106 protein-coding genes, 1 pseudogene and 1 riboswitch (1 of these 108 running past the window's edge) are annotated in these 113837 nt (G+C 68.7%); of the genes and pseudogenes, 34 read left to right on the top strand and 73 right to left on the bottom strand.

Annotated features, from left to right (window positions below; all coding sequences use genetic code 11):
• Both PV762_RS03100 and PV762_RS03095 read left to right on the top strand, forming a co-directional pair.
• Positions 1–1105: the 3' portion of an asparagine synthetase B family protein gene (locus PV762_RS03100; protein WP_421033555.1), read on the top strand. 590 nt of this gene lie to the left of the window's left edge; 1105 of the gene's 1695 nt are visible here — the last part of the coding sequence; its start codon lies off the left edge, out of view; the stop codon is at positions 1103–1105.
• On the top strand, positions 1102–2106 hold the full coding sequence (locus PV762_RS03095) for a hypothetical protein (protein WP_421033554.1): 1005 nt from the start codon (positions 1102–1104) through the stop codon (positions 2104–2106). Before PV762_RS03100 ends, PV762_RS03095 begins: the two co-directional genes overlap by 4 nt.
• A 69-nt stretch (positions 2107–2175) precedes the next feature.
• On the opposite strand, the gene PV762_RS03090 is transcribed toward PV762_RS03095, so the two are convergent.
• The 20 genes from PV762_RS03090 to PV762_RS02995 form a co-directional block, all read right to left on the bottom strand.
• The gene (locus tag PV762_RS03090) at positions 2176–4299 is read right to left on the bottom strand and encodes a peptidase domain-containing ABC transporter (protein WP_421033553.1); all 2124 of its coding nucleotides are present in this window, start codon (positions 4297–4299) and stop codon (positions 2176–2178) included.
• 28 nt (positions 4300–4327) lie between these two features.
• The gene (locus PV762_RS03085; protein WP_421033552.1) at positions 4328–4735 is read right to left on the bottom strand and encodes a hypothetical protein; all 408 of its coding nucleotides are present in this window, start codon (positions 4733–4735) and stop codon (positions 4328–4330) included.
• A gap of 2 nt (positions 4736–4737) precedes the next feature.
• Complete coding sequence (locus PV762_RS03080) at positions 4738–5892, bottom strand: JmjC domain-containing protein (protein WP_421033551.1); 1155 nt, start codon at positions 5890–5892, stop codon at positions 4738–4740.
• Between the two features lie 3 nt (positions 5893–5895).
• Entirely contained in the window at positions 5896–6228 is a 333-nt protein-coding gene (locus PV762_RS03075) for a hypothetical protein (RefSeq protein WP_421033550.1), read from the bottom strand.
• A 72-nt stretch (positions 6229–6300) separates the two neighbouring features.
• Entirely contained in the window at positions 6301–7647 is a 1347-nt protein-coding gene (locus PV762_RS03070) for an HlyD family secretion protein (RefSeq protein ID WP_421033549.1), read from the bottom strand.
• A gap of 150 nt (positions 7648–7797) precedes the next feature.
• On the bottom strand, positions 7798–8760 hold the full coding sequence (locus tag PV762_RS03065) for a polysaccharide deacetylase family protein (RefSeq protein ID WP_421033548.1): 963 nt from the start codon (positions 8758–8760) through the stop codon (positions 7798–7800).
• Entirely contained in the window at positions 8760–10076 is a 1317-nt protein-coding gene (locus PV762_RS03060; RefSeq protein WP_421033547.1) for a putative O-glycosylation ligase, exosortase A system-associated, read from the bottom strand. The genes PV762_RS03065 and PV762_RS03060 overlap by 1 nt, the downstream gene beginning before the upstream one ends.
• On the bottom strand, positions 10069–11271 hold the full coding sequence (locus tag PV762_RS03055; protein ID WP_421033716.1) for a glycosyltransferase family 4 protein: 1203 nt from the start codon (positions 11269–11271) through the stop codon (positions 10069–10071). The genes PV762_RS03060 and PV762_RS03055 overlap by 8 nt, the downstream gene beginning before the upstream one ends.
• Positions 11272–11276: 5 nt before the next feature.
• Complete coding sequence (locus tag PV762_RS03050) at positions 11277–12509, bottom strand: glycosyltransferase family 4 protein (RefSeq protein ID WP_421033546.1); 1233 nt, start codon at positions 12507–12509, stop codon at positions 11277–11279.
• A gap of 67 nt (positions 12510–12576) precedes the next feature.
• On the bottom strand, positions 12577–14493 hold the full coding sequence (locus tag PV762_RS03045) for an XrtA/PEP-CTERM system amidotransferase (protein ID WP_421033545.1): 1917 nt from the start codon (positions 14491–14493) through the stop codon (positions 12577–12579).
• A 24-nt stretch (positions 14494–14517) separates the two neighbouring features.
• A complete protein-coding gene (locus PV762_RS03040; protein WP_421033544.1) occupies positions 14518–15720 on the bottom strand; it encodes a TIGR03088 family PEP-CTERM/XrtA system glycosyltransferase in 1203 nt (400 codons plus the stop codon).
• Positions 15717–17381 carry an exosortase A gene (gene xrtA, locus PV762_RS03035; RefSeq protein WP_421033543.1) on the bottom strand — a complete coding sequence of 555 codons (1665 nt, stop codon included), beginning with the start codon at positions 17379–17381 and terminating at the stop codon, positions 15717–15719. The genes PV762_RS03040 and xrtA overlap by 4 nt, the downstream gene beginning before the upstream one ends.
• Positions 17378–18625: a TIGR03087 family PEP-CTERM/XrtA system glycosyltransferase gene (locus PV762_RS03030; protein ID WP_421033542.1), complete on the bottom strand. Its 1248-nt coding sequence runs from the start codon at positions 18623–18625 to the stop codon at positions 17378–17380. The genes xrtA and PV762_RS03030 overlap by 4 nt, the downstream gene beginning before the upstream one ends.
• A 10-nt stretch (positions 18626–18635) precedes the next feature.
• Positions 18636–19694: a FemAB family XrtA/PEP-CTERM system-associated protein gene (locus PV762_RS03025; RefSeq protein ID WP_421033541.1), complete on the bottom strand. Its 1059-nt coding sequence runs from the start codon at positions 19692–19694 to the stop codon at positions 18636–18638.
• Positions 19691–20548, bottom strand: a complete 858-nt coding sequence (locus PV762_RS03020) for an XrtA system polysaccharide deacetylase (protein WP_421033540.1) — start codon at positions 20546–20548, stop codon at positions 19691–19693. Before PV762_RS03020 ends, PV762_RS03025 begins: the two co-directional genes overlap by 4 nt.
• Positions 20545–21633, bottom strand: coding sequence for an XrtA/PEP-CTERM system-associated ATPase (locus PV762_RS03015; RefSeq protein ID WP_421033539.1), 1089 nt, complete (start codon positions 21631–21633; stop codon positions 20545–20547). The genes PV762_RS03020 and PV762_RS03015 overlap by 4 nt, the downstream gene beginning before the upstream one ends.
• A 12-nt stretch (positions 21634–21645) precedes the next feature.
• Positions 21646–23298, bottom strand: a complete 1653-nt coding sequence (locus PV762_RS03010; protein ID WP_421033538.1) for a TIGR03016 family PEP-CTERM system-associated outer membrane protein — start codon at positions 23296–23298, stop codon at positions 21646–21648.
• Between the two features lie 4 nt (positions 23299–23302).
• Positions 23303–24337, bottom strand: coding sequence for an XrtA-associated tyrosine autokinase (locus tag PV762_RS03005; RefSeq protein ID WP_421033537.1), 1035 nt, complete (start codon positions 24335–24337; stop codon positions 23303–23305).
• A 13-nt stretch (positions 24338–24350) separates the two neighbouring features.
• On the bottom strand, positions 24351–25943 hold the full coding sequence (locus tag PV762_RS03000) for an XrtA system polysaccharide chain length determinant (RefSeq protein WP_421033536.1): 1593 nt from the start codon (positions 25941–25943) through the stop codon (positions 24351–24353).
• Positions 25944–26121: 178 nt separating this feature from the next.
• Positions 26122–26751 (bottom strand): XrtA/PEP-CTERM system exopolysaccharide export protein, encoded by a 630-nt coding sequence (locus PV762_RS02995; protein ID WP_421033535.1) that lies wholly within the window; start codon positions 26749–26751, stop codon positions 26122–26124.
• 292 nt (positions 26752–27043) lie between these two features.
• Between PV762_RS02995 and PV762_RS02990 the strand changes: the two genes are divergently transcribed.
• Positions 27044–28021: a ThiF family adenylyltransferase gene (locus PV762_RS02990; RefSeq protein ID WP_421033534.1), complete on the top strand. Its 978-nt coding sequence runs from the start codon at positions 27044–27046 to the stop codon at positions 28019–28021.
• Between the two features lie 96 nt (positions 28022–28117).
• Here the strand turns inward: PV762_RS02990 and PV762_RS02985 are convergent, their stop codons facing one another.
• From PV762_RS02985 to PV762_RS02965, 5 genes are all read right to left on the bottom strand, one after another.
• Positions 28118–28990 (bottom strand): PEP-CTERM sorting domain-containing protein, encoded by an 873-nt coding sequence (locus tag PV762_RS02985; RefSeq protein ID WP_421033533.1) that lies wholly within the window; start codon positions 28988–28990, stop codon positions 28118–28120.
• Positions 28991–29281: 291 nt separating this feature from the next.
• Positions 29282–30709: a TolC family protein gene (locus PV762_RS02980; RefSeq protein WP_421033532.1), complete on the bottom strand. Its 1428-nt coding sequence runs from the start codon at positions 30707–30709 to the stop codon at positions 29282–29284.
• Between the two features lie 176 nt (positions 30710–30885).
• The gene (locus PV762_RS02975; protein WP_088403727.1) at positions 30886–32094 is read right to left on the bottom strand and encodes an HlyD family type I secretion periplasmic adaptor subunit; all 1209 of its coding nucleotides are present in this window, start codon (positions 32092–32094) and stop codon (positions 30886–30888) included.
• A 45-nt stretch (positions 32095–32139) separates the two neighbouring features.
• Positions 32140–34539 carry a type I secretion system permease/ATPase gene (locus PV762_RS02970; RefSeq protein WP_421033531.1) on the bottom strand — a complete coding sequence of 800 codons (2400 nt, stop codon included), beginning with the start codon at positions 34537–34539 and terminating at the stop codon, positions 32140–32142.
• Between the two features lie 19 nt (positions 34540–34558).
• A complete protein-coding gene (locus tag PV762_RS02965) occupies positions 34559–36415 on the bottom strand; it encodes a tetratricopeptide repeat protein (protein WP_421033530.1) in 1857 nt (618 codons plus the stop codon).
• A 440-nt stretch (positions 36416–36855) separates the two neighbouring features.
• Here PV762_RS02965 and PV762_RS02960 point away from each other — a divergent pair, with 440 nt between their 5' ends.
• A complete protein-coding gene (locus tag PV762_RS02960) occupies positions 36856–37377 on the top strand; it encodes a hypothetical protein (RefSeq protein ID WP_421033529.1) in 522 nt (173 codons plus the stop codon).
• Here the strand turns inward: PV762_RS02960 and PV762_RS02955 are convergent, their stop codons facing one another.
• Positions 37378–37884, bottom strand: a complete 507-nt coding sequence (locus PV762_RS02955; RefSeq protein ID WP_421033528.1) for a DUF1993 domain-containing protein — start codon at positions 37882–37884, stop codon at positions 37378–37380.
• 135 nt (positions 37885–38019) lie between these two features.
• Between PV762_RS02955 and PV762_RS02950 the strand changes: the two genes are divergently transcribed.
• The 6 genes and pseudogenes from PV762_RS02950 to PV762_RS02925 all read left to right on the top strand — a co-directional run bounded on the left by PV762_RS02950 (position 38020) and on the right by PV762_RS02925 (position 42536).
• Positions 38020–39027, top strand: coding sequence for a D-2-hydroxyacid dehydrogenase family protein (locus PV762_RS02950; RefSeq protein WP_421033527.1), 1008 nt, complete (start codon positions 38020–38022; stop codon positions 39025–39027).
• Positions 39024–39668 (top strand): chromate transporter, encoded by a 645-nt coding sequence (locus tag PV762_RS02945; RefSeq protein ID WP_421033526.1) that lies wholly within the window; start codon positions 39024–39026, stop codon positions 39666–39668. Before PV762_RS02950 ends, PV762_RS02945 begins: the two co-directional genes overlap by 4 nt.
• Positions 39665–40288, top strand: coding sequence for a chromate transporter (locus PV762_RS02940; protein WP_421033525.1), 624 nt, complete (start codon positions 39665–39667; stop codon positions 40286–40288). The genes PV762_RS02945 and PV762_RS02940 overlap by 4 nt, the downstream gene beginning before the upstream one ends.
• 348 nt (positions 40289–40636) lie before the next feature.
• Positions 40637–40882 (top strand): annotated as a pseudogene (locus tag PV762_RS02935) (GreA/GreB family elongation factor); the annotation flags it as partial.
• Positions 40870–41523 carry a glutathione S-transferase gene (locus PV762_RS02930; RefSeq protein WP_421033524.1) on the top strand — a complete coding sequence of 218 codons (654 nt, stop codon included), beginning with the start codon at positions 40870–40872 and terminating at the stop codon, positions 41521–41523. The pseudogene PV762_RS02935 and the gene PV762_RS02930, both read left to right, overlap by 13 nt.
• Before the next feature lie 602 nt (positions 41524–42125).
• The gene (locus PV762_RS02925; RefSeq protein ID WP_421033715.1) at positions 42126–42536 is read left to right on the top strand and encodes a DUF3224 domain-containing protein; all 411 of its coding nucleotides are present in this window, start codon (positions 42126–42128) and stop codon (positions 42534–42536) included.
• Between the two features lie 132 nt (positions 42537–42668).
• Here the strand turns inward: PV762_RS02925 and arsH are convergent, their stop codons facing one another.
• The 4 genes from arsH to PV762_RS02905 are packed head-to-tail and all read right to left on the bottom strand — an operon-like array spanning position 42669 to position 45039.
• Entirely contained in the window at positions 42669–43511 is an 843-nt protein-coding gene (gene arsH, locus PV762_RS02920) for an arsenical resistance protein ArsH (RefSeq protein ID WP_421033523.1), read from the bottom strand.
• The gene (locus PV762_RS02915) at positions 43504–44202 is read right to left on the bottom strand and encodes an aquaporin (protein ID WP_421033522.1); all 699 of its coding nucleotides are present in this window, start codon (positions 44200–44202) and stop codon (positions 43504–43506) included. Before PV762_RS02915 ends, arsH begins: the two co-directional genes overlap by 8 nt.
• Positions 44203–44206: 4 nt before the next feature.
• Complete coding sequence (locus PV762_RS02910) at positions 44207–44710, bottom strand: arsenate reductase ArsC (protein WP_421033521.1); 504 nt, start codon at positions 44708–44710, stop codon at positions 44207–44209.
• Positions 44711–44715: 5 nt separating this feature from the next.
• On the bottom strand, positions 44716–45039 hold the full coding sequence (locus PV762_RS02905; RefSeq protein WP_421033520.1) for an ArsR/SmtB family transcription factor: 324 nt from the start codon (positions 45037–45039) through the stop codon (positions 44716–44718).
• Positions 45040–45215: 176 nt separating this feature from the next.
• On the opposite strand from PV762_RS02905, the gene chrA reads away from it, so the two are divergent.
• The gene (gene chrA, locus PV762_RS02900; protein WP_421033519.1) at positions 45216–46436 is read left to right on the top strand and encodes a chromate efflux transporter; all 1221 of its coding nucleotides are present in this window, start codon (positions 45216–45218) and stop codon (positions 46434–46436) included.
• A gap of 180 nt (positions 46437–46616) precedes the next feature.
• Here chrA and upp read toward each other — a convergent pair whose 3' ends face one another.
• The 3 genes from upp to PV762_RS02885 all read right to left on the bottom strand — a co-directional run bounded on the left by upp (position 46617) and on the right by PV762_RS02885 (position 48924).
• Positions 46617–47249 carry a uracil phosphoribosyltransferase gene (upp, locus tag PV762_RS02895; RefSeq protein WP_421033518.1) on the bottom strand — a complete coding sequence of 211 codons (633 nt, stop codon included), beginning with the start codon at positions 47247–47249 and terminating at the stop codon, positions 46617–46619.
• Between the two features lie 102 nt (positions 47250–47351).
• Entirely contained in the window at positions 47352–48113 is a 762-nt protein-coding gene (rlmB, locus tag PV762_RS02890) for a 23S rRNA (guanosine(2251)-2'-O)-methyltransferase RlmB (protein WP_421033517.1), read from the bottom strand.
• A 25-nt stretch (positions 48114–48138) separates the two neighbouring features.
• Positions 48139–48924, bottom strand: a complete 786-nt coding sequence (locus tag PV762_RS02885; protein WP_421033516.1) for a DUF1624 domain-containing protein — start codon at positions 48922–48924, stop codon at positions 48139–48141.
• A gap of 201 nt (positions 48925–49125) precedes the next feature.
• On the opposite strand from PV762_RS02885, the gene PV762_RS02880 reads away from it, so the two are divergent.
• Positions 49126–50802 (top strand): hypothetical protein, encoded by a 1677-nt coding sequence (locus tag PV762_RS02880; protein ID WP_421033515.1) that lies wholly within the window; start codon positions 49126–49128, stop codon positions 50800–50802.
• 31 nt (positions 50803–50833) lie between these two features.
• On the opposite strand, the gene PV762_RS02875 is transcribed toward PV762_RS02880, so the two are convergent.
• The 12 genes from PV762_RS02875 to flgB form a co-directional block, all read right to left on the bottom strand.
• Entirely contained in the window at positions 50834–51994 is a 1161-nt protein-coding gene (locus tag PV762_RS02875) for a hypothetical protein (RefSeq protein WP_421033514.1), read from the bottom strand.
• Positions 51984–52865 carry a flagellar hook-associated protein FlgL gene (flgL, locus tag PV762_RS02870; RefSeq protein ID WP_421033513.1) on the bottom strand — a complete coding sequence of 294 codons (882 nt, stop codon included), beginning with the start codon at positions 52863–52865 and terminating at the stop codon, positions 51984–51986. Before flgL ends, PV762_RS02875 begins: the two co-directional genes overlap by 11 nt.
• A 12-nt stretch (positions 52866–52877) precedes the next feature.
• Positions 52878–54245 carry a flagellar hook-associated protein FlgK gene (gene flgK / locus PV762_RS02865; protein ID WP_421033512.1) on the bottom strand — a complete coding sequence of 456 codons (1368 nt, stop codon included), beginning with the start codon at positions 54243–54245 and terminating at the stop codon, positions 52878–52880.
• Entirely contained in the window at positions 54242–54649 is a 408-nt protein-coding gene (locus tag PV762_RS02860) for a flagellar biosynthesis protein FlgJ (protein ID WP_421033511.1), read from the bottom strand. Before PV762_RS02860 ends, flgK begins: the two co-directional genes overlap by 4 nt.
• Positions 54649–55773, bottom strand: coding sequence for a flagellar basal body P-ring protein FlgI (locus tag PV762_RS02855; RefSeq protein WP_421033510.1), 1125 nt, complete (start codon positions 55771–55773; stop codon positions 54649–54651). Before PV762_RS02855 ends, PV762_RS02860 begins: the two co-directional genes overlap by 1 nt.
• A 59-nt stretch (positions 55774–55832) precedes the next feature.
• A complete protein-coding gene (gene flgH, locus PV762_RS02850) occupies positions 55833–56510 on the bottom strand; it encodes a flagellar basal body L-ring protein FlgH (protein ID WP_421033509.1) in 678 nt (225 codons plus the stop codon).
• A 10-nt stretch (positions 56511–56520) separates the two neighbouring features.
• Positions 56521–57309: a flagellar basal-body rod protein FlgG gene (flgG, locus tag PV762_RS02845; protein ID WP_421033508.1), complete on the bottom strand. Its 789-nt coding sequence runs from the start codon at positions 57307–57309 to the stop codon at positions 56521–56523.
• Positions 57310–57391: 82 nt separating this feature from the next.
• The gene (locus PV762_RS02840) at positions 57392–58126 is read right to left on the bottom strand and encodes a flagellar basal body rod protein FlgF (RefSeq protein ID WP_421033507.1); all 735 of its coding nucleotides are present in this window, start codon (positions 58124–58126) and stop codon (positions 57392–57394) included.
• A 4-nt stretch (positions 58127–58130) separates the two neighbouring features.
• Positions 58131–59339 (bottom strand): flagellar hook protein FlgE, encoded by a 1209-nt coding sequence (locus PV762_RS02835; RefSeq protein WP_421033506.1) that lies wholly within the window; start codon positions 59337–59339, stop codon positions 58131–58133.
• 89 nt (positions 59340–59428) lie between these two features.
• The gene (locus tag PV762_RS02830) at positions 59429–60091 is read right to left on the bottom strand and encodes a flagellar hook capping FlgD N-terminal domain-containing protein (RefSeq protein WP_421033505.1); all 663 of its coding nucleotides are present in this window, start codon (positions 60089–60091) and stop codon (positions 59429–59431) included.
• A gap of 58 nt (positions 60092–60149) precedes the next feature.
• Positions 60150–60575 carry a flagellar basal body rod protein FlgC gene (gene flgC, locus PV762_RS02825; protein ID WP_421033503.1) on the bottom strand — a complete coding sequence of 142 codons (426 nt, stop codon included), beginning with the start codon at positions 60573–60575 and terminating at the stop codon, positions 60150–60152.
• Between the two features lie 53 nt (positions 60576–60628).
• Complete coding sequence (flgB, locus tag PV762_RS02820; protein WP_421033502.1) at positions 60629–61015, bottom strand: flagellar basal body rod protein FlgB; 387 nt, start codon at positions 61013–61015, stop codon at positions 60629–60631.
• Between flgB and flgA the strand changes: the two genes are divergently transcribed.
• Complete coding sequence (flgA, locus tag PV762_RS02815) at positions 61014–61790, top strand: flagellar basal body P-ring formation chaperone FlgA (RefSeq protein ID WP_421033501.1); 777 nt, start codon at positions 61014–61016, stop codon at positions 61788–61790. The two genes, flgB and flgA, sit on opposite strands and share 2 nt — an antisense overlap.
• 23 nt (positions 61791–61813) lie before the next feature.
• Here the strand turns inward: flgA and PV762_RS02810 are convergent, their stop codons facing one another.
• From PV762_RS02810 to PV762_RS02730, 17 genes are all read right to left on the bottom strand, one after another.
• Complete coding sequence (locus PV762_RS02810) at positions 61814–62665, bottom strand: glycoside hydrolase family 73 protein (RefSeq protein ID WP_421033500.1); 852 nt, start codon at positions 62663–62665, stop codon at positions 61814–61816.
• On the bottom strand, positions 62652–63116 hold the full coding sequence (flgN, locus tag PV762_RS02805; RefSeq protein ID WP_421033499.1) for a flagellar export chaperone FlgN: 465 nt from the start codon (positions 63114–63116) through the stop codon (positions 62652–62654). The genes PV762_RS02810 and flgN overlap by 14 nt, the downstream gene beginning before the upstream one ends.
• Complete coding sequence (gene flgM, locus PV762_RS02800; protein WP_421033498.1) at positions 63113–63424, bottom strand: flagellar biosynthesis anti-sigma factor FlgM; 312 nt, start codon at positions 63422–63424, stop codon at positions 63113–63115. Before flgM ends, flgN begins: the two co-directional genes overlap by 4 nt.
• A 39-nt stretch (positions 63425–63463) precedes the next feature.
• Positions 63464–64549, bottom strand: coding sequence for a flagellar motor protein MotB (locus PV762_RS02795; RefSeq protein WP_421033497.1), 1086 nt, complete (start codon positions 64547–64549; stop codon positions 63464–63466).
• Entirely contained in the window at positions 64539–65474 is a 936-nt protein-coding gene (motA, locus tag PV762_RS02790; RefSeq protein WP_421033496.1) for a flagellar motor stator protein MotA, read from the bottom strand. Before motA ends, PV762_RS02795 begins: the two co-directional genes overlap by 11 nt.
• 32 nt (positions 65475–65506) lie before the next feature.
• Complete coding sequence (locus PV762_RS02785) at positions 65507–66232, bottom strand: FliA/WhiG family RNA polymerase sigma factor (RefSeq protein ID WP_421033495.1); 726 nt, start codon at positions 66230–66232, stop codon at positions 65507–65509.
• A 51-nt stretch (positions 66233–66283) separates the two neighbouring features.
• Entirely contained in the window at positions 66284–66802 is a 519-nt protein-coding gene (locus tag PV762_RS02780) for a flagellar basal body-associated FliL family protein (RefSeq protein WP_421033494.1), read from the bottom strand.
• Positions 66799–68022, bottom strand: a complete 1224-nt coding sequence (locus tag PV762_RS02775; protein WP_421033493.1) for a flagellar hook-length control protein FliK — start codon at positions 68020–68022, stop codon at positions 66799–66801. Before PV762_RS02775 ends, PV762_RS02780 begins: the two co-directional genes overlap by 4 nt.
• 8 nt (positions 68023–68030) lie before the next feature.
• On the bottom strand, positions 68031–68357 hold the full coding sequence (locus tag PV762_RS02770) for a hypothetical protein (protein WP_421033492.1): 327 nt from the start codon (positions 68355–68357) through the stop codon (positions 68031–68033).
• Positions 68358–68370: 13 nt separating this feature from the next.
• Positions 68371–68757, bottom strand: coding sequence for a flagellar export chaperone FliS (gene fliS / locus PV762_RS02765; protein WP_421033491.1), 387 nt, complete (start codon positions 68755–68757; stop codon positions 68371–68373).
• 26 nt (positions 68758–68783) lie between these two features.
• The gene (gene fliD, locus PV762_RS02760; protein WP_421033490.1) at positions 68784–70142 is read right to left on the bottom strand and encodes a flagellar filament capping protein FliD; all 1359 of its coding nucleotides are present in this window, start codon (positions 70140–70142) and stop codon (positions 68784–68786) included.
• Positions 70143–70222: 80 nt separating this feature from the next.
• Entirely contained in the window at positions 70223–70750 is a 528-nt protein-coding gene (locus tag PV762_RS02755; protein ID WP_421033489.1) for a flagellar export protein FliJ, read from the bottom strand.
• Positions 70747–72078, bottom strand: coding sequence for a flagellar protein export ATPase FliI (fliI, locus tag PV762_RS02750; protein WP_421033488.1), 1332 nt, complete (start codon positions 72076–72078; stop codon positions 70747–70749). The genes PV762_RS02755 and fliI overlap by 4 nt, the downstream gene beginning before the upstream one ends.
• On the bottom strand, positions 72075–72806 hold the full coding sequence (fliH, locus tag PV762_RS02745; protein ID WP_421033487.1) for a flagellar assembly protein FliH: 732 nt from the start codon (positions 72804–72806) through the stop codon (positions 72075–72077). The genes fliI and fliH overlap by 4 nt, the downstream gene beginning before the upstream one ends.
• Positions 72803–73840 carry a flagellar motor switch protein FliG gene (locus PV762_RS02740; protein WP_421033486.1) on the bottom strand — a complete coding sequence of 346 codons (1038 nt, stop codon included), beginning with the start codon at positions 73838–73840 and terminating at the stop codon, positions 72803–72805. The genes fliH and PV762_RS02740 overlap by 4 nt, the downstream gene beginning before the upstream one ends.
• A complete protein-coding gene (gene fliF, locus PV762_RS02735) occupies positions 73824–75587 on the bottom strand; it encodes a flagellar basal-body MS-ring/collar protein FliF (protein WP_421033714.1) in 1764 nt (587 codons plus the stop codon). The genes PV762_RS02740 and fliF overlap by 17 nt, the downstream gene beginning before the upstream one ends.
• Positions 75588–75732: 145 nt before the next feature.
• Positions 75733–76080 carry a flagellar hook-basal body complex protein FliE gene (locus PV762_RS02730; RefSeq protein ID WP_421033485.1) on the bottom strand — a complete coding sequence of 116 codons (348 nt, stop codon included), beginning with the start codon at positions 76078–76080 and terminating at the stop codon, positions 75733–75735.
• Between the two features lie 555 nt (positions 76081–76635).
• Positions 76636–76752, bottom strand: a riboswitch (cyclic di-GMP riboswitch).
• Between the two features lie 414 nt (positions 76753–77166).
• Here PV762_RS02730 and PV762_RS02725 point away from each other — a divergent pair.
• The 8 genes from PV762_RS02725 to PV762_RS02690 all read left to right on the top strand — a co-directional run bounded on the left by PV762_RS02725 (position 77167) and on the right by PV762_RS02690 (position 85401).
• Positions 77167–78048, top strand: a complete 882-nt coding sequence (locus tag PV762_RS02725; RefSeq protein WP_421033484.1) for a FliM/FliN family flagellar motor switch protein — start codon at positions 77167–77169, stop codon at positions 78046–78048.
• A gap of 6 nt (positions 78049–78054) precedes the next feature.
• The gene (locus PV762_RS02720) at positions 78055–78396 is read left to right on the top strand and encodes a FliM/FliN family flagellar motor switch protein (RefSeq protein ID WP_421033483.1); all 342 of its coding nucleotides are present in this window, start codon (positions 78055–78057) and stop codon (positions 78394–78396) included.
• 2 nt (positions 78397–78398) lie between these two features.
• Positions 78399–79187, top strand: a complete 789-nt coding sequence (gene fliP / locus PV762_RS02715) for a flagellar type III secretion system pore protein FliP (protein ID WP_421033713.1) — start codon at positions 78399–78401, stop codon at positions 79185–79187.
• Entirely contained in the window at positions 79184–79453 is a 270-nt protein-coding gene (gene fliQ / locus PV762_RS02710) for a flagellar biosynthesis protein FliQ (RefSeq protein ID WP_331613048.1), read from the top strand. Before fliP ends, fliQ begins: the two co-directional genes overlap by 4 nt.
• 23 nt (positions 79454–79476) lie before the next feature.
• Complete coding sequence (locus PV762_RS02705; RefSeq protein WP_421033482.1) at positions 79477–80304, top strand: flagellar biosynthetic protein FliR; 828 nt, start codon at positions 79477–79479, stop codon at positions 80302–80304.
• Positions 80297–81445: a flagellar type III secretion system protein FlhB gene (flhB, locus tag PV762_RS02700; RefSeq protein ID WP_421033481.1), complete on the top strand. Its 1149-nt coding sequence runs from the start codon at positions 80297–80299 to the stop codon at positions 81443–81445. The genes PV762_RS02705 and flhB overlap by 8 nt, the downstream gene beginning before the upstream one ends.
• A complete protein-coding gene (locus tag PV762_RS02695; RefSeq protein ID WP_421033480.1) occupies positions 81442–83622 on the top strand; it encodes a flagellar biosynthesis protein FlhA in 2181 nt (726 codons plus the stop codon). Before flhB ends, PV762_RS02695 begins: the two co-directional genes overlap by 4 nt.
• A 441-nt stretch (positions 83623–84063) precedes the next feature.
• The gene (locus PV762_RS02690) at positions 84064–85401 is read left to right on the top strand and encodes a DUF4832 domain-containing protein (protein ID WP_421033479.1); all 1338 of its coding nucleotides are present in this window, start codon (positions 84064–84066) and stop codon (positions 85399–85401) included.
• A 20-nt stretch (positions 85402–85421) separates the two neighbouring features.
• On the opposite strand, the gene PV762_RS02685 is transcribed toward PV762_RS02690, so the two are convergent.
• Both PV762_RS02685 and PV762_RS02680 read right to left on the bottom strand, forming a co-directional pair.
• On the bottom strand, positions 85422–86780 hold the full coding sequence (locus PV762_RS02685) for a DUF6895 family protein (protein WP_421033478.1): 1359 nt from the start codon (positions 86778–86780) through the stop codon (positions 85422–85424).
• A 4-nt stretch (positions 86781–86784) separates the two neighbouring features.
• Complete coding sequence (locus PV762_RS02680; protein ID WP_421033477.1) at positions 86785–87015, bottom strand: hypothetical protein; 231 nt, start codon at positions 87013–87015, stop codon at positions 86785–86787.
• 328 nt (positions 87016–87343) lie between these two features.
• Between PV762_RS02680 and kdgD the strand changes: the two genes are divergently transcribed.
• The 4 genes from kdgD (at position 87344) to garD (ending at position 92842) form a co-directional block, all read left to right on the top strand.
• Positions 87344–88258 (top strand): 5-dehydro-4-deoxyglucarate dehydratase, encoded by a 915-nt coding sequence (kdgD, locus tag PV762_RS02675; RefSeq protein ID WP_421033476.1) that lies wholly within the window; start codon positions 87344–87346, stop codon positions 88256–88258.
• Positions 88258–89697: an aldehyde dehydrogenase family protein gene (locus tag PV762_RS02670; RefSeq protein ID WP_421033475.1), complete on the top strand. Its 1440-nt coding sequence runs from the start codon at positions 88258–88260 to the stop codon at positions 89695–89697. The genes kdgD and PV762_RS02670 overlap by 1 nt, the downstream gene beginning before the upstream one ends.
• Before the next feature lie 134 nt (positions 89698–89831).
• Complete coding sequence (locus tag PV762_RS02665) at positions 89832–91184, top strand: MFS transporter (RefSeq protein ID WP_421033474.1); 1353 nt, start codon at positions 89832–89834, stop codon at positions 91182–91184.
• A gap of 80 nt (positions 91185–91264) precedes the next feature.
• The gene (gene garD, locus PV762_RS02660; protein WP_421033473.1) at positions 91265–92842 is read left to right on the top strand and encodes a galactarate dehydratase; all 1578 of its coding nucleotides are present in this window, start codon (positions 91265–91267) and stop codon (positions 92840–92842) included.
• A gap of 72 nt (positions 92843–92914) precedes the next feature.
• On the opposite strand, the gene PV762_RS02655 is transcribed toward garD, so the two are convergent.
• On the bottom strand, positions 92915–93286 hold the full coding sequence (locus PV762_RS02655) for a hypothetical protein (protein ID WP_421033472.1): 372 nt from the start codon (positions 93284–93286) through the stop codon (positions 92915–92917).
• Between PV762_RS02655 and PV762_RS02650 the strand changes: the two genes are divergently transcribed.
• Positions 93275–93610: a hypothetical protein gene (locus tag PV762_RS02650; protein WP_421033471.1), complete on the top strand. Its 336-nt coding sequence runs from the start codon at positions 93275–93277 to the stop codon at positions 93608–93610. The genes PV762_RS02655 and PV762_RS02650 overlap by 12 nt on opposite strands.
• Positions 93611–93695: 85 nt before the next feature.
• Here the strand turns inward: PV762_RS02650 and PV762_RS02645 are convergent, their stop codons facing one another.
• From PV762_RS02645 to PV762_RS02630, 4 genes are all read right to left on the bottom strand, one after another.
• Positions 93696–94283 (bottom strand): PAS domain-containing protein, encoded by a 588-nt coding sequence (locus tag PV762_RS02645; RefSeq protein ID WP_421033470.1) that lies wholly within the window; start codon positions 94281–94283, stop codon positions 93696–93698.
• Positions 94284–94396: 113 nt separating this feature from the next.
• Complete coding sequence (locus PV762_RS02640) at positions 94397–95377, bottom strand: hypothetical protein (RefSeq protein ID WP_421033469.1); 981 nt, start codon at positions 95375–95377, stop codon at positions 94397–94399.
• Between the two features lie 117 nt (positions 95378–95494).
• Positions 95495–96373 carry a flagellin gene (locus PV762_RS02635; protein ID WP_421033468.1) on the bottom strand — a complete coding sequence of 293 codons (879 nt, stop codon included), beginning with the start codon at positions 96371–96373 and terminating at the stop codon, positions 95495–95497.
• 128 nt (positions 96374–96501) lie between these two features.
• A complete protein-coding gene (locus PV762_RS02630) occupies positions 96502–97842 on the bottom strand; it encodes a class I SAM-dependent methyltransferase (RefSeq protein WP_421033467.1) in 1341 nt (446 codons plus the stop codon).
• A 388-nt stretch (positions 97843–98230) separates the two neighbouring features.
• Here PV762_RS02630 and acnA point away from each other — a divergent pair, with 388 nt between their 5' ends.
• Together acnA and PV762_RS02620 are read left to right on the top strand one after the other, a co-directional pair.
• Positions 98231–100966, top strand: a complete 2736-nt coding sequence (acnA, locus tag PV762_RS02625) for an aconitate hydratase AcnA (RefSeq protein ID WP_421033466.1) — start codon at positions 98231–98233, stop codon at positions 100964–100966.
• 199 nt (positions 100967–101165) lie between these two features.
• Positions 101166–101588: a YciI family protein gene (locus tag PV762_RS02620; RefSeq protein ID WP_421033465.1), complete on the top strand. Its 423-nt coding sequence runs from the start codon at positions 101166–101168 to the stop codon at positions 101586–101588.
• A 7-nt stretch (positions 101589–101595) separates the two neighbouring features.
• On the opposite strand, the gene PV762_RS02615 is transcribed toward PV762_RS02620, so the two are convergent.
• The 4 genes from PV762_RS02615 to PV762_RS02600 all read right to left on the bottom strand — a co-directional run bounded on the left by PV762_RS02615 (position 101596) and on the right by PV762_RS02600 (position 104464).
• Complete coding sequence (locus tag PV762_RS02615; RefSeq protein ID WP_421033464.1) at positions 101596–102540, bottom strand: CsgG/HfaB family protein; 945 nt, start codon at positions 102538–102540, stop codon at positions 101596–101598.
• A gap of 46 nt (positions 102541–102586) precedes the next feature.
• Positions 102587–102973, bottom strand: a complete 387-nt coding sequence (locus tag PV762_RS02610; protein ID WP_421033463.1) for a hypothetical protein — start codon at positions 102971–102973, stop codon at positions 102587–102589.
• A gap of 437 nt (positions 102974–103410) precedes the next feature.
• On the bottom strand, positions 103411–104097 hold the full coding sequence (locus PV762_RS02605; protein ID WP_421033462.1) for a riboflavin synthase subunit alpha: 687 nt from the start codon (positions 104095–104097) through the stop codon (positions 103411–103413).
• 13 nt (positions 104098–104110) lie between these two features.
• Positions 104111–104464, bottom strand: coding sequence for an ArsC family reductase (locus PV762_RS02600; protein WP_421033461.1), 354 nt, complete (start codon positions 104462–104464; stop codon positions 104111–104113).
• Between the two features lie 58 nt (positions 104465–104522).
• On the opposite strand from PV762_RS02600, the gene aat reads away from it, so the two are divergent.
• The 6 genes from aat to PV762_RS02570 form a co-directional block, all read left to right on the top strand.
• The gene (gene aat, locus PV762_RS02595; RefSeq protein ID WP_421033712.1) at positions 104523–105293 is read left to right on the top strand and encodes a leucyl/phenylalanyl-tRNA--protein transferase; all 771 of its coding nucleotides are present in this window, start codon (positions 104523–104525) and stop codon (positions 105291–105293) included.
• Between the two features lie 4 nt (positions 105294–105297).
• Entirely contained in the window at positions 105298–106023 is a 726-nt protein-coding gene (locus PV762_RS02590; RefSeq protein WP_331613610.1) for an arginyltransferase, read from the top strand.
• A 112-nt stretch (positions 106024–106135) separates the two neighbouring features.
• Positions 106136–106606: a hypothetical protein gene (locus PV762_RS02585; RefSeq protein WP_421033460.1), complete on the top strand. Its 471-nt coding sequence runs from the start codon at positions 106136–106138 to the stop codon at positions 106604–106606.
• A 597-nt stretch (positions 106607–107203) separates the two neighbouring features.
• Positions 107204–109840 carry a chitinase C-terminal domain-containing protein gene (locus PV762_RS02580; RefSeq protein ID WP_421033459.1) on the top strand — a complete coding sequence of 879 codons (2637 nt, stop codon included), beginning with the start codon at positions 107204–107206 and terminating at the stop codon, positions 109838–109840.
• A 55-nt stretch (positions 109841–109895) separates the two neighbouring features.
• Positions 109896–111938, top strand: coding sequence for a glycosyl hydrolase family 18 protein (locus PV762_RS02575; RefSeq protein WP_421033458.1), 2043 nt, complete (start codon positions 109896–109898; stop codon positions 111936–111938).
• Positions 111939–112210: 272 nt separating this feature from the next.
• The coding region (locus PV762_RS02570) for an autotransporter-associated beta strand repeat-containing protein (protein WP_421033457.1) at positions 112211–113837 on the top strand (1627 nt) is incomplete at its 3' end.

Raw genomic sequence — 113837 nt, 5'->3', positions numbered from 1 at the left:
CGGGGGCACGGACAGCTCGACGGTCGCGGGCATGCTGAGCCGCGTCGCGGGACGTCCGGCGGACACCTACTCCATCGGTTTCGAAGCCGAGGGCTACGACGAGATGGCCTTCGCGCGCACCGCCGCCAAGCATTTCGGCTGCCGGCATCACGAGTACTACGTGACGCCCAAGGACCTGGTCGACGGCATCGCGAAAGTCGCGACGCATTACGACCAGCCTTTCGGCAACAGCTCGGCACTGCCCTCGTACTACTGCGCCCGCCGCGCCCACGACAATGGCGTGCGGCACCTGCTCGCGGGCGACGGCGGGGACGAGCTCTTCGGCGGCAACACGCGCTACGCGAAGCAGACCGTGTTCTCCTGGTACGGCAAGGTGCCGGAACCGCTGCGCGACTTGGTGCTGCAGCCGGTGTTCGGCTCGCCGATCGGCAGGCTGCCGCTGCTGAAGAAGGGCGCCAGCTACATCGACCAGGCGCGCGTCCCGATGCCCGACCGGCTGCAGAGCTACAACCTGCTGACGCGCCTGGGCATGGGCGACGTGCTGGAGACCGACTTCCTGCGCCGCGTGGACCCGCTGGGCCCGCAGAAGCAGCAGCGCCAGGTCTGGAACGGCCTCAAGTCCGGCCAGTTGGTCGACCGCATGCTGGCCTTCGACTGGCGCTACACGCTGGCCGACACCGACCTGCCCAAGGTCGTGGGCACCACGCGGCTGGCGGGCACCTCGGTCGGTTTCCCCATGCTGGACGACGAGCTGCTGGCCTTCTCCGAGCGCCTGCCGGCGGACTACAAGCTCAAGGGGCTGCAGCTGCGCTGGTTCTTCAAGGAGGCGCTGAAGGGCTTCCTGCCCGACGAGATCATCGTCAAGAAGAAACAGGGCTTCGGCCTGCCCTTCGGCGTCTGGGCCACGCGCGACGCCAACCTGCGCGCGCTGGCCGAGGACTCGCTGGGCAGCCTGTCCACGCGCGGCATCGTCCGGCCGCAGTTCATCCAGGGCCTGCTCAAGGAACGCCTGCCGGAACACCCGGGCTATTACGGCGAGATGGTCTGGATCCTGATGATGCTGGAGCAGTGGCTGCGCGGGCATCGACCCAACTACCGGGTGTGAGCGTGAACGGCGACGGCGGCGCCTCAAGCGTCTACCCGGGCGACCTGGGCGGCGTGGCTGCCGATCCCCGCAGCATCGGCGGGTCGCTGGTCATCTTCTCCTCGCGCGAGTCCGACGCGGTCCTGCACGCCAACGTGTCGGCGCTGCGCGGCGCCCTGCCGCCCGACATGCAGGTGGTGATCCTCGTCAACGGCAACGGCGCGTTGGTCGGACAGCTCCGGCGCCGCCTGGCCGTCGAGCCGCCGCCCTTCCCGGTGTCGCTCTGGGAGATCCCGCACGGCGACAAGGCCAACGCCTGGAACCAGTACGTGCACGCGATCTGGCAGGGCGAATCGCTCGTCTGCTTCATCGACGGCTACGTCACGCTGCCGCCCCTGGCCATCGCGCGGCTGGCCGAGGCGGTCGAGGCCGGTGGCGCGCACGTGCTCGGCGGCACCGGGCAACCGTCGATCGGCCGCGGCAGCGCGGCCCTGCGCGAGCGCATGCGCCAGGAAGGCGGCTTCCACGGCAACTTCTGCTGCCTGAAAGGATCGACGATCGCCGCCATGCGCGCGCGCGGTCTGCGCCTGCCGGTGGGGCTGTACCGCACCGATTCGCTGATGGGCGCCTTCCTCAGCTTCGGCCTGCATCCGGAGTCCTCGCCGTGGGATCCCAGCCGCATCGCCGTGGCCGACGACGCCACCTGGCTGCTGCCGAAGAAGCAGTGGTGGCGCCCCGGCGACGTGAAGGGCCAGATCAAGCGCGTGCTGCGGCAGGGCCGCGGGCGCGTCGAGAACGCCGCGGTGAAGTTCTTCCTCGCCACGCGGCACCAGCCCATCGATAGCCTGCCGGCGACGGCCCGTGCGCTCGCGCTGGCCTGGCAGACGCGAGCGCCTCAGGAGGTGGAAGCGCTGCTGCGCGCCGATGCGCTCAACCGGCGCGGCTGGCGCGAGCTGCTCGATCAGCAGGAACCCGTGCCGCAGACGCTGGCGCCTCGGCTGGTCTGGCGCACCGCCGCCTGACGCCGGGCCGCACTGTCACAACCATCTAGTGATCTTGAGCCGACTAGTCGAGGACACTGCAGTCATCGCTCACGCGATCTCGCCCACTGGACATGTCGCGGAAGACACCGCGTTGCGATCACGCTCGCTCAGTTGACCGGACGCCAGCGTGAACACCCGCTGACAGGCATCGATAGTCTCGGGACGATGCGCGATGACGATGCGCGTGATGTCCAGACGTTGAATCGCTGCGGCAATGTGACGCTCGTTGTTCACATCCAGATGACTGGTTGCCTCATCCAGCAACAGGATCTTCGGCCGCTTGTAGAGCGCCCTGGCCAAAAGCATCCGTTGGGTTTGCCCCCCGGAAAGGCCGGAACCGAGGTCGCCGATCAGCGTGTTGTAGGCCATCGGCATGCGCATGATGTCGTCGTGGATCTGCGCGAGCCTGGCACTCTCCTGAACCCGCGCCAGATTGGCCATCGAGTCGAAGAAACTGATGTTCTCGCTGAGACTGCCTGCGAGCAATGCATCGCTCTGCATGACGGGACCGACGATGCTGCGCGCCGCGGCGCGAGTCCGGTCGGTCAGCGCCACGCCACCGTACAGGATGGTGCCTTCCTGGGGCTCGAGCAGACCCAGCAGCAGCTTGACCAAGGTGCTCTTCCCGCAGCCCGACGCTCCCGTCAACGCGACACTTTGGCCAGCGTCGACGCGCAGATTTGCATGTCTGAGTACCCACGGGCCTTCGTCCGAGTAGCGGAAACTGACATTGCGCAGCTCCACCGTGGCATCGACATGCTCAAGCACGTGCTCCTCGTCGCTACAGCCCTCCCGAGGGGTCAGCGCAATGTCCGCCAGCCTCAACGTGTGGACCTTGAGCATGGCGAACTCCACAACGAAGTCGATCACTCCGGTCAATCGCTGCTGGAACTGGGCCCGGTATCCAAGGAAGGCGAGCAACATCCCGACGGTGAAGACGTCGGTCGTGGCGTCCGATTGGCTGGACAGGATCAGTCGAGCCCCCCAGTACAGCGACAGCATCATCTCCAGCCCGAACACCAAAGCGGTGGAGCTGCCCACCGACAGGCCGATCAACGTGGATCGATAGTCTCGGTTCTGGACCTCAACCAGCAGGTGCTGCCACCGCCCGTGCCGATCCGTTTCGCGAGCGAACAGCTTGAGCGGTTTGATCGCACGCAACGATTCGAGGAAGAATGACTGTTCCTTTGCACCGATGACAAGTCGCTCGGCCGCGGCGTGCTTGAGCGGTCCGTAGCTCAGTCCGCGGATCACGCCATAAATGAGGAATGCGCCGAGCATGATGAGCGTGAGACGCACGGAATAGAGCGCCATCATCCCCAGCGTGGCGAGCGCGAAACAGGCGTCCAGTACCGATTCCACCGCACGCGTGGTGATCGTGCGCTGGATGGCTCCGACGGCGGAGAAGCGGGACGAAATGTCGCCGAGATGCCGGCTCTCGAAATAGTCCGCCGGCAGCCTCAGAAGGTGGAAGAACACGTTGGAGGACCATCTGAGGCTGATCGATTGCGCCAGCACAGTGACCATCCACGATCTGGCCCACGAGGACAAGGTCTGGATCACCAGCAGGAGAGAGAAACCGATCAGCAGGACAAGCAGCAGATCGGCGTCTCCCGACGCAATCGCGTCATCCACGATCAGCTGCTGCATCAGCGGTAGCCCCAGGGTAAGAGCCTGCACCACGCCCGTCGCCACAAGAACGAAGAGCAGCGCCCGGGACAAACCAGGCATCGCGCCGGCAAGATCCCTGATCCGAATGTCTGGGGGCGGCGGCTTCGGGACGAAGTCCGGCGCGGGCCACATCTCCACCGCCACCCCGGTGAAGTCTTCGGAAAGTTGGGCCAGCGTGACCCGGCGCTCTCCGATCCCTGGATCGAAGATGTCCGCATGTTTCCTCGTGATTGATCGCAGGACAACGAAGTGATTGAAGCGCCAATGCAGGATGCACGGCAGCTTCAAGGTCCTGAGCTGGGCCGGCTCCAGCCGCACGGCACGCGACGCGAGTCCGACTGCCGCTCCCTGCTTCATCAGTCCCCCGAGCGTGCTTCCCGAGGCGGCGCTGGGAAATCGATGCCGCAACTCCGCCAGCTGAATGTGGTGCCCATGGGACTGCGACACGGCCGCCAGACAAGCCAGGCCACACTCGGCGATCTGCGATTGAAGCTCGCTCATCAGGAGAACGCCTCCGTCCGCAGCTCGGTCACGGCAGGCTCACCGGGCCGAAAATTCGATGTTGCGGCATCCCGAAGTTCGGCGTCACGCCCAGGTAATGGCAGATTGCAAGCGCATCCCCCGGACATGGCATGCTGTAGAGGACGTATTTGTTGGGGGCGAACACAGCAGGATCGACGGGAAACTCGACCGGCGTGACTCGCTCCGAATGCCTCGCCAGCGCGGCGACACCGTCTGGCACCTCGCTGAACGGCAGGCCGTCGAACCCCTGGACAGCCCCTAGCCGGGGGTACGTCCTGATGAAATCCTTCGCCAGGGCCGTGTCGATGACATAAGCCTTCCGAGCCGGCTCGGGCGCCGTCACGCCGCTCGGGTGGCAGGAGGCGAAAGCCACCGCCAGCAGGACAGGTCGGGCACCAAGGAGCACACGCTTCATGTTCAGATCCTTTCAATCACTTCGCGGCGGAGCAGTTCCGCCAGAATGCACATTCCGGTGTCCGCATCGACCTCGGGAAGGGCGGCGAGGATCCTGCGCGGGGTGGAGCCTCCTTCGACATCAAGGGTCCTCATGATGTCGCGCCCCCAGCCCTCCGAAACGACGCGGAAGCCGTTGATGAAGTCCGGCGATCGGTGATGACTGTTCAGACGCAGCGGTGCGTCGAGGTCCACCGTCACGGGAGCGGCAGGCACATGCTCGCCGATCGAGAATGGCAGCGAGTTGCGCTGTTGCGCTTGCATGGTCTGTCGAAATTCGTGCCAATGCCGGTCGTCACGCAAGAAGGTGGCGAGCTGCTTGATCATCGCTTCGGCGGCCGCTGCCGGCGCTTGATCCTCGTCGAGGCGGAGTCCCGTTCGCGCTTCTCGCGACTGCGTCAGCGATCGCTGGCAGGCCCATGTGAAGTAGTCCAGCATGGGCGTCACGTGCACACCGATCGCCGCATGGAAAGTCAGCTCGCCGATCGGATCGGCGCGGTGCCACCAGCCACGAGGGATGTACAACACATCGCCCTGTTCCAGAATCTCGTCGAACACCGGCGCATCCGGGCATTCAGCCTTGTGGGCGAGACTGGTCTGATGACGAAGCGGCAGCTCCCAGGTCGGCCCGTAAAGGCGCCAGCGTTTTCGTCCTTCCAACTGGACCGCAAAGACGTCGTGCGTGTCCCAATGCTCCTTGAATGACCCTGCCCCGCTGACCGCCAGGTAGGCGTTGGCAGTCGCAACATCTCCCGTCAACTGGGCAACTTCGCGACACAGCTGCCGGATCGGACGCGAGCGGACATCGATGCGGTTCAGCACCATCGTCGCGCCATCATTGAGCAGGTCGTACAAGCGATCCTTGACCAACCTCCGCCGGGCCATCCCGGCATCCTGGAATGTCTCGAGATAGTCCGGCTCCGGCACGGGGCCATCCCTGAACAGCCGGACATGCGGTGGCATGGGGTCACTGTGGTCCAGGAAGACGTCAGCCTCCTTCAGGCCGGGCACCCCGACCGCGCCGCCGCGAACGAACAGGTAAGTCGACTCGCGATACTCCCGAAGGAATTCAGGCCGAGTGATTCCCAGTGAAAGCATGGTGACGTCTTTCTGCTTCAATGTTTACTTCGGTCCGACATAAACGCAGGAAAGACCCACGCCGTCCAAGGTGACGTCGAACATGCCGTCGCCCATGTGCATGAACTCCAGATTGTGGCCGTTGTAGTTCATATTGAAGGTGTCACCGTCTTCGCTGAATCCCATCTCCATGGTCTGGCCACCCGCCATCAGCTTGACGCCTCCACTGATGTAGGTGAAAGAGATCGGCTGACCGTCGACGATGACTTGATACTGGCCACCGGAAACCGCTTCGATCTCAGCCAAGGTCAATTCGCGGACCGGAGCCGGCGCGCGAGCGGCGTCGGATGCGCCGCCAGAAACGAAAAGAGTACGCAATATTTTCTCCATTGAATTACAAGATTCGTATCGACAAACATGCACCGCCCCCCCTGTGCGCCCCCTTTCACTTCATTGAACTCCTATCCCTTTGGCGGCGCTCCTCGCACTGAGCAACGGCTCAAAAAGCCATTCCCAGACAGCCCGACTCTCCTGCATGACATCGGCTTCCAACGACATACCCGGCTTAAGCCGCAATCGATCACCATATGCCGAAATCTCCTGGCTTCCGATTGCCACCTCGATCCTGTAAAACGGCTCCTTGCTTTGAACCAGATGCTGGAGCGTCGCGGCCTGCCATTGCGGAAGATCATCCGGATGCATTGGAGTTGGACTTACCTGCAATACCGTGCCTTGCCCCATGCCGAATTTCTGATGGGGGTATGCGTCATATTTGATCCATACCGTCTGTCCGGGCTTCATGAAGCCCAGGGCGCGCCCGGGCGCGAACAAGTGAGCCTGCAGTTGGCTGGGCTTGCCGACTGCCGTGCTCGACACCACGGCGGCGACCACACGACCTGCCTGGACCGACTGGCCCAGTCGTGCCGTCATGACTCCCACCTCCCCGGTGCGCGGCGCCAGGATCTGCACCCGATCACGTTCGGCATTTGCACTCGCTTCCTGCTCAAGCGCGGCTAGGGTTCGATCGAGCTGCGCCAGCTCCGTACCCAGTTGCGTCGCGATATTGGCCTTCTCGGCCTGTGCGTCCTGTTCTCCGCGTTGGATCGACAAGCGGTCCCGCTCCAGGCCTTTCGCGCGCGCCGACAGATCCAGGTAGATGTCCTGTTTCTCCTGTGCCTGGATCTCAGGCATAAATCCGCTATCCGCCAATTCCCTGGCCCGATTCCACGCGGATCGCGCCAGTCGAATCCTGTTTTCCAGAATTCCGGATTCGTCATTGATCTTGTCGAGTTCCGCTTCGAGATTCGTCAGCCGGATTTGAACCGCGGAGGATCGCTGTTTCGCATTGATTCGACGTTGCCCAATCTCCTGCTCGATGGAGGATCTGCGCTCGTCAATGGCCCGGCGAACAGAAGCCGCGCTGCTACCCATCTGGGTCATGCGGTCGGCGTTTACCATCATCAATATGTCCCCTTGGCTGACAGCATCCCCCTCCTTGACCAGAATCCGGTCCACGACGCCAGCCTGCGGCGATACAACATCCACCGCCCCCGACTCGGGCAGCAAAATGCCTTTGACCTTCGTCTTTCTCGCTGCCTGACCCCAGACAAGAAATGCGAGCACGCCCACCGCAATGGCGACACAAGACATCGCAATCAGCGCAAACCTGGGCAGATCGGCAAGCTTCACGGGCCCTGCCTCGGAGAGGGTCTGCGCGTCGAGCGCCTGCTGGCGAAATAAGGGTGTCGACAATCCTCGCTCCTTCGCAGTGAATCGATCTGAGTCGAAGCTCTGCAAGGGAAAGGATTCTTAACTAAGAAACCAAGGCACACGGCGGTTTCATGCCTCCCTCCGACGGGGGGCTTGCATTTCAATCAGTGAACAGAGATCGCGGTCGGCGTTCTCTCCCGAGAACGGTTGCGCATCCGGAGCGCCGCCCCGAGATTTTCAAACGACCGCTGCGGGGCCGCCCATGCGCGCGTTGCGCATCATCCGCGCCGCAAACATCGCGGTGGAATCGCCCCACGGCGTATAGCGGGGCAGCTGGAACGGATCGGCGCCCGGCAGCGCCACGCCTGGAGACGTGCTGACCGCCGCCTCGAACCCGAGTTCCCGCAGCATTGCCGCGTGGCCCGCGTCGTAGTCGCGCACCGGCCGGCCGTTCGGATACGCGAAGCTGCGCACTGGCCGGCCCAGCAGCGCCGCGAGGTGATCGCGACCCGCCTGCACCTGCGCTCGCGCGCCTTCCGGAGGCAAGGTCGTCAGCACGGTGTGGTCCACCGTGTGGCCGCCGATCTCGTGGCCCGCATCGGCCAGCTGCCTCAGCTGCGCATCGGTCAGCATCAGGTCATCGGGCATCGCGGCGACCGGCACCGCCGACAGCATCCGGCGCACCTGCGCCTCGCGTTGGTCCGGGGCCAGGTACTTCAGCTGCACCTGCAGCGCCGAGACCGCCTTCAGCCGTTCTTCATCCGTCGCCACGGGGTGCAGGCCCATGCCGACCGACGACAGGTCCAGCACCTGCCCCGGCACCCGCCGCACGAATTCGATCACGGTGTCGCTGAACATGCGGCCGCCGTTCAGGTAACCGGTCGCGATGTAGATCGTCGCCCGCGCGCCGTGACGCGCCAGGATCGGATGCGCCACCGTCCAGTTGTCCGCGTAGCCGTCGTCGAAGGTGATGCACGCGGCCCGCTTCGGCAGCCGGCCCTCGCGCAGCGCGAGCGCGGCGTCGCTCACCGTCATCAGCGTGAAGTGTGCCGACAGGAACGCGACCTGCGCCTCGAAGCGTTCGGCCGCGATCTCGCCCGGCCGCATCGCATCGGGCGCGGGCAGCACGCGGTGGTAGATCAGGATGCTCAGCGGGGACGCTCCCCGCGGCCAGCCCAGCAGGCTCAGCGACGCCAGCATCAGGTGCCTCCCCAGTACGGCGAATGCACGTCGCGCGGCGCCTTCCCGGCCGCGATCGCGGCGCTCTTGCGGCTGCTCACTTCGGCGGCGACGATGCGGTTCACGACCACCACGATCATCACGAGGTAGTACGGCAGGTCGAAGTAGACCAGGCTCAGGAAGGCCCCGCCGGTCGCGTACCCGATCAGGCCCACCTGGCACATCGCCGACAGGTCGCGCGCCCATTGCAGGTCCGGATGGTCCTTGGCGGCGCGCATGGTCGCGCTCGCCAGCCGCCAGGTCGTCGCGAAGATGCCGACGAACACCGCCAGGCCGAAGAAGCCGTGCTCGCCCAGCGCCTGGAAGTAGATGCTGTGCGCCGTCAGCGGGATGGTCGGATCGGGCGCGTACTTGGCGAACACCGCCGGTCCCGCGACCGTGAAACCGCCGCCGAACGGGAACAGGTCCACCGCCATCCGCCAAGCCATCTGCCACGCGTTGATGCGGCCCATCGCCGACGAATCCTGGTCGTAGGTCTTGATGGTCTCCATGCGGTCGGTCCAGCTGTCGGGCATGAACACGAAGATCAGCGGCAGCGCCACCAGCACGACCAGCGCCAGCGGCAGCTTGTTGCGGCTCTTCATCCACATGAAGAACGACATCGTCACGATCGCCAGGAAGGCCCCGCGCGACTGCGAGCCCACCGCCGAGGCCATGCACAGCAGCATGGCCGCGGTCGCCAGATGGCGCTGCCAGGGCTTGACCGCCTGCAGCTGCAGGTAGCGGATCAGCGGCACCGTCATGATGGTGGCCAACGCCAGCGAGTTGTTGTCCTCGATGAAGGAGCCCTCCGGCCCCCACACCCGCGCCGACCCGCCGGACAGCACGGTGAACACGCCGCCCTTGACGCCGTAATAGCCGATGGAGATCACCAGCACCAGCACCAGCCAGTCCAGGTCGCGCCGCCGCTTCACCACCAGCAGCGACACCAGCACCATGAGCAGCACCTTGAACGCGCGCGACCAGAAATGCATCTCCTTGTCCGGGTAGAACGAGAACAGCATCGGCGACACGCCGATCCAGAGGATCCAGATCGAGAGCAGCACGGTCACCGCGTTGACGGGAAATTTCACCAGCTTGTCGCGGTTGAGGATCAGGCTCGCGAACAGCGCCAGCGCGATGACCATCGACCACGGCGCGTCGTGCGCGAAGCCGTAGGCCAGGCGGTGGGGGTTCATCACGCCCATCCACACCCAGCCGAGCACGCCCCAGACCGGGTCCTTGAAGGTCTTGTAGATCAGGGCCACGAACAGGCCCAGGATGATCAGGTCACGCATGACGGAGCTCCGGCGACCGCCGCGCGGCCAGGATGCGGTGGAACAGGTCGAGCTGGCCTTGCGTGGTCGCGTCCCAGCTGAAACGCTCGGCGTAGCGCCGGGTCGCGGCGCGGTCGCGGGGCGCGGCGCGCAGGCGTCGCACCGCCTCGGCCACGCCGGCGGCGGTGCGCTCGGGCATCAGCTCGCCGGCCTCCGGGCTGGCCACGACCTCGGGCGTGCCCCACACGTTGGACGCCGCCACCGGCGTGCCGCAGGCCATCGCCTCCAGCAGCACGTTGGCCCAGCCTTCGCGGCTGGACGCCAGCACCAGCGCGTCGACGCCGGTGTAGACCTCGCGCAGTCGCGCCTGCGGCAGCGCGCCGAGGAAACGCACGCGCGAGCTCACGCCCAGCGACTCGGCCAGACGGCGCAGCGCGCCCTCCTCCGGGCCGGCGCCGGCGATGAGCAGATCGACGTCCGGCAGCTCGGCCAGCGCGCCGATGACGAGCTCGTGGCCCTTGCGCTCGATCAGGTGACCGACCGAGGCCAGCGTGAATCGGCCGGTGGCGAGCCCCAGCGCGGCGCGCGCCTCGTCCCGTCCGGCGGGATGGAAGAGCGTCAGGTCCACGCCGTTGCGCAGCGCAGTCACCTTGGCGGGATCGGCGCCCAGCGCGACCAGTTCGTCCTTGAGCGCCTCGCAGACGGTGATCATGGCGTCGGCCTGGTCGGCCGCGCGCAGGATCAGCTTGCGCGGGAAAGCGTGCCGGGGAATGAGGTTGATGTCGGTGCCGCGCGCGGTGATCACCACCGGCTTGTTCATCGCCCGCGCCACCATCACCGCGGCGACGCCGTCGGGATAGAAGTAGTGCGCGTCGATCAGGTCGAAGTCGTCGCCGCTCGCCTGCAGCTGCCGCGCCGCGCGCAGGAAGCTCCAGGCCAGCGTGTAGGGCGCGCTGCTCATGCCGACCTTGGGCAGGCGGACGAAGCGCGGATGCGCGACGTCCAGGCCGTGGCGCGATTCGCGCGCCGGCGTCGCGGCGAACCTGCCGTATTCGCCGAAGCGCTCGCCCTTGAACGGGAACCACGGCACCGGCGCGATGACGCGCGATCCGGCCTGCCCCGACGCGATCAGGTGACGCAGCCGCGTCTCCACGAAGATGCCGTGGCTGGGCATCACCGCGCTCGGATACAGCGTCGAGAAGGTCAGCAGCTTCAGCATGCTCAGGCCCCTGACCGGGAGCGCGCGTCCTCGGCGGCCGGCTTGCCGCCGCGGCCCTGCGGCACGCCCTGCCCGGCCTTCAGCGACTGGCCCAACGCCACGACGCGCTCGGCGTTGCCATGCCAGGTCAGGTGCAGACGCCCGATCGTCGCGCGCGCGCCTTCGCCCAGACGGCGGCGCAGCGCCTCGTCCGACGCCAGCCGCGCCAGCAGCGCTTCCAGCGCGCCGGGCTGGGCCGGATCGAAGAGCAAGGCGTTGAGGTCGTCGTCCAGCACTTCCTCGATGTTGGGCTGGTTCGGTGCGACGATGGCCTTGCCCAGCGCCAGGTACTCGAAGAGCTTCAGCGGCGACGCGTAGGCGACCACCGCCGGCTGCAGCGCGATGTCGAAGGCCGCCACGTAGGCCGGCACCGCGTCGCGCGAGACCACGCCGGTGAAGCGCACGCGCTCGCCGAGCTTCAGCTCGCCGGCCAGCGCTTCGAGGTCGGCCCGCGCCGGGCCGTCGCCGACCAGCAGCAGCCGTGCGTTCGCGGGCGCCGCATCGGACGCCATCCAGCGGATCACGCGGTCCATGCCGTGCCAGTCGCGCACGAAGCCCGTGAAGCCCAGCACCAGCGCGCCGTCCCAGCCCAGCGTCCGCTTGGCCTCGTCGGGCGACGGTGCCGCGTCGAAGTGCTCCTCGTTGATGCCGTTGGGGATCACGACGAGGCGATCCTGCGGCACGCCGCGCTCGCCCACCATGGCGCCGAGCACCTTCGTCACCGGCAGCACCGCGTCGGCGCCGCGCCAGACGACACCTTCGGCCCAGCGGGCGACGCGCGGCAGCGCCAGGCCGCCGAACTTCGCGCGTTCGTCGACCAGCGGTGCGTTCACCTCCAGCAGCAGCGGCAAGCCCAGGCGCCGCTTGAGCATCAGCCCGCTGAGCAGGAAGAGGTTGTAGCGCTCGTAGATCAAGTCGGGCTGGAAGTCCTTCGCCGCCGCCGCCAGGCGGCGGTAGGCGACCAGCGAGTACGCCAGCTCCAGCAGCTCGTAGACGAACTTGGGCAGCTTGGCCCGCAGGCGATGCACCCAGCCGGTGTCGTCCCCCATCTTCGCCTTGTCCTCCGGCGCCGATTCGCCGCCGGGCGCGACCACGCGCACCTCATGGCCGAGCGCGCGCAGCGAGCCGATCATCTCCTCGATGTGGACCGCCTGGCCGTCCTTGGACGCGGTGCGATGGTGGTACAGGATCTTCATGCGGAGCGGAAAGACATCGAGGGAACGGGACTGACGGGGCTCACAGGACTCAGAGGACTCACAGGATTCACGCGGCTTCGCGCATCGAGGTCGCGCCCATGACGTTGCGCAGGAAGGCGTCGTACATCAGCAGCGTCCACAGCGGCGTGCTGTGGTCGCGGCTGCCGTTCTCATGCTGCTCGACCATCTGGCCGACGGTCTTGAGGTCGAACATGCCCGAATCCGCCAGCGGACCGCCCAGCAGCGAGTGGCGCACGCGCTGGCGCAGCGGGCCGCGGAACCACCGCGACAGCGGCACGGCAAAGCCCATCTTCGGCCGGTAGAGCACGTCGTTGGGGAGATGCGGTTCCAGCGTCTTCTTGAACAGGTATTTGCCCTCGCCGCCGCGCAGCTTCAGGTGGGACGGCAGCGTGGCCAGCCACTCGACCAGCGGGTGGTCCATCAACGGCTCGCGGACTTCCAGCGAATGCGCCATCGACGCGCGGTCGACCTTGGTGTTGATGTCGCCGACCAGGTAGGTGTGCGTGTCGATGTACTGGATCAGCGCCAACGGATCGTCGGTGTTGGCGCGCTCCGCATGCCGCAGGAACAGGTCACGCGCGTTGTAGCCGCCGAGCTCGGACTTGAAGCGCGCGCTGTACAGCGGCATGCGCTCGTTGTCGCGGATCACGGACATCGTGTGGAAGTAGGCCTCGACCGAGTTGCGGGCCAGCGCCTGGAAGGTGGTCTTCGCGCGGAAGACGCGCGGCGCCCAGTCCGCCTTCGGATAGAGCCGGCCCAGCGTGCCGAACAGCGGCTTGCGCAGCCCCAGCGGCAGGCTGGCGCGCATGCGCTCCTCCATCATGTGCAGCTTGTAGCGGCGGTAGCCGCCGAAGCTCTCGTCGCCGCCGTCGCCCGACAGCGCCACCGTCACGTGCTTGCGCGCGAGCTGGCAGACGCGGTAGGTCGGGATCGCGGAGCTGTCGGCGTACGGCTCATCGTAGAGCCGCGCCAGCGTATCGATCAGGTCGAAGTCGTCGCTCTGGACCGTCTCGACGTGATGCTCGGTGCGATAGCGGTCCGCCACCATCTGCGCGAACTCGGACTCGTTGTACTGCGGGTCGTCGAAACCGATCGAGCAGGTCTTCACCGGCCCGTTGGTCTCGCCGGCCATCATCGCGACGACCGCGCTGGAGTCCACGCCGCCCGACAGGAAGGCGCCCAGCGGCACCTCGGAGATCAGCCGCAGCTTGACGGCCTCGCGCAGGCGGCGCGTCAGTTCCTCCTGCGCCTGGACCTCGTCGATCCTGTTGTCGGTCGTGAAGCTCACGTCCCAGTAGCGGCGCGGCTGGCCCAGCGGCTCGCCGCGCTTGATGACAAGCGTGTGCGCCGGCGGCAGCTTCAGCGCCTGGCGGAAGATGGTGTGCGGCTCGGCGACGTAGCCCAGGGCGAAGTACTGCTCCACCGCCTGCGGGACGATGTCGCGCTTCATGCCCGGATGCGCGAGCAGCGCCTTCAGCTCCGAGCCGAAGACCAGCGTGCCGTCGTCCAGCAGGCCGTAGAACATGGGCTTCACGCCGAGCCGGTCGCGCGCCATGAAGAGCTGGTCGCGCGCCTTGTCCCAGATCACGAACGCGAACATGCCGCGCAGCTTCTGCACGCAGTCCTCGCCCCAGGCCGACCAGGCATGCACGATGGCCTCGGTGTCGCTCTTGGTCTGGAACTGGTAACCCAGCGCGCCCAGTTCAGCGGTCAGCTCGCGGTAGTTGTAGATCTCGCCGTTGAAGACGATGCCCACCGAGTGGTCCGCGTTGAACAGCGGCTGCTGCCCGGTCGCGATGTCGATGATGGACAGCCGGCGGTGGCCGAAGGCCAGCCCCGGCTGCAGGTGGATGGAGCCTTCGTCGGGGCCGCGGTGGTGCAGCGAATCGTTGATGCGATGCATCAGCGCGCCGTCGAAGTCGCGCCGCCCCCGGGTATCGAAAAGTCCGCTGATTCCGCACATGGTCCTACCCCGCGTCCGTCCGTGTCAGTTCTTGTGGCTGCCGGCATTGTGGCCGCGCAGCGTGTCATACAGACCCTGGTAGCGCCCGACCATGGCCCGCATGCTGAAATCCTCCTCGACCCGCGCCCGGCCGGCTTCGCCCATCGCGGCGGCGCGCGCCGGATCGCGGGCCAGGCGCAGCAGCGCGGCGGCCATCGCCTCGGGATCCGCGGCCGGCACCAGCAGGCCGCTGACCTCGCGCGTGACCAGGTCCGCGTTGCCGCCCACCTCGGTCGCGACCACCGGCAGCCCGCTGGCCATCGCCTCGAGGATGGTGTTGGAGATGCCCTCGGCCAGCGACGGCAGCGCGAAGACGTGCAGCCCGCGCATCACCGCCGGCACGTCGGTGCGCTCGCCCGGCAGCCAGGCGAGATCGCCCAGCCCGGCTTCGTCGAGCAGCGCCTGGCATTGCGCGCGCAGCGGACCGTCGCCGACCAGCACCAGCCGCGCGCGTGCCCGGAGGTCCGGCAGGCCCGCCGACTGGCCGATCAGCGCGATGAAGGCGCGCGTCAGCATCAGCTGGTCCTTCACCGGCGCCATGCGGCCGACCGTGCCGATCAGCCAGTGCGCGGCGGGATCGAAGGGACAGCCGGGGATGGGCTCGGCCTGCTGGCGCTGGAAGCGCGTCGTGTCGACGCCGTTGACGAACTGGCTCACGCGCGCGGGCGGCACGCCGACCGGTCCGGTCAGGTAGTCGCCGAGATCACGCGACAGCGCGATGTAATGCGAGACGAAGGGCTTGTAGAAGCGGCGCACGCGCTGGTAGGCGCGGTTGCGGCCGTCCAGGTCGCCGACGTCGCGCCCGTGCTCGCCGTGGATGCGCACCGGCACGCGCGCGGCCCAGGCCGGCAGCTGCACTTCCAGCGCCGCCAGGTTGCGGCTGTGCACGATCGCGGGCTTGAGCGTGCGGAACAGCCTGTAGAGCTGGGGATAGAGCCAGAAGCCCTGCCCCGGCGGCTTGTTCAGCGCGAAGCACTCGACGTCGTCGCGCTGCAGCCGCTTGCGGAAGTCGGTGACTTCGGTCAGCGCCACGATCGCATGCCGGTAGCGGTCCGCCGGCATGTGGTTGATCAGATTCACCACGCCGTTCTCGAGACCGCCGGTGTCGAAGCGGTACATCACGTGCAGCACCAGCGGCCGATCGTCGGCCGACGCGAGCGCGCGCCCGACACTCAGACCGGCGCTCATGTCGACGCTCCCGGAACGCCCTGCACGCTCCGCATGCTTTGCACGCCCGGCGTCGAAGGCCCCGGCGGCGTCGCGACGGCGCCGCCGTCACGCACGCGCCGGAGCTGCGCGTCGATCGTGCCCCAATGCTGGCGCAGGAACAGGGTCAGGCGTTGCGCGGCCTGGTCGTCGGCCTCGGTGTAGACCAGCACCAGCGCCGCGTCGTCGCCGCGGCCCTGGAGGCGCTCCAGCGCGCCGCGCACGCGCGCCTGCCAGGCGCTGGTCATCGGACGGCCGTTGATCCAGTACACGTGCCACACCAGCATCCGCGGCGCGTTCACCGCGTCCAGCGACGAGGCGCGCACCTGCGTGGTCAGCATCGGCACCGGGGCCGCCGAGGCGCCGGTGAGCGGCGCGAAGTCCGTCTGGCCGCGACCGGTGACGGCCCAGCGCTTGTCCTCCGCCGACACGGCGGCGTTGCTGGAACTCACCAGTTTGCGTTCGTAGTCCTGGTCGCGGAAGTACTGCAGGTGCAGGCCCACGCGCGCGGTCGCGGCGCCGACCTGCGCCGGGCCGGTGAATTCCTGCTGCAGCCTGGCATTGGCGCCTTCGAAGTCCGGCTCCCAGGCGTCCGACGGCACGACCTGGTCCTGCCAGCCCGGCTCCGCCGGCACGGCGGGCAGCGCGGCGATCGGGGCCGAATGCCCTTGGCGCAGCCAGCCGCCGGCGGCGATCGGCAGCGCGATGGCGAGCAGAACGGCCGCCGCGGCGGTCCAGGCGGCGCCGGTCGCGGGCGCGGCGACATCGCGCGGCGGCGGCACCAGCGGCAGGTCCGGCTGGGCCCAGCGCGCGCCGATGAGGAACATGGCCAGCATCACGATGCCGAAGAACACCCAACCGTAGATCAGGTGGTCGACGCCGACGGCCAGCGTGTTGCCCGACAGGTGGCCGATCATCACGATCAGGTAGGCGCGCGCCCAGTTGGCCACCAGCGGCAGCGCCAGCGCGAAGGCGATGAAGCCCAGCCTGCGGCGCGTCGAGTGGTAGCTGAGGTAGGCGTAGAGCGTGCCGACCATTCCCGAGGCGATCAGGTAGCGCACGCCGGAGCAGGCCTCGACCACCGACCACTGGCCGCTCGGGATGATGAACTGCAGTCCTTCCTGGTAGACCGGCAGTCCGCTCAGACGCAGCGCGACGACGGTGAACTTCGCGGTCCAGTCCATCAGTTGCGGCAGCAGGAACTCGCCGACCGGCACGCAGAAGAACAGGAAACCGAGCGGGAACGCCATCTCGCGCGCGACGCGCCAGCCCAGCACCGCCGGCACCAGCAGCACGAGCATCGCGACCAGCGTGAACTGCGTGACCGCGTTGATCGCGGCGAAGTCGGCGAACAGCCAGACCGCGCCCAGCGCCACCAGCGGCAGCGCCAGCCATGGCAGCGGCCGGGGCGTCAGCGGCGCGACCATCGCGCGGCGCCGCCAGGCGAGCCACAGGGCGATCGGCGGCACCAGGAAGGCATGGGTGAAGGTGCCGGAGCGCCACCAGATCGTGACCATGCCCAGCGCCGTGTGCCGATACAGCAGCAACAAGGCGATGACGAGCAGGACCAGCACCACCAACGGGCGGCGCCAGGAATCGGGCATGCCGCGCTGCTGGAGCGCGGACGGCGTCGTGGCGCTCATGCCGCCTGTCCTTGAATTTGCCCCGGCGCGGTCCCCTGCGGGAGATACCCGTCGAGCTTCGCGAGGTGGGCCTGCCAGCTGAACTGCCGCAGCACGCGTTCGCGCGCCTGCTGGCCGATCGCCTGCGCGCGGGTCGGCGCGCTCAGCAGCGCGTGGACCAGTTCGAGGTAGTCGGCGGCGCTGTCGGCCGACAGCAGGTCCTGGCCGGCGAGCACGCCGTCGGCGCCCAGCGCCTCGACGCAGCTGCGCGCCGCCACGACCGGACGGCCCACGGCCATCGCCTCCAGGATCTTGTTCTGCACGCCGCGCGCCAGCCGCAGCGGCGCGACGACCGCCGCCGCATGCTGCAGGTAGGGCCGCACATCCGGGACCGTGCCGGTGACGCGCACCGCCTCGCCCGCCAGCGCGAGCACCGCGGGCGTCGGCGCCCGGCCGACGATGGTGAAGCGCAGCGTCGGCCAGCGCTGGCGCAGCTGCGGCAGCACCTCGGCGGCGAACCACTGCACCGCGTCGACGTTGGGCCAGTAGTCCATCGCGCCGGTGAACACCAGCGGCAGCTCGTCTTCGGCGAACGGATTCGCCTGCTGCGGCAACGGGGCGAAGTAGCCGCTGTCGACGCCGTTGCCCAGCGCCTCGACCGGCGCGCCGGTGGACGACAGGCGCTGGAACAGCGCCTTCTCGCCCTCGGTGACGAAGAACGAGCAGCGCGCCTGTTCGGCGACGCGGCGCTCGTAGGCCAGCAGCTCGCGGCCTTCGCGGCGGTACAGCCAGGACATCGGCCAGCGGTTGGCCTTGGCGTAGTCGGTCCACTTGGCCGAATCCACGTCGACGAAGTCGACCAGCATGGGCACCGGACCGGCGATCTCGCGCAGCTGTTCGGCGTACTGCGCCATCGTCGACGAGAACACCACGATCGCGTCGAAGCGCTGCGTCTTCGCGATCGTCGCGATCCAGTCGCGCATCGCGCGGTGCCGGTAGTACGGCAGGCTCAGCGCCTCGCCGGTCGCCAGTCCGCGCAGGCTGGCCACGCGCGCCAGCAGCGGGTTCAGGTCGACAGCGTAAAGCGCCTCGCACTGCGCCTGCAGCGCGGGCACATGCGCCCAGTCCTCGGCGTCGTCGACGAAGGTGCCCAGCCAGACCTTGTGATGCGCCGTCAGGTGCTTGAGCAGGTGGTACGAGCGCAGCTTGTCACCCTTGTTGGGCGGGTACGGCAGCCGGTGGACCAGGTAGAGGATGTTGGCCATGCCGTCGTCCTCAGCCCAGGCTGCGCACGATGTGCGGGCCGAGCCAGTTCGCGACGGCGATCGGCAGCCTGCGCCAGGCCTTGATCATCAGCTGGTACTTGGCGTTGCTGGGGTTGTTCTGCGGCACGGCCTCGCGCTTGTAGAGGCAGTATTCGTAGTTCAGCGGAGTCGGTTCGAAGCCCCAGTTCTTCTTGAACGAGTAGCTGCCCGTGCCCTGCTTGCTGCGGCCGTAGTCGAAGACCTTGAGCCCGCGCCCGCAGGCGCGGCGCATCAGCTCCCAGTACTTGAAGTCGTTGGCGGCCAGGTCGCGCGCGGCGACCGCGTCGCCGGCGTAGTACGGCAGCACCTCGTCGCGGAAGTAGAAGCTCAGCACGCCCGACAGCGGCTCGCCCTGCGGGCTGCTGACGACGAGCACCTCGGCGGCGTCGCCGAACTCGTCCAGCAGCGCCTGGAAATAGCGCCTGGGCATCGCGGGCGTGCCGTGGCGGTGGACGTTGTCCGCGTAGAGCGCGAAGAAGCGCGACACGTCGCGGTCGATCTCCGCCTTCAGCTCGTTCTTGATGCCCTTGCGGACCATCGCGCGCTGCTTGCGCGGGATGGCGAGCATGTTGGCCTCCTCGTCCTCCAGGATCTCCTTGCGGAAGGTCACGTAGAGGTCCTGGTGCGGCCAGTCGAGGTGTCGGCGCTCGACGTTGCGCAGCTCCAGATGCTCGACACCGAGCTGGCGCGCGATCGCCTGCGCCTCGTCCTCGAGCGCGCGGGCCGCGTCTTCGCTGACCGCGGCGACGCCGCCGTAGACCGCGAACGGCAGGCCCACCAGCGCGTGGCCGAAGAGCCGGCTCTTGTTCTCGGCCAGCGGCAGCACGCCTTCGATGACGCCGTCGCGCTCGGCGTAGAGGAAGTAGCCCGCGTGGCCGAACTGCTGGCGGATGATGCGTTGCCACGCGGCCAGGTGGAAGAAGGTGGCCGACGGGCAGCCGTGCACGAACGCATCCCAGCGCTTCGCGCCGTCCGCGTCCTTCAGCGCCAGCCGCTTGACCTGGACCGGACTCGTGGGCGCCGGGGTCATGCCGCCAACCGCTCGGCGCCGGTCGGCGCGAGGAAGATCTCGTCCATCCGTCCCCAGGCGAAATCGCCGAGCAGCTGCTCGATGCGCGACTCGGTGCGGCCGATGTTGACGTAGTGGCGGAAGCGCGTCTTCGCGTCGATGCCGGGGATGCGGGGCTGCTCCGGATCGATCTCCCACGGGTGGAAGTAGAAGACCGCGCTGCGGCCCTCGATGCGGTTGAAGCGCTCGATCATCCAGCGCGACACGCCGTAGGGCAGCAGCCGGAACCAGCCGCCGCCGCTGCTGGGATAGTTCTTGCCGCGCCAGCGCAGCGTGGTCACCGGTACCTCGATCAGGCCCGGACGGACCTCGTAGGCGAAGCGCGGCGAATCGGGCATGCCGTAGTGGTCGTGCTCGATGGGATAGACGCTGGAGCTGTAGCGGTAGCCGCATTCGGCCAGCACGTCGAAGGCCCAGAGGTTGTCCTTGCCGATCGAGAAGCTCGGCGCGCGATAGCCCTTGACCTCGACGCCGCCCAGGTCCTCGAGCAGCGCCTTGGCGTCGCCCACGTCCTTGAGGAACGCGGCGCGGTCCAGGTCGCTGGCGCGCTCGTGGCCGAAGCCGTGGCTCGCCAGCTCGTGACCGCGCGCGACGATCTCGTGCACGATCTGCGGATAACGCTGCGCGATCCAGCCCAGCGTGAAGAAGGTGGCCTTGACCTGCTTCGCGTCGAGCAGGTCCAGGATGCGCGCGATGTTGCGCTCGACGCGGCACTCGCGCGCGTCCCACTCGCCGCGGGCGATGTAGGGCGCGAAGGCGGAGACCTGGAAGTAGTCCTCCACGTCGATGCTCATCGCGTTGCGGATCTTGTTCATCGCATCGCTCCCACGAGTTTCTGCAGCAGCGCCAGCGTCTGCTGGTTGATCCGTTCCAGGCGCGTCAGGCTGTCCTCGATGCGCTGCAGGCGTGCATCCTGGTCGTCCAGGTTCAGGCCCGCGAGGCCGTCGGCCAGCGCGCCCAGTTCCCCGTTCAAGCCGCCGCCCGCCATGCGCGATCGCAGCCGCGTCAGGTCCAGGTCGACCGCCAGATCGCCTTCGGACGCGTGGCCGTTGATCTCGGACCCGTGCACCGCCGGCGCCGGCGCGGACGCCGATTCGTTGGACAGGTCCTGCACGACCTCCTCCACGTCGGCGGCGGTCAGGTGCGGGTTCTCGTGCATGAAACCCAGCAGCAGCAGCCGGTCGCACAGGGTGTTGATGCGGCGCGGGATGCCGTGGCTGGCGCGATGCAGCGCGGTGAACGCGTCGGCGTCGAAGCCCGGCTTGTCGGTGGCGCCGGCGCACTTGAGCCGGTGCTCGATGTAGCGCTGCGTGTCCTCCTCGTCCAGCGGTCCGATGTGGCAGCTCGCCGCGATGCGCTGGCGGAACTGCTCCATCTCGGGCCGCTGCAGGATCGCGCGGAACTCCGGCTGCCCGACCAGGAAGGTCTGCACCAGCGACTGGTTGCCGAACTGGAAGTTGGACAGCATGCGCAGTTCCTCGACCGCGCGGGCGCTCAGGTTCTGCGCCTCGTCGACGATCAGCAGGCAGCGCTTGCCGCGGCTGGCCTCGCTGACGAAGAAGGCCTCCAGCGCCATCAGCACTTCGCTCTTGGGCAGGTCCTTGACGCGCACGCCGAAGGCCGCGCCGACCAGGCGGAGCGTGTCCTCGGCGTCCAGCTGCGTCGTGACGATGTTGCCGATCACGACGTTGCTGCGGTTCAGGCTGTCCAGCAGCCCGCGCACCAGCGTCGTCTTGCCGGCGCCGATCTCGCCGGTGATGACGATGAAGCCGTCGCTGCGCAGCACCCCGTAGTCGAGGTAGGCCTTGGCGCGGCGATGCTGCTTGCTGCCGAAGTAGAAGCTGGGATCGGGACTGAGCTGGAACGGCTTGCTGGCCAGCCCGTAGAAGGCCTCGTACATGGCGGTGACTGCTTAAAAGCGCTGGGTCAGCGATGCGTAGATCGCGTGTTCCTGATAGCTGGTGGCGAACAGGCCGGTGTCGTCGAACTTCGTCTGGCGCAGGCCGAAGGACGCGTCGGTGCGGGGACCCAGCCGGTAGGTGGCGTTGGCGGCCAGCGTGCGCATGTCGTTGCTGCCGACGCCGCCGCCGTCGCCGCGGGAGTTCTGCCGCGTGTAGCTGACGTTGGCGTTGGCCAGCGGCGTCAGCTTGTAGCCCATGGACACCGTCGCGCCGCGCTGGCGCACCCGGTCCGTCAGCGCCAGGTCGCCGCTGCCCACGCCCAGCGAGGAGTTGATGAGGCGGCGGTTCTTGTTGTCGTTGCCGCTGAGCGTGATCGTCAGACGCGGTCCGGTCCAGATCATGGACACCTCGCTGCGGCGTTGCAGCGACGCGGTGTTGCTCAGGAAACCGGCGCCGCTGAACGAGTTCGGATTCAGGCCCAGCGAGGCCAGCGTCGCGCGCACGAACGCGTCGCGCTTGACCGGATCGGGCTCCAGGCTGCTGAACTGCAGGTCCAGCAGCTGGTAGTTGGTCGCCTGGGTCGGCGTCTCGCCGGTGCTGACGTTCTGGCTGCTGTTGGCGCGCAGCGAGAACTGCGCCATGCGGTGGTCGAAGGTGATGTTGTGGCTGTCGCCGTAGCTGTGGTGCTGCCACTCCGCGGCGAACTTGGTGCGCGGCCCCGGCGACCAGCGCAGGTTCGCGCCGTAGACGGAGGTGGTTTCGGGACCGAAGAAATCGCTGCGTTCGCGGCCGCCGGTCAGGCCGACGGTCCAGTCGATGTCCGGCGTCCAGTTCAGCGAGCCCAGCACGCTGGTGGTCCGGTAGTCGACGCTGGTCTGTTCGAAGTGCATGCGCGTCGTGGACGCGTTGAGGCCCCAGTTGAGCTCGCGGCCGACGGGTCCGAAGAGGTTGAGCGACAGCGTGCCCTGCTTGCTGTCCCCGCTGCCGCCGGCGGCGCCGGTGCCGCCGTCGCTGGAGTCGCGCATCTGCCCCATCGCGCGCAGCTCGAAGCCGGCGAAGCTGCCCAGCCGGCCGCGCCAGTACGGCGAGACCTGCAGCATGCGGGTCTCTGTGCGGTTGCTGCTGTCGAGCTTGTTGTCGGGCGACTGCTGGCCGAAGGCCGAGATCGATTGCTGGCTGATGTCGCCGGCCACGTCGACGAACAGCGCCGAGGGCACCAGCTCCGCGGTGATGCGGGTGCTCAGCTGGTTCTGCAGACGCGCGTCGCGGTCGCTCTTCGTGTAGAGGATGCCGTCGAGCGTGTAGTCCAAGGTGCCGCGGATCGCGCCGCGGCCGCTGGAGATCGTCACGCCGGGCGAGACCGCCGTGATGAAGCCGCGGTCGCGCGCGCTGCCGGAGCTCAGGTCGAGGTTGTCGCTCCAGGTCTCGGAGACGCTGACGCGCGGCGTGACGCTGAAGCCAGACCGCGAACCGGCGGCGCCGCCCGACTCCTGCGCCGCGGACGGGGCGTGGGCGATGGCCGCGGCCAGGCCCAGCGCGGCGAGGCAGGCGCCGCGCAGCGGGGAGACCCGGGAGGCCAGCGCTGCCGGAGTCGCCGGCGCCGCAGGGGCCGTAGAGCCGTGGGGCGGCGACGGCCGGCGGCGGAGGTCGTAGGCCCGCGTCATCGTGTCAGGCCTTGTCCGAGTTGCCGGCCGGGCCCGACGCACCTTCCGGCGCGTGCCCCTGTCCGTCGGCATGACCGTAGCCATAACCGTAGCCGTAGCCGTACCCGTAACCGTAGCCGTAACCGCTGCTGCGCTTGTTGCTGGCCTGGTTGAGCAGCAGCATCTTCAGCGGGCAGTGCTCGATCGCGGCGACGGCCTGCTGCACCGCGCTTTGCGGCGTGCGCTCCGCCTGCACGACGATCACGATCTGGCCCATGTGCGTGGCCAGCACCCGCGATTCGGTGGTCAGCAGCAGCGGCGGGCTGTCGAAGATGATGATCCGGTCCGGATAGCGCTTGGCCATGTCGTCCAGCAGCGCGGTCATCGCGTCGCTGGCCAGCAGCTCGGTGGCGCGCGCATGCGGACGGCCGCTGGGCAGCAGCGTCAGCTTGTCGACGTTGGTCTTGAGCAGGACGCTGGCCATGTCCGCTTCCTTCTCCAGCACGTCGAGCAGGCCGGGACCGGGCGGCAGGCCCAGCATGCGCAGCATCGACGGGCGGGCGACGTCGGCGTCGACCAGCATCACGGTGCTGTCGAACTCGGCCGCGATCGACATGGCCAGGTTCAGCGAGGTGAAGCTCTTGCCTTCGCCGGGGAGCGCGCTGGTCACCATGATCAGGTTGGCGTGATTCAGCGACGAGGCGCCCTTGTTCGTCGCGTTGCGGATCAACGGCCGCTTGATGTTGCGGTACTGGTCCGCCATCACGGTGCGCGGCGCATTGGGCGTCAGGAATCCCTGCGCCGTGAGCGCCTCCAGGTCCAGGTCGACGCGCTTGGACGTGACGTCGCCGGGGGCGCGGATCACCGCCGGCGCTGCAACGGGTGCGGCAGCGGACGCGGCAACTGGCGACGGGGCGATCACGGCCGGCGGCGCCGCCACGGGGGTCGCCGGGGCGGCCGGTGCCGTCGCCGGCGCGGCGGCGGTCGGCTGGCCGACGTCGACGCCGGCCTGCTTCAGTTGTTCCAGCCGCGCGGCGGCTTGTTCGATCAGGCTCGTCATGTGGAAGCTCCCCTCACCCGGCCTGGCGGCTGATCCAGATGGCCATGCCGATCAGGCCGACCGCATACAGGCTCACCAGGCTGCCCGAGGCGACGCCGAAGCGCACCAGGTCCACCTTCTGGCGTCGCCGGTCCTCGCGCGTCTCCTGGCGGGACACGGCGCCCAGGATCGGCAGTTCCAGGCGATTGCGCAGTTCGTTGAGGTCATGGAAGACGGGACGGATCTGGCTCGCGGCGAAGGCCGTGACCAGGCCGGCCAGCGCCGCCACCACCAGACCGGCGGCCAGCAGCATCAGGCGGTTCGGCGACACCGGCTTGGGCGAGGCGCGCGGCGGATCGATGATGCGGAAATCGGCGACGCCGGAGGTGTTGTCCAGGTCGTTCGACAGCGAGGCCGATTCACGGCGCTCGACCATCTCCTGATAGTTCTTCTTGATGATGTCGTAGTCGCGGTTCAGCTGCGCGAACTCGGCCTCCAGCTGCGGCGCCAGCTTGATCGCGCCCTGCGCGGAGTTGTAGCGCGAGCTGTACTCGTCGACGCGGGCGCGGATCTGCGCGACTTCGACTTCCTTGGCCGCCAGGATGCGGGCCAGTTCCTGGTTGGCCAGGCTGTCGTTGGGACCGCCGGTCGGCATCGGATTGGCCAGCGCGGCCTTCTGCAGGTCGGCGACCTCCTTGCGACGCTGGTCTTCCAGGTCGCGGATCTGGCGCTTGACGTTGAGGATGTCCGGATGCGCGTCGGTGTAGCGCTGCTGCAGCTGATCCAGGTTGCGCTTGAGCTCGGCGATGCGGTTGTCCAGCTCGGGCGTCGCGAACTTCTGCGCGCTCTCCTGCATCAGGCTCTGCAGGCTGGTGCCGGGCTGGGCGCGCTTGCGCTCGGCCTCGATCTGCTGGCGCGCGGCGTCGCGGGCGTTCACGGCCTCGCGCAGCTGCAGCCGGGCGGCCTCGAGCTGGTTGCTGCTCTCGGCCAGGCGCGAGGCGGCGTCCTTGCCGTCGGCCTGCGTCAGCTGCAGGTTGCGCAGGCGGAATTCCTTGCGGCGCGCCTCGGCCTCCTCGAGCTTGGTCTCGTAGGTCTTGATCTGCTCGTTCAGGAAGGTCGCGGCGGTCGTGCTGTCCTTGCGGCTGGCGCCCAGGCTGGATTCCATGAAGATCGACAGCAGCGAGGCCACCACCTTCTTCGAGATCTCCGGCGACGAGTCGCGGTAGGACAGCAGGTACAGGTTGTTGGCCGAGTTGCCGGCGGTCTGGATCGACAGGTTGCGGGTGACGCGGTCGATCAGCGCCTCCTGCTCCGACTTGCTGGTGGCCTTGAGGTCCAGGTCGGCCATGCGCACCAGCTTCTCGACGTTGGGCCGGCTGATCAGCGTGCGGCTCAGCACGTTGACCTGCTGCTCGGTGTTGGTGAGCACGGCCATGCCGGACATCAGCGGCTTGAGGATGGACTGGGTGTCGACGTAGACCCGCGCGCTGGCCTCGTAGCGGTCGGGCACGACGAAAACGACCACGGCCGCGGCGATGGCGGCCAGCCAGGAGGCGATCAGCCCCGGCCAGCGGTAGCGCCACATCCGCTTGAAGACGGCCATCAATTGCGCGATGAGGGAATCCATGCGGCGATCTCGGTTGCACCGGCTGGAGCGCCGGCGGGGCCCGGTTCGAGGCGGGCCTGTACTGCTGGAACTGCGGAAACTGGAGCCACGGCCGCCGACGCGGACGGCCTGCCCCGGGGCGCCGGCGGGACGCCCGGCTGGGCCCGGAGGACCGCGCGCGCGGCCGCCAGGGCCGGGATCAGAAGAAGCTCTGCGGAATGATGAGGATATCGCCCGGACGCATCTCGACGTTGGCGGACACGTCGCCGCGACGGATCAGGTCCTTGAGGCGCACCGAGTACTGCTTGTTGCCTTCGGCGGTGCGCAGGATGGACGCCGAATTGCCGGCCGCGAAGTCGGTCAGACCGCCGACGGCGATCATCACGTCCAGCAGCGTCATCTTCTGCTTGTAGGGCAGGAACATCGGCTTGGCGGCTTCGCCGACGACGCGGATCTGCTCGCTGTACGGGCCGACGAAGTTGGTCACGATCACCGTCACGACCGGATCGCGGACGTACTTGCCGAGCTGCTTCTCGATGTCGCGGGCGACCTCGACCGAGTTCTTGCCCTGCACGGGCAGTTCGTCGATCAGCGGCGCGGCGATCTTGCCGTCGGGGCGGACCGGGACGTTCTGCGACAGCTCCGGATTGCGCCACACGATGATGTTGAGCTGGTCGCCGGCGCCGATGACGTAGCTGTAGTCCGCCTGCGAGGCCGCGACCGGCGCGGCCGGCAGGTTGCCGGTGGTCGAGCAGCCGGCCAGCGCCGCGGCGGCGGCCAGGAGCGCCACCGTGGCGGCCTGGGCCGCCTTGATGGAAGCGATCTTCAATCCAGTGTTCTTCACGATGTCCACCCCTCTGGAAACTGACCGGATTGCACCTCAGCGCCGCCCCCGGGGGAACCCCCCGGACCGAGGGCACACCCGGTCTGGCGCGACGGAATTTCGTGCTATCCGTGAAACGCCCGATTGGAGCAGTTTCGGCGTGGCCGCGGCGTTGCTTCGCGGCATCTGGGGAAACCCCTCGGAGGACGCCCTGTTTCCTGGCGACGGCGGGCCGGGCGGAGCCCGTCATACACTCGTCTTTCGACACACGAGTGTTACAAAACAAGGAGGACCGCCCATGTCGAATCCCGCGACCGCCACGGCCGCCGCCGGCGCCGCCAGCACGGCGACACCGGTGCCCCGCCCGGACCTGGGTCCCTTCAAGTACCACGACGCCTTCTCCCGCAACATCGGCTGGGTGACCGAGGCGGAACAGGAGCAGCTGCGTCACAGCACCGTCTCCATCGGCGGGCTGGGCGGCGTCGGCGGCACGCACGCCATCACGCTGGCGCGACTGGGGGTGGGCGGTTTCCGGATCTCCGACCTGGACCACTTCGACTGGCCCAACATGAACCGCCAGGCCGGCGCCTTCGCGTCGACGGTGGGCCGCGACAAGCTCGACGCGGTGGCCGAGACGCTGGCCGACATCAATCCCGAGGCCCGACTGCACCTGATTCCCGGCGGCATCCACGACCACAACATCGACGAGTTCCTGCAGGGCGCCCATCTCTACATGGACAGCCTGGACATCTTCGCGCTGAACCTGCGGCGCAAGGTGTTCGCGCGCTGCCGCGAGCTGGGCATTCCCGCGGTGACCGCCGCACCCATGGGCATGGGCACGGCCTTCCTGGCCTTCGACCCGGAGGGCATGAGCTTCGAGGATTATTTCGACTTCGAGGGCGGCCTGAGCGCCGAAGCCGAGCGCGACCCCCAGCAGCGCTTCCGCGAGCAGATCGTCAAGTTCATCTGCGGCGTGTCGCCCGCGATGATCCAGCGGCACTACCTGCTGAACCGCGAGACGGTCAACCTGTTCGAGCGCAAGGTGCCGTCGACCTGCATCGGCATCGAGCTGGCGGCGGGCGTCGCCTGCGCCAACGGCATCAAGCTGATGCTCAAGCGCGGCGAGACGCGCGTCGCCCCGCGCGGCCTGCATTTCGACGCCTTCCGCAACCAGATGGTCAAGACCTGGCGCCCGGGCGGCGGCCGGCATCCGATGTCGCGCCTGATGTTCAAGTACGTGCGCGGTCTGCTGCTGCCGAAGAAGCCCAAGGCCTGACGCGCCAGCAGCACGTCGACGCACCAAAGAAAATGCCCGCCGGTTGGCGGGCATTTTTCGTTCGAGCCGGCGATCGCCGGCTGCGAATGAGGCCTATCAGGCGGCGTTCTTGCGGCGGCGCACGCCGGCCAGACCGATCAGGCTCAGGCCGACCAGGGCCAGCGACGCCGGTTCCGGCACGGCGAAGGTCGCGCTGCCGTCGTGGTTCGACGTGATGCTGTAGGTGCCGTTGCCGTTGGCCACGATCTGGGTTTCGGTGATGTCGCTGTCGAAGTGCGACACGAAGTTGATCGCGGTTTCCTTGCTGCCCGCTTCGCCGCAACCGACCCAGATGTCGTAGAAGCCGGAGGAGCCGTTGCAGGTGTAGCCCGTCGAGTGGAACAGGTTGGCGTAGATGCCAGCCGCGGCGATGTCGACGTTCGAGAAGTCAGCGCCGCCGAACAGCACGGTGCCCAGGCCGTCGGACTGACCGCCGGTGACCTTGATGTCCATGAAATGAACGGAATTGACGCCGTCGAAGGTCAGGTACATCGAGATGACCGTCGGGCCGTAGGAGATCATCGGCGAGGGGCCGACGTTGCCGGTCACCACGCCATGCAGATCGGTGAAACCGAAGCTGATCAGGTACTGGCTGCCGAAGCCGTTGTCGCTGTTGTTGCCGAAGACCTGCTTCGGGATCAGGCTGGTGATCAGGTTCGTGTCCCAACCACCGACGGTCAGGCCGCCCTTGGTGACCGTCGTGTCGCCGACGGTGATGCCGTTGTTCTGCGCACCGACGTCGGTCACGATGGTCTGCGAGTCATAACGCAGCGTGAACTGGTCCTTGCTCGACGTGCAGGTCGGGCATTGCTTGCCGCCACCCGCCGGGTCGTAGTTCTGGCCGATGTCCAGATAGAACGGATCGGCGTGGGCCAGACCAGCAACAGCCAGCAGCGCGCCACCCCAGATCAGCTTGAACTTATTCATCATGATCGATCTCTCCTGTTTGAGGGAAGCGGCCTCTCCGGTCGCCTGGCAGTGAATAAGCAGCAAGCGTGCCACCTCGTCAAGCGATTGATTCACAAGGACTTTTTTATCAACCCGTGCAATCCTCACGGGGCTCTGTAAGCTTTTTCGACAGTGCGCCAACGCACGTCCGGCAAGGGAAAACCCGCCGGTTCCTCGCGGAGCGGGCGGGTCGATGGATGGATCGAAAGCGGGTCGAGGGCCGGGACGCGGCGCCGCCGGGACGCGGCGCCGGGACGGACGATCCGGAACGCGTCAGCGCAGCGGGGTGACGACGCCCCGCCCTTGCGACCAGATGATCGCCACCACCTGCTGCGCGTCGTACAGCGCGTTCACGTGGGCGATGCGGTTCGAGTAGTAGTCGCCTTCGGCGGCCATCACGTCGAACAGCGAGCGCTTGCCGAGCTGCTGCCACTGCTGCAGCGTGAAGCCGCGGACGCGTTCGCTGCTGCGCAGGATGTCGACCAGGCGGCGCGAGCGGTCCAGCGACGAGGACGCCGCCTCGTACATCTCCTGCACGCGGTAGCGCTTGGCCTCGATGGTCTCGTCGCGCTGCAGCGACGCGGCCTGGGCGCGGCGCCTCGCCGAGGTCAACGCCGAGTCGGCGCCCGGCTGCACGATGGGGATGTTCACGGTGACGCCGCCGATCCAGTCGGTCTGCCGCGCCTGGCCGATCGTCGAATTGCCGCTCACCAGCAGGCTCACGCTGGGCTGCTGCCCGGCGCGCACCGATTCCGCATAGCTGCGCTGCGCCTGGGCCTGGGCCGCGGCGGCCGAGACGTCGGGCGAAACCATGACGTCGGCCAGCATCTCGTTGAGGTCGGGCAGACGCGCCAGCACGGCGCTCATCGCCGCGCCGCGCGGCAGCTCGTCGCCGACGAAGCGCTTCAGTCGGACCTCGGTCTGGCGCAGCGCCGAGGTGGTCTGCTCGTACGACAGGTCGGCCTGCTGCAGGCTCTTCTGCGCCTGCACCAGCTCGCTGGCGCGGCCACGGTCGGCCCGGGTGATGATCTCCAGCGCCTCGACCAGGCAGGACATCTTGCGCACGTACTGGCTGTAGACCTGCGCCTGCAGCTGGTAACGCCCGCGATCCAGCGCCAGCGACACGGTCTGCAGGGCGACCTGCTCTTCGGCGCTCGACTGTCCGTAGCGGGCGGCGTCGAGCAGCTGGGAGCGCCACTCCGTGAGCTTGGTGATGCGGCCGGAGTCGTAGATCGGCGCGGTCACGCTCAGCGAGCCGCGTCCCTGCAGCCCGCTGGAGTTGTCGATGGAACCGTTGCCCGGCACGACGGTGCCGGTGTGACCCGCCGTCAGGCCCATGGTCACCGTGGGCAGACGCTGCGCCTTGGCTTCCTCGAAATCGGCCTCGGCCGCCTGCGTGAGCAACCGCGTCGCGCCCAGCGCCTTGCTGCGGTTGAGCGACCGGTTGACCAGCTCCTGCAACTGCGCGCGCGGGTCGGAATCGCCGATGTCCAGCAGCGCCGTGTCCTTGGCGGACAGCTGAGCGGCCGGCAGCGTGCGCTCGTCGGAGCACCGGCTGGGCGGCGGGTCCTGCGCCCAGGCGGGCGCGCCGATGGCGCACAGCGCCGTCAGGACGAGCGCCGGGCGGGCGGTCATGCCGAAGGAGGACATGGCGGACAAGGCGGTGCGCCGCAGGCTCGGGCGCCGGGTGGTGGCTGTCATGGTCACGCGTACTGCAAGCAATTTCCCATGGGCTCTACTGGACCATTCCAGCGGGAAATCGAAGCGTGGATAAGCGGCGCGCAACCGGACTGTTCGTGACCTTCAGACGTGGCTTACAAATGAAACCGCCCGCGTGAAGCGGGCGGCACCAGCGGCGGCGGGAACGCGCCGATGGTTCAACGCTCGCGGAGCGCCTCCTTCGACTTCAGCATCGGGCGCAGGAGGTAGCTCAGCACGGAGCGCTCGCCAGTGCGGATGTCCACCATCGCCGTCATGCCGGGAATGACCGGCAACGGTTCGCCCTTGGCGCGCAGCGTGTTGCGCTCGGCGGTGATCACGACGCGGTAGTAGGTGCCTTCGTTGTTCTTCTCGGTCTCGCCGAGCGCGTCGGGACTGACGTACTCGATCTTGCCGTGCAGGCCGCCGTTGACGTTGAAGTCGTAGCCGTTGAGCTTGACGATCGCCGTCTGCCCGACCTGGATGTAGCCGATGTCCTTGGGCTTGATGCGCGCCTCGATCAGGATGCGCGGGCCGATCGGGACGATCTCCATGATCGGCGTGCCGGAGGTGATCACGCCGCCCACCGTGTTCATCTTGATGTTCTTGACCAGGCCCTTGACCGGCGACTTCAGCACCGAGCGCGTGACCGCGTCGCGGCGCACGACCAGTTGCTCGTCCAGTTGCGCGAGATCGGTCTGCGCCTTCGACAGCTCCGAGCTCGAATCCTGGCGGAAGCGGCTGATGCGCTCGTTGCGCTGCTGCTGCAGTTCGTTGACCTGGCGCGTGACGCGCATGACCTCGACGTTGGACATCAGGCCCTTGGACGCCATGTCCTGCGCCATCTTCTGCTCGGTGGCGAGCAGGCCGATGCTTCGGTTGATGCTGGCGGTGGCCTCTTCGAGGACGCGGCGACGCGTATCGAAGACCTCGGACTCGCTGTCGACCAGGCGCTGCACGCCTTTCACTTCGTCCGGGAACTTCAGCGGCACGCCCAGCGCCTCGGCGCGCAGCCGCGCGACCTGCGCCATCAGGCCCAGGCGCTTGGCCTGGCTTTCGTTCTCGGCAGCCTCGGCGCGCGTCGGATCCAGTTCGGCCAGGGCCTCGCCGGCCTCGACTTCCTCGCCCTCATGCACCAGCAGCTTGCCCAGCGTGCCGGACTCCAGGCTGGCGATGACCTGCTCCTTGCCGTCGGGCACGATGCGCGCGTCGCTGCGGGTGACCTCGTCGACGGTCGCGATCGACGACCAGGCCAGCCCCACCAGCAGCACCGCGGCCATCAGGTAGAGCGCCCAGACGGCGCGCGGCAGCGGCTCGTCGATCAGCGCCGACTGGACGCTGCCGACGAACAGGCCTTCTTCGCGGCTGAGGGTGCGGGACTGCGACATGGAGGAGGACTTCAGAACGGAGGTCGGGCGGACTTCAATCGGACGTCACACGGACGCCGCGCGGTTCAGCGCCTGCGCGGCCGGATGGACGTGCACGGGCGCGCCTTGCGGCTGCTGGCCGGGTTGGCCCGGCTGGGGCTGCTGTTGCTGCGCCTGGCCGGGCGGGCGGGCGCCGGACAGCGCCGCCAGCACCTGATCGCGCGGGCCGTCCATGACAAGGCGGCCGGTGTCGACGACGACGATGCGCGACACCAGTTCCAGCACGGCCGGTCGGTGCGTGACCATGATCAGCGTGCAGTCGCCGGCGGCGTCGCGCAGTTGGCGGAGGAAGGCGATCTCGGACTGCGCGTCCATCGAGCTGGTCGGCTCGTCCATCAGCAGGATCTGCGGCTTGGTGACCAGACTGCGCGCGAGCGCCACCAGCTGGCGCTGGCCGCCGGACAGCAGCGAGCCCATTTCGCCCACCGGCAGGTCCCAGCCCATCGGATGGCCGGCGACGACGCGGTCCAGGCCCGTGAGCTTGGCGACCTCGACGAGCCGCTGCGCATCGACGTGACGGCCCATCAGCACGTTGTCGCGCAGCGTGCCATGGAAGAGCCGCGGTTCCTGCGACACGAAGCCGACCTTGCTGCGGAACTCGGCCGGATCGACCTGGCGCAGGTCGATGCCGTCGATCTCGACGTGGCCTTCGGTCGGCTGGTAGAGGCCGGCCAGCATGCGCAGCACGGTCGACTTGCCGCTGCCGATGCGGCCCAGGATGGCCAGACGCTCGCCCGGCTGCACGCGCATCGTGACGTTGCGCAGCACCTTGGGCGACTGGGCGTCGCCCTGCGCCGGGTAGGAGAAGCCGATGTCGTTCAGGCCGATGCGGCCGGTGATCTGGTTCAGCGGGACGTAGTTGCGGGCGGCGTCGCGCTCCACCGGCGCGCTCATCACCGAGTTCAGCGACAGCATCGCCGCGCGGGCGCCCTGGTAGCGGGTCGCCAGGCTCACCAGACTGTTCAGCGGCACGGTGGCGCGGCCGGCGAACATGACCGCGCCGATCAAGGCGCCGGCGCTGATGACGCTCTCGTTGATCAGGTAGACGCCCCAGACCAGCATCACCAGGTTGATCGCCTGCTGCATGGTCATCGAGATGTTCATGCTCCAGCTGGCCATGGTGCGGGCCTTGAGCGCGGACTCGGCGACGATGGCGGTGCTGTGCTCGTAGCGGCGCAGGAAGCGGCCTTCGGCGCCGGTGGTCTTGAGGTCCTCGAGGCCTTCGAGCGCTTCCACCAGCGTGCCGTGGAGGTCGGCGGCCTCGGTCATGTTGGTGCGCATCGCGCGGCGCAGATAGCCCTGGATGCCGAAGCTCATCAGCAGCATCAGGGGGATGGCGATCAGCAGCACCCAGCCCAGGGGGCCGCCGATGATGAAGGTCATCGCGACGAAGAGGATCACGAACGGGAGGTCGGTCAGCACCGACATCGTGGCCGAGGTGAAGAAGTCGCGCACGACTTCGACCTGGGCCAGGTAGTGGGCATAGGAGCCGGCCGACGCGGGGCGGTGTTCCATGCGCACGCCCAGCGTCTGGCGGAACAGCTTGGCGCCGACGATCAGGTCGGTCTTGCGGCCGGCGAGGTCGATCAGGTGCGCGCGCAGCTGGCGGGCGAAGAGGTCGAAGACCAGCGCCAGGCCCGCGCCGACCGCCAGCGTCCACAGCGTGACGAAGGCCTGGTGCGGGATCACCTTGTCGTAGATGACCGAGGTCACCAGGCCTGAGACCATCATGAGCACGTTGCTCAGCAGCGCGGCGAGCATCGCCGAGCGGTAGTACGGGATGAAGCGCTTGAGCGTACCGAACAGCCAGTGCGAACCGGCCTGCAGCAGCGGCGTGTCGTCGTCCTTGGCGCCGCTGATCGGCCGGGCCTGCGAGACCTCCTGCGGCGCGATCGCCAGGATGAAGCCGCTGTACTCCTGGTCCAGCTCGGAGGCCGGCGCGACACAGCTGGCCGCCTCGGGGCCGGGGAAGACGACCTCATAGCGGACGGCGCCGGAGCCGTCGTCGTCCAGGCGGCGCACCAGCACGCAGGCGTCGCCGCCGTTGAGCAGCAGCACCGCCGGCAGCAGCAGCTGGTTGATTTCCTCGATGCCCTTGCGCAGCAGGCCGGCGTTGTAGCCGGCTTCGCGCATCAGGCGGATGGCCTGGTCGGGGCTGAGCGCCCCTTCCACCGGCGCGCCGGCGCGCAGCGACTCGACCGAGCGGGCACGGCCGTGGTGCTGCGTGATCCAGGACAGGCATTGCAGCAGCGGATCGATCGCCGGCTGCTGCGCCAGGTCCGCGAGCGGGTCGTGCGGCGCGTCCGGGATCCCGGGCGCACGCTGGCCGTCTTCCGCGGCCAGGCGCAGGCCGGGGCCGCGGGCGCGCTGGTCACCATCGAAGAAGGGATCGTGAGGCCGGTTCATTGATCAAATCTTGTCAATTTCAGCTTCTATGTGCGAGTGCCAATTGCTCGAATTCGCGCTCGATGTCACGAACGATGCCAGGCATGTCGAAAAGTGCGCTGTTGCGCCCTTCGTCCCGCAGGTAGCGCTTGTAGGACTTCGCGCGGCCCGGATTCAGCCCGATCTGGATCGCGCGCTGGACGTATTCCTCGACCGAGAAGGTGATCAGGTCCGGCAGGCCGACGGCGGTCAGCAGGCTGCCGCACATGCGGGAGATGTAGCTGCGGCCGGAGCGGGTCAGGATGGGCGTGCCCATCCAGAGGCAGTCGCTGGCGGTGGTGCCGGCGTTGTACGGGAAGGTATCCAGCACCAGGTCCGGCAACTGGAAACGCGCCAGGTAGTCCGGCGGTGCGACACGCGGCGCGAAGACCAGGCGCGAGGCGTCGATGCCGGCGGCCTCCGCCTCGTGGAGGAGGTTGGCCTTGGCCCACTCGTTGTCCGCCAGCAGCCACAGGACCGAGTTCGACACGCCGTGCAGGATGCGCATCCAGGCGCCGAACATCTCGGCGTTCATCTTGTGGTTGTTGTTGAACGAACAGAAGACGAAGGCATCCGCCGGCAGGTCGTACTGGGCACGGGTGGGATCCGCGCCGATCTCGCGCTTGCGGTCGCTGACCTGGTAGCAATGCGGCAGGAAAATGGGCTTTTCGCTACAGTACGGCAGGTATTCGGGCGGCATCGTGAAGCGATCCGCCAGGATCCAGTCGACGCCAGGCAGCAGCGAGGTCGCCGGCAGGCCCAGGTAGCTGACCTGCACCGGGGCCGGGCGATGCGCCAGGATATTGGGGCGCGCGCCGCTGGTGAGGCCCTGCAGGTCCACCAGCACGTCGATGCCGGCCTGCGCGATCAACTTGGCGGCGGTTGCGTCGTCCATCGCGTTCAAGCGCCAGACCTTGTCCATCGACATCAGGATGCGCTTGCGCAGGGAAGTGCCGTCTTCGCGGCTCCAATCGAAGGCATGAATCTCGAACTTCTCGCGATCGTGCAGCTCGTACAGCTCGGCGGTGAGCAGACCCACGGCGTGCATGCAAAGGTCGCCGGAGAGGTAGCCGATCTTGATCTTGCCGCCCTGCTCCCGTGCGGCGACCGACACGGGATGGCGCCAGAGCGCGTCCTTCTGCTTCGTCACCTTCTCGTGGACGAAGCGCTGGGCGGCGCCCATCTGCAGCGCGGGGTCGTCGGTGGCGCTGAGTGTGGCCAGCAATGAGGTGGCAATCAGCAGCTTGTTGTGTGTAACTTCGCCGAACGCCTCGTAAACCGGCCACTTGCACTGCTTCTGGCGGATGTGCACGTAATGCTGCATGACATCCGTCTGGTCCGGGTTCAGCGCGAGGCTGCGCACCATCAGCGCTTCGGACTCGTCATACCGACGCTGCAGTTCCAGCAGCCGGGCTGCATTGTTGAAGGCGTGGGTGCGCAAGCCGGTCTGGTCGGCGCCAAGCGCCTCCATGGGGCCGGCGCCGTCGTAGACCTCGCGCCAGGCGCCGAGGGCGTCATCGACACGCCCGAGGTGCTCCAGCTGGTGGCCGAGGTTCAGACGGGCCTGGGCGAAGGTCGGGCTGATCGCCAGCGCCTGCCGGTAGACCTGCTCGGCGCGTTCATGCTGCTGGACGTTGCCCAGCACGGTGCCCCAGTTGTAGAGCGCCACCAGACGCGCCGCGGGCGGCTGGCCCTCGTGCGACAGCCAGGTCTCATACAGATGCGCGGCGGCGTCGCCGAGATTCTGGCCCTGGAAGAAGTTGCCGCGGTCCATCAGCTCCGGCAGGGGGAGCGAGCCCTCTCGGGCACGGGTCAGCAGCTGCTCCCATTCCTGGGCCAGCGGGGCGGGAACGCTCAAGTTCGGCATGCTGGGGCGGGCGATGTCCATGTGATCGGGCTTTCGGGGCACGGTGATGCGGTCCGGCGGACGCGGCCGGACGTGCCGGCTCGGGCCCAGGGGCCGCCTGTACGGGATTGTGTCCGTGCGCTCCGGGAGGCATCCCGGCAAATGGACGGTGCCGACCGCCCATTTCCCTGCGTGGAGTGCCCGCCCTGGGCGTGCCGCGGACACCGGCGACCCGCCCATTCAGCCCGTTATCGGCCGCCGGAGTGAGAACTTGAGCACGATTTGAGGGCGCCGTCACGCCCTTATCGGAGCTTCTTGTTACAGGTCCGACTTCCACAATCGTCTCGCGATCCGGGCCTTCAAGAGTCTGGACGCCGCGCGATAGAGCAAGCCCGCCAAGGGACGTCGAGGGACGCGCGTTCGATCAACCAGGACAAGAAGAACGCAAGCCCATGAAAGCGATTCCGAGTCTGTCCCGATGGGATGAGATCGTCGAGGCGGCGGAAGCGGTGGAAGCCGCGGAGCCGGACGATTTCGAAACGCGCGCGGTGGACACCCAGTCCTGGGTGGAGCCGGCCGGCCGCCTCGGCGGCGCCGGGGGCGCGGCGATGAACGATGCGCCGACACGGCGGCGCAACGGGGATTCCATCTTCCAGAGCCTGATGCGGCTGTGGCCCGGCGAAGGCCGCCGGCCCCAGGCCAGCGCCCGGGCGATGGCCAAGCTGCGGACCGCCTTCCGCGCCAGCGTCACCGACCTGGCCGGCGAGGCCGATCCGGACGCGCAGGAGCGCGTGGCTGCCCTGCTCCGCCACATCGTCCATGCGCGGCATCCGCAGGACCTGTGGCACCTGCGGACGGCGATCTACACGGAAGTGGCGCGCTGCTTCGACCAGGCGGAAGCCGAAGCCCGCCTGATCGCGCTCAACCGGCAGCTGGAACAGGGCAAGAGCCTGCTCCGCCGGCTGCTCGGCTGACTACTTGGGCTGACCCAGGAAATCCATCTTGCCCAGCGGCACGCCGGCGTTGCGCAGCAGCGCGTACAGCGTCGTGGCGTGGAAGAAGAAGTTGGGCAGGTTGTAGAAGCGGACGAAGTCCTGGCCCTCGAACTGCAGCGGTTCCTTGCTGCGACGCGGCACGCTGATCGCACGCGCCTCCGAGCCGTTGATCTGCTCGGGCGTGACCGTCTTGAGGAAGTCGCGCGTCTTCTGCATGCGCTGGATCAGATCGTCCAGCGTGGCTTCGTCGTCGGGCCAGCTCGGCACCTCGATGCTGGCCAGGCGGGCCGCGCCGCTCTTGGCGGCGTCGCTGGCGATCTGGATCTGACGCGGCAGCGGCAGCATGTCGGGCGCCAGGCGCAGCGTGAGGTAGACGGATTCGTCGAAGCCCTTGGCGATGGCGTGATCGCGCGCGGTGCGGATCCAGGTCTGCATGTTGATCAGCATGCGGTCGAACACCGGCACGGTGGCGGCGTACATGTCCATGGAAGTCTCCTTGTCTGGGGATGGGGGATGCGATGCGGGCCGGATGCTAGTGCCTGTTCCGATCTGTTGCACGACGCTCGCCCAATGGCCTTGGGGTGACCGATTCAGGCGAGTAGGATCGGAGCCCGCACGCCTATGAACATCATCATCCTCGACGACTACCAGGACGCCGTGCGCAAGCTCCCTTGCGCCGCCAAGCTGGACGCGCTGAACGCCAAGGTCTTCACCAACACCGTCAAGGGCATCGGACAGCTGTCGGTCCGGCTGCGGGACGCGGAAGTGCTGGTGACGATCCGCGAACGCACCCACTTCCCGCGCCAACTGCTGGAAAAGCTGCCCAAGCTGAAGCTGATCTCGCAGACCGGGCGCGTGGGCAAACACATCGACGTGGACGCCTGCACGCGGCTGGGCATCGCCGTGGCCGAAGGCGGCGGATCGCCGATCGCGCCCGCGGAGCTGACCTGGGCGCTGATCATGGCCGCGATGCGGCGGCTGCCGCAGTACATCTCGACGCTCAAGCACGGCGTGTGGCAGCAGTCGGGCCTGAAGTCGGGCTCGATGCCGCCGAACTTCGGCCTGGGCATGGTGCTGCGGGGCAAGACGCTGGGCATCTGGGGCTACGGCAAGATCGGCCAGCTGATCGCCGGCTACGGCAAGGCCTTCGGCATGCACGTGATCGTCTGGGGCAGCGAGGCCTCGCGGCTGCGCGCGCAGGCCGACGGTCACCAGGCCGCGGACACCCGCGAAGCCTTCTTCGAACAGGCCGACGTGCTGACGCTGCATCTGCGGCTGTCCGACGAGACGACGGGCATCGTGACCTCCGAGGACCTGGCGCGGATGAAGCCGACTTCGCTGTTCGTGAACACGTCGCGCGCGGAACTGGTCGCCGACGGGGCGCTGGTGTCCGGCCTGAACCGGGGCCGACCCGGCATGGCGGCGGTCGACGTGTTCGAGTCCGAACCGATCCTGCAGGGCCACCCGCTGCTGCGCCTGGAGAACGCCGTGTGCACGCCGCACATCGGCTACGTGGAGCAGGACAGCTACCAGATGTACTTCGACGCGGCGTTCGACAACGTCCTGAACTACATGGCCGGCAAGCCGTCCAACATCGTCAACCCGGACGTTCTGAAGGGGCACCGGTGAGCGCAGGGCCTTCCTCCGGAACGCCCTCCTCCCCTGAAGGCGCCGCGGCGCAGGCCGCGCCGCTCCCGCTCTCGCAACCCGAGTCGCTCTCTCAGCTGTTCTGGGCTTTCACCTGGCTGGCGCTGCAGGGCTTCGGCGGCGTGCTGGCGGTCGCGCAGCGGGAGCTGGTCGAGCGCCTGAACTGGATGTCGCGCGAGGAGTTCGTCGAGACGCTCGCCGTCGCGCAGGTGCTGCCCGGACCGAACATCGTGAACATCTCGCTGATGATCGGCGACCGCTTTTTCGGCCTGCGCGGCGCCCTGGTCGCGCTCGCCGGCATGATGCTGTTCCCGGCCGTGATCGTGCTGATCCTGGCGGCGCTGTCGACGACCTGGCTGGCCTCGCCGCGGATGACCGGCGCATTGCGCGGCATGGGGGCGGTGTCGGCGGGGCTGATCCTGGCCACGGGCTTCAAGCTGCTGCCCTCGCTGAAGAAGAACCCCATCGGCCTGGCGCCGGGACTGGCGCTCGCGGCGCTGGTGTTCGGCGCGACGGTCTGGCTGAAGCTGCCGCTGTTCTGGATCGTGCTGAGCGTCGGCGGGCTGGGCATGACGCTGGCGCTGATCGCGCTCAAGCGCAGCCGCGCGGGTGTTCGTCCATGAGCGCCGAGGCCCAGGTCGCGACACAGCTCGCCACGCAGGTCGGCGCGCAGGCAGGCTGGGCCCAGATGCTCGTCGGCGCGCTGAGCTGGTCCGAGCTCGGCGCGCTGATGCTGCACTTCCTGATGCTGTCGCTGCTGTCGATCGGCGGCGCGATCACGACGGCGCCGGACATGCACCGCTACCTGGTCGACGAGCGCCATTGGCTGACCGACCAGAGCTTCACCAGTTCGATCGCGCTGGCGCAGGCCGCGCCGGGTCCGAACATCCTGTTCGTCGCGGTGCTGGGTTTCAACGTGTCCGGCCTGCTCGGCGCGGCCGCGGCGATGGCCGGCATCCTGCTGCCGTCGACCACGCTGGTCGTGGCCGCGACGCGCTGGGCGCGCAACAACCGCGAGCACCTGGGGGTGCGTGCGTTCACCGTCGGCATGGCGCCGTTGACGCTGGGATTGATGATCGCGACGGGCTGGCTGCTGGCGGCGCCCTACCTCGTCGAGCCCTCCCACCGCTGGGCGACGCTGGCGATGATCGTCGCGACGGTGGTCCTCACGATGCGGACCAAGATCGGCATCGTGTGGATGGTGCTGGCCGGGGGTGTGCTGGGCGCGCTCGGCGTGGTGTAGCAGGCGCCCGAAGCGATGGCCCTCACAGCAGCACGGCCGGAACCTAGGGATTGATCCCTGCCCGGCCTGGGACGAACGTGCGCCACGTCATCGACCTGGAGCGCACCTGAAGTCAGCCCCCTGTTCGGCCTGCTGCTGGCCGCCTTCCTCCCGACGGCTTTCGCTCAGCGCGTGACCGGCGACGTGTCCCGACATCGCCGATGGCTTCATTGCGTTCGCGGTTGAGACTGGCTGCCGGTGATCGAAGCGTCCGACGCCGCCAGAGGCCGTCACAATCAAGCGACCTCCGCTTGTTTGAGATGCCCGCCTTTCATGATCGACAAATCCTTGGTGCAGCAGCAGGTGCTGGACGTCGGCAAAGGCATCCAACTCGGTGCGCTGGCCTGCCTCGCCGATGCCGACGGCAAGGAGCAACAGCTTTTCCTCGGCCCGGATGGGGGCAGCATGAAGCTGACGATCGATGCTCAGATCGTCCAGGTCATCAGCAGCGAAACCCCGTTGGGCAGGGCCATGCTGGGCAAGTGCGAAGGGGATGAGGTGTCGATGCAGGTCGCTTCCACCCGACAGCAGTTCGAGGTGCTATGGGTTCGTTGAGCCAGTTGCCACGGCTCTACACCTTCCGCCGCTGCCCCTATGCGATGCGCGCGCGGATGGCGCTGCTGCAGGCCGGGCGGAACTTCGACGCGGTGGAGGTCAGCCTGCGCGACAAGCCGGCGAGCCTGCTGGCCTTGTCTCCGAAGGGAACGGTGCCCGTGCTGCAGTTGCCCGATGGCGTCGTGATCGAGGAGAGCTGGGACATCATGCGCTGGGCACTGGCTGAGCCCGCTGCGCAGGGCTGGTGGGAGCGGGCGCAGTCGCTTGCGAACCTTGACCTGCTGCAGCGGAATGACGGCGACTTCAAGCACCACCTGGACCGCTGGAAGTACCCGCAGCGCTACGCGAGTGAGACCCTCGCGCCAGAAGCACACCGCGACAGCGCGGTCGATGTGCTTCTGCGACCGCTGGAGGCGCGGCTGCGCAGCGAGCCCTGCCTGGGCGGCGCTACGCCGTGCGCCACCGACCTGGCTGTGTTCCCCTTCGTCCGCCAGTTCGCCGCAGTGGAGCCGGAGTGGTTTGCAACGCTGGACGTGCCGTCGTTGCGGTCATGGCTGAACGGCTGGCTCGCCCACCCGCTGTTCGCCGCTTGCATGCACAAGCTGCCGGCGGAAGGTGTGAGTCGCTTTCCGCTGCTGTAACCGAGGAACCTTCAGACCTCGCGCATGCGGTAGCGGTTGATGACCCACTTCGGGCCGACGCCCACCTGGTCGGGAACAGGCGCTGAAGCGTGCGCGGGCTCATGCCGAAGCGGCGCGCGAGCGCGTCGACCGAGTGCAGTTCGAGATCCTCGGCGACGCCATCGACGATGCGACCGGCTAGCCGCGCGGGCGCATCCAGCGCGGGAAGGCGGGCGCGCAGGAAGTCCGAGGCGAGTGCGCTCGCCTCTACGTCTCCGCAGTCCAGCACCTCGTTCAGAGCGACCGCATCGGGACCGAAAAGCGAGTCGATCGGCCAGATCCGGCGGCGGCGCGATGCGCGAATGGGCGAACTCCCCTGGCGGCAGACGGTGCAGGACACCACGGGCCTCTTGGCCCGGAGGCTGTCGCGTTCTTCCAATCGTCGACATCGGGTTCGTTGCTTCAATGCAGGCTGGCGGCCGATCTCCGGCCGATTTCCGGCCGATTCGATTCATGATGCCATGAAGATTTTTCGATCCTTGATCGGCGCCATGCTATGCGTCTCACTCGGAGCGAACGCGGCCGATGCGTCGTCACCTGATTCAGCGAAGGAGCCTGCCTTGATCGTCCATATCGCCAGCGGAAAGTTCGATGTCCAACTCTCGCCGCAGCCGGCCACTGAGGCTGCGTCCCAGGCCGGCCTCGGCCGGATGGCCATCGACAAGCGCTTCCACGGCGCGCTGGAGGCGGTGAGCGCCGGCGAGATGCTCGCATGCCGCAGCGCGGTCACCGGCTCGGCCGGCTACGTTGCGATGGAGAAGGTCAGCGGCACCCTGGACGGCCACGCTGGAAGCTTCGTGCTGCAGCACAGTTCGACCATGGAACGTGGCGTGCCCACGCAGTCGATCACCGTCGTGCCAGACTCCGCCACCGAGGCACTCGCCGGGCTGGCCGGCCGCATGACGATCGACATCGCGCCGGGCGGTGCGCATTCCTATCGCTTCGACTACACGCTGTCGGGCGCGGCGCCGTGAACTTGGCAAACCAAGTCATGTCATGGAAAGCGCGTCAAGCCTTTCCTCCACAGTGAAGGTGCGGGCGGGGAGTTTGGGAGCCGCTCGGAGTGATATTGGAAACGGCTGCTTCGCAGCGTAAGCGCCCCTTCATCAACCGCAGCAGCGTGAGGACTTCGGTGGTGCGTCTGAAGCAACCTCTGGCATCTCGCAGGAGGCGACGCTGCGGCTACCTTCCGTGTCGGAGGCCGCAGAGCCGCAGCCCGTTGCCTTGCTGAACTCAACACGCTGGGCCAGTTCCGCAGCGCTCTCCTTTCGCTCGCTGTAGCGGTTCACCAGGTACGGACCCAGGTCGCGCGTCAGCAAGGTGAACTTGAGCAGCTCCTCCACCACGTCGACGACCCGGTCGTAGTAGGACGACGGCTTCATCCGACCTTCCTCGCTGAACTCCGCGAAGGCCTTCGCGACCGAGCTCTGGTTCGGGATGGTCAGCATCCGCATCCAGCGGCCAAGCACTCGCATCTGGTTCACCGCGTTGAACGACTGCGAGCCGCCCGACACCTGCATCACCGCCAGCGTCTTTCCTTGCGTGGGGCGCACCGAGCCGTTCGAGAGCGGAATCCAGTCAATCTGCGTCTTCATGATGCCGGTCATGGCCCCGTGCCTTTCCGGCGAGCACCACACCATGCCCTCCGACCAGGTGGCCAATTGGCGGAGCTCCGCCACCTTGGGGTGCGTGTCCGGCGCATCGTCCGGCAGCGGCAGTCCGGACGGGTCGAAGATCCGGACCTCAGCGCCCATCGCCTCCAACAACCGGGCAGCTTCAAACGTCAGCAGGCGGCTGTAGGAGCGCTCGCGCAGGGAGCCGTAGAGCATCAGGATTCGCGGAGGGTGCTGCGATGGCGTCGCCGCCGTCAGACGCGCTTGGTTGGGGATATCCAGCAGCTCGGCGCTCAACGCAGGCAAGGTGGCGTCGGGGAAGAGGTGGTCAGACATGACGTACTGGCGGCGAGGAAGTGGGGGGCGTCGCCTCGACCGACGAACGGTTGGAAGACAGCGCGTGATTCGCTGCGACCGCGAGCGCGGCACCAACCAATTCGGCGATGACGAACCCTGGCGCGCTCGCGGGTGCGATACCGGCAAAGCTGCCGCTGAACATGCGGCCGAACACTGCCGCCGGGTTGGCGAACGATGTCGAGGCGGTGAACCAGTAGGCTGCGCCGATGTAGCTGGCCACCATCGCCGCGACGCGCGGCGCCGGCGCGCGGAGGATGACGAGCAGCAGTCCAAAGGTCGCGACCCCTTCCGCAATCCACTGCCCACTGCCGCTGCGCAGCTTCGTGGAGAGCTGCAGCAGGTTCATGTCGAACATCGCGTGCGCGAGCCAGGCGCCAAGCACGGCGCCGGACAGCTGGGCGATGACGTAAGGGATCAGGGAGGCAGCCGGCAGCTCTCGACGCCAGGCCATCACGGCACTGACGACCGGATTGAAGTGGGCGCCGCTGACAGGCCCGAACAGCTCGATGAGGACATACAAGCCGCCGACGGTGGTCAGGGTGTTGGCCAGCAGCGCGACACCGACATTGCCACCTGCCAGGCGCTCGGCCATCACCCCGGAGCCGATGACAACGGCCAGCAGCAGTGCTGTGCCCAACATCTCGGCGAAGAGCTTGCGGGTCAAATTCATCGCGTCAGTTCTGCGCAATCCTGGACAGCGCGAGTTGCTGCTCGGCCATCGTCATAGCCTCAAGGGGCAACTGCGCCAGTTGCAGCATCCGGTAGCCGATGGCCTGCCGGGTCAGCTCGAAGGCGCGTCGCTTCCCGTCATCTCCGCCGTCCGCGTTGGACGGGTCCGGGTAGCCCCAATGCACCTTGACCGGCTGCCCCGTACCGCCGAAGAACACCGGACATTGCTCAGCCGCGGCGCTGTCGCACACCGTGATGACGATGGACAACGGCGGGGCCTCAGGAGCGGTGAACTCGTCCCAGCTCTTGCTCCGATAGCCGGCGGTGTCGACGCCCGCCCCCTGTAGCGCCTCGAGGGCGAACGGATTGATGCGACCGCTGGGGGCGCTGCCGGCGCTGTAGGCCTTGATGTTCGTGCCCAGCTGCTTGGCCCAGTGGTTCAGCATGCCCTCCGCCAGCACGCTGCGGGCGGAGTTGTGTGTGCAGAGGATGAGGACGTTCGTGGTCATGAGGTTCAGCAGCAGGATGCGGACTTCTTGTCGACCGCGCAGGCGGCACCTTGGCAGCAGTTCTCGGTGAGGTAGCCCAGGAGACCGTTCATGCGTTGGTAGTCGGCGCGGTAGATGAGGTGGCGGCTCGCGCGCTCCTGGGTCACGAGGCCGGACGCGAGCAATTCCTTTAGATGGAAGGACAGCGTCGCCGGGGGGACGCCCAATGCTTCCTGGATGGCGCCGGGCGTCAGCCCCGCCTCACCGACCACCACCAGGGCACGAAACACCTGCAGCCGCAATGGCTGCGCAAGCGCGCCGAGCGCACGAACAACATCGACGTCCTCCATCCTTCGAGAATAGTCGAATAGTTGAGGACTTGCAACGAGCGCGGGGGCATGTCCACACGGAGGCCGAGACGCCCGCTTCCAGCCTGGAGCCCCGGCAGACCCGCAGCGGAAGCTGCTTTTCGTGCTTCGCCAGGATTCGCCGGATGACAGTCATGGGAGCGGCATACGATTGCGGCATGGCTGCAGAGAAGCACATTGAGCTCGTCACCGCAGAACAACGAGGCGGCGCCTTCGAGGTGCTCCTCGCATTCCTGAAACTCGGGCTCACCTCTTTTGGCGGCCCCGTCGCCCACCTGGGCTACTTTCGAGCCGAGATCGTGGAGCGTCGCCGTTGGCTTGACGAGCGAAGCTACGCGGACGTGGTGGCGCTCTGCCAGTTTCTTCCGGGTCCTGCAAGCAGTCAGGTCGGCATCGCTATCGGGCTGGCGCGAGCAGGCTGGCTCGGAGCGTTGGCGGCGTGGTGTGGCTTCACACTTCCGTCCGCCTTCGCGCTCATCGTTTTTGCCTACGGGCTCCAGCACTGGGGAGCGCTCGCGGGGAGCGGCGTGGTGCACGGATTGAAGGTTGCCGCCGTGGCAGTCGTGGCGCAGGCGGTCTGGGGCATGGCGAGGAATCTGTGCCCGGACGGCGCTCGCTCAGCTATTGCGATGGTGGCGGCGCTTCTGGTCCTGGTCCTGCCAGCCTCGTCATCACAGGTCATCGCCATCGGAGTCGGTGGCCTCGTCGGTTGGCGAATGGTGAAGCTCCCACGGCAGGAGCCCGTTGTCCATCGCAGCTATGGCGTCTCAAAGGCGGCGGGCGCCGCTGCTTTCGCCTTGTTCTTCGGTCTTCTTGTGGGCTTGTCAGGCGTCGCCGTTGCTACCCAATCGCTGTTGTGGACCGTTGTGGAGGGCGTCTATCGTGCAGGCGCTCTAGTGTTCGGTGGAGGCCACGTCGTGCTGCCTCTGCTGCAGGCGACGGTGGTTCCGGCAGGAGTGGTCACGAACGAGCAGTTCCTTGCGGGATACGGCGCTGCGCAAGCCGTACCTGGGCCCCTGTTCACGTTTGCCGCCTACCTGGGCGCTGTCATGGACGGCCCGTTCTCGGGCTGGACGGGCGGGCTCGCACTGCTGGCCACGATATTTTTGCCGGCGTTCCTGCTCGTGGTGGGTGCGGTGCCCTTCTGGGACGCGCTGCGGCAGCGAGCAGCTGTGCAGTCGGCCATGGCCGGCATCAATGCTGCCGTGGTCGGCATCCTGCTGGCGGCGTTGTACGACCCGGTATGGACGAGTGCGATTCGCACACGCGCCGACTTTGCCACGGCACTTGTGGCGTTTGCGCTGCTGGTCTACGCGCGCCTGTCGCCACTCATCGTGGTGCTCCTCGCGGCTGCGGCAGGCTGGGCGTTCCTGGGCTGAATCCGAAAAGCTCGCGAAGGTACATGAAAAGGTCCGCACTTCAATGGACCACTGCTGCTGTTTGCGGCGCGTATCGGCCCGTAGGATGAGGTGGTCACCGTCCGCTTTCAGCCTGACGGGGACTTCGTCGAGGCCGCTGCGCCCTTGGCCGCTACGCCGCTCACTCCGCGCGCAAATCCCTCAAACGTCCTTCGTCCCGAAGATCTTGTCCCCGGCGTCGCCCAGGCCCGGGATGATGTAGCCGTTCTCGTTGAGGTGCGAGTCGATCGCCGCTGTCCAGCAGCGGATGTCCGGATGCGCCTTGTTCAGCGCGGCCACGCCTTCCGGCGCCGCGACCAGCACCAGCGCGCGGATGTCCTTGCAGCCGCGCTGCTTCAGCAGATCCACCGTCGCGATCATCGAGCCCGCCGTCGCCAGCATCGGATCGACGATCAGCGCGGTGCGCTCGTCCAGCTTGCCGACGAACTTCTCGAAGTAGTTCACCGGCTGCAGCGTCTCATGGTCCCGCGCCAGCCCGACCACGCTCACCTTGGCGTTGGGCATCATGTCCAGCACGCCGTCCAGCATGCCCAGACCCGCGCGCAGGATGGGCACCACCGTGACCTTGCGGCCCGCGATCTGGTCGATCTCGACCTGGCCGCACCAGCCCTCGATCGTCGTCTTCTCCAGCGGGAAATCCGCCGTCGCCTCGTAGGCCAGCAGCCGGGCCACCTCGCCGGTCAGCTCGCGGAACTTCTTGGTCGACATGTCGCCCTCCCGCATCAGGCCGATCTTGTGCTTGACGAGGGGATGCTTGACTTCGATGACTGACATGGCGGTACCAGGAATGAGGCTGCGAATATTGGAACGGCGCCTCGTGGGCGCCGGAATGGTCGCGATTATCTCGCGTCGACGATCAGGCCGGCTCTGGCCGGCTCAGGCCTTCTTCTCGCGCTGGCGCAGCGCCTCGTACAGGCACACGCCCGCCGCGACCGAGACGTTCAGGCTCTCGACCGCGCCCTGCATCGGGATGCGCACCAGCTCGTCGCAGGTCTTCGCGGTCAGCTGGCGCATGCCGTCGCCCTCGGCGCCCAGCACCAGCGCCACCGGCCCCGTCAGGTCCAGGTCGTACAGGGTCTTCTCCGCCTGGTCCGAGGTGCCGATCACCCAGATGTCACGCTCCTTGAGCTCGTTGAGCGACCGCGCCAGGTTGGTCACCATCAGGTAGGGCACGGTCTCCGCCGCCCCGCTGGCGACCTTGGCCACCGTCGCGTTGAGCCCCACCGCGTGGTCCTTGGGCGCGACCACCGCATGCGCGCCGGCACCGTCGGCCACGCGCAGGCAGGCGCCCAGGTTGTGCGGATCGGTGACCCCGTCCAGCACCAGCACCAGCGGCGGGCCTTCGACCTGCTCCAGCACCTCGTCCAGCGAATGCGACTTCGCCACCGCCTTGACCCGCGCCACCACGCCCTGGTGGCGATGCGTGCCGCACAGCGCCTTCAGCCGGTCGTCGTCGCTTTCGACCAGCTTCGCGCCCGCCGCCTCCGCCTTCTCCAGGAACCCGCGCATGCGCTGGTCCTTGCGGGTCGCGTCGAAGAGGATCTCCTGCACCGAGGCAGGCGCGGTCTTCAGCCGCACGGTGACGGCGTGGAAGCCGAACAGGATCTGGGTCTTGGAGGAGGCGGGAGAGGAGCTCATGGGCGCGATTGTCGCGCACCCGCCGTCAGAGCCAGCCGAGGTGGCGCGCGCCCATCAGCGCGCCCAGCATCACCGGCTGATGGAGCATGTAGTACGACAGCGACCACCGCCCCATCACCGACAACGGACGGGCGCCCGGCAGCAACGGCCGCTGCATCCAGTCGCGCACCGCCTCCAGCCGCATCAGCGCGCAGCCCCACAGCATGGGGCCCAGCCACGGCAGGAGAGGGACGAAGTCCTCGGTCAGCGGCTTGCGCGTGACCAGGCCCACCCAGTTCGTCGTCCGGGTGTCGAAGAAGGGATGCGCGATGAAGAAGGGCAGCGCGACCGCCACCGCGCCCAGCACCCACAGCGCGGCCGTGGGCAGTCTGGAGAAGCCGAAGCGCACCAGGATGAGCATCAGCGCCATGCCGTGCAGCACGCCGAAGCTGATGAAGGAGCGCGGGTACATGAACCACGAACCGATCGACACCAGCAGCGCGCAGACCATGACCTGACCCCAGCGGCGCCAGAAGCGGTAGGCCGTCTGGCCCTGCGCCAGCGCCACCGCCTGGCCCATGCCCGCGCACAGCAGGAACAGGCTGACGATGCCGCTGCGCTGCCAGGTCCAGAACGGATCGCGGTAGAAGTCCTCCACGATGACCTTGAAGTAGCTCAGGTCGAAGCAGAAGTGGAAGACGGTCATCCAGACCATCGCCAGCCCCCGCAGCGCGTCCAGGCGGTCGTAGCGCGGCGTCGTCGAAAAGGCGTGCGACACGGCCTCCAGGCCGGGGTCAGGCGTTGCGATCGGGAAGCGGGCCGGCGGATTCATCGGAGTTGCAGTCTACCCAAGCCGCCGCGTCACTCGATGACGGGTGTCCGACGTCCGATCGCCGCCCACGCCCGACCCCCGCATTCAAGTGGGTCGACCACCCGGACCTGTCGGTCGCGCCTCCCCCTCCACCCGTCGGCGTCATTGAGCGCAAGGGAACAGAAATCGACGATGACGCCGTCCCTACTTAGACCGTGTCCCATGCGTTTTCACCGTCCCGCCGTGCCGTCCGCGCTCGCCGCGCTCGCCACCCTCACCGCCTGCTTCCTGCTCACCGCCTGCGGCGGACGATCGCCGGATCCCGACGCGTCACCGTCCAGCACCCTGATCCCCGTCCCGGATCCCACCGTCGCCTGCAGCGTCCTGCGCGTCACGCCGGCGGACGCCATCGAGCAGACCTTCGTCGATCCGCTGATCACCATCGTCTATGCCGCCCCCACGGCCGGGGCCTGCGGCGATCTCACCCTGCAGGATGCCAGCCAGTCGACGGTCGCCGCGAACGTCGTCGCCAGCAGCGAGTGGCCGAATCCGCAGGGCGGCTTCGTCGGCACCCGCACGATCGAAGCGGCCGCCGAGCTCGACCCGGGCGCCATCTACCGCCTGCGCTGGAACGCCAAGACCGTCTCCACCTTCAAGACAGGCATCGAACGGCGCGGCGAGGTCGTCTCCGTCACCGACCAGGCCTTGCAGCTGCCATCCCTGCCCAATGCCGCGCACATCGGTCCAGGCGACATCAACAACGTGCTCGACGCGTTCGCGGAGGCGATCGCCAAGGGCAATGACATCAAGAAATTCCTGTTCGAGAACGCGCTGCGGGTGGAACTTCCCCGCATGGCCAAGCCGGAGGCCCGCTACGGCGCCGCCATCAGCAAGGTGGCCTACCGCAGCGCCGACGCGCGCGGCAACCCGGTGACGCTGAGCGCGCTGCTCATCGCGCCCGAGCGGTCGCCCGGCGGGCAACCGGTCGACTTCCACGGCATGCCGGTCGTCATCGGTCAGCGCGGCGCCACGGACAGCACGTCGGATGCACCGTCTTCCGGCGCCACCACGATGGGCATTCCCGGCCTGATCGCCGCAGGCAAGGGACACCTGTTCCTGGCGCCCGACCTGATCGGTCTGGGCGACTCGCAGTCGCTGCCGCAGGCCTACCTCGTCGCCGCGGACACGGCCGGACAGACCCAGGACCTGCTGCGCGCCGTCCGCGCCTACGTCCAGCAGCACTACCTGTCCACCCTCGGCACGGACCTGCGCCTGTTCGGCGGCTCGCAGGGCGCGTATTCCACCCTCGCGTCCCTGCCCTACCTGGCCCGGGAAGGCACGGTGCGCGTCGTCTCCGCCGCCCAGGGGCCCTACGATGTCTACCGGACCTTCCACGGCGCGCTGCTGACCGCCGGCGGCGCCGCCCGCGACGCCTACGCCATGAACGAGAACCTGGGTTTCCTGCCCAGCCACACCCGCGACGTCATGACCAGCTTCCAGGCCTACGGGAACTACGCTTTCGATCCCAAGCTCGTCTTCGACGCCGCCGGCCAACTCCTGCCATCCTTCCTGGCCGACTACAAGGACGGCAAGGCCCAGGACTTCGTCCGCCAGCTCGGCGCGAACAGCCTGGTCACCGGATCCCAGGTCTATGACCTGCCGCAGGCCCAGGTACAGCTGTACCACTTCAGCGCGGACACGCTGGTGCCGGCGCAGAACACCGTGGACATGCTGGTCGCGTTGAGCAACGGGAAGCACCGGTTCGCGAGCGTCCAGCGCGGCAACTGCCACGAGAACTCGGAGCTGGTGAAGCTGATCGTCCGCTTCAGCAAGAGCAGCACGATCACCCACACGCTCTGCGTGGCATTCCAGATCGACGATTTCGTCGGCGGGCTCTGAGACGACGCTCCGGAACCTCAGACTCGAGAACTCAGGAACCCAGCAACTGCCGCACGCGTTGCCGGTGCATGCCGCGCAGCGCGGGCAGCAGCGCGCCGACGTCGCTGTATTCGGCGCCGGACAGCGCGCCGGCCAGCGATCCGGCGAGCCGCCCAGCCTGCTCCGGCGACAGCGTCTCTTCGACCGCCCCCGCAGGCGGCGTGGCCGACGCCACGAGCTGTTCATGCAGGCGCGCCCGCGCCTGCGCGACCTTGGGCTCGGCCTGCAGCAGTTGTCCCAGCGCCTGGCGCTGGCCGGTCGCCTCCTTCACGTCCCAGCGTTGGGGCTGCAGCGCGTCGGGCGACGGCTCCAGCAGCGCGCGCACCGGTTGACCGCTCGGGAATCGCTTGCCCTCGCCGCGCAGCGTCAGGCCGTCGCGCAAGGCGGGCCATTGCGATTCGGCGACGCTGAAGACGATCTCGGTCCCCTGCGCCTGCACCGACAGGCCCGCCGGGGACAAGGCCTTCGTCAGCGCCAGCAACTGCTGCTGCGTGCCTTCGCCGTCCAGCGTGACGGCAATCAGCGTCGGCTTGCCGCCGTTGTTGCCGATGCCACCGTTGCTGCTGCCGCCGCTGTCCTGAGGCTGGCTCGGCAACTGCAGCCGCAGCGTTTCCTTGCCGCCCTGCTGCAGCACGGCCAGATCGAGGCCGCGCAGCTTGAAGCGTTGGCGCGCCGCGCCGTCCTGGGGCGCGGCCTGCAGTTCGGCATCGACGCGCCCGCCGGCATCTCGGCCGCGCTGCGCCCAGAGTTGCCGCAGCTGATCGAGCTGTCCATGGACCGCCGCGGACGGTGCCGTCTGGCGTGCCAACGTGTCGCTGAGCCCGCCCTTGAGCTGCTGCATCGCCGCCGCGAGGCGGTCGAGGTAGTCCAGTCCTTGCTGAAGCTTGCCGAGCTGCAACTGCGCGCCGGGCTCGCGGGCCGCGGAGGCCGCGTCCGCCGAGCGCAGCGGCGCGGCGGCCAGTTCGACGACGGGCGGCCTCGCGCTCGCCGGATCGGCGGCGCCGCGCCGTCCGTTCGTACCGTTCGCGGCCCCCGCAAGATTCGCGACATGCGCGCCGCCAGGGGCGCTCGTTGCGCCTGTGGCGCTCGCGGCGTTCGTTACGCCGCTGGTTGTCCCGCCGAACAGCGGCGCCGGGATCGCGTCAGATCGCATCGAACAGGCTCAGCTGGCTGACCTTGGCATAGGCCTTCTGCGTCGCCTGCAGCGCCAGCGTGTAGCTGTTGAGGCGCGTGGCGGCTTCGCCGTAATCGATCTGGCCGAGGTCGAGCGCGCTCTGCCGGTTGGACAGGCTGACCGACGCGTGGTTGGTGTCTATCGTGTCCAGGATGCTCTGGCGTCCGCCGAGCTGGCCGATCTTGCCCGCCACATCGCCCAGCGTCAGGTCGAGCGCGTCGATCATCGCGGTCACCTCGGCGTGCACGCCCTCGGCCGTCACGCCCGGCGTGGCCAGCTGGGCGCCCAGCGCGTTGAGCTGACGCAGGAAGCCGCCCATGCCTTCGAGCGACACGTTGCCGCCGATGGCCATGTTGTCCGCCACCGCCACCTGCTGCGTCTGCGAGTTGCCCAGGAAGTTGTAGGCGGGGTCGACGGTCGGCCGGTCGCTGGCCGTGCCGGAGAACAGGTAGCGCCCTTCCGCGTTCTTGCTGTTGGCCAGGAAGAGCAGGCTGTCGTGCAGCGTCTTCACCGAGCCCGACATCGCGTTCAGGTCGTCGCCGGTGTTGCCCGCGTCCGCCGCCCAGACCAGCAGGTCGCGCGTGGCCTGCAGGTCCTCGCGGATGCTGTCCAGCGAGACCTCGCTGGTCCGGAGCCGGCTCTGCAGCGCGCCGATGTTGTCGCGGTACTGGCTCAGCGACGCTTCCTCGCGCGAGAGCCGCGCCAGCCGCAGCGCGGCGATGCTGTCGTCCGACGGCTTGAGCACGCGCTGGCCCGACGCCATCTGCTGCATCACATGCGTCAGGCCCTCGTTGGCGGCCTGCAGCGCGCTGTTCATCGTCGTGTGGTACTGGTTGCTGGCGATGCGCATGGTGGTCTCCGGTCAACCCAGCATCTGCAGCGTGCTGTCGAACAGCTGGTTGGCCACGGCCACCACCTTCATGTTGGCCTGGTACATCTGCTGGAACTGGATCAGGTTGATGGCTTCCTCGTCGGTGTTGACGCCGGCGCTGGACTTCCAGTCCTCTTCGGCCTGGTCGCGCACGGTGGTCGCGGTCCGCTGCGAGCCCTGGTTCAGGGAACTCGCCACGCCCAGCTTGCCCACCAGCTGCGTGAACACGTCGCCGGTGACGATCTGCGTCGTGCCGGCGGCGTTGCCGGCAGCGTCGAAGGTGGTGATGGTCATCGGCCGGTTCTTCAGCCCGATCAGCGCGGTCAGATTGCCGCTGTCGCCGCTGACCGTGGCGCTGCTGGAGAACGCCAGCTGCGCCGCGGTGATGCCGGTCATCTTGAGCGTGCCGCCCGTGGTGTCGAACAGCGGCACGCCGGGCGTGGCCGCCGGCGGCGCGAAGCCCAGCGCCAGCTGCGCGTTGAATGCGTTCCCGATCCCGAGCGCGAGCTCGGAGATCGTCGTGCGCATCGGCCCCAGCACCTGCTTCTGCAGGTCGGCCAGGCCGCCGAGCTGGCCGCCCTGCCCCACGTCCGACAAGGTGAAGGAGGTGCTGGCGAACTGGAGCTTGAGCGCCGCCGGGCCGGAGGTGGACATCACCGCCGCGTCGGCGCCGACGACCAGCGGCTGGCCGCCCTTGAGCGACACGCTCCTGGCGCCGTCGGGCGTGTCGACGACCTGCAGGCCGACGAGCGCGGACAGCGCCTTGATCTTCCCGTCGCGGGCGTCCTGGAGCCCGGCGTCGTTCATGCCGGTGGCGCGGCCGCCGGCGATCTGCTTGTTGAGCAGCGCGATGTCCTGCGTCAGCGCGTTGACCTGGTCGACCACGCCGTCGCGCTGGGTGGCGATGGCGGTCTGCTGGTTGGCGAAGAGCTGCTGCAGGCTGTCGAAGCGCTTGACCAGGCCGTCGGCGGCCGTCAGCACGGCCTCGCGCAGCGGACCGGATTCGGGCTGCACGCTGGCGGCGTTGAGCGCGGCGAAGAACTGGTCGATGCCGTTGTTGATGTTGGCGGTGTCGTCGGACATGACCTGCTCGAGTTGCGTCATGTAGGACTGCCCGGCGCTGTACTGGCCGAGCTGGCTGGTCGCCTGCCACAGCTGCACGCTCTTGAAGCTGTCGGCGAAGCGCAGCAGCTTGGACACCTGCACGCCGGCGCCGCCCGCGGGCGTCTGCAGCGAGCCCAGCAGCACGCCGGTGCGGGTGTAGCCCGGCGTCATCGCGTTGGCGACGTTCTGGCTGGTGGTGCCCAGCGCGGCTTGCGCAGCCTGCGCGCCGGTGAGGCCGTTGAGGAGGAGGCTCATGAGGTCGGGGTTCCGGAGGAGACGGGAGCGCCTGCGGGCGAGGCCGCGGGGGTCTTCACTCCGGAAGGCGACCCGGCGGCGCTGGCACTTAAACCGGCGGCGGGAAGCACCTGCTTGAGCATCAGGTCCGCGATGCCGAATGCGCGTTGCTGGGCCAACGCGTCGGCCACCATCCCGTCCGCCAGATCCAGCATGTCCTGGTTGGCGCGCTTGTTCTCGGCGCTGTCCTCGTCGGCCAGCGCGCGCGTGCCGGCACGCATCTGGCCGATCATCTGCTTGATGAAGAAGGCCTCGAACTTGACGGCCGCATCGGTGGCCTGCGCCTTGATGCGGGCGTCGGGATCCTTGGCGCCGTCGAGCGCGGCGGCCAAGGGCATCGGAGCGGAAGTCGGGAAGTCGCTCATCAGATCACCTGCAGTTCGCCTTCGATCGCGCCGGCTTGGTCCAGCGCCTGGAGGATCGCCATCAGGTCATCCGGATTCGCCCCGATGCTGTTCACCATGTCGACGATGGCCTGCAGCGAGGTCCCCGCCGGCCAGCGGAACATGCGCCCGTCGCCCTGGTCCACGCGCAGCTGCGACTGCGGCACCGTCTGCGTGCGGCCCTGGCTGAACGCGTTGGGCTGGCTCACCTGCGGGTTCTCGCTGATCACCACCTTCAGCGACCCGTGCGACACCGCCGCCGGCCGCACCTTGACGCCGTCGGCGATGACGACCGTGCCGGTGCGGGAGTTGAAGATCACGCGCGGCAGCGCCGGCGCGGCGTCGATGGACAGCGCCTGCAGCTGCGCGACGAAGGCCACCCGCTGCGTCGATGCCATCGGCGCGCGGACCGACACGCTGGTGCCGTCGCGCGTCGACGCCGTGCCGTCCCCGAAGCGCTGGTTCAGCGCGTCGACGATCTGCGTCGCGGTCTGGAAGGCCGGTCGCTTGAGGTTGAGCACCACGTCCGGCCGGGTATCGAAGTCGCTGGCGATCTCGCGCTCGATCGACGCCCCGTTGGGCACGCGGCCGGTCGTCGGCGTGTTCACGGTCACGCTGGAGCCGCTCTGCCCCTGGGCGTTCAGGCCGGTCACGACGAGATTGCCCTGCGCCAGCGCATAGACCTCGCCGTCGGCGGCGTGCAGCTCGGTCAGCAGCAGCGTGCCGCCGCGCAGGCTCTTCGCGTCGCCCAGCGAGGACACCGTGATGTCGATGGCCTGCCCGCGCCGATAGCCCGCGGGGAAACTCGCGCTCACCATCACCGCGGCCGCATTGCGCGACTTGGCTTCGGTCTTCTCCGGCAGCTTCACGCCGAACTGCTTCAGCAGGTTGGCCACCGACTGCCCGGCGAATTTCACCTGCGTGCTGTCGCCGCTCCCGTTCAGCCCGACGACGAGACCGTAGCCCAGCAGCTGGTTCTCGCGCACGCCTTCGATGTCGACGAGCTGGCGCAGCGGCTGCGCGGCGAATGCCGGCGCGGCCAAGGACAAGCCGAGGACCGCACCCAGCACCAGGCCGGAGGACAGGGAGATCAAGCGCTTGTTCATGGAAGTCTCTCGGTGGAAGGAGGTCGGATCCGGGGTCGGATCTGAGGTCGGATCGGGCCTCAGATCGGATTCCACGGGCTGTTGAACCAGCGCGTGAACCAGCCCGGCGTGGCGGCGTCGGCGAGCACGCCCCGGCCGCTGTAGGCGATACGGGCGTTGGCGACGCGCTGCGAGGACACGCGGTTCTCGCTGTCCACGTCGGCCGGACGCACATAACCGGCCACGCGCATCAGTTCCTCGCCCTGGTTGAGCGTCAGGCTCTTCTCGCCGTGCACGCGCAGCAGGCCGTTGGACGTCACCTCCTGCACGACGACGGTGATCGCGCCCTGCAGCGTGTTCTGCTGCGTGCTGCTGCCGCTGCCGTTGAAGTCGCGCCCGGCGTTGATGCCGTACGCGCGCTGCTTGCCGTTCAGGTCCAGGCCGAGGCTGCCGCCGCTGGTCTTGCCGCTCTGCGTGTTGGCGCTCTTGCTGGCCTGCGTGGCCTCTTCCAGCACGATGGTCAGCACGTCGCCGGAGCGGAACGCCCGCGTGTCCGCGATCAGGCTGGCGCTGCGGCCCGCGGCGAACACACCGCCGCCCGAGGGCTTCACCGTCTCGGCGATGGGCAGCGGCAGGCCGCCGGGATCGGCGCTGGGCAGTTCCGGCGGCGCGATGATCGCGCAGCCGCCCAGGCCCGCGACGAGCGTCGCAGCGGTGGCGACCCGGAGAAATCGGAGAGCGCGGACTGCGGCGTTCATCGATCGTTCCTCAGCGGGCGGCCTGCGCCAGCACCTGCAGCATGTTGTCGGCGGCGGACAGCACCTTGGTGTTCATCTCGTAGGTGCGCTGGGCCGCGATCATGTCGACCATCTCCTCGACGACCTGCACGTTCGAGCCTTCCAGCGCGCCCTGCTTGAGCTTGCCCAGGCCGTTCTCTCCAGGCACGCCCTCGGTCGGCGCGCCGCTGGCGCCGGTTTCCTGGTACAGGTTGTCGCCCAGCGCCAGCAGGCCGGCCGGGTTGACGAACTGCGTCAGGCGCAGCTGGCCGATCTCCTGCGGCGCGGCGTTGTCCGCGACGGTGATGGACACGACGCCGTTCTCGCCGATCGTCAGCGACTTCGCATTGACGGGCACCGTGATCTCGGGCTGCAGGCGCTGGCCCAACGCCGTCGTCAGCCGGCCTTCCGGGCTGAGGTTGAGCTGGCCGGCACGCGTGTAGGCCGGGCGGCCGTTCGGTCCCTCGACCTGCAGGAAGCCGTTGCCCACGATGGCCACGTCCATGCTCTGCCCGGTCGTCTGCAGGCTGCCGTTGGTGAACACCTTCTGCGTGCCCACCATGCGCGTGCCGTTGCCCAGTTGCACGCCGGTCGGCGCGGCGGTGCCGTCCTCGGCCTGCGCGCCGGGCTGGCGCTCCACCTGGTAGAAGAGGTCCTCGAACATCACCCGGTCGCGCTTGAAGCCGACCGTGTTGACGTTGGCCAGGTTGTTGGCGATCGCTTGCAGCTTGGCGTCCTGCGCCTGCACGCCGGTCTTGCTGATCCACATGGCGGGGTTCATCGGGGGCTCCTTGGGGAAATGCGGGAATGTCGGGGGAACGGGATCGAAGTCGAGATCGCGGTCGAGCGAACGGACGGCCGCGTCACTCGCGGACCAGCCGGTTGCCGGTATCGGCCATGCTGTCGGCGGCCTTGTAGAGGCGCATCTGCAGCTCGAAGTCGCGAGCGAGGGTCATGGTGGCGACCATCTCCTCGACGGCCGACACGTTGCTCGATTCGAGCTTTCCCTTGGCGACCTGCACCGCGGGATCGGCCGCCGGCGTGCTGCCGTCGCGCGTCACCAGCAGGCCGGCCTCGTTCTTCGTGAGCTGCGAGAACGGCGGCTTCACCAGCTTGAGGCGGTCCACCGTCTGCAGCTCGGGCTGGCCGTTGGACAGGACCGAGATCGTGCCGTCGGCCTGCACTTCCAGCTTGTCGTGCGGCGGCAGCACGATGGGACCGCCCTCGCCCAGCACCGCGTGGCGGCCCAGGCGCAGCGTGCCATCGGCGTCGACGGTGAAGTTGCCGCTGCGCGTGTAGGCCTCGCGCCCCGACGGACCGTCCTGCGCGACCGCGAAGAGACCCTCGCCCTCGACCGCGAGGTCGAGATCGCGGCCCGTGTCGCGCTGGCTGCCGGCGCGCGCGCTGACGACGTCCGAGCGCGCCTGCGCCAGGTGCCGCGCGTCGTAGCCGTAGCCCTTCACCTGCGCGGCGCCGGCCTGCTCCAGGTTGGCGCGGAAGCCGGCCGTCTCCATGTTGGCCAGGTTGTTGGCATGCACGGCCTGCGCGCGCTGGATGCGCTCGGCGCCGCTCATGACGGTGTAGATCAGCGCGTCCATGAGGTCACACGGCCTGCATCAGCGCCTGCATCATCTCGTTCTCGGTCGAGATGAGCTTGGTGTTGGCCTGGTAGTTGCGCTGCGCGCTCATCAGGCTGACGAGTTCGCCGGTGACGTCGACGTTGGACTGCTCGATCGCGCCGGCGCTGAGCTTGGACGCGGTGCCCGCGCCCGGGCGCGAATACAGCGCCACGCCGCTGTCGATGGTGGAGGTCCAGCTGGTGTCGCTCATGGGCTTGAGCGCGCTCTCGTTGGCGAAGGTCGCCAGCGCGAGGGTGCCGACGGTCTGCTTCTCGCCGTTGCTGTAGTTGGCGATCAGCGAGCCGTCCTCCGACAGGCTGGTGCCGGTCAGCGTGCCTGCGGCGTAGCCGTTGGACTCGTTGGTGCGGGTCGTCGTGTCGCCGGCGAACTGCGTGGTGCCCGTGTAGGCTATGCGCATCGCGATCGGCGCGGCGCCGTTGCCGGGCGCGGCGTTCAGCGTCACGGCGGGCACCGCGGTCAGTTGGCCCACCGCGTCGAAGGTCATCGTCGCGCCGACGCCGGCCGGGGCCGCGCCGTCGAAGCTGTAGTAGGCGTTGACGGCGCCCACACCGGTCTTCACGAAGTACTGCGTCACGCTGTGCTTGGTGCCCAGCGAGTCGTAAACCACCGAGGTCACCGAGCTGTTGTAGCTGCGCGAGTCGTCCTTGTCGAAGGGCGCGAGCGCCGGCACGGTCCAGTCGGCGCTGAGGTTGCCGTTGTAGGTCAGCACGTCGCTGGGCTGCGCCGGGATGGTGCCGGCGTTGACGCGCAGGTCGCCGAACGCGCCCAGGCCCGCGCCGGGGACCGGGCGGCCGTTGGCGTCCAGCACCGCGGCGTAGCCCTGCGCCTTGCGGCCCAGGCTGTCGACGACGTTGCCGTCCTTGTCGACGTCGAACAGGCCGACGCGGGTGAACACGGTCTGGCCGTCGTCGCCCTTGACCGCGAAGAAGCCGCGGCCCTGGATCATCGCGTCCATGCCGCGACCCGTGTTGAACAGGCCGCCGCCGGTCTGGAGGCTCTGCGAGATCGAGCCCACCTCCACGCCGGTCGCGTGGCTGTCCGCATACATGGACGAGAAGTTGCTGCGGCTGGACTTGAAGCCGTAGGTGCCGGAGTTGGCGATGTTGTTGCTGATGGTCTCCAGGCTGGCGTTGACCGCGTTGATGCCCGAACGTGCGATTTCGAAACTCATGGGGGCCTCCGAAGGCGTTGGATGCTGGGAACTCGAAAGGACTCTGGAAAGAGAAGGCGGCGGCGCCCGCGTCGGGCGCGTCACGTGCCTCAGGACGCGGCGCGGCCCTTGAACTGGGTGATGGCCTGGCTGCCGACCTCGCCGACGCCGGCGAGCTGCAGCATCACGCTGCCGTCGGCGGACAGGCGCACGCCGTCCAGGCGGGCGACGGTCTCCAGGCTCACGTCGCGCTTGTCCTTGGCCTCGAACGTCAGGCGGTACTGGCCGTCGCCGAGACCGAGCCTGGCCGGATCCAGCGTGTAGCCGTGCTCGCCCTTGCCGAGCGAGCCCAGGTCGATGCGGGTCTCCGTGCCGTCGCCGGCGGTGAGCACCAGTGTGTTGGCCGGGCTGCTCGAATCGAGCGTGTAGCGCAGCTCGACCGGATCGCCCTGCAGCTTCACCTGCGACACGGCGGCCTGCAGCGTCGAGCCGACCTGCGCGCCCAGCGTCATCAGCTGCAGGCTGGCCAGCATGCTGGCGTTGGTCTGGCCTTGCGAGGTGAGCTTCTGCATCGATTCGACCTGGCTCAGCTGGGTGAGCTGGCTGACGAACTGCGACGGATCCTGCGGGGAGAGCGGATCCTGGTTCTTGATCTGCGCGACGAGCAGCGTGGTGAACAGGCTGCTCAGGCCGGCGCTGTCGCCGTTGCCGGCGATCGCGCTGGACGACGAAGCGCCGTTGCCGCTCGAGTTGTTATTGACGGAAGTGGTCATGTCGGTGCTCCGTGGAGGATCGGGGTCAGGTCTTGATCAGGGTCGGATCAGGCATGGATCAGCCTTCGCCGAGGCGCAGCAGCGACTGCTGCATCGACTTCACGCGCGACAGCACCTCGACGTTGGTCTCGAAGGCGCGCGAGGCCGACAACAGGTCGGTCATCTCGGCGACCGGGTTGACGTTGGGGTAAAAGACCTCGCCGTTCTCGTTGGCGAGCGGGTTCTCGGGCTCGTAGGCCTTGCGCAGCGGCTCCTGGCTCTCGACGACGTCCAGCACCTGCACGCGCGTGCCGGCGAGCTGCTGGTCGCCCAGCCCTTCGCGCGCGGCGAGCGCGGCGAACACCGGCTTGCGGGCGTGGTACGTGGCGGTCTCGCTGCCGGCGGCCGACTGCGCGTTGGCCAGGTTGCTGGCGATCGTGTTCAGGCGCACCGTCTGCGCGGACATCGCCGAACCGGCGATCTGGGTGATCTGCTTGAAGGACATGGGGGGGCTCCTGGGCGGCTGGCCGTGGTGACTGGCGGTGTGACTGCCGGCGGTTACTGGCCGCTGATGGCCTTGGCCAGGCCCTTGAGCTTCATGTTCACGAAGCTCAGGCTGGTCTGGAAATCGAGCGCGTTCTGCGCGAAGGCGGCCTGCTCCACGCCGAGCTCGACGGTGTTGCCGTCCTGCGCCGGGTGGTAGGGGACGCGGTACTTCATGTCCTGGTCGCCGGTGTCGAGCGCGAGTTCCCCGTTGAAACCGTCGCCCGATCCGTCGCCCGAACCCAATGCGCTGCGCAAGGACGCGGCAAAATCGATGTCGCGCGCCTGGAACCCCGGCGTGCTGACGTTGGCGATGTTGGAGGCGAGGACCTTGGTCCGCTCCGCGCGCAGACGCAGCGCGTCGTCATGCACCCCGGCCGCCTTGCTGAAATCGATGCTCATGCGCGACTCCCTCTTCCCGTTCGTTTCCGAAATCGTTGCTGTCTGTCGTCCGCTGTCGATCGCCGTCGCGATCTCAGCGGCGTCCTTGCCGTACGGCCTGCCGGCCGCCATGGCCGCGGGTGCCCCATCGGAGGCATCCGGCACCGCCCTGCTCGACGCCCAGGTGCTGGACACCGCTCGCAGCGCCTTGCTGGACCAGGCCCAGCAGTCCGGACTCCTCTCGCCCGAGCTGCAGCTGCAGCAGCCCGCGCCCCGCCCGCGGCCGGCCTGCCCGGCCGGCTGGGACGTCGCGCTGCAGGACAGCCGCAGCCTGATGCGTCTGCGCCTGGTCGCGCGTTGCACCGACGACGCCGCCCGCGTGCCGCCCCAGGACTTCCTGCTGCGCGCCACGCTGAGCGCCGAGGTCCTGGTCGTCACGCAGGGCGTGGCCAGCGGACAGCCGGTCACCGACGACCAGTTGCAGCTGCAGCGCCGCGACATCAGCCAGACGCCCGACGCCTTGTCCACGCTGGCGCCCGGTTTCGCCGCGCGCACGACGCTGCGCCCGGGCCAGCTGCTGCAGAAGCGCCTGCTCGCCGCGGCGATCGTGGTCAAGCGCGGCGACGCCGTGCGCATCCAGGCGAGCCGCGGCGGCGTCAGCGTCGAGGGTGCCGGCGAAGCGCTCGACAGCGGCGGGCGCCAGGGCCTGATCCGCGTGCGCAACAACGCCAGCGGCCGCGTGATCCAGGCGCGCGTGCTGGACGCGGGACTGGTCGAGCCCGCCGAACTGCGCTGATCCCTTCACGACGACATCGATCGTCATTTCGAAGCTCCCACCGCTCGGGTCGATGCACCTGTCGTGACCGACATCGGCGTGATCGTCGGCACCGCGCCGACCCGCGCCGACACGCGCGCCGCGACCTGCGCCAGCTTCTGCGCATACGCCGGATCGGTGGCGTAGCCGCCGCGCTGGAGCGCCGCGCCATAGGCGTGGGCGTCGGCGCCGGCGTTGAGCGCGCCTTGATAACGCGGGCTCGTGCCGACCAGCCGGGCCAGGTCGTCGAAGGACTGCGACGGCGACGCGTAGGCGCGGAACGCTTCGCTTCGCGCGACGGGCTGGCCGCCTTCGAATTCCGTGGTCATCGCCTGGGCGACGGCGCCCTGCCAGCCGGTGGCCTTGATGCCGAAGTAGTTGTGGCTGCTCGCGCCGTCCGCCGCGCGGATGGGCGACCGACCCCAGCCCGTTTCCAGCGCGGCCTGCGCGGTCAGCACCTCGGGCGCGATGCCCAGCTTCGCGCCGGCACCGTGCGCGAGCGGCAGCACCTCGTCGATGAAGGCCTGGCGTTGCGACTCGCTGACGCCATCGTCCGCGGAACCGCCGGTGCCCGGCGCGGCGTCCATGCCCGCCACCGACAGCGATCGCGCGCGGCCCCACGCCCCTTCGGGACTCAGGCCGCTGCCAGCGCCGCCGATGCCGCCACCTGAGCCGCCGTCGCCTTGCTCGATGTAGCGGACGACGTCACGGTTCAGCTCGTTGAACAGCGCGTCGAAGCGCGGCGGACCGAAGGCTCCCGCGCCCGCTGCGCCGAAGGCTCCGGCGGCCCGCGCCGGTGCGACCGGGCCACCCGGCAGCGACGGGACCTCACCCGCCCGGACATCAACGTTCCGCATAGACGTGCTCCTCGCGGCCCAGCAGCTGCTGCATCAGCGCCTGCTGCTCGCCGATCAGTTGCGCGTTGCGCAGGTTCATCGCCTTGCACTCGGCCAGCGCGCGCTCGATCGCGCGGCGCAGCGTCGCGATCGGCTCGGCCGTCGCCGCGGGCAGCCGCTCCAGCAACGCGCGCAGGCTGGGCTGCGCGGCGCGGCCGAGCAAGGCGACCAGCAGCTCGCGGCGACGCGAGCGTTGGGCCTCCATCTCCGCGGCCTGCGCGAGCATCTCGGCGGAGAGCGCCGCCATCACTTCGGCCTCGTGCCGCAGCGCGGCGTGGAACTGGCGCTCGAGCAGCGCGCGCAGCGCCTCGTAGGCGCGCAGATCCTGCGAGAGCCCCTCGCCGAGCTGCTGCAGCATCACCACCGCGGTGCTGTCGGCGCGACGCGCCGTGCGGGCCAGGGCGGTGCTCACGCGCGGCCTCCGTGATAACGCTGGATCAGCTGCGACAGGCGGTTGGCGTCGAACTTGATCTCGCCCTTCGCCAGCGCGTCGCGCAACGCGGCGACCTTCATCTCGTCGACCTCGGGCATCGCCGCAAGCGCGGCCTGCGCGGGCTTGAGCGACTCGCTCGCGAGCTCGCCGGCCAGCATCGCGGGACCGGACGACGGCCCGGCGCCGAGCGCTCCGACCGCGCCGCTCACGCGCTCAGTCGATTCGACGGGCGCCGACGCGGTCGTGCCGGCGGCGGGGTTCAGCGGGTTGGTGCCTGTGATCTTCATTCGTTCACCCTTGGATCTGCTGGTGCGCATGGGGCCTCTTCAGCGGGAGGCCGACGACGCGTCGGCCGCGGCGCGCGCGGAGGTCGAGGCGGGCGCGGGGGACGTGGCGGGCGTGGTGGTCGGAGCATTCGATCCGGAGAGCGCGCCGCGGACCTGCTCCGCGGCCTCGCCGTCGCGGCCCGGGTCGCGCAGCCCCGTCGGACCGAACATCCCGGCGATCGCCTGCGCCTGCCTGGCCGTCAGCAGCATCAATTCGATACGGCGGTTGGCGGCCGCAGTCGGTGCGAGCGGATCCAGCGGCGCGGCGTCGGCCATGCCGGTGACCTGCAGCACGCTGGACTCGGGCATGCCGCCGACCAGCAGCTCCTGGCGGGCGGCCATCGCGCGGTGGCTGGACAGCGCCCAATTCGTGAAGGCGCCCGGCCCCTTGTCCTGATAGGCCGTCGCGTCGGTGTGCCCGACGATCAGCAACTGGTTGCGGATCTCCGCCAGCAGCGGCCCCAGCTTGCGCAGCAGCGCGCGCAGCGGTGCGGCCGGCTGCGCGCTGCCGCGCTCGAACATGCCGCTGGCCTCGGTGTCATGCAATTGCAGCCGCAGGCCCTGCGGCGTGACGGCGCTGCGCAGGTGACCTTCCAGGCCCTCCTCCGCAGCCAGCGCGGCGATGCGGCGCGCCAGCGTCTGCAGTTGCTCCGGCGAATCCAGACTCGGTCGTCCCATGCGCGCATCGGTCGAGCCGTGCTGCGGATCGCCGGGATTGGGCTCCTCGCTGCGCGCGGGCACTGGATGGCGCTCGATCATGCTGCCGCGAGAACCCGCAGCCAGCGAGTTGGTCAGACCCTGGCCGTCCTCGATGAGGTTGGCGCCCGCGCTCTGCAGCACGACCTGCAGGCGCTCGGCGTTGCGCGAGGCCAGCAGCCACAGCACCAGGAACAGGCACAACAGCGCGAGGCAGAAGTCCGCGAAGGCGACCTTCCACGCGCCGCCGTGACCCTCGTCCTCGGCGCGGCGCGAGACGCGCTTCACCACCGTCGGGTGGTGATCGCGCGCGCTCCTCCCGCCAGCGCCGCCGGCGCCGCCCAGGCCCTGGAGGCCGCCAGGTCCGATGGACACGACCTCAGGCTGCACGGCGCTCTCCTTCCCCCGCCGGGCGGTCGCCCGCGCGGCGTCGCGGCGCGCCGGATTGGGACGCGTCCGCGCCGATCGCGTCGATCCAGCTCTCCAGCTGCGCGAAACTGGGCTTGATGTTGAGCTGCACCAGGCGGCGGCCGGCGTCGATCGCCAGCAGCGGCGGCTTGCCCGACACATGCGTCACCAGCACCACCTTCACCGACTCGAGCGAGGACAGCTCGTGATGCACCAGCTGCTTCATCAGGTTGGACAGCGGGTCCATCACGCCGTAGCAGAAGAAGATGCCGATGAAGGTCCCGACCATCGCGGCGGCGACCATCACGGCGATCTCGCCGGTGCCAGCGCCCTCGGCGACGTGGTTCATCGCCATCACGATGCCCAGCACCGCGGCCAGGATGCCGAAGCCCGGCATCGCCTCGGCGATCTTGTGCAACGACTTGGACGGCTGGATCAGCTCGTCGTGGATGGCCTCGAGTTCCTGCTCCAGCACGCCTTCGAGCTCATGCGCGTTGATCTTGCCCATCGCCATCAGCCGGAAGTTGTCGACGATGAAGTGCAGCAGCTTGCGGTTGTCCAGGATCAGCGGGTAGCGCTGGAACAGCGCGCTCTCGTGCGGCGCCTCGACGTGCGCGTCCAGCGCCTTCAGCCCGCCGGCCGCCGTCTGCAGCAGCTCGTACATCAGCAGCAGCAGCTGGCGCTGGAACTCCTGGCCATGGTCGCTTCGGCGCACCAGCTTGCGCAGCTGCAGCAGCATCTCCGACAGCACGTGGCGCGGGTTGCCCAGCACGATCGCGCCGACCGCGGCGCCGACGATGATCAGCAGCTCGACCGGCTGCCAGATGACCTTGAACTGGCCGCCGTGCAGCATGAAGCCGCCGAAGACGCAGCCCAGGACGATCGCGATTCCGACGAGTGCCTGCATGTCCGTTTCCTTCTTTCCTGTTGCGCCGGTCGTCAGACTTGCTGGAGGAAGGCGCGCATCTTGGCGAGCGCGGCCTTGTTGATCTGGGAGACGCGCGCCTCGGTGAGATCGAGCACGGCGGCGATCTCCTTGAGGCTGGCGTCGAATTCGTAATAGAGCTGGATCACGCGCTGCTCGCGCTCGTTGAGCGCCGTCAGCGCCTGGGCGATCGAGCGCGTGACCATCAGCTGCGCCTCCGGGTCGCGGTGCTCGCTGGGCAGCCGCGCGAGTTCCTCGACCAGTTCGTCGAAGCTGGCCATCTCCTCGGCCACCTCGGCCTGGAGGAAGTCCTGGTATTGCCGCGGCGTGAGCTTCAGATGGCGCAGGATCTCGGCCTCGGTCGCCTCGCGACCGAGCTGCCGGGTGAGCGCGCGCAGCGCGTCGCGCTGCTTGTGGCTGTCCTGGCGCACCGTGCGCGGACGCCAGTCCTGCCGACGCAATTCATCGAGGATCGCGCCGCGCACCCGCAGCGCGGCGAACGCGCCGAAGCCGGCATCCGGCGGCCCGTAGCGGCGCAGCGCCTCCAGCAGGCCCATCAGGCCGATCTGCGCCATGTCCTCGCGGTCCATCACCGCGCTGGCCTGCGCCGACAGCTGACGCACCACGCGCTTGACCAGCGGCGCGTACTCGATCAGCGCGCGCTGCTCCAGCGCGGCGCTCTGCGCGGCGCTCAGGCCCGCCGTCGTGACGGCGTCCCATTCGGCGTAGGCGTGCTGCACGGTGCTGTTTCCTGTGGGCGGGGGTGGGGCGGGTCGCGTGCGGCGGTGCCGTCACTCGATGATCAGCTTGCCGATCAGCGCCTCGGCGAACGGCGCGTCGCGCCGGTCCGCCGCGTAGCTCTCGGCATAGGCCTGGTTGAGCAGCTGCGCGAACTGCTCGACGCTCATCGCCTGCGCGCTCTCGACCGTGTGCGTGGACAGCGCCTTCACGGCCACCGTGCGCAGCAGCGGCAGGTGGTCCTTGGTGCGCTTCTCCTGCTCGGGCAGCGCCTTGAAGACGATGTCCACGGCCATGTAATGCGACACCCCCGAACCGTTGGGGCCGCGCAGCATCACCAGGACCTTGTCCAGCGTCACGTACTTGTAGTCGGGCGCGGGCTTGCCGTCGTCCTTGGGAGGCGCTCCGTCCTTCGCGTCCTTCGCATCCTTGCCGCCGCGGGCCGCGTCGGCACCGGCGACGGCGGCCTTCGTGCCGTCCGTCTTCATCCACCACACGGCGGCGCCCGCGCCGCCCGCGGCCAGCAGCGCGACGACGGCGATCACGCCGATCAGCTGGGTCCTGCTCTTCATCGGGAAGTCCTCGTGTTGCCGACGTTGCCCGCCAACGCGTCGGCGAAGGCCGCTGGAGCGCTGGATGCGCTGGATGCGCTGGATGCGCCGGAAGCGCCGAGGTCTTCTTCCTGCAGCGCGCGGCCGGGCTGGCGCTGCTCGTCGCGCTGTTGGCCGTTCGATGGCGATTGACCGCCGGAGGCCGCGCCGTCGCGGCCGCGTCCGTCGCCGGCGGCCTGCGCGCCGGAGGCGACCTGCACCGACACGTCGCCCGCATGGCGCTGCACCAGCTCGTGGCGCAGCGGCTCGGCGATCTGGCGCAGCTGCTGGCGCACTTCGTCGTTGCTGGCCGACAGCTGCACCTGCAGCGCCCCGCCCTGCTGGCGGATGTCGATCTCGATGCGGCCCAGCTGCGGCGGCTCCAGGTGCAGCCGCGCGCTGTCCGCGCGCTGCGCGATCTGCAGTTGCAGCCGATCACCCAGGGCCTGCATCAGCGGCTGCTGCCAGGCTTCGCGCGAGGCGGGCAGCGCGAGCGTCGAGCCCGTCGCGTCGCCACCGTCGGCAAGGGCCGCGCCGGTCGCCGTCGCCGTCGCCGTCGCCGAGGTCGCAGGCGCCATCGCGGTCATCAGGTCGGCGCTCCAGCGCTGCAAGCCTTGCCAGGCCGGAACGTCCGCCGGCATGGCCACGGCGTCGGACCCCGGAATCGCCAGCAGACCGGCCAGGTCGGTCGACAACGCGGACCTGGACACCGCCTGCGACGACGGGGCGGAGTCGCCCGCGCCATCCGACGCAGCGGAAGACAACGGAAGCGCACGCGCCGCCGGCGTCGGCGGCATGACTGCGGGGATCGACGCGGGCATCAGCATCGCCAGGGTCGGTGTCGGAACCACGGCCCGCGTGTCGTCCGGCGTGTCGTCCGGCGTGTCGTCCGGCGTGTCGGCCGTCGACTCCTCGTCCGCAGCCGCATCGGCGTCGGGCATGGCTGCCGCGGTAGAAGACCCACGATTCAGCATCTCGTCGAGCGCCTGCATCAACGCTGCGTCGAGCACATCGACCGGGACTTCGTTCGCCGCGTCGTCCGGCACCGTCATCGCCGGGGCATCATCCGCCGCCGTCAGGAGCGGCGCGAAGGGCAAGGCCGGCACGGCCGCGCTCGTGGCTGCGCCTTTGGCGGCGCCCGCCGCCGGGCCGATCCCGAGCGTGGGAGCGGTCGGCGTCTTCGCGGCGACCAAGGAATTCATCGTCATCGTCATGCTTGCGCCTCCGTGCCCCAGTCGGCGGATTCCGCGTACGCGGACCAGCCCTGGCGCTGCTGGCGCATCTGCTCCAAGGTCTGCCCGACGCGTTCGAGTTCGCGTTGGCATTCGCCGCTGATCTGCTGGTGGAGACGGCGCAGCTGCTGCAGCGCGGTCCGCTCGATGGGCGTCAGCGTCGCGACGTCGAGTCCGCCCAGCACCTGAGCCAGCTCGGCATCGCTGCGCGCCAGCGCGATCCAGTTGCGCTGCGCGCAGGCGTCGCGCAGGCGCTCACCCAGCTGCTGCAGCCGGGCGGTCACATGACGCCGGGATTGAGACATCGCCGTTCCTTTCTCAGCCGTGTCTGGCCTGCACGCCCAACCAGCCGCCGCGGATCTGCGCGAGCAGGCCGCGGACCTCGTCGACGGGACCGACGTCCAGCTCGATGCCGGCGCGGTACAGCCGCTCGGCGCAGTAGTCGTAGAGCCGGGCGAGGCTGACCACGACCTCCCCGCCCGTGTCCAGGTCCAGCGCGCTGGACAGTCCGTTGATGATGGCGACGCACTTGTCCAGGCTGGCCGCCTTGAGCTCGAAACGCCGGGCCTCGATGTGGGCGCGGGCGCGGGCGAGCTCGTCGAGCAGGCCGTCCATCAGCACCAGCACGAGCTGGAGCGGCGAGGCCTGCGCGGTCTGCGCGTGCAGATGGACGGACTGGTAGCTCTGGTAGGCGTCGTGGCTCATCGTGTGGTCATCGGTCTTCCCGGCGTTCAGGCCGGGACGGCGTCGAACAGGCTGCTGGTCCCGCCCAGTTGCGACTGCAGGTTCTGCAGCTGCGTGAACTGTTGGAGGTAGCGCGAGTACGCCTGGTTGTATTGCTGGTCCAGCCGCAGCTGGCGGTCGCTGATGCTCTTCTGCTGGGACTGGATCGTGGTCTGGCGCTGCTTGATCTGGCCGTTGGCACTGTTGGTCCAGGCGTCGGCGAGCTTGTCCATCGCGCCGAGCAGGCCCGACGGGGTGGACAGCGAGGCCGAGCCCATCAGCTTGTCGAGCGCGTCCGGGGTAGCCGACAGCGCCTTGGTCAGCTTGGCGCCGTCGAGCTTGGCGCTGCCGTCGCGCTCGATGGACACGCCCAGCGTGCGCAGGTTGGCGCCGGCGTAGTCGTTGCGCAGCGCGTTGCCGATGCGGTCGCGCAGCGCGCGCACGCCGGCGTCGCTGGCGAAGGCGCCGTTGGCCGTGCCTTCCTTGCCGACGACGGTCAGGTCGTCGAGCGCCTTCTCGAGCACGTTGTACGCGTCGACGAAACTCTGCAGCTTGGCGCTGGTGGCGGAGTCGTCGCGGGCGACGGTCAGCGTGACCGGGGATTCGCCGGCGGCCTGCGCCTTCTTCAGCGTGATGGACACGCCCTGGATCGCGGTGACCGTGTTGCCGGCCTGCTGCAGCCGCACGCCCGTGCCCTGCCCGCCCAGCCAGACGACGGCGTCCTGCGCGCCGACCAGCTCCTTGCGCTTGCTGGTGTCGTCCAGCGCCGTCTTGAGCGGGCCCAACAGGCCGGAGGTGTCGATGCTCAGCTTGCCGCCCGCGCCGCTGACGCCGGAGCTCAGCACCAGCTGGGTCGCGCCGCCGACGGTCACCACCATGGCCGTCGCGCTGCCGCTGGCCGCGGTGTTGATCGCGCGGGCGATCTCGGTCTGCGACAAGGTGCCGTCGCCGTCGCCGTCGGCGCTGGCGAGATCGACGTTGAAGCTGGTCCCGTTGGCCAGTTGCACCGACATGCTCCCCGGGCCGGCCGGCACCGCCGGCAGGTCCTGGAAGGCGACCTGGTTCGTGGTCGCGAGCTGCTCGACGAAGATGGGCGTGCTGGCCGGCTGCGCGCCGGCCGCGGCGGTCGCGGTCATCACCGCGCTGTCGCTGGGCGTCGCGCTGTGCTGCGTCACCGCCTGGCCGGGCTTGGACGACAAGGCGGCCAGCGCCGTCTTGAACGCGCTCAGCGCGCTCTGCAGCTTCGTCAGGCCGCTGGACGCGGTCTGCGCGGCCTTGGTCTGGGCGTCGAGCAGCGTCTGCGCCGGCTGCGTGTACGCGGTGGCCAGGCTGGTGGCCGTCGAGGTCGGATCGAAACTAGTCGCCATGGCGGACTCCTCCACAAGGTCCAAGGTTGAGACTTCCCTTGTGGTGGGCGACCGGCCACGGCCGGAACTTAAACGGGCGCTCAGCCACGATTTCCCCGGTCGGTGCTGCGGGTCTTCGGGCCGAAGCCGCCGAAAGTGCCGAGAGCGCCGAACGCGCTCAGGCCGCCGTAGGCGCTGTCGTTCTGGGCGCTTTGCGACGCGATCTCGTCCTGGCCCTTCTGGTCGCGGCGGGCCTGCTCGGTGCGGGCGCGCGCGTCGGCGCGGTCGACCAGTTGACGCAGCGTCTCCTGCTTGCGGGCGGCGGCCAGCGTGTCCGCCTGGGCCAGCGCCAGCTCAGCCTCGCGGCGCGCCAGTTCGGCGCGCTGCTGGTCGGCCCAGCCGCGCATCGCCTGCTTGTAGGCGGCGCTGTTCTGCGCCAGGCCGGGCAGTGCGACGCCGCTCAGCGTGGCCTGCGCGCCGAGGGCCTCCAGCCGGTCGACGGTGCCCTGCACGCGCTGGCACAGCTGCCGCTGCGCGACCAGCTTCGCCTGCTGGCGATCGAGCTGGCGCTGCTGCAGCTCGGCCAGCCTGCCCAGACTGCGACGCAGCGAATCCTGGCTGCCGCTCATGCGAGCACCTCCGTCAGTTGGGTTTTCGTGCGCGCCAGCGGCGCGCCTTCATGGGTGCCCTGGTGCAGGAAGGCCTCGATGCGCGGCCACAGCGCGACGGCGCGATCGGTGGCCGGATCGGCGCCGGGCACGTAGGCACCCAGCGGCATCAGCTCGCGGACCTGCTCGAAGCGGGCCATCAGCTGCTTGAGTTCGCGCGCGGCCTGCTGCTGGCCGCGGTCGGCGACCAGCGCCATGCAGCGGCTGATCGACTGCGCCACGTCGATGGCGGGATAGTGGCCGCGCTCGGCCAGCGCGCGCGTGAGCACGATGTGGCCGTCCAGGATCGCGCGGGCCGTGTCGACCACCGGATCCTGCTGGTCGTCGCCTTCGGCGAGGACCGTGTAGATCGCGCTCATGCTGCCGTCGCCCTCGCCGTTGCCGGCGCTTTCGACGAGTTCCGGCAGCAGGCTGAAGACCGACGGCGGGTAGCCGCGCGTGGCCGGCGGCTCGCCGAGCGCCAGCGCGACCTCTCGCCGCGCCATCGCGTAACGCGTCAGCGAGTCCACCAGCAGCAGCACGTGCTGTCCCTGGTCGCGGTAGTGGGCGGCGATGCTGTGGCACAGCTCGGTGGCGCGCAGGCGCATCAGGGGCGACTCGTCCGCCGGCGCCACCACGACGACCGCGCGCGCCAGGCCCTCTGCGCCGAGAGAGAGGTCCATGAACTCGCGCACTTCGCGACCGCGTTCGCCGATCAGGCCGACGACGACGACGTCGGCGACCGTGTTGCGCGTGATCAGGCCCAGCAGCACGCTCTTGCCGACGCCGGACCCCGCCATCAGGCCGACGCGCTGGCCGCGGCCCAGCGTCAGCAGGCCGTTGATGGCGCGCACGCCGACGTCCAGCGGTTCATGCACCGGCTTCTTGCGCAGCGGATTGACCTTGGGCGGCACCATCTGCAGCGGCAGGTCGCCGCCGAGACGGCCGCGGCCGTCGATCGGCTCTCCGAGACCGTTGACGATGCGGCCCAGCCACTGCGGACCGATCATCAGCGACGACCGCTCCGGCGCGGGCAGCACACGCGCGCCGGCAGCCAGGCCGTCGGGCTTCTTGAAAGGCATCAGGTAGGCGACCTGGTCGCGGAAGCCCACGACCTGCGCCGCCAGCCAGCCGTCGGGCGAGCCCTCGACCGCGCCTTCGAGCCGCTGCTCGATCAGGCAGCGCTGGCCGGTGCGCAACGTGCAGCCGCTCGCTTCGAGCAGCAGACCCGAAGCGCCGACCAGGCGGCCGGTCGGCGTCGACACCGGCACGTCGCCGAGTTCGACGCGACGCAGCGCATTGCTGATCATCGGGCGTCCTCCCCGGTTTCGGCAGCCTGGGGTGGCTGCGCGCCCGGCCCATCGATCGTCGTCTCGGGCATCAACTGACCCCGCACCTGGTCCATGCAGGCGGCCAGGCGCTGGCGGCAGCCGGCGTCGGCCTCGCGACCGCCAGCGATGACGCGGCACTCGCCCGGGTCCAGCGAGGCGTCCGCGTGCAGCGTCCACTCGTGCACGCGCTCCGGTCCGAGTTCCAGCAGCCGCTGCCTGTCCTCGGGATTCAGGAAGACCTCGACGCCGTCTCGCGCCGGCGGCATCGAGGACAGGGTCTCGTCGACCAGCGCCATCAACTGCGTCGGACGCAGCGTGAGCTCCGCGCGGATGACCTGGCGGGCGACGCGCTCGACCAGCTCGACGACCTCGCGCCGCATCGCGGACTGGTAGTCCTGCTGCAACTTGCAGAGATGTGTGAGCAGCGTGTCGACCGCGGCCACGGGGCTGACCAGCAGCGCCCGCGCGTCCTCGCGACCGGCGGCGAGTCCGTCGGCATGGCCGCTGGCCTCGGCGGCGCTGCGTGCCTCGGCGGTGCCGGTCTGCAGGCCGCTCGCATATCCTTCCTCGTAGCCCTTGGCCAGGCCCTCCTGGAAGCCCTGCGCGAGGCTGGCCTGCAGCTGCGCGCCCGTCTGCCCGTCGAGCAGCGAGGACGCCCGGCTGACCTGGGCCAGCGGCGGGAAGCGATGCGGGCGAAGCGTCTTCATTCGACGACGTCCTCGGCGAACAGCTGGACCTGGATCTCTCCGGCGTCCACCAGCGCCTTGACCTGCGCCATGATCTCGGCGCGCGCCTGCTCGACGCGGCTCATCGGCATGGGGCCGCCGCGGCGCATCAGGTCCTCGAAGCTCTGCGCCTGGCGGCGCGGCATCGCGGCCAGCAGCGCGTCGCGCACCGGCGGCTCGGCGCCCTTGAGCGCGACCGCCCACAGCTCCAGCGGCACTTCCTCGATCAGGCGCGTCAGCGTGGCCTCGCTCTGGCGCGAGAGCATGAAGAACTCGTACATCGAGGACTCGATCTCGCCGACCACGCCCGGGTCGTGCGCGCGCAGCAGCTCCACCATCTGCTGGCGCTGGCCGGGCATGCGGTTGAGGATCTCGGCGACCTGCCTGACGCCCTCGACGGCCGCGCCCTGCTGGCCGAGGCCGGCCAGGCAGCGCTCGACGAGGTCCTCGAGTTCCATCAGCAGCTCGGCGTCGACCTCCGACAGCCGCGCCATCTGCAGCAGCACGCGGTCACGGCCGCCGGCCGGGCCTTCGGGCAGCGCGGCGACGACGTCGCCGGCCAGCGCGCTCGGCAGGAAGGCCAGGAACACCGCCTGCATGCGCTGGTGCTCATGGCTGATCTGCTCGGCCAGCCACTTCGGCGAGGCCCATTGCAGACGCTGCATCTTGGGCCGGATCGCGTCGCCGTAGATGCTGTTGAGCACGCTGGACGCGATCTGGCCGCCCAGCGCCAGGTCCAGCGAGCGCTTCAGGTAGGTGCGCGACGCGCCGTGCACGCCGCTCTGCTCGCGGTAGTCGTCGAAGAAGGTCTGCAGCGAGGCGCGCACCCAGTCGACCTTGATGCCCGACAGCCGCGACATCACCTGCGTGACGTCCAGCAGTTCGTCGCGCGACAGGCACCGCAGCACGGCGGCCGCGGGCTCCTCGCCCATGCTCAGCAGCACGATGGCGGCACGTTCGACCGGGCTCAGCGACGCGGCGCTGCCGGGCGGAATGAAATCACTCGCTTCGGCCATTTTTCTTCTGCACCCATTGCTTGACGACTTCCGCCACCCGCTCCGGCTCCTTGGCCGCGAGCACCTTCAGGTGGTCCACCAGCACGTCCACCGGAGAGCCCGGCGGCGGCAGTTCGTAGTTCTCGAGGAGCGTGGTGACCGCGGAGCCCGACGACGCCGCGCCACCGGCGCCCCCGGTGCCGCCGAGGAGACCGCCGGCCGGTCCGACCAGCGCCGGTGCGCCCTCGCCCGCCGGCGACATCCCGGCTTGCGCCCCGGATCCCGTGCCGCCCGACGCGCCGGACAGCGGTTCCAGCGGCGTGATCCCGGGCCCGCCGCTGCGATCGGCGCGGCCGTCGTTGCGGCCCTCGTTGCGAGGGTCCTTGCGCGCGCCGCCCATGCCCAGCGCGTGCTGACCCATGCGAATCAGCGGACGCGCCAGCAGCAGGTAGCCGAGCAGCGCGGCCAGCGCGTAGGCGCCCCAGCCGCCGAACTCGACGAGGGTGTCGCGCTGCTGGTACCAGGGCTCGACGACCGGTGGCGCCGGGAAGGCGAGCGTGGAAACGCTCAACTTGTCGCCGCGCTGCGTGTCGATGCCCAGGCCGCCGCCCAGCAGCTGCTCGACCTTCTGCAGGTCGGACGCCGTCCAGTCCTTCGCGCCGCCGGGCGCGGCCGCGGTGTTCAACAGCACCGCCACGCTCAGGCGCTCCAGCCGGCCGCGGCTCTTCTTCACCTGCGTGATCGAGCGGTCGTAGGCGTACTGGCGCGTGGCGGCGTTCTTGCGCGCAGTGTTGCTGTTGGCATTGGCGTTCGCACCGTTGGGATCCTCGCCCTGCGCCGCGGACGCGGCGGCCGCCGCCAGCGCGGCCGGCGGCCGGTTGCTCAACGAGCCCGGCACGCCCAGCGCGATGCGCTCGCGGTCCTGCTCCTCGCGCATGGCTTCATTGGTCAGCTTGGGCGCGTCGCCGTACTGCTCGCGGGTCTCCTGCACGCGGTCGTTGTTGACGTCGGCGGTGACGCTCAGGCGATAGTTCTGCTCGCCCAGCACCGGCGCCAGCAGCTCGTGCACGTTGCGGCGGATGTCGTCCTGGATGCGGCGCTGCGCCTCGTTGCCCTGCGCGCCGCCGTCGAAGCCCTCGCTCATGTCGACGCGCGCCGACAGCAGGTTGCCCTGCTGGTCGACCAGGCTGACGCGCGACGGATCGAGGGTGGCCACCGAGCCGGCCACCAGGTTGATGGCCGCGGCGATCTGCTCGTGGTTGAGCGAGCGGCCCGGCTTGAGCGTCAGCACCACCGAGGCCGAGCTCTTCTGCCCGTCGTTGAGCACGAAGGAGCTGCTCTTCGCGACGGACAGGTGGACGCGCGCGCCCTCGACGGCGTCCAGCGCCATCATGCTCTGCGCGAGTTCGCCTTCGAGCCCGCGGCGGAATCGGATGTCCTGCACGAACTGGCTCACGCCCAGGGGGTCGTTCTGGTCCATCAGCTCCAGGCCGGCCGGCAGCCTGGCCACGACGCCCTTGGCGGCGAGCAGCATGCGCGCGCGGCCCAGGTCGGAGTCGGGCACCAGCACCTGACCGCTCTCGGGATGCAGCCGGTAGGCGATGTGTTCGGCGTCGAGCACCGACAGCACGTCGGCGGTGGGCACATGCTCGCGCTGACCGAAGACCGGCTTGTAGCCGGCCTGGTCGCGCCACAGCAGCATCAGCACCAGCGCGGTGACGACGGTCGCCAGGATCAGCAGCGGCGCGAGACCGCGCAGACCGCGCATGCCGGCGTCGGCCGAGGGTGCGGCCCTGTTGAGGCCGCCCAGCGCCTGGCCGAGGCGGCGGCGCCACGCGGGCGTGCCGTCGCCGGACGCGCCGGTCGCGTTCTGGAGGGTCTGCAGCTCGTTCATCGTGTGCGTCCCGCAGGCCTCAGAGCTGCATCTTGATCAGCTCGTCCACGGCGCCCGCGACCTTGTTGCGGACCTGCATGAGCATCGAGAAGGACAGGCTGGCTTCCTGGCTGGCGAGCATCGCGCCGACGAGGTCGTCGCTCTCGCCGCGCTCGACCGCTTCCATGCGGGCAGCGGCGGCCTGGTCGCGGTCGTCCACCCGTCGCAGCACCTGCTCGAAGCCGATCTCGTTTTGGTTATGGGTGGAACCTGGGACGACGCCCTGCGAAAGCGCTTGCGCGTCCTGCTGCAGGCGCACCGCATCCTGTTTCAGCAGGGACTCCATCGACGATTGGCCGATGGCGGCATTGAGCATCACAGCCGACATACTTTTTCTCCGGGCAATAAGGGACCTGACCACGCCAGACGGCGCGGGTTTTCCCGTGACCATTCGTTGACCTTATCCGTCCATTCCCTTTGGTGAATGGACCGGCTTGACCAGCTCTGTCTTCAATCTCCGTTGCGGAGATTCACGCCGGACTTGAATGTCGCTTTTCTATTTGTCACCGCGTCGGCGGCTCGTATTTTTGCGGCGACATTCTTTTGATATTTACAGACAGTTTCATTCCCAGCATTTCGGACAAAACATCTCCCTCGCGCCAAATCGGCAGCGATTATTGATTCGTCGTTGGTCTGGTGAATATCCGGAACCGATGCGGCGGCGCGACCGCATTCGGGCTCGGCGAGACACGCGGACGGCAGTCCGATCGCCCCGTCGCGGGCCGGTTCAGGGAATGAAAAGATGTCTGTGAATGACCATGTCCGTCCTCTCTCTGCAAGACGGGCGCACCTCGGCGAGGGCAGGCAGGGTCACAACAAGCCCGGGTGGGGCCTGGCAGGCGAGCGCCTTTGAACCACGCGTCACGCAGCTCGCAGACTCAGGTCTGGCAACCCCGCTATCGTGGTCCGGCGTCCGGCTGGAAGAGTTTCCAGCGAGCGCCCGACGGTAGACCGGAGGCTTTGCGACCCCGGCTTTCGCTCGGGTGTGCCCTGATGTGTCCGGACTGTAGCCACTGTGAGGGTGCGCAACAAGAAGCCATTTTGCACCGCACCAAAACAGCGTACGACACTGTGACGGATGTCACGAATCGCCGCTGATATTCCCGGAATGGCGATCCGCAGTTCGCGCATTCGCCTTGAAATAAGTCGATTCTGTTTCGGTATTGATAAATGTGACAGAACAATCCACCCCGCGCCCTCCGGGGTATTCAGCGACTGTCCGCCGACAGCACTTAATCGGACATATTTTGCAATGTGCGATTCGCGATCGTCGGTTTGTGATTTATTACCCGCATGATTCGAGGCAGCAGTTCCAATGCTGGCCGAAATCTCCATCGATTCCTAGAATTCATGGGTTATGCGCTCTTTCCGCGCAGTTTTTACGAAACGCCACTTTCATTTTCTGTATCACCAGATGACCCCGTCACCGACCGCTCAGACACACCGGCCCGCCGCGCTCGATCCGCGCAGCCTGGGCCGCCCGGTGCACCTGCTGCCGCAGGTGGCCCAGCGCCTGCGCGAGGCGCTGCAGCGCCTGCTCGTGCAGCCGTGGAACCGCCGTTATCACAGCCGCTACGAACTGCAGGCGCTGACGCTGCGTCCGCTGCCGGACGCGTCTCGGGACGCGGGCGATGCGCTGCGCTGGCTGCGGGCCGCCGGCCCGGCCGGCTTGCTGGCCTGCCGCATCGACCGGCCGCTGGTGCTGGCGCTGATGGCCAGGCGGCTCGGCCTGGGCGCGGACACCGCGCTGGCGACCGCCGGCACGCCGCCCACCGCGACCGAGGATCGATTGCTGCACCTGCTCGCCGGGCAGTTCGCCAGCCTGTGCGTGTCGTGGCTCGCGCAGGCCTCGCGTCCGGACGGCGACGCCAGGCAAGACCTGCCCCTCGAGAACGATCTGCCGCCGCTTCAGGGGGGCACCCTGCCCGCCTTCGGCCCCGACGGCTGGGAGCTGGTCGCCTCGCTGCGCGACGGCGATCAGGAAGCCGCGATCTCGCTGGCCCTGGCCGGCGCCTACCTGCTGCCGCTGCTGCGCCAGTTGTCCGCGCAGCACCGTCCCTCGCGTCCGCCAGCGCAACAGCAAGCGCTGGACCATCGCCTGGCCCTGACGCTGCAGGCGCGTCTGCTCGAGCGAGCGCTGGACCTGGGCGCGGTGCTGGACCTGCGCCCAGGGGCGCTGATCCCCATCCGGCTGGCCGACGCGACCGTGATGGTCGAGGGCTCGCCGCTGATGAGCGCGGCCGTGGCCGAACACCAGGGCAAGTTGTGCCTGACCTCTTTCCAAGACCTGGAGTGATTGATGATGAGCGATACCGATCTGATCGCCGGCCTGCTCGACGAACCGATGGCGGAAGACGCCCGGATGGTCGAGTCCCGCCCCGCCGGCCGCGACCTGCCCGCGCTGATGCGCAAGATCCCGGTCACGCTGACGCTGGAGGTCGGCGAGGCGCGCGTGTCGCTGCATGACCTGGCGCAGCTGCAGGCCGACAGCGTCGTCGAGCTCGACACGCTGGCCGGCGCGCCGCTGGTGATCAAGGTGAACGGCACGCCGATCGGCCATGCCGAGGTCGTCGTCAGCGGCGACAGCCACGCGCTGCGCGTGCTGGACATCGACGGCCTGGACCTGGACCGGCTGGGGTCATGACGATGGACGACGCGACCGCCGCCGAACGTGTGCGGCGCCGCCCGTGGACGTTCAGGCTGGTCGCGCTGGGCGGCCTGATCGCGCTCGCGTCGGTCGGGGCGGAGCCGGCGACGGCGGCCATCCGCATCGCCGGCGCGGGCGCCGGTGGCGGCGACTTCACCTTGAAGACGCAGGTGCTGGTCATCATGACGCTGCTCGGGCTGCTGCCCGTGCTGGTGCTGATGATGACGAGCTTCACCCGCTTCGTGATCGTGCTGTCGCTGCTGCGCCAGGCGCTGGGCCTGCAGCAGGGCCTGCCGAACCGGCTGGTGACCGGCATCGCGCTGATCCTGACGATCCTCGTGATGAAGCCCATCGGCACGCAGGTCTATGAGCAGGCGATGCTGCCCTACGACAGCGACCGCATCACGCTGATGCAGGCGCTGGCGATCGCGGAGAAGCCGGTGTCGCGCTTCATGCTGGCGCAGACCGGCAAGAGCGCGCTGGCCCAGATCGCGCAGCTGGCGGGGGAAACGGACGTCGCCCGACCCGAGGACCACAGCTTCCCGGTGAAGCTGGCCGCCTTCACGCTGTCGGAGCTGAAGACCGCGTTCCAGATCGGCTGCATGCTCTTCATCCCCTTCCTGGTGATCGACCTGGTCGTGTCCTCGGTGCTGATGGCGATGGGGATGATGATGCTGTCGCCGCTGGTGATCTCGCTGCCGCTGAAGCTGCTGCTGTTCGTGCTGGTGGACGGCTGGACGCTGACGGTGAACACGCTGGTGTCCAGCGTGCGCGGGGTGGCGGGATGACGCCCGAGATCGCGGCCGACCTGATCGGCGAGAGCCTGCACCTGACCATGCTGCTGGTGCTGGTGCTCATCCTGCCGGGGCTGGTGACGGGCCTGGTCGTGGCGCTGTTCCAGGCCGCGACGCAGATCAACGAGCAGACGCTGGCCTTCCTGCCGCGGCTGCTGGTGACGCTGCTGGTGCTGGGTCTGGCGGGCCGCTGGATGGTGGGCCTGCTGATGGACTATTGCGTCTCGATCTTCGAGCGCGCGGCGCAGCTGGCGTCGTAGCAGGACTCGTCGGGAGGCGCCCCGTGGACATCGACTTCGGCCAGCTCACCGCGTGGCTCAGCGCGCTGTGGTGGCCCTTCTGCCGCATCCTGGCGATGCTCGCGGCCGCGCCAACCATGGGCGACGCCGGCATGCCGATGTCGGCGCGTGTGCTGCTGTCGCTGGTGCTGGCGGTGGTGATGATGCCGATCGCGCAATCGACCGCCATGCACATCCCGGTCTTCTCGATGCAGGGCGTGCTGGCCGCCGCCGAGCAGGTGATCCTCGGGCTGACCATGGGCCTCACCTTCCATCTGGCGATCGCGGTGATCGGGGTCCTGGGCTTCCTGCTGTCGTCGCAGCTCGGACTGGCGATGGCGGTGATGAACGATCCGATCAACGGGAGCTCGTCGGACGTCGTCGGCGCGCTGCTCAACATCCTGTGCGTGCTCGCCTTCTTCGGCATGGACGGCCACCTGCTGTTCACTGCCGTGCTTGGCGAGAGCTTCCGCGCCTGGCCCCTGGGCGCCGGGCTGTCGCTGCTGACCTTGCAGAACCTCGCCTACAACCTCGCGTGGGTGTTCTCGGCGGCGCTGCTGCTGGCGATGCCGGTGGTGGCCGCGACACTGGTCGTGCAGCTGGGCATGGGCTTCCTGAACCGCGTGGCGCCGACGCTCAACCTGTTCTCGCTGGGCTACTCGCTGGTCACGCTCTTCGGGCTGTTCATGCTGACGCAGATGCTGGCCCACGTGCCGGCGCACTACCTGCGCATGACGCAGCAGCTGCTGCGGATGCTGGAGCAAGGCATGCGCGGCGTGCCCGAGGCGGCAGGCGTCGTCGGCATGATCGGACCGGGAGGCCTGCATGGCTGAATCCGACACCGCCGACAAGAGCGAGAAGGCCTCCGAGCAGAAGCTGCGCAAGGCGCGCGAGCAAGGTCAGGTCGCGCGCAGCAAGGACATCGGCGCGGCGGTCGGCCTGCTGGTCGGACTGAAGCTGCTGATGATGATCGCGCCGTCCTACCTGGAGGACTTCGCGCGGCTGTTCCGGTTGGCGCTCGCGCCGCTGGGCGGCGACGATGCGTTGCAGGGGTTGGACGCGCTCTGGGGCGAGGCCGCGCAGGAGTCGCTGTGGCTGCTCGCGACGATGGTGATGCCGTTGCTGGCGCTGCCCGCGGCGGTGATCCTCGCGACGCAGCTGGGCGGCGGCATCGTGTTCACGCCTTCGCAATGGGCGCCCAAGTTCTCGAAGCTCAATCCACTGAGCAACCTCGGCCGGCTCTTCAGCGCGAAGCACTACACCGAGCTCGCCGCGACCTTGATGAAGACGGGCGGCGTGCTCGCCGTGCTGTATTGGCTGACGACCGCCTACGCGGCGCAGTATGTGCAGCTGCAGGGGCTGAGCCTGCCGATGGCGCTGGCCCGCGCGGCCTCGCTGGTGATGGACGGGCTGCTGACGCTCGCGGCGGTGCTCGCCTTCTACGCCCTGATCGATGTGCCCTTGCAGCGCCTGCTGTTCCTGCGCAACCAACGCATGAGCAAGCAGGAGGTCAAGGAGGAATACAAGCAGAACGAAGGCCGGCCCGAGGTGCGCCAGCGCATCCGGCAGTTGCAGCAGCAGCTGGCGCGGCGCAGCATCCGCAAGTCCGTGCCCGAGGCCGACGTCGTCATCGTCAACCCGTCGCACTACGCGGTCGCGCTGCGCTACGACAGCACGAAAGCGGAAGCGCCTTACGTCGTCGCCAAGGGCGTCGACGAGATGGCGCTCTACATCCGCTCGCTGGCGCGCGAGCACCGCGTGCAGCTGCTGGAGCTGCCGCCGCTGGCGCGCGCGCTCTACAACAGCGCGCAGGTGCAGCAGCAGATTCCCGCGTCGCTGTACCAGGCGGTCGCGCAGGTGCTCAGCTACGTGATGCAGCTGAAGGCCTTCCACGCGGGCCGCCGTCCCACCGAACCCAGCCTGGCGGGCGACCTGCCGGTGCCGCGCCATCTCTCCGATCCGGAGTCCGAATGAAGTCCTCTCCGCCCTCCTCCGCCACATCGTCCACGACGTCCGCGTCCGCCGCTTCCTCGCGCTCCGCCGGGGCCGCCAACGCGGGACGCTTCGGACGCCTCGGCCAGCAGCTGCGCGACCTGCGCGTGGCGGCGCCGCTGTTCCTGCTGGCCATCCTGGCGATGGTGATCCTGCCGCTGCCGCCGGTGCTGCTGGACGTGCTGTTCACCTTCAACATCGTGCTGTCGCTGGTGGTGATCCTGGTCAGCGTCAACAGCAGGCGGCCGCTGGACTTCTCGATCTTCCCGAGCGTGATCCTGGCGACGACGCTGATGCGGCTGTCGATGAACGTCGCCTCCACGCGCGTGGTGCTGCTGCACGGGCACGAGGGCACGCACGCGGCGGGCAAGGTGATCGAGGCTTTCGGCAACGTGGTCATCGGCGGCAACTTCATCGTCGGCCTGGTGGTCTTCGTGATCCTGATGGTGGTGAACTTCATCGTCGTCACCAAGGGCGCGGAACGGATCTCGGAGGTGTCGGCGCGCTTCACGCTGGACGCGCTGCCCGGCAAGCAGATGGCGATCGACGCCGACCTCAACGCCGGCCTGATCAACCAGGACCAGGCGCAGAAGCGCCGCCAGGAAGTCGGTACCGAGGCGGACTTCTACGGCGCGATGGACGGCGCGAGCAAGTTCGTGCGCGGCGACGCGATCGCGTCCATCCTGATCCTGCTGATCAACCTGGTGGGCGGCGTCGCGATCGGCGCGTTGATGCACGGGCTGTCGCTCGGCGAGGCGATCCGCCAGTACGGCCTGCTGACGATCGGCGATGGCCTGGTCGCGCAGATCCCTGCGCTGCTGCTGTCGGCGGCGGCCGCGATCATCGTGACGCGGGTGAGCGATTCGGGCGAGTTCGAGCAGCAGGTCAGCGACCAGATGCTGGCGTCACCGCAGGTGCTGACCAGCGCGGCGGGCGTGATGGGCGTGCTGGCGCTGATTCCGGGCATGCCGTGGCTGGCCTTCGGCGCGTTCGCGGTGGCGCTGGCCTATGCGGCGTGGCGGATGGGCGACCGCTCGCGCGACCGCATCCAGCCGGCCGCGCCGGTGGAGAGCGCGCTGGTCGCCGGCACGCCGCCGGAGATCGACTGGCGCGCGCTGCCGGTGGTGGAGGCGGTGTCGGTGAGCCTGGGCTACAAGCTGGTCGGACTGATCGATCCGGCGCAGGGCGCGCCGCTGCAGGCGCGGGTGCGGGGGATGCGGCAGTCGCTGAGCGAAACGCTGGGCGTGCTGCTGCCGACGCTGGCGGTGCGGGACGACCTGTCGCTGAAGCCGAGTCAGTACGCGATCTCGCTGAGCGGCGCGGTGGTGGCGCAGGCGGAGGTCTATCCGGACCGGCTGATGGCGATCGCGTCGGGCCAGGTGTGGGGCGACGTGGACGGGATTCCCGGCTTCGACCCGGCGTATGCGATGCCGGTCACGTGGATCGAGGCCGGACACAAGGCGCACGCGCTGGGGCTGGGTTACCAGGTGGTGGACGTGGCGAGCGTGATCGCGACCCACGTCTCGAAGGTGCTGCGCGAGCAGTTGCCGGAGCTGCTGAAGTTCGACGACATCGCCGCGCTGATGGAGCGCCTGAACGCGATCGCGCCCAAGCTGGGCGGCGCGTTGGACAAGGCCTACACGCATGCGCAGCTGCTGAAGGTGATGCGGCTGCTGCTGGCCGAGGGGGTAGCGGTGAAGGACATCCAGAGCATTGCGTCGACGCTGGTCGAGAACGCGGAGGCGACCAAGGATCCGGTGCTGCTGGCGGCGGAGGTGCGTTGCGCCTTGAAGCGCCAGATCGTGTCGCAGCTGCAGGGGCCGCAAGGGGCCTTGAGCGCGCTGAAGGTGTTCAACCTCGGCAGCGATCTGGAGAACCACCTGTTGAACGCGTTGAACCAGGCGCGCGCCGGCGGCGCGAAGGTGCAGCTGGACAGCTATCCGGTGGATCCGCAGCTGCTGTCGCAGCTGCAGCAGCACATGCCGGGGGCGCGGGATCAGATGAAGTCGCTGGGCGCGCCGCCGGCGCTGCTCGTCATGCCGCAGGTGCGGCCGCTGCTGGCGCGCTACGCCCGGCTCTTCGCGCCCGGGCTGGCCGTGCTCTCCTACAACGAGGTGCCGGATCAGAAGGAGATTGCGGTGGTGGGGACGCTGGGGTGAGTGCTAGACGCCCCTTCCGCCTTCGGGTGTGCTTCCCCCGGGCCTCCGCCATCCAGCTTTCGCCCCTTGAAACCTCGAAAGACTTTTTCCAACGGTCGCCCGCGAAGCACTCTGTTGCGCGGTGCAACAGCCGTCGCGGCTTCTGCAGAAATACATTGGCAACAAACCAGCCAATGAGCCGCCTCCATGCAGAAGCAACGCCTCCTCCGCCGTCCGTTCACGGGCATGAGCCCGATCGCCGCGGCGTTCTCGCTGGCGATCCTCACGGCCTGCGGAGGCGGATCGGGGTCGAGTGAAGCCTCGCCGCCGCCGGTGGCAACCACTCCGCCACCGACTGGGGCCAGCTCGCCGACTACGCCGACGACACCAACAACGCCGACAACTCCGCAGAATCCGGAAACGCCGACCACCACGCCGACACCTGCTCCCGTGCCTCCTGCCGTGGCGGACGATCCCCAGACGGCCGCCACCTTCACCGCGACCGACGCCGACCTCCCCAACCCCGAGCGCGGCTTCTACCGGTGGACCTGGTCCAACCTCGACACGTTCACCCGCGCCGACGCCGACGACGCCTACAAGGCGGGCTATCGCCTGCTGTTCTCCAAGCTGGACCTGTCCGCCTATCGCGGTTCAGACCTGACCCCGGCACTGCTCGCGCAGGTCGAGACGGCGTTCGAGCATGCGCGCGCCGCCGGCGTGAAGCTGGTGATCCGCGCTGTCTACAACTACCCCGAGTCCGAGGTCGACTACCAGAACGCCAAGGACGCGCCGCTGTCCCGCGTGCTCGCACACATCACGCAGTTCAAGCCGGTGCTGCAGCGCAACGCCGACGTGATCGCGTTCATGCAGGCAGGCTTCATCGGCGCGTGGGGCGAGTGGCACACCTCCTCCAACAACCTGACCGCGGCGGCCAGCCGCAACCAGATCCGCGATGCGTTGCTCGCCGCGCTGCCGGCGAGCCGGTTCATCCAGCTGCGTTATCCGCCGTATGTGATGGACGGCACGCCGACGCTGCCGAACTTGAGCGCGGTGCTGGCCGGCGGCCTGCGGGTGGGCGTGCACAACGACTGCTTCCTGGCGAGCAAGACGGATGTCGGCACCTATGACGACAACGCGACCACCGCGACGAAACAGCGCGACTACGTCGACCGGCTTGGCGACCTCGCACCCTTCGGCGGCGAGACCTGCAACCCGGCCGACGAAGCCGGCGCCGTGCCGCGCAGCCAATGCGCCGACATCCTCGCCGAGGGCGCGCGCTACAACCTCACCTACCTCAATGACGAGTACTACCGCACCGCCTTCCACGACAAGTGGGTGCAAGGCGGCTGCATGGCCGAAGTGCGCCGGAAGATGGGCTATCGGCTGGCGCTGATGAAGGTGTCGCACGCGGCGTCCGTCGCGCGGGGCCAGTCCTTGAGTCTGAAGCTGGAGTTGCGCAACGACGGCTGGGCGCGGGTGTTCAATCCGCGCGGCGTTCAATTCGTGTTGAAGAACGCCACGAGCGGCGAGGTGCGTCGCATCGATGCCTCGGGCGCGGATCCGCGCACGTGGCTGCCGAGCGGCGTCGATCAGGCGGCGACGCTCGCCGCGTCCGTGCCGGCCGATCTGCCGACCGGTCGTTATCAGGTCAGCGTGGCCTTGCCCGACGGCGACACGCGTCTGGCCAACGATGCGCGCTTCGCGATCCGCTGGGCCAATGCGGACAACGCCGCGTCGGGACAACGCTGGGATGCCACCCTGGGGGCCTTCTCGCTCGGCACCGTCATCGACGTGAAGTGACCGGGTGTTGTTGACTGCGATCAGCGCGAAGCCATCGATTCCGCCTGCAGGCGGCCGATGGCCGTGATGCGCTGAAGACGTCGCAAGGCCTGATGCGCCGACGGCCCGTCGCAGTCGTCGTGCTCCAGCGTCGCGGCCAGCGCTGCGCGCAGTCGCGGAATGTCATTCGCGGACGCCGCGCGACGGAACCACACACTGAAGCACAACGACGTCAACGACGCGCGCTCGCGTTCATCGAGCGCCGCGAAGTCGCGCTGCCATCGAGGCATCGTCGTCCTGGGCGGCAGGACATCGAGCAGGTCGCCGTCGATCCGCCGTCCGATGGCCACGGACCGCTCCGCGGACACCGGTGCCGCGCCAGGCTGCAGCGTGATCGCGCACAACATGCCCATCACGAGCGTCGCGTGATACGAGGTCCGCATGACCACGTCCTCATGCGCGAGGCCGGACGCCGGCGATCCCGCCCACCGCGCGTAGTGCGGTCCCGGCAGGAACGCGTGCTCATCCTGCACCCGCGCCAGCAGCTCGAACGCGAAGATCGCCGCCGCGCTCCACGGCTGCCGCAACATCGGCCAGGTCCACAGCAGCTCCGCCGCCAGATCGAAGTTGTCCGCATCGAGCGCCGCGGCCAGACCCGCTTCCGCTTCGGCGAGGATGTCCTCGACCGGGCGCGGCAGAGGCACCGTACGCCGCCCCATGTCGGAGGCGTACATCACCACGTGCGTGAACATGTAGAGGTCCAGCGTGGAGCAGCCCAGCACGTCGAGCGGCCACCCGATGCAGGTGGCGACCAGCAGTTCCTCATCGATCGGCTCGACATCGACCCGACCGCGCCGGATCTGGTCGAGCCAGGCGCATTCGAGCTGGTGATTCGGCAGGCGTTCCGGACCGCAGGCATCCTCGCCGTCGAGGATGTCGTGGAGCAACCGGTCGAAGGCCTCGTCCGGGTACCCGGCGTCGCCCAGGAACAGATGCGCCGACGCATGCTCCAGCGCTCGACCGGCGTCGTTGCACAGGCGCTCCCGCACCCGCGCCCCGCGCGCCTGCGCCACGAGCTGCACCGCGAGCAGCCGGGACTCGACATCGAGCGTCTCGTCCTCGCCGCGCAGGGGCGCCGTCGTGCGCAGCAGCATCGCGGCCTCGCCGACGACCTTCCCCAGCACCAGCGCGGCCGGCTGTTCCGGGCCGCCTGTCGCAGGCACCTCCCCCGACGTCCCCCCCGACGCCTCCTCCGCGGCCGCCACGGCCGACTTCAAGCTTCTCCGGGCCAGGCGCACCGCGAGGTGCACCCGGCCGAGCAGGTCGTCCCGACGTCGGGCCGCGACCGACCGCCTGCCCACCACCGGCCGGACCACGGGCATCGAGACGACCGCGCTCATGGCCTCACCCGCGCAGCTGCGGGCCGTTGCGCAGGATGTCGAGCTCCGGTCCGGGCCAGCCGCAGTTCCAGATGGCGTGGCGGTTGATGATGGTGACCAGCGGCTCGCCCTGCAGCAGGGCGCGTTCGCCGAACTTGGCGAAGGTCGCGCTCACCGCGTCGATGTTGATGGCCTTGCTCTCGACGAGCGCTTCGATGACCTGCTGCTGGAATGCGGTTCTCGCTTCGGTTCTCATGGCTGACTCCTAGGTAATGCCTTGGCGCATCGGGAACAAAGCGGACTGCTTCCCCTCGATCGCCTACCGGTTGTAGGTGGCGCTCCCGCCGCCCACTACCCCTAGGTCTCCTCCCTCTGAAGGGGTCCCTCCAATGGGCGCCCGCGAATGAGCGCCCTCCATCGGGGGATGGCTGCGCGAAGATCGATTAGGTAATTACCCGCAGTTGTACGACATCGCTCTTGAACCGGGATGTCCTGCTCGCTACCATCCGCTCACGCTGGTACCGGTACCAATTCAAATGCGATGACGGTTCCAGCGCTGTTGTAGCCACGGAGACAAGCCCCTCATGACCTCGCCCCAAGACCTCAAAGCGACCATTTCCCACGGCCTGCTGTCGTTCCCGCTGACCGACTTCGACGCCCAGTTGAACTTCGCGCCCAAGCCCTACGCCGAGCGCCTGGAATGGCTGATGCCTTACGGCGCCACCGCCCTGTTCGCCGCCGGCGGCACCGGCGAGTTCTTCTCGCTCGAACCCAGGGAATACAGCGACGTCATCCGCGTCGCCGTCGAGACCTGCAAGGGCCGCATGCCCATCATCGCGGGCGCCGGCGGCCCGACCAGGGTCGCCATCCAGTACGCGCAGGAAGCCGAGCGCCTGGGCGCCCAGGGCATCCTGCTGCTGCCGCACTACCTGACCGAAGCGTCGCAGGAGGGCCTGGTCGCCCACGTGCAGGCCGTGTGCCGCAGCGTCAAGTTCGGCGTCATCGTCTACAACCGCGGCGCCTGCCGCCTGACGCCCGAATCGCTGCTCAAGCTGGCCGACACCTGCCCCAACCTGATCGGCTTCAAGGACGGCTTCGGCGACATCGAATCCTTCGTCTCCATCCGCCAGACCCTGGGCGACCGCTTCAGCTACCTGGGCGGCCTGCCCACCGCCGAGGTCTTCGCCGGCGCCTACCGGGCCATGGGCTGCCCGGTGTACTCGTCGGCCGTCTTCAACTTCATCCCGAAGACCGCCATCGACTTCTACAACGCCCACGCCGCCGGCGACACCGCCACGACGGACCGCCTGATCCAGGAGTTCTTCCTGCCCTACATCGCCCTGCGCAACAAGGGCCACGGCTACGCGGTCTCCATCGTCAAGGCCGGCGCCACCCTCATCGGCCACACCGCCGGCCCGGTGCGCCCGCCGCTGTCCGACCTCAAGCCCGCCGAAGTCGACGAGCTGGGCGCCCTGATCTCCAAGCTGGGTCCGCAGTAATGTTCAAGAACCTCATCAACGGCGAGTGGGTCGACGGCCCCCGCGCGTCCCGCAACATCAACCCGAGCGACACGCGCGACGTGGTCGGCGAGTACGCCCAGGCCGACGTGACGCAGACCCGCGCCGCGATCGCCGCCGCGCGCAACGCCTTCGGCAAGTGGAGCCTGGCGACGCCGCAGCAGCGCTTCGACGTGCTCGACGCCGCAGGCGCCGAGATCCTCGCGCGCCGCGCGGAGCTCGGCGACCTGCTCGCCCGCGAGGAAGGCAAGACGCTGCCCGAAGCGATCGGCGAAGTCGCCCGCGCCGGCAACATCTTCAAGTTCTTCGCCGGCGAGGCGCTGCGCGTCGGCGGCGAGGTCGTGCCATCCGTGCGTCCCGGCGTCGGCGTCGAGGTGACGCGCGAGCCCATCGGCGTCGTCGGCCTGATCACGCCGTGGAACTTCCCGATCGCGATCCCGGCCTGGAAGATCGCCCCCGCCCTCGCCTTCGGCAACAGCGTGGTGCTCAAGCCGGCCGACCTGGTGCCGGGCTCGGCCTGGGCCCTGGCCGACATCCTCAAGCGCGCGGGCCTGCCCGACGGCGTCTTCAATCTTGTCATGGGCCGCGGCTCCGAGGTCGGCGCCGAGCTGCTCGAGAACACCGGCGTGGACGCCATCAGCTTCACCGGCAGCGTGGCCACCGGCCAGCGCGTCGCGGCGGCCTGCGTCGCGCGCGGTGCGAAGTTCCAGCTGGAGATGGGCGGCAAGAACCCGTTCGTCGTGCTGGACGACGCCGACCTCGACATCGCCGTCGCGGCCGCGATCAACAGCGGCTTCTTCTCGACCGGCCAGCGCTGCACGGCGTCGTCGCGCCTGATCGTGACCGAAGGCATCCATGACCGCTTCGTGGCCGCCATGGTCGAGCGCATGAAGACGCTGAAGGTCGACGACGCCCGCCAGGCCGGTACCGACATCGGCCCGGTCGTCGACGAGCGACAGCTCGCGCAGGACCTGGAGTACATCGCCATCGCCAAGGCGGAAGGCGCGACGCTCGCCGCCGGCGGCGACGCCGTGGCCAGCAGCAGCGCGGGCGCGCCCGGCTTCTATCTGACACCGGCGCTCTTCACCGAGACCGTCCCGGCCATGCGCATCAACCGCGAAGAAGTCTTCGGCCCGGTCGTCAGCGTGATCAAGGCGAAGAACTATGACGAGGCGCTGCATCTGGCCAACGACACGCCGTTCGGCCTGGCCACCGGCATCGCGACGACCTCGCTGAAGCACGCGACGCACTTCAAGCGCCACGCGCAGGCCGGCATGGTGATGGTCAACCTGCCGACGGCGGGCGTCGACTATCACGTGCCCTTCGGCGGCCGCAAGTCGTCGAGCTACGGCCCGCGCGAACAGGGCCGCTACGCCGCCGAGTTCTACACCACGGTCAAGACCGCTTACACGCAGGCGTGATCCACGCATGACGGCACGGCGCGGGCTCCAGGCCCGCACCGTGCCCTGACCGAATCGGCGGGCCCCGCGGGGCGGCCCGCCCTCCCCCCAGGCAAGCCGGCGCAGACCGGCCTCGATACGATTCCGGAGACAACATGCAGTTATCCCTCTCCTCCTCGGCCACGAGCGGCATCGGCCGCGCGCGCTTCGGCGTGCTGGCGATGATCTTCGCCGTGACCGTCCTGAATTACGCGGACCGCGCCACGGTCGGCGTCGCCGGCCCCGTCCTGTCCAAGGAATTGGGCATCGACTCGATCCAGATGGGCTTCATCTTCTCGGCCTTCAGCTGGTCCTACGTGCTGGGCCAGCTGCCCGGCGGCTGGCTGCTCGACAGGTTCGGCGCCAAGCAGGTCTACGCCTGGAGCATCCTGCTCTGGTCGCTGTTCACCATGCTGCAGGGCAGCGTGCATCACATGGGCATGGACGCCATGCTCTTCGGCCTGCCGCTGGCCGTCGCGTCGCTGTTCCTGATGCGCCTGATGGTCGGTCTGGCCGAGGCGCCCTCCTTCCCCGCCAACGGCCGCATGGTCGCCGCCTGGTTCCCGGTGAGGGAACGCGGCACCGCCTCGGCGATCTTCAACTCGGCGCAATACTTCGCCACTGTGCTGTTCGCACCCATCATGGCGTGGATCGTGCACGCGGTCGGCTGGTCCGAGGTCTTCTACTTCATGGGCGCGCTGGGCATCGTGATGAGCGTGGTGTGGATGCGCACCATGTACAACAGCCCGGCCGATCATCCGACCATCACGGCCGCGGAACGCGAGCACATCGAGTCCGGCGGCGCGCTGCTGTCCAGCGGCAAGGCCAAGGAAGCGTCCGGCCCCAAGCTCGGCTACCTCAAGCAGCTGCTGGGCAACCGCATGCTGATGGGCGTCTACATCGCGCAGTACTGCGTGAACGTGCTCACCTATTTCTTCCTGACCTGGTTCCCGATCTACCTGGTCAAGGAACGCGGCATGTCGCTGCTCAACGCCGGCATCGTCGCGGCGCTGCCCGCGATCTGCGGCTTCGCCGGCGGCGTGCTGGGCGGCGTGATCTCGGACTGGCTGCTGCGTCGCGGCCATTCGCTGACCTTCGCCCGCAAGGTGCCGATCGTCGTCGGCATGCTGCTGTCGACCTCGATGATCGCGTGCAACTACGTCGGCATCGAGGCCGTCGTGGTCGGCATCATGGCGCTGGCTTTCTTCGGCAAGGGCCTGGGCGCCCTGGGCTGGGCGGTGGTGTCGGACACCTCGCCCAAGGAGATCGCCGGCCTGTCGGGCGCGCTGTTCAACACCTTCGGCAACGTCGCGGGCATCGTGACGCCCATCGTGATCGGCTACATCGTGCAGACGACGAAGTCGTTCAACGGCGCGCTGGTGTTCGTCGGCGCGCACGCGCTGATCGCGGTGGCAAGCTATCTGCTCATCGTCGGCGAGATCAAACGCGTCGAATTGAAGCCCGTCTGAACGTCCGGACGGGAGGGCGCCGAGCACCGCGCCCCCGCCCTTCCCCATTCCCCCAGGTTGAATCGACCCAGGACACCGCCATGATCACCTCCCCGCTGACCATCCAGATCCACGAGGCTGACAACGTCGCCATCGTGGCCAACGACGGCGGACTGCCCGAAGGCACGGTGCTGGCCTCCGGGCTGGTGCTGCGCAACCACGTGCCGCAGGGCCACAAGGTCGCGCTGGTCGACCTGCCGGCCGACGCGGCGGTGCTGCGCTACAACGTGCCGATCGGCTACGCGCTGCAGGACATCCCGGCCGGCAGCTGGGTGCACGAACGCCTGCTGCGCATGCCGCCGGCGCGCGAGCTCGAGGGCCTCCCGATGGCCACGGTGAAGGCGCCCGCGCAGGAACCGCTCGAGGGCTACACCTTCCAGGGCTACCGCAACGCGGACGGCTCGGTGGGCACGCGCAACATCCTGGCGATCACGCAGACGGTGCAATGCGTGTCGGGGGTGGTCGAGTTCGCGGTGGACCGCATCAAGCGCGAGCTGCTGCCGAAGTACCCGAACGTCGACGACGTCGTCGGCCTGGCGCACACCTACGGCTGCGGCGTCGCGATCGACGCGCCCGACGCGGTGATCCCGATCCGCACGGTGCGCAACATCAGTCTGAACCCGAACTTCGGCGGCGAGGTGATGGTGGTCAGCCTGGGCTGCGAGAAGCTGCAGCCCGAGCGGCTGATGCCGCCGGGGGTGATCCCGATCGCGGATCAGCGCGGCCAGGGCGTGGAAGGCGTCGCCGCGGAGGCGCTCGACGTCGTCTGCCTGCAGGATGCGAAGCACGTCGGTTTCATGTCGATGATCGATTCGGTGATGACGCAGGCGACCGTCCACCTGGAGCGCCTCAACCAGCGTCGCCGCGTGACGGTGCCGGCGTCGGAGCTGGTGGTCGGCGTGCAGTGCGGCGGCAGCGATGCGTTCTCCGGCGTCACGGCGAATCCGACGGTGGGCTACTGCGCGGACCTGCTGGTGCGCGCGGGCGCCACGGTGATGTTCAGCGAGAACACCGAAGTCCGCGACGGCATCGCGCAGCTGACCTCTCGCGCGAGCTCGCCCGAGGTGGCGGAGGCGATGGTGCGCGAGATGGCCTGGTACGACGCCTACCTGGAGCGCGGCAGCGTCGACCGCAGCGCCAACACCACACCGGGCAACAAGAAGGGCGGGCTGTCCAACATCGTCGAGAAGGCGATGGGCTCGATCGTGAAGAGCGGCAGCTCGGCGATCTCGGGCGTGCTGTCGCCGGGCAACAAGCTGACGCGCGAGCAGCGCGGGCTGATCTACGCGGCCACGCCGGCCAGCGACTTCATCTGCGGCACGCTGCAGCTGGCCGCGGGCATGAACCTGCATGTCTTCACGACGGGCCGCGGCACGCCCTACGGCCTGGCGGAATGCCCGGTGATCAAGGTCGCGACGCGCAGCGACCTGGCGCGCCGCTGGCACGATCTGATGGACATCAACGCCGGCCAGATCGCCGACGGCGAGAAGTCCATCCAGGAAATGGGCTGGGAGATGTTCCGGCTGATGCTCGACGTGGCCTCAGGCCGCAAGACCTGGGCGGAGCAGCACAAGCTGCACAACGCGCTGGTGCTGTTCAATCCGGCGCCGGTGACTTGAGGCGACCCGGCCACGGCGGGCGCGCGTCGAGCCCTCCCGGCGTCCGGCGCTACTGATCGACCCACTGCACCTTCACGGGACGGCCACGGCCAGTCCGATCGCCAGGCTGACGCCGATGGCCAGCGGGATGCGCATGTCGCGTCGCTTCAGGCCGGCCGCCGCGCGTGCGGCGAGCACCTCCGGACGTCCCAGGCGGAAGGTGACCCATCCCACCACGGTGATGGCCGCCAGGCCGTACAGCGTCGTCGCGAGCAGGCCCGACCACGGCGCCAGCTTCCACTGCAGCAGCGTCAGATCCCACGGCGTCTGCCAGGGCGCGACGAGGAAGGTCAGCAGGAGCGCGCCGAGGATGAAGGTTCCAAGCGGTACGACGCCAAGACCGGTCGCACGCCGCCCGCAGGGTTCATCCCGGCTCAGCCGGATCCGGACCCGGTGAGTGGCCACTGGCCGGGCTGGGTGGCGGCCGAGGGACCGGACTCGCGCTACATCCACGAGGCGGTGCAGGCGGCTGCCACGCGGTATCCGCGAGGCATTCCGGACGGCACCTACGAGGTCTGCGGACCGCGCATCGGCACCCGTCACGGCGCGAATCCGGAGAACCTCACCGAGCACGTGCTCATCCCGCACGGCGAGGATGTGCTGACGGACGCTCCGAGGACCTTTGCCGGTCTGATGGCGTACCTGCGGGACAAGCCGATTGAAGGCATCGTGTGGCATCACGAAGATGGCCGCAGGGTGAAGATCAAGAAGGCGGATTTCCCGTTCTGATCCAGTCCTGATCGTGTGTTCAAGGAGGAGCCGAGGCTCCTCCTTTTTTATGCGCTGTCGGCCGCGCAGGAATGAGAGCCACTGCTCAGGGCACCATCGTCGCCTGCCTGAACGACACCGCCAGGATCTCCGCCAACTGGTCCAGCAGCTGTTCCGTGTCATCGTCCGGCAGTGGCTCATGCGCCGCGGTCTCCGCGCGCCCCGACCCGAGCAGCGCATGGAACGGCGTGCACCCCATCGCGCCGATGGGCTGGTGCTCGCCCAGGGAGCGGTCCTGGTACGGCGTGAACGGCCGCACCGTCAGATCCACCATCGTCCCCAGCATCCGCTGCACGTTGCCGCGGTGATCGCGCTGCACCACCCGGCCACGCGCCAGCACGCAGCGGTAGCCTGAGCCGTTGCTGCGCAGGCGGAAGCGCTGCTCGTAGGTGTCGGTGAAGCCGTCGAAGTGCGCCCGCAAGGTCAGCATCATCGGCTCGAGGTCCTCGGGATGGACGCGGCAGCGCCAGAACGCCGTGCTGTCGGGCCGGTCCGGATGCGGAAAGCCCAGGTGCGCCTTCCAGCGCGGCGAGTAATGCACCAGCTCCAGCGGCGGGTTCAAGTCCCAGACACCGAAGGCGCCCTGCTCGACCGCCGTCCGCCAGTTCCTGACTTCGTCATGACGGATCCCCATGAAGAGGTATCTTGCGCCCCGCTCCAGCGACGGTCAACGCGCGTTCCCCCTGACGGAGGGGGAAAGCAGCCGACGCGCCACACCTCCCATGAGCGGCTTGACAGCCTGGAGGCCTACCCCAGCGCCGTCACCAGTTCGGCGGCCGCCGTCAGCAAGGCCGTGTCCGAACGCATCGGCGGCGACGGATCCACCGGGACCCACAGGGGCTGCTTGCGCCAGCCCAGGCGCTGCAGGCGGAAACCCGCCCGCACCAGTGCCGCGACCACGCGCGGCAACTCGCCGCGCAGCGCCGTCAGCACGTGGTCGTGTTCGGCCAGGACCGTCAGTTCCAGCGCCGCGCGCGTGCCCTGGAGCTGAAGGCCGACGGCCTCTGCGCGCCAGCGCAGGAGGAGACTCAGCGCGGGCTCCTCGCCGGGCGCGGATGCGGCCGGCGCATGCGGCGCGTCGTCATGGCGGGCCGACGATCCGGGGCCGGAAGACCGTCCTGGCGGGTCGCCAGGGTCCCGGCCCTCTCGCCGGACCCAATAGGGAATCGGCAGCAGCCACAGCGGCTCACCGCCCGGCCCCACGGGCACCTGGCCGTGCGCCAGCGCCAGGGTCCAGGCCGACACCAATCCAGCCGGCGTGCGCGCCGGCGGGGTCTCGACGATCGCGGTCAAGAGCTGCCGCCGCCATTGCGCCAGGTCCACCCGCAAGGCGGACAGCTGACCCCAGGCGCTGGGCATCGCGCCATCGCCACGCCTCCCGGCAGCGCCAGCGTTGGGGGAAGCCGCACCGACATTGGCGGGATCCCGGCGGCGCTCGATCACTTCGAGCTCCATCCGCGGCATCACCGCCCGCACGCGCAGCAGCACCTGGTCGCCCGGCAGCAGGTCGTCCAGCGGCGGCTCGATCAGCGTCATGATCTCGCCGCTGTCGAGCGACTCCAGCCGCCAGGCGGATCCGCCACCGTTGCGGTCGCCGCCGCCCGACAGACGCAGCACCGCGCCGGGCGCCAGTCCGCCGACATCGCGCAACGACGCCTGCAGCCGCCCGACGGCGCCGATGCCGCTCACGCCGCCGACCACGCCGGCATTCGATGTCGATCCCGCCATGTGCCCCCGCCTCGCGCGGCCGTTCCGCCTGCCGTTGAAAAAGGAAAGGGCCGGACGTTGCCGTCCAGCCCTTGCGTCGATGTCGTCGGGCGCGCCGCGCGGCGCGCCCCGCGGTCATCAGCCCAGCAGCGACATGACCAGGCCGGACATGCTGTTGCTCTGCTTGAGCATCGCCGTGCCCGACTGCATCAGCATCTGCTTGGTCGTCATCGTCGACGATTCGGCGGCGTAGTCCGTGTCCATGATCCGGCCCTTGGCGGCGGCCGTGTTGGTGCTCATGTTCTGCAGGTTGTTGTAGACATGGTCCAGGCGGTTGGCCGCCGCACCGAAGGAGGCGCGCAGTTCGCCGACCTTGTCGATCGCGCCGCCGATGGTGGTCAGCATGGCGTTCGTCGCGGCCGACAGTTCGGTGCCGGCGGCCGGCGTGGCGGCATACTGCGTCGACACCGTGCCCAGCGCCGTCGTCAGCGCGGTCAGCTGCGTGCTGACGTCCACCGACATCGATTCGCCGGCCGAGGCGCCGATCTGGAAGCTCATCGCGGCGGACATCTTGCCCAGCGTGCCGTCGATGGTGGCGCCGTCCGAGAACAGCTGCGTGCCGCCGAAGGACGTATTCTTGATGATGTTGGTCAGTTCGGTGCCGAGCGCGTCGTACTCGCCCTGCATCGCGGTCTTGTCGGTCGCGGTCGACGAGGCCGAGAAGGCTTCCGTCGCCAGGTCCTTCATGCGCAGCAGGATGTTGCTGACTTCGTTCAGCGCGCCTTCGCCGGTCTGCAGCATCGAGATGCCGTTCTGCGTGTTGCGCTGGGCCACGGCCATGCCGCGGGTCTGAGCGTCCAGACGCGTGGCGATCTGCAGGCCGGCCGCATCGTCCATCGCGGAGTTGACGCGGAAGCCGGTCCCCAGGCGGGTCATCGACGTGGCCAGGCTCTTCTGCGTCGAGCTCAGCGAGTTCTGGGTCGACAGGGCCGAGGCATTGGTGTGCAGGCTCAACATGGTGATTCGCTCCTTGAGAGTGTGGGCAAGCGCCGGGGCGCTTCGTTGATCGAAGGGCTTGAGCTGCCCTCCCACTCACAAGACGACCGGTTGTCCGGGCGACTTAAATGCGGGGGGAGAAAAAACGCCTACCTCACCTCGTACATGTAGCGCCGCGTCAACGGCACCGGCGCCGGCCCGCCATCGCGCTTGCTGGCCAGGATCTGGTACAGGCCCAGTTCGCCGGTTTCGAATTCCAGCGCCGAGGCCGCCATGTACAGGCGCCAGATCCGGTAATGCGCTTCGTCCACGTACTGCAGCGCCTGGTCGTGGCCCTCCTCCAGCGTCGCGACCCAGGCACGCAGCGTTTTCGCGTAATGCATGCGCAGCGCTTCGACGTCGTGGAGTTCGAACTGCTCCTGCTCCATCACCCGCATCACGTTGCTCGCCCGGTCCAGCTCGCCGTCCGGAAAGACGTAGCGGTTGATGAACGTCGACGACAAGGCCTGCCCCCAGCCGTCCTCCTCATGGGTGATGCCGTGGTTCAGGAACAGCCCCGCCGGCTTGAGCAGCCGGTTCACGCTGGCAAAGTAGGTCGGCAGGTTCTTCAGGCCGACGTGCTCGAACATGCCGACGCTGGCAATCTTGTCGAACTGGCCCGTCATGTCCCGGTAGTCGCACAGTCGGACCTCCACCTGCCCCTGCAGACCCGCCGCGGCGACGCGCTCCCGCGCAAGCGCCCGCTGGCGTTCCGACAGCGTGATGCCGATGGCCTTCACGCCGTAATGACGCGCCGCATGCATCACCAGCGCTCCCCAGCCGCAGCCGATGTCCAGCAGTTCCTCGCCGGGCTGCAGACGCAGCTTGCGGCAGATGTGGTCCAGCTTGGACCACTGGGCGCGCGCCAGCGGGGTGTCGTCGGTCTCGTAATAGGCGCAGGAATAGACCATCGCCGGGTCCAGCCACAGCGCGTAGAAGTCGTTGGACAGGTCGTAATGGAAGGCGATGGCGGCCTTGTTCTCGGCCCGCGTGTGGCGGCGCACGCCGTCGGCGCGCAGCGCCGCGTCGGTCGCGGGCGGCACCGGCGCCAGCAGCCGCACGGCCAGGCGCAGGCGGTCGCTCCAGGAGAGCGTCAGTTCCGGCAGGTGGTCCTTGAGTTGCAGCGCGGCGAAGAAGTCCCCCTCGACGTCGATCTGTCCGGAGAAGTAGGCCTCGGCGAAACGCAGCGGGTCGCGCCCCAGCAGCAGGCGCCGCAGCGCGGTGGGCTCGTTCAGGACCAGGGTGAACTCGGCCGGCTGGTGCGCCTGCCGGCCCAGTCGCGTCGCCCAGTGCCCCAGCCGCAGCCCGACGCTGCCCGGATAGGCCGAGAACAGGCGCTGCAGCAGCGTCAATCCGGCGGGCGGCAGCGGCGGCGCGCCGGCGGCGTCGGAGATCACATCGATCGCCCGGGGGGCGGCGCTCGACGTGGGCGACAGCAGGTCCTGGTCCATGGGTCCCTCGTCCGGAAAAGCTGCGAAAGAAGGTTGGTCGGATGCGCCCCAGGGTCAGTTCTTGTCGGCCCGGGTGCAGGCGGCCTTGAAGTCCTGCGGCGATGGTAGCCAATGCCTCCACGCCCCGCCCGGACTGGGGACATTGATGCCGGCTGCGGGCCCGTGAGTTGCCGGTTTCCCGCTGGACGGGGTGGGGGATGCCAGGCTGAAGGGGGTGTGACGGGGGGCGTTGCGCCCTCGCACAAGCTCGCCCGAAGGAGTCATCACAAGCGCGCCGCCCGAGGCCACAATCAGCCCCGATACCCCTACCCCATCGCCCTCAGAGAAACCGTCCCGCCTCCCCGGATGCCAGGAGCGCGCCAGGACCCCAAAAGCCAAGGAGTGAGCCATGCCCCATGCATTTGCCAACACCGTCGCCAGCTTCAAGACCGCCTCCGGGAAGAGCGGCAAGTACTACTCGCTGCCCGAGCTGGCCAAGCGCTTCCCCAACGTGAACCAGCTGCCGGTCTCGATCCGGCTGGTGCTCGAATCGGTGCTGCGCAACTGCGACGGCAAGCGCGTGACCGAGGAGCATGTCGAGCAGCTCGCCAACTGGCAGCCCAACGCGCCCCGCAACGAGGAGATCCCCTTCGTGGTCGCCCGCGTGGTGCTGCAGGACTTCACCGGCGTGCCGCTGCTGGCCGACCTGGCCGCGATGCGCAACGTCGCCCAGGCGCAGGGCAAGGATCCGAAGACGATCGAACCGCTGGTGCCGGTGGACCTGGTCGTCGACCACTCCATCATGATCGACCACTTCGGCAGCCCCAAGGCGCTGGACCTGAACATGAAGCTGGAGTTCGAGCGCAACCGCGAACGCTATGAGTTCATGAAATGGGGCATGCAGGCCTTCGACACCTTCGGCGTGGTCCCGCCCGGCTTCGGCATCGTCCACCAGGTCAACCTCGAGTACCTCGCCCGCGGCGTGCACAAGACCGCCGGCGGCGCCGGCAAGGACAGCGTCTACTACCCCGACACGCTGGTGGGCACCGACAGCCACACGACGATGATCAACGGCGTGGGCGTGGTGGGCTGGGGCGTCGGCGGCATCGAGGCCGAGGCCGGCATGCTCGGCCAGCCAGTCTATTTCCTGACGCCGGACGTCGTGGGCTTCGAGCTCAGCGGCCGCCTGCGCGAGGGCGTCACCGCCACCGACCTGGTGCTGACCGTCACCGAGATCCTGCGCAAGGCCAAGGTGGTCGGCAAGTTCGTCGAGTTCTTCGGCGAGGGCACGGCCTCGCTGTCCGTCCCCGACCGCGCCACCATCGGCAACATGGCGCCCGAGTACGGCGCGACGATGGGCTTCTTCCCCGTCGACGAGCGCACCATCGACTACTTCAAGGGCACCGGCCGCACGACCGACGAGATCGAGGCCTTCGAGAGCTACTTCCGCGCCCAGGGCCTGTTCGGCGTCCCCCAGGCGGGCGACATCCGCTTCAGCCAGGTGGTGTCGCTGGACCTGGGCACGGTCGTGCCCTCGCTGGCCGGCCCGAAGCGCCCGCAGGACCGCATCGTCATCACCGACCTGGCCAAGACCTTCGCCTCGTTGTTCACCCGGCCCGTGGCGGAGAACGGCTTCAACCAGCCGGTCGACAAGCTGCCGAAGTCCTTCCCGGTGGGCGGCGCGCAGAAGGGTCTGGACCTCTTCAACGGCGACGTGCTGATCGCCGCAATCACCTCCTGCACCAACACGTCCAACCCGAGCGTGATGCTGGCCGCCGGCCTGCTGGCCAAGAAGGCGGTGGAGGCCGGACTGAAGGTCCAGCCGCACATCAAGACCTCGCTCGCGCCGGGCTCGCGCATCGTGACCGAATACCTCCAGAACGCCGGCCTGCTGCCCTACCTGGAGAAGCTGGGCTTCTCCGTGGCCGCCTACGGCTGCACGACGTGCATCGGCAACGCCGGCGACCTGACGCCCGAGATCAACGAGGCGATCACCGGCAACGACCTGGTCTGCGCCGCGGTGCTGTCGGGCAACCGCAACTTCGAGGCGCGCATCCACCCCAACATCAAGGCCAATTTCCTGGCCAGCCCGCCGCTGGTGGTCGCGTATGCCATCGCCGGCAACGTGACGCGCGACCTGATGACGGAACCGGTCGGCCTGGGCACGGGCGGCAAGCCGGTGTACCTGGGCGACATCTGGCCGACCAGCGACGAGATCCACGCGCTGCTGAAGCTGGCGCTGAATCCGGAGGCGTTCCGCGCCAACTACGGCAAGGTCAAGGCCGAGCCGGGCAAGCTGTGGGAGAAGATCAAGGGCGGCACCGGGCAGGTCTACGGCTGGCCCAAGAGCACCTACATCGCGCAGCCGCCCTTCTTCGGCAACTTCACCCAGATCCCCGAAGCGCAGGAAGCCGGCGTCAAGGGCGCGCGCATCATGGCGCTGTTCGGCGACTCGATCACCACCGACCACATCTCCCCGGCCGGTTCGATCAAGGAGGTCTCGCCCGCCGGCGCCTACCTCAAGGACAAGGGCGTGCTCAAGGCCGACTTCAACAGCTACGGCTCGCGCCGCGGCAACCATGAAGTCATGATGCGCGGCACCTTCGCCAACGTCCGGATCAAGAACCTGATGATTCCGGCCAAGCCGGACGGCGCGCGCGAGGAAGGCGGCCTGACGCTGTTCCAGCCCGGCGGCGAGAAGATGTTCATCTACGACGCGGCGATGCGCTACATCGCCGCCGGCACGCCGACAGTGATCTTCGCCGGCGAGGAATACGGCACCGGCTCCAGCCGCGACTGGGCGGCCAAGGGCACGCAGTTGCTGGGCATCGGGGCGGTCGTGGCCAAGAGCTTCGAACGCATCCACCGCTCCAATCTGGTCGGCATGGGCGTGCTGCCGCTGCAGTTCCGTCCGGGAGATTCCTGGGAATCGCTGGGCCTGAAGGGCGACGAGGTCATCGACATCGAACTCGGCGACGAGATCAAGCCGCAGTCCGAGGCGACGCTGGTCATCCGCGCGGCCGACGGTGTCGCGCCGGAACGCCGCGTCCCGCTGATCCTGCGCATCGACACGCCGATCGAGGTCGAGTACTACCGGCACGGCGGCATCCTGCCTTACGTGCTGCGCCAGCTGCTGGCCGCGTGATCGAGGCGCACCAGCGCCGCTGATCCGCCACTGAAGTCGCTGAAGAAAGGGCTGACGCCGCTGTCGACGATGTCGAAAGCGGCGTCAGCCAACCGTCGTGAGGGTGAGACGAGCCATTCGTCGATTCGTTGAGTCGACGATGGGACGTCCACCCTCTTCCATTTTCAGAACTGCATCAGCACAGCGTCAGGAGAGCGACATGCGATTCATGGTCATCGTCAAGGCGGACAGCCACAGCGAAGCGGGCGAGATGCCCAGCACGGAGCTGATCACCGCCATGTTTGCGTACAACGAGGAACTGGTGAAAGCCGGCGTCATGCTGTCGGGCGACGGCCTGCAGCCGTCGAGCAAGGGCGCGCGGGTGCGCTTCTCCGGCAAGGAGCGCACGGTGATCGACGGCCCCTTCGCCGAAACGAAGGAGCTGATCGCCGGCTTCTGGATCTGGCAGTGCGCCTCCTTGCAGGAGGCGATCGAGTGGGTCAGGAAGTGCCCCAACCCGCAGGTGACCGACTCCGACATCGAGATCCGTCAGATCTTTGAATCCGAGGATTTCGGGGAGGCGTTCACGCCCGAACTGCGCGAGCAGGAAGAGCGCCTGCGCGCGCAGATCGAGCAGAAGTGACGGCGACTTATTTCGTCGTCGGCGTCGTCGTCGCGGGCTTCTTCGCCGCCGGCTTGGCGGCCGGCTTGGGCGCCGCCTTCGCGGGCGCCGCGGCCTGGTCGACTTCCTTGGACGCCGCGGTCGTGCCGCCGGACACGCCCAGTCGGCCGCCGGCGCCCAGGCCGCCCTTGACCTGCTGCGCCTTGTAGTTGCGCAGCGCCTTGACCATCTGGTTGTACGAGTCCGCGAACGCGGTCACGATGACCTTGCCCTGCGGGGTCTTGCCGTACGCGCCGCCGGCGATCGCGGCGTTGCCGAAGAAGCTGGCGCCGCCGAAGCCGAAGTCGAAGTTCTTGGCCGTGCCTTCCGCGGCGGAGATCTGCACGCCGGAGCGGTTGTCCACCAGCAGCAGCGTCGTCGCCGCTTCGTTGGTGCTCATGTTGGCCGCCACCGCGGTCAACAGGCCGATCGCGCCGGTCCCGATGCCGCCGCCACCGCCGCCGGTCTTGCCGGAGAACTGGATCTCGGGGCTCATCGTGTAGTCGGCCGCGACCATCTGGCCCTGGCCGAAGTTGCTGCCGGCGCGCGTTTCGCCGGACTGCATCAGCGCGCGCTCGCGCTCCATGTTGGCGAAGGCGCGGCCGCGTTCCACGATCACGAAGCAGTTGGACTGCTGGACCATCAGGCGCAGCACCGGCGTGGTCGAGCCCAGCTGGCGGTCGCGCAGCTGCGACCACCACGGGGCGTTGGTGTCTTCGAAGATGGTCAGCGTGCCCAGCGTCTCGTCGCAATGCTCGAGCTTGCTGTTCTGGTTCTCGGCGGTCGCGCCGCCGGCGGCGCCGGAGACAGTGCCCTTGTTCTCGCCCATCGTCGGCGCGGTGGCCAGGCAACCGGCCAGCAGCAGCGGCGACAGCATCAGGGCGGACTTCAGCACGAGGCTGGACGACGAAACGAGGCGGGAAGTGGCGAGCATGGAATCCTCCAGGGACGTTCTTGGGAGCGGAAACTCAGGGGGGGGGTCAATCGAGGGGCGTGGCCGGCGCGACGCCGTAATAGCCGCCGACCGGCTGGCCATGCGGATTGCCGATCCAGATGCTGGTGCCGAACACGTCGCTGCATCCGCCCCAGGCGATCTCGAAGGCGCGCGCTTCTTCATTGCGCGTCTGCGCGTAGACGGAAATGGTGCTGTCCGACGGGCCGATCGTGTAGCAGACCCGCGCCCACACCGGACGCGGCGAGGACGAGACCACGGAGGCCGCGCCTTCGGCATCGCCGTCGGAGGCCTTGGCCACCCATTTCGTGCCGCGGGACGGGCCCGGGTTGTAGCTGAACACGTAGGGCACCTGGGCGACCGCCGCGAGCGACGCGGCAAGCATTCCGGCGACCATCAGGCCTCTGGCCAACATTCGTTTCTCCTTACGAGAGTGTTCCGAAATCAAACGATTCCAGAAGGAATGTGGCGGATTGTTAGGCGCCTCCCGGCGAAAAAGCGAGGCCCCCATCGTGGTGGTACGGGTGACTCCCACGTTGATGGGATGGCGGATTGCGCAATCCGCCACACCCTTGATCCATACCTCGCACGAGGTACTGCCGGCGGACAGCGCACGACAAGTCCTGTCCCCGCGATCGTCAACAACGGCGCGGCTTGGCGGGGAGCAGCGCGAAGGCCGATGGATACGGGAGAAAGTCGGCGCTCCCCCTCCCGGGCGTCGCCGTCCGCGCGCGGCCGGGACGGCCGCCGGGACTTTCGTTCGATCGTCGCGCGGGCGCTCAGCGCCGCGCGCATGACTTAGGTCATCTGGTGTTGTAGGGATGGCGAATGCGGGGGCATCGCCTATGCGTTCTACAGGCCGAGGTCCAGGCCCCGCTCCTGCGCGAACAGCTTGAGCGCCGGCATCAGCGCGCCGATCTTCTCCGCCACGGCGTCGCGGACGGTGTCCACCATCACCTGCGTCTGGCGCTCGATCTCGATGTGCAGCGGCGCGCCCTCGCCCTTGTCGGCGAAGGTGGTCATGCGCAGCGTCTCGGGAATCAGCCAGACCTCGAACCAGCCCGAGCCGTCGGGGTTGCGGCCGGCCTCGGCCACCGTCAGGCTGGCGCCGTTCACCGCGATGTAGCCCTTGGCGAAGATGTAGCGCATCCACGGCGCCGGTACCGCGACGCGGATCACATGGTTGTTGGCCGGGCGGCGGATGACCTCGACCCGCGCCATGAAGTCGACGTGACCCGACAACGGATGGCCGCCGATCTCGGCGCCCTCCTTCGCGGCGCGCTCGACGTTGAGCCGGCCGCCGACGCCGAGTTGCCCCAGCGCCGTGAGGTTCAGGCTCTGGAGCATCACGTCGAAGTCGGCCTCGCGGTCGCCCTTCAGCGCGGTGACCGTCAGGCACACCCCGTCGCAGGCGACGGACGCGCCGATCTCCAGGTCCTGGCAGAAGCCCTCGGGAAAGTCGAGCGTGAAGCTGCGCAGCCCGTCCTTGTCGGTGATGGCCGCGACCTGCGCGATGCCTTGAACGATGCCGGTGAACATGGCGGGTCTCCGATCAACGCGGGGCGTGGGAGGCGAACAGCTCGGGCGAGAAACCCAGGCTCAGCCGGCCGTCGTCCCATTCGACGACGGGGCGCTTGATCACGCTGGGCTGTTCGACCATCAGCGCGGCGGCGCTCGCCGCATCGGTGACGCCGGCCTTGACGCCGTCGTCCAGCTTGCGCCAGGTGGTGCCGGCGCGGTTCAGCACCTGGTCCCAGCCGAGTGCCGCCATCCACTGCGGCAGCTTCGCCGCGGGCACGCCCTGCTTCTTGTAGTCGTGGAACTGGTACGCGAGGCCCTGTCCGTCGAGCCAGACGCGGGCGCGCTTGACGGTGTCGCAGTTGGGGATGCCGTAGAGGGTGATCATGGGAACGAGGGGGTCGCCGGCGGGCGTGGAAGGAAGGCGGCACGCTACCATGAAGCGGATGATCCCCTGGCTCGACGATGACTCCCTGGACTTCCCGCCGACCCGCCGCGCGCTGGGGCCGCGCAGCGACGCTCCGGGGCTGCTCGCGGCCGGCGGCGACCTGAGGCCCGCCCGATTGCGGGCGGCCTACGCCCGGGGCATCTTCCCCTGGTATGGGGAAGGCCAGCCCATCCTCTGGTGGACCACCGACCCGCGCATGGTCCTGCGGACGGAGGATTTCAAGCTGTCGCGTTCGCTGCGCAAGACGGTCGCGAAGTTCATCCGCACGCCGGGCTGCGAGATCCGCGTCGACCACGCCGCCGAGATCGTGCTCAAGGCCTGCGCCAGCACCTCGCGCGACGGCCAGGACGGCACCTGGATCGTGCCGGAGATGCAGCAGGCCTACCTGCGGCTCGCGCGCGAAGGCACCGTGCATTCGGTCGAGACCTGGATGGACGGCGAACTGGCCGGCGGGTTGTACGGCGTCAACCTCGGCCGGATGTTCTTCGGAGAGTCGATGTTCATGCGCAGGACCGACGCCTCCAAGATTGCGCTCGCCGCCTTGATCTGTCTGTGCCGGGAGTTCGACATCCCCTGGATCGACTGCCAGCAGCAGACCGCCCATCTGGCGTCGCTGGGCGCGGCGCCGGTCGACCGCGAGGCGTTCGAGGCGCACCTCGCCGCGCACACCGGCCTGCCTGCGCCAGGAGATTGGTCCTATCATCCGCGGCTGTGGGCCCACCTGGGCCTGAGCGACGCCCTGAACGACTCCCTGAACGACTCGCCCTGAGCCCGTGACGCACCCCAAGGAACTCCCGCTGGCCGAGCTGCAGTTCTACGCGACTGCGCCCTACCCCTGCAGCTACCTGAGCGACCGCCAGGCGCGCTCGCAGGTCGCCACGCCCAGCCACCTGATCCACGCGGACGCGTATTCGAGCCTGGTCGCCGCCGGCTTCCGGCGCAGCGGCATGTTCACCTACCGGCCCTACTGCGACGGCTGCAAGGCCTGCGTGCCGATGCGCATCCCGGTGGCGGACTTCCACCCCAACCGCAGCCAGCGCCGCGCCTGGACGCAGCATCAGGCGCTGCAGGCGCGCGTCATGCGACTGGGCTACAGCGACGAGCATTACCAGCTCTACCTGCGCTACCAGGCCGGCAGACACAGCGGCGGCGGCATGGATCACGACAGCGTCGACCAGTACACCCAGTTCCTGCTGCAGAGCCGGGTGAACTCACGGCTGGTGGAATTCCGCGAGCCCGACGGCGCGCTGAAGATGGTCTCCATCCTTGACATCCTGGGGGACGGGCTGTCGGCGGTCTACACCTTCTACGAGCCCGAGGCCAACGTCAGCTACGGCACCTACAACGTGCTGTGGCAGCTGCGCCAGACCCGCGACCTCAGCCTGCCGCATCTGTACCTGGGCTACTGGATCGCCCAGAGCGACAAGATGGCCTACAAGGCCCGCTTCCTGCCGCACGAGCTGCTGCGCGACGGACATTGGTCACGCATCGAGCGCTGACGCCCTTCATACCCCCTCATCGAGGTCGGAAGGCCACACATCGGTGTCATTGCCGGCCCGTCGGGCCGATTCCAGGATCACACCCCGTTCCCTTGAATGGACGAGTGATCCCATGTGCACCCCCCTCTGCCAGCCCGTTTTCGGCGTCCTCGCGCGCCTGTCGACCCGCATCACGCCAGCGATTGCGCCCTTGATCCTGATCATGGGCGCGGCCGAGGCTCAAGCCTCGACGGCGCTGCCCGAATCACTGCGCGACCCGTGGCACGCCGACTACCGCCTCCAGCCGCCCAATCCCGAGTCGCCGCGACTGTCCGGCCGCGACGGATCCTCGGCGCTCCACAAGGGTCCGTGGTGGTCATCGCTTCATTACGGCCTCGTGCCGGTCTCCGCGCCCGGCAGCGCCAACGGGAACCGCGTCCCCGGCGACGCCTTCGCCGCCGCCTTGTTGCGGGCGCAAGGCGCCACGCCCACCGACACCCGCACCTTCATCGGCTTCGGTGCCCGCTTCAACGACGGGCACTCGAAGTTCTCCCTCGCGCCGCGGGCGCAGGGGGTTCGGATCCGTTTCTCGCACGAATACTGAACCCCTCTCCAGCCCGTTCGGCAAAAATTGGTCCCACACTGGTTTTTACGCAGTCGCTCACCGGTCGTACCGGTTTTCCCTGCCATTTGCATCAATTGACGCCCATACACGTCATTGACGACATCATTACGACACGTTACCTGACGCCCAAGGGTTAACCTGAATGATTCGCTCGTCAGTGGTATCTACATTGCATACCACTATGAGATCAGCAGCGGTACCGATCTCCTAGACGCCGCGGTTGCGAACCGCACGCCCTCCGTCGGACGCCACCGGCGGATCGCACGTCGACCTGCAAGGAGTGACTGCCATGCCTGCACGCGCCCTTTCCCCTGCCGCTGACGCCGCCGCGTTGCCATTGATCCGCCCCGCCGCCCCCGAGTGGCCGGCTTGAAGCCCTTGACGTCCTTGACGCCCGTCTGATGCCGGTCCCCGGCGGCCGTGCCCGAGCGGCTGCCGTCTTCGCCGGTTGAACCGACCGGCGCCTTTTCTGCCCGAGCCCCGACCGTTCCCGCCGCGCTGCATCGCAGTCGCCAGGCGCGGCGGCGCTCATCCCGCAGTGTCCGAAGACAACGACAACATGACCAGGAGACCCCGATGAGACATCGTCCTTGTGCCCATCCCCACCCGATGATGCCGTGGCTGATGCCGATGGTGCTGGCCTTCGCCGGCAGCTCGGCGATGGCCTACGACTGCACCGGCGTCGCCGACTGGAACGCTGCCACCGCCTACAGCGGCAACGCGATCGTGAAGACCGGCGGCAGCGCCTACCAGGCCAAGTGGTGGACGCAGAACAACCCGCCGGCGACCAACTCGGGCCAGTGGGACGTGTGGAAGGTGCTGGGCGCCTGTGACGGCGGCGGGGGAGGCGGAGGCGGCACGAACAGGCCGCCAACGGTGGCGTTGAGCTCGCCGACTGCCGGCAGTTCCCCCACCGCGGGCGACACGGTCACCCTGGCCGCGACCGCCGCGGACAGCGACGGCACCGTCGCCAAGGTCGCCTTCTACGTCAACGGCGCGCTGGTCGCCGAGGACTCCACCGCGCCGTTCAGCGTGAGCTGGACCGCCCGCGCGGGCGTGGCCGACATCACCGCCCGCGCCACCGACGACCAGGGCGCGACGACCGACACCGTCGCGCTGCGCATCACCGTGCGGGGCCAGGTCACCGGCGACGAGCGCTGCCGCCCCGAGGGTCTGACGACCACCGCCGGCACCGCGCCCGCCTACTGCAAGGTCTACGACGACCAGGGCCGCGAGAAGATGGGCGCCGACAAGCCGCGCCGCATCATCGGCTACTTCACCAGCTGGCGCACCGGCAAGACCGGCCAGCCCGCGTTCCTCGCGCACCAGATCCCATGGGGTCAGGTCACGCACATCAACTACGCGTTCGCGCATGTGGACGCGGCCAACAAGCTCTCGGTCGGCAGCACCGCCGACGCGGCCAACCCCGCCACCGGCCTGACCTGGCCCGGCGTCGCGGGCGCGGAGATGGACCCGGCCTATGCGTACAAGGGCCACTTCAACCTGCTCAACAAGTTCAAGAAGCAGTACCCCAACGTCAAGACGCTGATCTCGGTCGGCGGCTGGGCCGAGACGGGCGGCTTCTACACGATGACGACGAACGCGGACGGCTCGACCAACACGGCCGGCATCAACGCGTTCGCGGACTCGGCGGTGGCCTTCCTGCGGCAATACGGGTTCGACGGCGTCGACATCGACTACGAGTACCCGACCAGCATGAACAACGCCGGCAACCCGGTGGACTTCGCCGTCAGCAACGCCCGACGCGGCGCGCTGATGAAGAACTACGTCGTGCTGATGCGGACCCTGCGCGCCAAGCTGGACACCGCCAGCCAGGCCGACGCCCGCCACTACATGCTCACGATCGCGGCGCCCTCCTCCGCCTACCTGCTGCGCGGGATGGAGGCCTTCCAGGTCACGCAATACCTGGACTACGTGAACATCATGAGCTACGACCTGCACGGGGCGTGGAACCAGTTCGTCGGCCCGAACGCGGCGCTGTACGACGACGGCAAGGATGCGGAACTCACCGCGTGGAGCTATTACACCGCCACGCAGTACGCGCGCATCGGCTACCTCAACACCGACTGGGCGTACCACTACTTCCGCGGCGCGATGCCGGCGGGCCGCATCAACATCGGCGTGCCGTACTACACCCGCGGCTGGCAGGGCGTGACGGGCGGCACCAACGGCCTGTGGGGCCAGGCGGCGCTGCCCGACCAGAGCAAGTGCCCGGCCGGCACCGGCGGCGGCACCGTGCAGAAGTGCGGCAACGGCGCCGTCGGCATCGACAACCTCTGGCACGACCTGGACGTGTCCAGCAAGGAAGTGCCCGCCGGCTCCAACCCGATGTGGCACGCGATGAACCTGGCCTCCGGCCGCGCGGGCAGCTACCTCGCCGCCTACGGCCTGAATCCGGCGACCAACCCGGCCGACCAGTTGACCGGCTCCTACGTCCGCAACTACGACGCGACGCTGGTCGCGCCCTGGCTGTGGAACGCGCAGAAGAAGGTCTTCATCAGCACCGAAGACGAGCAGTCGCTGGGCGTGAAGGCGCAGTACGTGGCCGACCGCGGCATCGGCGGCGTGATGTTCTGGGAGTTCGCCGGCGACTACGCCTTCGACACCGCCCGCAACGAGTACTTCATCGGCAACACGCTGACCAGCCTGCTGTTCAACAAGCTGAAGACGGCCGGCGCCTACGGCAACCGGCTGACCCCGGTGGCCCTGCCGGCGGAAACGCTGGACATCGGCTACGCGCTGGGCGGCTTCGCGCTCGGCGACAGCAACTACCCGATCACGCCCAAGCTCACGCTGACCAACAACAGCACGACCACGCTGCCCGGCGGCACGGAGTTCCAGTTCGACGTCCCCACCGCGATCCCCTCGACGGTGACGGACCAGAGCGGCTTCGGCCTGACGGTGATCAGCAACGGCTCGAATCCCGCGGGCAACAACATCGGCGGCCTGAAGAACGACTTCCACCGCGCCAGCTTCAAGCTGCCGTCGTGGCAGAGCCTGGCCCCCGGCGCCAGCGTGACGCTGACGATCAACTACTTCCTGCCGTCGACGATTCCCAGCAACTGGACCGTCACCGTGAACGGCCGCAGCTACGCGCTGGCGCAGGAAGCGCGTCGCGGCGCGGTGCCCGCCGCCGCGCCGGCAGCGAAAGCCTCCACGGCCTCGACAGCCAAGACTTCGGCCGCGCGATGAGCGCGGGCCTCCTGAGACCTCCCCACCACCCCCTTTGACCCACAGGAGTTTCGACATGAAGAGACAAATGGTCCGCCTCGGCGGCATCGCCCTGGCCGCCGCGATGGCCGCCGGCACGGCACACGCCTACGACTGCACCAACGTGCCCGAATGGACGTCCGCCGGCATCTACACCGGCACCTCCAACAGCTTCGCCAAGCAGGGCAACATCGCCTACCAGGCCAAGTGGTGGACGCAGAACGAGGCGCCCTCCACCCACTCCGGCCAATGGGACGTGTGGAAGTCGCTGGGCGCCTGCACCGGCGGCGGCACCGACACCACGCCGCCCACCGTGCCTTCGGGCCTGACCTCCAGCGGCATCACCAGCAGCAGCATCACGCTGAGCTGGGGCGCCTCGACCGACGCCGGCAGCGGCGTCAACAACTACGAGCTGCTGCGCGGCGGCTCGCTGATCGCCTCGCCCACCGCCACCACGTACACCGACTCGGGCCTGTCGGCGGGCACCTCGTACAGCTACCAGGTCCGCGCCAAGGACAAGGCGGGCAACGTCTCCGGCCTGAGCAGCTCGCTGCTGACCAGCACCGCCAGCAACGGCACCTGCGCCGCGGCGCCGTCGACCCCGTCGGGCCTGAGCTCGCCGTCCAAGAGCGCCACCAGCGTCAACCTCGCCTGGAACGCCGTCGCCGCCGGCCCGAACTGCACGGTGCAATACCGCGTCAACCAGGGCTCGACGCAGGTCGCGCAGGGCGCGGCCACCAGCGCCAGCGTCACCAACCTGACGGCCAACACGAACTACACCTTCACGGTCTCGGCCTTCAACCAGGCGGGCACCTCGCAGCCGTCGGCGCCGATCACGGTCAAGACCGACACGCAGACCGCCGGCGACAAGGTGCTGCTGGGCTACTTCGCGCAGTGGGGCATCTACGGCCGCAACTACCACGTGAAGAACATCGACACCAGCGGCTCGGCGGCCAACCTGACGCACATCAACTACGCGTTCGGCAACGTCCGCAACAACGTCTGCGAAGTCGGCAAGATCATCCCGAGCAACGAGTCCACCGGGGAAGGCGGCGACGCCTTCGCCGACTACGGCAAGTCCTACGGCGCCGACCTGAGCGTCGACGGCGTGGCCGACACCTGGGACCAGCCGCTGCGCGGCAGCTGGAACCAGCTCAAGAAGCTCAAGGCCAAGTACCCCAAGATCAAGGTGCTGATCTCGCTGGGCGGCTGGACCTGGTCGCGCGGCTTCTCCAGCGCGGCGCGTCCAGAGAACCGGGTGAACTTCGTCAAGAGCTGCGTGGACGCCTACATCAAGGGCAACGTGCCGGTGACGGACGGCGCGGGTGGCACGGGCGCGGCGGCCGGCGTGTTCGACGGCATCGACCTCGACTGGGAATACCCGAACGCCTGCGGGCTGGCCTGCGGCACCGCGGAGGATCGCGAGAACTTCACCGGCCTGCTGGCCGAGTTCCGCAAGCAGCTCGACGCGGTGCGTCCGGGCCTGCTGCTGTCGATCGCCTCGGGCGCCGGCGTGGACAAGGTGCGGGCGTACGACCCGGACAAGATCCATCCGTACCTGAACTTCATCAACGTGATGACGTACGACTTCCACGGCGGCTGGGACACGATCACCGGGTTCCACTCGGCGCTGTACGCGCCGGCGAACGACCCGTCGACGGGTGACGTGAAGAAGTACAACACCAACGACGCGATGCAGGCCTTCCTGGACAAGGGCGTGCCGGCTTCGAAGCTGAACGTCGGCATCGGCTTCTACGGCCGCGGCTGGACCAACGTCCCCAACGTCAACAACGGCCTGTACCAGAGCGGCACGCCGGCCCCGGGCACCTACGAGGCGGGCAACGAGGACTACAAGGTCCTGAAGAACCTGCAGGGCTACACCAGCCGGGTCGACGACGTCAGCAAGGCGCAGTGGATCTACAACGGCTCGACCTTCTGGAGCTTCGACACGCCGGCCACGATCGCCATCAAGATGGCCTACGTGAAGTCCAAGGGCTTCGGCGGCGCGTTCTTCTGGGAGTTCTCGGGTGACGATCCGACGGCGTCGCTGTCGAAGGCGATGGGCGCCGGGCTGAAGTAACCCCGCCGCTTCTCCGTCATTTCATCGGGCCGGCCCCGTGCCGGCTCCCCCAAGGCCTCGCGACGCCTCGCGAGGCCTTTTTTGTTGCCATGGCATGACTGTCACAGGTCGGCGACTGGTCCAGACGACGCGACATTGTTCGCGGATCTATTCAAGAAATTCGCCAGAAGAGCAAACCTTAGGGAGGCCACGCGCTTTTTTTACATGGATGAATGATCGCCTTTGGCAGCTGCGGCTTCGACGATGCGCCCCTTCGCTGATTGGAGTTTCAGATGTCGACCGACTACCGATTCAACCGCCGCACTGCGGCGAACGTCAACGTGACGCGCGTGGCTCAGGCCGTTGCTGCCCTCGTGCTGTCCCTGGCGATGCTGGAGCCAGCGCTCGCGTCTGAGACAGACGGTGTCGCCCCAGGGGCCGGCGGCAACGGCAACGGTTCCACCAGCGGTGCCGGCGGAAACGGTGGCGGGCAAGCCGGCGCGGCAGGCGCTGGCGCCGGGAGGGCGTCAGCCGTCAACGGCAACGGCGGCACCGGCTCCAGCTATGGCAGTCCCACCGCCAGTGGGGGAAGCGTCGGTCAAACCATCAGCACCGACGCGTCGTTGACCACCAGCCGGCAAGGGGGCAATGGCGTTTCTGGCACCACCGCACGAAGGAGCGGAGGAGGCAATCCCTTTCACGGCACTGCGGGTGGCGGTGGCGGTGCCGGCGCATTTGTCATCGGTGCTCGCAACATCACCGTCAATGCAGGCATCTCGCTGGCCGGCGGCAAAGGCGGCAACGGTGATGCGGGCCGCTCGGGCTGTACCGGCTGCGGCAAGGGCGGTGCAGGCGGTGGAGGCGACGGCATCGTCATGTCCGCCGGGGGGACACTGACCAACCTCGGACAGATCCAAGGTGGCGCAGGCGGGGTGGGAGCCACCGGGTCGGCCGGTTCAGGCTCGACCGGCGGCGGCGGCGGCGGCCACGGGGTCGAGGGCGCATCGCTGACGATCTTCAACAGCGGCGTCATCCGCGGCGGAACCGGCCAGGCCGGCGGGGGAACGGGAAGCGACGCCGCCGAGGCCGGCGAAGACGGTGCCGCCATCCATTGGACCGGCGGCAACAACACGTTGCGGCTGAGATCGGGATCAGTGATCGACGGCGCCCTCTGGGTCGGAAGCGGCGCCACCGCGACGATCTCGGCGGACAACCCGGTGGCCGCAATGAACAACTGGCTGCTGCTCGACGGCTCGGCAACCATCAGCACCGCCTCGCAGCCGATCACCTTCAGCGGCCCGATCACGGGCACCGGCGGTCTCACGAAGGCAAGTGCCGGCACGCTGATCTTGTCCGGCACCAATACCTTCGGCGGCGGGCTCAACATCCAGGCGGGTGAAGTCCAGGCACAGCTGGTGTCCCTCGGCACGGGCGCCATCCGGGACAATGGCACCCTGCGCCTAAATTCGACCGCCGACGGCACGCTGAAGCAGGCGTTGACCGGCTCAGGCTCGTTGATCAAGGAGGGTAGCAAGCAACTCACGCTCAATGCCAATGCGCAGTTGAGCGGCACCGTTCAGGTCAGCGGCGGCACACTGGCGGTCGGCGGCAGCGGCACGCTGACAGCCGGCGCAGTCGAGCTGGGCAATTCGGGTGGAACGCTCGACCTCTCCGCCGCAACGCACACCACCACCATCTCCGCACTCAGCGGCGTGGCGGGCACCGCGATCCGGACAGGATCGGCGGCCCTTGTCGTCGGCGATGCATCGAACCAGACGTTCGGGGGCACGATCTCCGGAACTGGCAGCTTGACAAAACAAGGCAGCGGATCGCTGACTTTGACTGGCACCAATACGTATACAGGCACGACGACCATCAGCGCGGGCACCGTGATGGGGACGTCGGGGAGCTTCGGCGCCG

The organism is Mitsuaria sp. CC2, from assembly GCF_048957715.1.
Classification (GTDB): Bacteria; Pseudomonadota; Gammaproteobacteria; order Burkholderiales; family Burkholderiaceae_C; genus Roseateles.
The sequence above is the reverse complement of the archived record's forward strand: the minus strand, read 5'-3'. Positions and strand labels throughout refer to the sequence as shown.

Bases quoted from the DNA above. Each gene is read 5' to 3' on its own strand.
- PV762_RS03090 (WP_421033553.1), bottom strand. From the start codon at position 4,299: ATGAGCGAGCTTCAATCGCAGATCGCCGAGTGTGGCCTGGCTTGTCTG.
- PV762_RS03085 (WP_421033552.1), bottom strand. From the start codon at position 4,735: ATGAAGCGTGTGCTCCTTGGTGCCCGACCTGTCCTGCTGGCGGTGGCT.
- PV762_RS03065 (WP_421033548.1), bottom strand. From the start codon at position 8,760: ATGCTGGCGTCGCTGAGCCTGCTGGGCTGGCCGCGGGGAGCGTCCCCG.
- PV762_RS03060 (WP_421033547.1), bottom strand. From the start codon at position 10,076: ATGCGTGACCTGATCATCCTGGGCCTGTTCGTGGCCCTGATCTACAAG.
- PV762_RS03050 (WP_421033546.1), bottom strand. From the start codon at position 12,509: ATGAAGATCCTGTACCACCATCGCACCGCGTCCAAGGACGGCCAGGCG.
- PV762_RS03045 (WP_421033545.1), bottom strand. From the start codon at position 14,493: ATGTGCGGAATCAGCGGACTTTTCGATACCCGGGGGCGGCGCGACTTC.
- PV762_RS03040 (WP_421033544.1), bottom strand. From the start codon at position 15,720: ATGAGCGCCGGTCTGAGTGTCGGGCGCGCGCTCGCGTCGGCCGACGAT.
- xrtA (WP_421033543.1), bottom strand. From the start codon at position 17,381: ATGAGCGCCACGACGCCGTCCGCGCTCCAGCAGCGCGGCATGCCCGAT.
- PV762_RS03030 (WP_421033542.1), bottom strand. From the start codon at position 18,625: ATGGCCAACATCCTCTACCTGGTCCACCGGCTGCCGTACCCGCCCAAC.
- PV762_RS03025 (WP_421033541.1), bottom strand. From the start codon at position 19,694: ATGACCCCGGCGCCCACGAGTCCGGTCCAGGTCAAGCGGCTGGCGCTG.
- PV762_RS03020 (WP_421033540.1), bottom strand. From the start codon at position 20,548: ATGAACAAGATCCGCAACGCGATGAGCATCGACGTGGAGGACTACTTC.
- PV762_RS03015 (WP_421033539.1), bottom strand. From the start codon at position 21,633: ATGTACGAGGCCTTCTACGGGCTGGCCAGCAAGCCGTTCCAGCTCAGT.
- PV762_RS03010 (WP_421033538.1), bottom strand. From the start codon at position 23,298: ATGACGCGGGCCTACGACCTCCGCCGCCGGCCGTCGCCGCCCCACGGC.
- PV762_RS03005 (WP_421033537.1), bottom strand. From the start codon at position 24,337: ATGACGAGCCTGATCGAACAAGCCGCCGCGCGGCTGGAACAACTGAAG.
- PV762_RS03000 (WP_421033536.1), bottom strand. From the start codon at position 25,943: ATGGATTCCCTCATCGCGCAATTGATGGCCGTCTTCAAGCGGATGTGG.
- PV762_RS02990 (WP_421033534.1), top strand. From the start codon at position 27,044: ATGTCGAATCCCGCGACCGCCACGGCCGCCGCCGGCGCCGCCAGCACG.
- PV762_RS02985 (WP_421033533.1), bottom strand. From the start codon at position 28,990: ATGATGAATAAGTTCAAGCTGATCTGGGGTGGCGCGCTGCTGGCTGTT.
- PV762_RS02980 (WP_421033532.1), bottom strand. From the start codon at position 30,709: ATGACAGCCACCACCCGGCGCCCGAGCCTGCGGCGCACCGCCTTGTCC.
- PV762_RS02975 (WP_088403727.1), bottom strand. From the start codon at position 32,094: ATGTCGCAGTCCCGCACCCTCAGCCGCGAAGAAGGCCTGTTCGTCGGC.
- PV762_RS02970 (WP_421033531.1), bottom strand. From the start codon at position 34,539: ATGAACCGGCCTCACGATCCCTTCTTCGATGGTGACCAGCGCGCCCGC.
- PV762_RS02960 (WP_421033529.1), top strand. From the start codon at position 36,856: ATGAAAGCGATTCCGAGTCTGTCCCGATGGGATGAGATCGTCGAGGCG.
- PV762_RS02955 (WP_421033528.1), bottom strand. From the start codon at position 37,884: ATGGACATGTACGCCGCCACCGTGCCGGTGTTCGACCGCATGCTGATC.
- PV762_RS02950 (WP_421033527.1), top strand. From the start codon at position 38,020: ATGAACATCATCATCCTCGACGACTACCAGGACGCCGTGCGCAAGCTC.
- PV762_RS02940 (WP_421033525.1), top strand. From the start codon at position 39,665: ATGAGCGCCGAGGCCCAGGTCGCGACACAGCTCGCCACGCAGGTCGGC.
- PV762_RS02930 (WP_421033524.1), top strand. From the start codon at position 40,870: ATGGGTTCGTTGAGCCAGTTGCCACGGCTCTACACCTTCCGCCGCTGC.
- arsH (WP_421033523.1), bottom strand. From the start codon at position 43,511: ATGTCTGACCACCTCTTCCCCGACGCCACCTTGCCTGCGTTGAGCGCC.
- PV762_RS02915 (WP_421033522.1), bottom strand. From the start codon at position 44,202: ATGAATTTGACCCGCAAGCTCTTCGCCGAGATGTTGGGCACAGCACTG.
- PV762_RS02910 (WP_421033521.1), bottom strand. From the start codon at position 44,710: ATGACCACGAACGTCCTCATCCTCTGCACACACAACTCCGCCCGCAGC.
- PV762_RS02905 (WP_421033520.1), bottom strand. From the start codon at position 45,039: ATGGAGGACGTCGATGTTGTTCGTGCGCTCGGCGCGCTTGCGCAGCCA.
- chrA (WP_421033519.1), top strand. From the start codon at position 45,216: ATGGCTGCAGAGAAGCACATTGAGCTCGTCACCGCAGAACAACGAGGC.
- upp (WP_421033518.1), bottom strand. From the start codon at position 47,249: ATGTCAGTCATCGAAGTCAAGCATCCCCTCGTCAAGCACAAGATCGGC.
- rlmB (WP_421033517.1), bottom strand. From the start codon at position 48,113: ATGAGCTCCTCTCCCGCCTCCTCCAAGACCCAGATCCTGTTCGGCTTC.
- PV762_RS02885 (WP_421033516.1), bottom strand. From the start codon at position 48,924: ATGAATCCGCCGGCCCGCTTCCCGATCGCAACGCCTGACCCCGGCCTG.
- PV762_RS02880 (WP_421033515.1), top strand. From the start codon at position 49,126: ATGCGTTTTCACCGTCCCGCCGTGCCGTCCGCGCTCGCCGCGCTCGCC.
- PV762_RS02875 (WP_421033514.1), bottom strand. From the start codon at position 51,994: ATGCGATCTGACGCGATCCCGGCGCCGCTGTTCGGCGGGACAACCAGC.
- flgL (WP_421033513.1), bottom strand. From the start codon at position 52,865: ATGCGCATCGCCAGCAACCAGTACCACACGACGATGAACAGCGCGCTG.
- flgK (WP_421033512.1), bottom strand. From the start codon at position 54,245: ATGAGCCTCCTCCTCAACGGCCTCACCGGCGCGCAGGCTGCGCAAGCC.
- PV762_RS02860 (WP_421033511.1), bottom strand. From the start codon at position 54,649: ATGAGCGACTTCCCGACTTCCGCTCCGATGCCCTTGGCCGCCGCGCTC.
- PV762_RS02855 (WP_421033510.1), bottom strand. From the start codon at position 55,773: ATGAACAAGCGCTTGATCTCCCTGTCCTCCGGCCTGGTGCTGGGTGCG.
- flgH (WP_421033509.1), bottom strand. From the start codon at position 56,510: ATGAACGCCGCAGTCCGCGCTCTCCGATTTCTCCGGGTCGCCACCGCT.
- flgG (WP_421033508.1), bottom strand. From the start codon at position 57,309: ATGAACCCCGCCATGTGGATCAGCAAGACCGGCGTGCAGGCGCAGGAC.
- PV762_RS02840 (WP_421033507.1), bottom strand. From the start codon at position 58,126: ATGGACGCGCTGATCTACACCGTCATGAGCGGCGCCGAGCGCATCCAG.
- PV762_RS02835 (WP_421033506.1), bottom strand. From the start codon at position 59,339: ATGAGTTTCGAAATCGCACGTTCGGGCATCAACGCGGTCAACGCCAGC.
- PV762_RS02830 (WP_421033505.1), bottom strand. From the start codon at position 60,091: ATGACCACTTCCGTCAATAACAACTCGAGCGGCAACGGCGCTTCGTCG.
- flgC (WP_421033503.1), bottom strand. From the start codon at position 60,575: ATGTCCTTCAAGCAGATCACCCAGATCGCCGGTTCGGCGATGTCCGCG.
- flgA (WP_421033501.1), top strand. From the start codon at position 61,014: ATGCGCGACTCCCTCTTCCCGTTCGTTTCCGAAATCGTTGCTGTCTGT.
- flgB (WP_421033502.1), bottom strand. From the start codon at position 61,015: ATGAGCATCGATTTCAGCAAGGCGGCCGGGGTGCATGACGACGCGCTG.
- PV762_RS02810 (WP_421033500.1), bottom strand. From the start codon at position 62,665: ATGCGGAACGTTGATGTCCGGGCGGGTGAGGTCCCGTCGCTGCCGGGT.
- flgM (WP_421033498.1), bottom strand. From the start codon at position 63,424: ATGAAGATCACAGGCACCAACCCGCTGAACCCCGCCGCCGGCACGACC.
- motA (WP_421033496.1), bottom strand. From the start codon at position 65,474: ATGCAGGCACTCGTCGGAATCGCGATCGTCCTGGGCTGCGTCTTCGGC.
- PV762_RS02780 (WP_421033494.1), bottom strand. From the start codon at position 66,802: ATGAAGAGCAGGACCCAGCTGATCGGCGTGATCGCCGTCGTCGCGCTG.
- PV762_RS02775 (WP_421033493.1), bottom strand. From the start codon at position 68,022: ATGAATTCCTTGGTCGCCGCGAAGACGCCGACCGCTCCCACGCTCGGG.
- PV762_RS02770 (WP_421033492.1), bottom strand. From the start codon at position 68,357: ATGTCTCAATCCCGGCGTCATGTGACCGCCCGGCTGCAGCAGCTGGGT.
- fliS (WP_421033491.1), bottom strand. From the start codon at position 68,757: ATGAGCCACGACGCCTACCAGAGCTACCAGTCCGTCCATCTGCACGCG.
- fliD (WP_421033490.1), bottom strand. From the start codon at position 70,142: ATGGCGACTAGTTTCGATCCGACCTCGACGGCCACCAGCCTGGCCACC.
- PV762_RS02755 (WP_421033489.1), bottom strand. From the start codon at position 70,750: ATGAGCGGCAGCCAGGATTCGCTGCGTCGCAGTCTGGGCAGGCTGGCC.
- fliI (WP_421033488.1), bottom strand. From the start codon at position 72,078: ATGATCAGCAATGCGCTGCGTCGCGTCGAACTCGGCGACGTGCCGGTG.
- fliH (WP_421033487.1), bottom strand. From the start codon at position 72,806: ATGAAGACGCTTCGCCCGCATCGCTTCCCGCCGCTGGCCCAGGTCAGC.
- PV762_RS02740 (WP_421033486.1), bottom strand. From the start codon at position 73,840: ATGGCCGAAGCGAGTGATTTCATTCCGCCCGGCAGCGCCGCGTCGCTG.
- fliF (WP_421033714.1), bottom strand. From the start codon at position 75,587: ATGCGCGGTCTGCGCGGTCTCGCGCCGCTGCTGATCCTGGCGACCGTC.
- PV762_RS02730 (WP_421033485.1), bottom strand. From the start codon at position 76,080: ATGTCGGCTGTGATGCTCAATGCCGCCATCGGCCAATCGTCGATGGAG.
- PV762_RS02725 (WP_421033484.1), top strand. From the start codon at position 77,167: ATGACCCCGTCACCGACCGCTCAGACACACCGGCCCGCCGCGCTCGAT.
- PV762_RS02720 (WP_421033483.1), top strand. From the start codon at position 78,055: ATGAGCGATACCGATCTGATCGCCGGCCTGCTCGACGAACCGATGGCG.
- fliP (WP_421033713.1), top strand. From the start codon at position 78,399: ATGGACGACGCGACCGCCGCCGAACGTGTGCGGCGCCGCCCGTGGACG.
- fliQ (WP_331613048.1), top strand. From the start codon at position 79,184: ATGACGCCCGAGATCGCGGCCGACCTGATCGGCGAGAGCCTGCACCTG.
- flhB (WP_421033481.1), top strand. From the start codon at position 80,297: ATGGCTGAATCCGACACCGCCGACAAGAGCGAGAAGGCCTCCGAGCAG.
- PV762_RS02695 (WP_421033480.1), top strand. From the start codon at position 81,442: ATGAAGTCCTCTCCGCCCTCCTCCGCCACATCGTCCACGACGTCCGCG.
- PV762_RS02685 (WP_421033478.1), bottom strand. From the start codon at position 86,780: ATGAGCGCGGTCGTCTCGATGCCCGTGGTCCGGCCGGTGGTGGGCAGG.
- PV762_RS02680 (WP_421033477.1), bottom strand. From the start codon at position 87,015: ATGAGAACCGAAGCGAGAACCGCATTCCAGCAGCAGGTCATCGAAGCG.
- kdgD (WP_421033476.1), top strand. From the start codon at position 87,344: ATGACCTCGCCCCAAGACCTCAAAGCGACCATTTCCCACGGCCTGCTG.
- PV762_RS02670 (WP_421033475.1), top strand. From the start codon at position 88,258: ATGTTCAAGAACCTCATCAACGGCGAGTGGGTCGACGGCCCCCGCGCG.
- PV762_RS02665 (WP_421033474.1), top strand. From the start codon at position 89,832: ATGCAGTTATCCCTCTCCTCCTCGGCCACGAGCGGCATCGGCCGCGCG.
- garD (WP_421033473.1), top strand. From the start codon at position 91,265: ATGATCACCTCCCCGCTGACCATCCAGATCCACGAGGCTGACAACGTC.
- PV762_RS02645 (WP_421033470.1), bottom strand. From the start codon at position 94,283: ATGGGGATCCGTCATGACGAAGTCAGGAACTGGCGGACGGCGGTCGAG.
- PV762_RS02640 (WP_421033469.1), bottom strand. From the start codon at position 95,377: ATGGCGGGATCGACATCGAATGCCGGCGTGGTCGGCGGCGTGAGCGGC.
- PV762_RS02635 (WP_421033468.1), bottom strand. From the start codon at position 96,373: ATGTTGAGCCTGCACACCAATGCCTCGGCCCTGTCGACCCAGAACTCG.
- PV762_RS02630 (WP_421033467.1), bottom strand. From the start codon at position 97,842: ATGGACCAGGACCTGCTGTCGCCCACGTCGAGCGCCGCCCCCCGGGCG.
- acnA (WP_421033466.1), top strand. From the start codon at position 98,231: ATGCCCCATGCATTTGCCAACACCGTCGCCAGCTTCAAGACCGCCTCC.
- PV762_RS02620 (WP_421033465.1), top strand. From the start codon at position 101,166: ATGCGATTCATGGTCATCGTCAAGGCGGACAGCCACAGCGAAGCGGGC.
- PV762_RS02615 (WP_421033464.1), bottom strand. From the start codon at position 102,540: ATGCTCGCCACTTCCCGCCTCGTTTCGTCGTCCAGCCTCGTGCTGAAG.
- PV762_RS02610 (WP_421033463.1), bottom strand. From the start codon at position 102,973: ATGTTGGCCAGAGGCCTGATGGTCGCCGGAATGCTTGCCGCGTCGCTC.
- PV762_RS02605 (WP_421033462.1), bottom strand. From the start codon at position 104,097: ATGTTCACCGGCATCGTTCAAGGCATCGCGCAGGTCGCGGCCATCACC.
- PV762_RS02600 (WP_421033461.1), bottom strand. From the start codon at position 104,464: ATGATCACCCTCTACGGCATCCCCAACTGCGACACCGTCAAGCGCGCC.
- aat (WP_421033712.1), top strand. From the start codon at position 104,523: ATGATCCCCTGGCTCGACGATGACTCCCTGGACTTCCCGCCGACCCGC.
- PV762_RS02585 (WP_421033460.1), top strand. From the start codon at position 106,136: ATGTGCACCCCCCTCTGCCAGCCCGTTTTCGGCGTCCTCGCGCGCCTG.
- PV762_RS02580 (WP_421033459.1), top strand. From the start codon at position 107,204: ATGAGACATCGTCCTTGTGCCCATCCCCACCCGATGATGCCGTGGCTG.
- PV762_RS02575 (WP_421033458.1), top strand. From the start codon at position 109,896: ATGAAGAGACAAATGGTCCGCCTCGGCGGCATCGCCCTGGCCGCCGCG.